The organism is Micromonospora sp. NPDC005298 (assembly GCF_040607375.1).
Taxonomy (GTDB): domain Bacteria; phylum Actinomycetota; class Actinomycetes; order Mycobacteriales; family Micromonosporaceae; genus Micromonospora.
The window spans coordinates 112,704-202,258 of the sequence record NZ_JBEXGP010000006.1 but is presented as its reverse complement, the minus strand read 5'-3'; the positions used below and the strand labels follow the sequence as shown (position 1 = coordinate 202,258).

Genomic DNA, 89,555 nt, shown 5'->3' with positions numbered 1-89,555 from the left:
AGCCCCGCAGTCGCGAACGAAAGGTGCCTGGGTGAGTGCGAGGAGTGAGCCGGGTTTGCGAGCCCCGCAGTCGCGAACGAAAGGTGCCTGGGTGAGTGCGAGGAGTGAGCCGGGTTTGCGAGCCCCGCAGTCGCGAACGAAAGGTGCCTGGGTGAGCGCGAGGAGTGAGCCGGGTTTGCGAGCCCCGCAGTCGCGGGCGGAGGGGGATGCCGTGAGCGCGCCGGATCTGCTCGTGGTGCGTGGGCTGGTGGCGGGCTACGGAGCCGCGCCGGTGCTGCGGGCCGTCGACCTCACCGTCGCGGCGGGCACGATCGCCGCCGTCGTCGGCGCGAACGGCGCCGGCAAGACCACCCTGCTGCGCGCGCTCTCCGGCATGATCCGCCCGACCGCCGGCCAGGTCGTCCTGGCCGGTGAGGACCTGCGGGGTACGCCGGTGGAGCAGCTCGTCCGGCGTGGCATGGCGCACGTGCCGGAGGGGCGGGGCGTGATCAGCGAGCTGACCGTCGACGAGAACCTGCGCCTCGGCGGGCTGTGGCGGCGTGACCGGGCCGACGCGGGCCGTGCCCTCGACGAGGTCTACGAGTTGTTCGAGCCGCTGGCGCGCCGCCGCCGACATCTCGGGCACCAGCTGTCCGGTGGTGAACGGCAGATGCTCGCGCTGGGTCGGGCCCTGGTCGGTCGGCCCCGACTGCTGCTGCTCGACGAGCCGTCGCTCGGCCTGGCGCCCCGGGTGGTCGCCCGGACGATGGCCCTGCTGCGCCAGTTGCGCGACCGGACCGGCCTGACCGTGCTCCTGGTCGAGCAGAACGTGCGCAGCGCGCTCGCCGTCGCCGACCAGGGCGTCGTGATGTCCCTCGGTCAGGTCGTCGTCGCCGCCCCGGCGGCCAGGTTGCGCGACGACGTCGACCTGCGCCACGCGTACCTCGGTTTCTGACCACCACCTTGTCCCCGGAAGGAGGACTGTTGGACCGCTTCGTCTTCCTCACCGTCGACGGCCTGTCCCGGGGCGCGGTGTACGCCGCGTTCGCGCTGGCCCTGGTGCTCATCTGGCGGGCGGCGCGGGTCGTCAACTTCGCCCAGGGGGCGATGGCCGTCGCCGCCGCGTACGTCGCCTACTCGGTGTCCGCCGCGACCGGCTGGTACTGGCTGGGCTTCGGGGTGGCGATCGTCGCCGGCCTGGTGCTGGGCGCGGTGGTGGACCGCGTCGTGATGCGGCACGTCGACCACGCGTCACCGCTCAACCCGGTGATCGTCGCGCTCGGGCTGGTGCTGCTGATCCAGGCAGTGCTGGGCATGGTGTACGGCAACGAGTTCCGCCCCGCCGAGACACCGTTCTCCCGCTCGGCCCTGCAGGTGGGCGGCGTCGCGGTGCTGTCGCCGTACGACCTGTTCGTCTTCGCCACGATCGGGGTGGTGGTCAGTGGGCTGGCCTGGATGTTCGCCCGTACCCCCGTGGGTCTGCGGATGCGCGCGGCGGCCTTCGCGCCCGAGGTCTCCCGTCTGCTCGGTGTCAACGTGGGTGGGATGTTGACGCTCGGTTGGGCGCTGGCGTCCGGGGTGGGGGCACTGGCCGCCATGCTCGTCATCCCGACCGAGTTGGGGCTGCATCCCCACGCGATGGACCTGGTCTTCGTGTCGGCGTTCACGGCGGCGGTGGTCGGTGGGCTGGACAGTCCACCCGGGGCGGTGGTCGGCGGTCTGGTGGTGGGTCTGCTGCTCTCCTACGTCAGTGGTTACGCCGGCAGTGACCTCACGCCCCTGGCGGTGCTGGTCCTGCTGCTGGCGGTGCTGCTGGTCCGGCCGGGTGGGTTGTTCGCCCCGGTCGCGGCGAGGCGGGTGTGAGCGCCACCGGGGCGGTGCTGCCCCCGAAGCACCGCCCGGCCGAGCCGGGTGACCGGCCGGCCGAGCGCCGCCGTGGCTCCACGCTGCTGCGCCACCTCGCCGTCGTGCTCGCCGTCGGGGCGCTGCTGGTGGCGGTCAGCTACTCCGTCGAGCCGTTCCGCAACTTCCAGCTCGCGACGGTGGCCGCCTACCTCTGCGCGACCGCCGGCCTGACCGTCCTCACCGGGCTCAACGGTCAGCTCTCGCTCGGGCACGGGGCGTTGATGGCCGTCGGGGCGTACACCGTCGCTCTGTGCCAGAACGCGTTCGCCGACCGGGGGATGACCGGCGGCTGGCTGCTGCCGCTCTCGCTCGGCGCGGCGATCGTCGCCACGGTCGCGGTCGGCGCGGTGGTCGGCGTGGCCGCGGCCCGGCTGCGGGGTCCCTACCTGGCCGGGGTCACCCTCGCCGTGGCCGTCGTCGTGCCGGCGCTGGCCGTCACCTTCGACGGTGTCTTCAACGGCGAGCAGGGGCTGTCGGTGCCGGTGGAGCCGCCGCCGTTGGCGCTCGGCCCGTACTTCCCGTACGAGCGGTGGCAGCTCTGGCTCACCGGCGCGGCCACCCTGCTCGCGTTGCTGCTGCTGGCGAACCTGATCCGCAGCCGGTACGGGCGTACCTTCCGGGCGGTGCGTGACGACGAGGTGGCCGCACGTCTCGCCGGCATCCACGTGGCCCGTACCCAGGTCCTCGCGTTCGTGGTCAGCGCCGCCACGGCCGGTCTCGGCGGTGCGCTGCTGGCGGTGCTCGCGCAGAGCGTCTCACCGGGCGCGTTCTCGTTGACGCTGTCGCTGTTCCTGCTGATGGCCGTCGTGATCGGTGGTCTCGGTCGGCTGACCGGCGCGCTGTGGGGGGCCGTGCTCCTCGTGGCCCTGCCCGATCTCACCCACTCCGCGACGGAGCTGCTCACGCTCTCGCCCGCGGTGGCCCAACGGCTGGAGGGCAACCTCCCGCTGGCGATCTTCGGACTCACCCTGATCGTCGTCATGATCGCCGCCCCCGGCGGTGTGCAGGGTCTGCTGTCTCGTCTGGGCCGGGCATTGCTGGCCCGCTGGCCGGCCCGGCGTTCCTGAGCTGTCTCCGGCCCGGCCTCGGCCGGGCCCCACCACCACACCGTTCCCGACAGAACCGGACCGAGAAAGGTCGGTGTTCCTCATGCACCGCACGGCACAACGCGGTCTCGCGATCGCCAGCACCATCGCCCTGCTCATCGCCGCCGCCGGTTGCAGCGGTGACGACGGTTCCGGCCCCGGAGGGGCGGCGGTGCCGGGCGTCACCGACACCGAGATCGTCGTCGGCACCCACATGCCGCTGACCGGGCCGGCCTCGGCCGGATACTCGAAGATCGCTCCGGCGACGAAGGCGTACTTCGACTACGTCAACGCGGCCGGCGGCGTGCACGGCCGCAAGATCACCTACAAGATCATGGACGACGGTTACAACCCGGCGAACACCCAGCAGGTGGTCCGCCAGCTCGTCCTTCAGGACAAGGTCTTCGCCGTCCTCAACGGCCTCGGCACGCCGACGCACACCGGAGTGCTCGACTTCCTCAAGAGCAACCGGGTGCCCGACCTGTTCGTCGCCTCCGGCAGCCGCAGCTGGGACCAACCGGACAAGTATCCGGGCACGTTCGGGTTCAACCCGGACTACACGGTGGAGGGCAAGATCCTGGCGAACTACGCCAAGGCGAACCTGGCCGGGCAGAAGGTCTGCTTCCTCGGCCAGGACGACGACTTCGGCCGGGACAGCCTGGTCGGCGTGGAGAAGGTCCTCGGTGCCGGTGCGGTGGCGGTCAAGCAGACGTACGTCACCAGCAACACCAACGTGGCCCCGCAGATCGGCGCGTTCAAGGCGGCCGGTTGTCAGGTCGTGGTCCTCGCCACCGTGCCGGGCTTCACCGCGCTCTCCATCGGCACCGCCGCGCGGCTGGGCTTCAAGCCGCAGTGGCTGGTCTCCAACGTGGGCGCCGACCACCCGACCCTGGCCAAGCAGCTCGGCGCCGCGGCTCCGCTGCTGGAGGGTCTGGTCGGCACCAACTACCTGCCGATGCAGAACGACACCGCGAACCCGTGGATCCAGCTCTTCATGAAGGTCAACAAGGAGCACAACGGGGACGCCCCGTTCGACGGCAACACCGTCTACGGGATGTCGGTCGGCTACCTGTTCGTGCAGACGCTGCTCGCCGCCGGCAAGGACCTGACCCGGGAGAAGGTGCTCCAGGCGGTGCAGAAGGGCGGCTTCCAGGGCCCGGGTCTGGTGCCGCTGCGCTTCTCCGCGACCGACCACTCCGGCTACGGCGGCCAACGGTTGAGCCGGGTGAGCGGGGGAGTGCAGAGCTACTTCGGGCCGGCGTACGAGACCGACGAGGCGGACGGCCCGGTCAACGAGTACACCGCGCCGCCCGCCGCCCCGCCCGCGAACGGGGTGCCGACCGTCTCCTGACCACCCGGACCGCCGGCCGTCGACCGGGTGTGGCCGCTCGTGACCACACCCGGTCGTCCGGCTGCGCGCGTCCCGGCGCGAAGCGGCGCGAGGGCGTTGACCGAGACAGATCAGCCCTCCTACTATCCGCACCATGACTGCAAATTCACGTTCGCCCGCCACCGTCACCGGCCGCCACCGGCTGATCATCGCGGGGCTAGACTCGGCGGTGCGTCGGGGGACGCCGTGGCGGTGAGGGGGCGAAGGCGGATGGAGACGGTCGAGGCGGCCGGCCGGGTCGACGGGCGGACCGCCCGGGCCGAGCGCACCCGCGCGGCCATCGTCGAGGCGCACCTCGCGCTCATCTCCGAGGGCGACCTGCGCCCGACCGGGGAGCGCATCGCCGAACGGGCCGGCATCTCGCTGCGGACGCTCTGGACCAACTTCAAGGACATGGAGACCCTGTTCGAGGCGAGCGGCGCCGAGGTGCTGCGCCAGCAGGACTCCGCCTACCGGCCGATCTCGCCCGGGTTGCCGCTGGCCAAGCGGGTCGACGCGTACTGCCGGCAGCGGGCCCGGCTGCTCCAGCTCATCGCGCCGTCGGCGCGGGCCGCGCAGATGCGCGAGCCGGTCTCGGAGCAGTTGCACCGCAACCGCCTCAAGCACGTCGACCGGGTCCGCCAGGAGGTCGAGCACCTCTTCGCCGCCGAGTTGGCGCGGGCCGGGCGAGGTCGGGACCAGTTGCTCAACGCGCTCGTGGCGGCCAGCATGTGGTCCGCCTGGTCGATGCTGCGCGACGGTCTCGGGTTGGGCGTGGACGCGGCCCGCGCGGTGATGGCCCGTACCGTGGGCGCGCTGCTGGCCGAGGTGGCGGCCGACTGATCCCGGCCGGTCCGGCCATCGCGCCCTCTTTCCATCCGGTTACCGATGGGTGACACTGGAACGCATGGTTACTGCATCAAGAGTGCAATTAACCGTGCTGCGTGGCCGGGACGACGAGTGCCGGGCCGTCCAGGGCCTGCTCGACGGCATCACCGACGGCGGCGGTTCCCTGCTGGTGCACGGTGAGCCCGGGTCGGGCCGCACCGCCCTGGTCGGTCACGCCCACCGGCACGTCGAGGGTCGCACCACCACCGTGCTCGCCGGCGCCGGGCTCGCCGAGGAGGCCGCCCTGCCGTACGCCGGGCTGCAACGCCTGCTCGATCCGTTGCTCGACCGGACGGCCGTCCTGCCCCGGGAGCAACGGCACCTGGTGCGGCGGGCGTTGGGCGGGGAGGACTGCCCCGACGCCCGCCAGCTCGCGCTGTCGATGGGCGTGCTCGGGTTGCTCGCCGCCGCCGCCCGGGACCGTCCGCTGCTGGTCACCATGGACGACGTCGACCTGGGCGACCCGCAGACCGGGCGGGTGCTGGCGTTCGTCGCCCGGCGACTGCGCCGGCTGCCGGTCGTCGTCCTGTTCACCGCCGACGTCACCACCACGATCGACGGGATCGCCGCGCACCGGCTCCGGCCGTTGACCGAACGGGAGAGCGTCGCCGTCCTGACCGACCGGCTCCGGCTGAGGAGCCTGCGGCAGGGCGATGCCGTCGGCGCCGACCGGCTGCCGGAGCGGCCCGCCCCGACGGTCGTCGCCGCGCTCGGCGCGGTCGGCGGCGGCAACCCGCAGGCCCTCGGCGATCTCGCCGACGCGCTCACCCCGGGGCAGTGGCGTGGCGAGGAGCCGCTGCCCACCGCGCCACCGACGGACGGCGCGCTGGGCCTCGCCTACCGGGCCCGGCTGGACCGACTCCCGCCGTCCACCCGCCGGCTGCTGCTGCTCGCCGCGCTGGACGAGGGGAGCGGACAGGGCACCGCGACACGGGCAGCCGCCGAGGCGCTCGCTCCGGCGGAGGCCGCCGGCCTGGTCCGTGTCGAGCCCGGCGGTGTCACGTTCCACCAACCGTTGGCCCGCGCGATGGTCGCGGCCACCGCGCCGCTCGCGGAACGCCGGGCGGCGCACCGGCTGCTCGCCGACGCGCTCGACCCGCGCGGGCAGCGCCTCCGCCGGGCGATGCACCTCGCCGCCGCGGCCGAGGGTGCCGACCCCGCCCTCGCCGCCGAGCTGGAGCTGGCCGCGGCGGACGGCGAGCGCGACTGGTCCACCGCCTCCGCCGCGTTGTGCCAGGCCGCCGCGCTCAGTGTCGACCGGGGTCAGGCGGCTGACCGCCTGCTGGCCGCCGCCCGCTACGCCTGGGACGCCGGTCAGCCCGGTCAGGCTCGACTGCTGCTCGACCGCCTCCGTGCCGCCCCCGCCGGGAGCGTCGACGGCCGCGTCGACCTGCTGCGCGGTGAGCTGGAGCTGCGCTGCGACCCGGCCGCCGACGCGTCGGCCACCCTGCTCGCGGCGGCCGACACGGTCGCCGACGCCGACCGGGCCCAGGCGTTGACCGGGCTCGTCCGCGCCGGCGAGGCCGTCTGCTTCACCGGAGACCAGTACCGGTACGCGGAGGTCGGGCACCGGGCGGCGGCGTTGCGGCGCCCGAACGACCCGCCGGAGCTGGAGTTGATGAGCTGTCTGGCCGCCGGGGTGGCGGCGACGCTGCGCGGCGATCACGAGCGGGCCGGCCCGACGCTGCGTCGGGCGGTCGTGCTGGGCGGCCGGTTGACCGGCCCGGCGTCGACCCCCACCGCGCTCGCGTGCGCGGCGGCCGCCGGTCTGGTGGTCGCCGTCGACGGTGCCGCGCACCGGCTCGCCGAACGCGCCGTCACCCTGGCCCGGGACCGGGGCGAGCTGTCCATGCTGCCCCGGGCCCTGGAGCTGCGGGCGGTCGCCGAATACTGGCTGGGACGGCACGAGACGGCGGCGGAGACCTCCCGCGAGGGACTGCGGGTGGCCCGCGCCACCGGTCAGACCAACTGCGCGAACGTGCACCTGGGCATGCTCGCCGTCCTGGCCGCCGTCCGCGCCGACCGGGACACCAGCCTGCGGTGGATCAGGGAGATCGGTGAGGCGCCGCCGCCGGGCAGTCGTCCGCACGCGCTCGCGGGGTGGGCGCTCGCCGTCCTCGACCTGGTCGACGGCCGGCACGACGAGGCGGCGACCCGCCTGGCGTCGTTGGCGCGGCTGGGCACCGGGCGGGGGCAGGTCATGGTGCAGGTGATGGCCACCCCGTACCTCGTCGAGGCCGCCGCCCACCTGGCCCACCGTCCGGCGGCGACTGCCGCTCTCGCCGTGTTCGACCGCTGGGCCAGCAGCACCGCGAGTCCGCTGCGTCGGGCGCTGTCCGCCAGGTGCCACGCATTGCTCGCACCCCGGGGCAGCGCCGAGGCCGACCGGGAGTTCCGGACCGCCCTGCGACTGCACCCGACGGAGGCCGGCGCGTTCGAACGGGCGCGGACCGAGCTGCTCTTCGGCCGGGAGCTGCGCCGCAGCCGACGGCCCCGCGACGCCCGAGGGCACCTGCACCGTGCCCGCGAAACGTTCACCCTGCTCGGGGTGGGGTGCTGGGCCGAGCAGGCCACGACCGAGCTGCGCGCGTCGGGGGAGTCGGTCGGATCGCCGGCCCTGCCGGCGGCGCGGCTGCTCACCGGCCAGCAACTGCGGATCGCCCAGCTCGTCGCCGAGGGCGCCACCAACCGCGAGATCGCCGCCCGGATGTTCCTGTCCACCCGCACGATCGACCACCACCTGCGCAACGTGTTCCACCGGCTCGGCATCCGCTCCCGTACCGAGTTGGCGCGCGCGTTCGTGGCCGCGCCCGGTTCGGGGCTCGCCTCGGAACGCTGAGCGTCCGCTCTGGACGCCGTAAACTATCACCGCTAGTTTATGGGCCATGGACCTCGCCCTCTCCACCGACCAGGTGGCGGTCCGGCAACTCGCCGCCGAGTTCGTCGACCGCGAGCTGGTGCCGCACGCGGCCGCCTGGGACCGGCGCGAGTCGGTCGACCCCGCCGTCGTGGGCATGCTCGGCGACCTGGGCTTCCTGGGCCTGACCATCGCCGAGGCCGACGGCGGCTCCGGCGGCGACCACCTCGCGTACTGCCTCGTCCTGGAGGAACTCGGGCGCGGCGACTCGGCCGTACGCGGGATCGTCTCGGTCTCGCTCGGCCTCGTCGCCAAGTCGATCGCCGCCCACGGCTCCGCCGACCAGCGCGCCGAGTGGTTGCCCCGGCTCTGCGCCGGCACCGCGCTCGGCTGCTTCGCGTTGACCGAGCCGGACAGCGGCTCGGACGCCGCCGCGCTGCGGACCCGCGCGGTCCGCGACGGCGACGACTGGCTGCTCACCGGCACCAAGACGTTCATCACCAACGGCACCACGGCCGACGTGGCGCTCGTCTTCGCCCGCAGCGGCGGCCCCGGGCACCGGGGCATCACCGCCTTCCTGGTGCCCACCGACAGCGCGGGCCTGACCCGCCGGGAGATCCACGGCAAGCTCGGCCTGCGCGGGCAGGCCACCGGCGAGCTGCGCTTCGACGAGGTGCGCGTGCCCGACACGGCGCGCCTCGGCGCGGAGGGCGCGGGGTTCCGCCTGGCACTGGCCACCCTGGCCAAGGGCCGGATGTCGGTCGCCGCCGGCTGCGTCGGCATCGCCCAGGGCTGCCTGGACGCCTCCGTCAGGTACGCCGGGCAGCGGACCCAGTTCGGCAAGCCGATCGCCGGTCACCAGCTCGTGCAGCAGATGCTCTCCGCCATCGCGGTGGACACCGCGGCCGCCCGCCTGCTGGTGTGGCAGGTCGCCGACCTGATCGACCGTGACCAACCGTTCGCCACCGAGGCGTCGATGGCCAAGCTCTTCGCCAGCGAGGCCGCCGTCCGCGCGGCCAACAACGCGGTCCAGGTCTTCGGGGGGTACGGCTACATCGACGAGTACCCGGTCGGCAAGTACCTGCGCGACGCCCGGGTCGCGACCCTCTACGAGGGCACCAGTCAGATCCAGCACCTCCTCATCGGACGCGCGCTCACCGGCGTCAACGCCTTCTAGCTCGACGGAGTTTCGGCATGCGAGTCTTCACCTCCCTCGACGAGCTGGCCGCGGCGGTCGGCGAGACCCTCGGCCCGGGTCCCTGGCAGCGGATCGAGCAGAGCCGCGTCGACCTCTTCGCCGACGCCACGGACGACCACCAGTGGATCCACCTGGACCCGGTCCGGGCGGCGGCGGGACCGTTCGGCGGGACGATCGCGCACGGCTACCTCACCCTGTCGATGCTGCCGGTGCTGGCCGGAGGGCTCTACCGGGTCGAGGGGGTGGCGATGGGGGTCAACTACGGCCTGAACCGGGTGCGTTTTCCCGCCCCGGTCCGCGTCGGCACCGCCGTCCGGGCCACCGTCACCTTCACCGAGGTGTCCCCGGTGAGCGGCGGGATGCAGCTGCTCGCGACGGTCACCGTGGAGAGCGACAGCGGTGGCAAGCCCGTCTGCGTCGCCGAGACGGTGAGCCGGCTCTACCGGGGTACGGCGGCCTGAAAGCGGCGGCGGCGGATCCGTCGCCGCCGCTTCGCCCGCGCCCGGGGTGGGGTGGCGCTCGCTCAGTCCGTCGGACGGAGCCGCGCGCCGAGCCAGCGCAGCTGACGACGGACGTGGACTGCCTCGCCACCCTCGTGGCCGTTGAACGGGTAGACGTGCATCTCCCGCTCCGGCGGGACCGGTCGGCCGGATGCGGCGCCGTACTGGTTGTAGGCGGCGAAGCCGGTCCTCGGCGGGCAGACGGTGTCGCGCAGCCCGATCCCGAAGTGCGCCGGCGCCGTGGCACGACGCGCGAGGCTTACCGCGTCCATGTAGGACAGCGTCCGCCACACCGCCTCCTCGGCCTCCCGGTGCACGGCCAGGTAGTGGGCGATCTCGCCGTACGGCGGGACGTCGCTGAGCTGGACGGCCCGTCGCATGTCGCAGAGGAACGGGGCGGTGGACAGCACCGCCGCGAGGTCGTCCACCAGGCCGGACACGGCAAGCGCGAGTCCGCCGCCCTGACTGTTGCCGACCACGGCGACCCGGCCCGCGTCGACCCCCGGCAGGGCGCGGACCGCCTCGACCGCCCGGACCGCGTCGGTGATCAGCCGGCGGTAGTGGTAGTCACGCGGATCGAGGATTCCCCAGGTGGCAGGCCACGGGCCGCCGGGAGCGCCGTGCGGGTCGGGGGTGTCGCCGGCGCCGTACTGCCCCGCCTGGCCCCGGTTGTCCATCAGCAGGTGCGCGTACCCGGCCACCGGCCAGGTGAGCCGCTCGTGCGGTAGTCCACGGCCACGGCCGTACCCGGCGTACTCCACCACGGCGGGCAGTGGACCTCGCGCCCCCGCCGCACGTGTGTACCAGGCGCGGACCGGGTCGCCGCCGAAACCCGCGAACGTGACGTTCCAGCAGTCCAGCAGCGGCAGGTCGGTGGGCTCCGGGCGGACGTCGACGAGCACCGGTCGGGTCGTCGCCTCGGCGAGGGTGTCGCTCCAGAACTGTTCGAAGTCGTCGGGCTCGACGATCATGGGCGAGTATCGCTCCAGGTCGGCGAGGTGCGGGGGTGGATGCGGCACGGGTCCTCACAGGTCAGTGCGGCTGGGCGGGGGGCGCGGTGCTCTCCCGGACGACCAACTCGGTCACCAGGTCGATCCGGCTGGTCGCCGGCTCGTGGCCACGGGCCAGTTCGAGCAGCATCTGGGTGGCGATACCGGCCATGTCGCGCAGTGGCTGGTTGATGGTGGTCAGCGGCGGGTCGGTCCACGCCGAGACCGGCAGGTTGTCGTACCCGATCACCGACAGGTCCTCGGGCACGCGCAGGCCGCACTGCCGCGCGGCCCGGAGCACGCCCATCGCCTGGATGTCCGAGCCGGCGAAGATGGCCGTGGGCCGGTCCGCGAGACGCAGGAGTTGCAGTCCGTGGTTGTGCCCGGCGCCCGCCGAGAAGCTGCCGAAACGGGTCAGCTCGCGGTCGAGGGGCACCCCGGCCTCCTCGTGCGCGGACTGGAAGCCGGCCGCGCGGGCGCGGCTGCAGAGCACGTCGGGCGGCCCGGAGATGATGGCGATCCGCCGGTGTCCCAGGTCCAGCAGGTGCCGGGCGGCGAGCAGACCGCCGTTCCAGTTGTTGGACCCCACGGTGGGCACCGACGCCGAGGTCGCGCTGTCGGTGTCGACGACGACGAACGGGATGCCGTGGCGTCGCAGGTGCTGCTGCTGGACCTCGGCCAGGTGGGAGAGCACGAACACCACCCCCAGTGGACGGTCGGCGAGCAACGCGTCCAGCCAGCGTGGCGGGGGGCGGTGCGCGCCGTCGAGTTGGGCGACGGACAGGCCGAGACCGGCGGCGCTGGTCACCGCCTCGACGCCACGCAGGATCTCCATCGCCCAGCCGGTGTCGAACTCGTGGAACACGAGATCCACGCGCCCCGCGCCGGACGTGGACCGCCGGTGGCGACGCTGGTACCGGTGGCGGTCCAGGCTCTCCTCGACCCGCGCCCTGGTGCCGGGAGCCACGTCGCCCCGGCCGTTGAGGACCTTGGAGACCGTCGCGACCGACACACCGACGTCGTTGGCGATGGTCGCGATGGTGGTGGAGGCGGGTGGGTCGAGCGGGCGGTGCTCTGTCATCGCAGCCCTCAACAGCATCCGAAAGTTTCGGACGACCCTAACATGAGCAGCCATTCGTGCCAGCCGATGCGCCCGTCACTCCGCCCGGTGGTCGTCCTCGACGTTGCCCTCGCGCAACAGAGCGTGAGCCGCCGCCCGACAGAGGGCAGTAAACGGCCCTCCGAGGCATCGATGAACCTCTTGACATGCCCCCGCGAGGCACTTAGGTTGCCGAAAAGGTTACGCAGGTTTCCGGAAAATTTCGGATCGTGAAACGTCCGCCGCGAAGCTGGCCCACCAGGGCGCGGAAGTGGCCGGAGCTAAGGGGTCTCGGCATGAGAAGTCACTCGCCCGTGGACAGCGACGTCGCGCCGTGGCGCGATCCGCACCTGCCGGTCACCGAGCGGGTCGAGGCGCTCGTGTCGCTGATGTCGCCGCAGGAGAAGATCGCCCAGCTGGTCGGGGTCTGGGTCGGTGCCGAGGCGTCCGGCGAGGGCGTCGCCCCGCACCAGTCCGACATGATCGACGGTACGCCGCCATGGGCCGAGATCATCCGGTACGGGCTGGGTCAACTCACCCGCCCGTTCGGCACCGCTCCGGTCGACCCGGTGCTCGGCGCCCGGTCCCTGGCCGCGTCCCAGGCACAGATCGTGGCCGCCAGCCGGTTCGGGATCCCGGCGCAGGTGCACGAGGAATGCCTCACCGGCTTCGCGGCCTGGCGGGCCACCGTCTACCCCACCCCGCTGGGCTGGGGCGCCGCCTTCGACCCCGAACTGGTCGAGGAGATGGCCGGTCGGATCGGAGGGTCCATGCGCGCTGCCGGCGTACACCAGGGGCTCGCGCCCGTCCTCGACGTGACCCGGGACTACCGCTGGGGCCGCACCGAGGAGACCATCGGCGAGGACCCCTACCTGGTCGGAACGACCGGGGCGGCGTACGTGCGGGGTCTGGAACGGGCCGGTGTCGTGGCCACCCTGAAACACTTCGCCGGCTACTCCGCCTCCCGGGGCGGGCGCAACCTCGCACCGGTGTCGATGGGCCCCCGCGAGCTGGCCGACGTCATCCTGCCGCCGTTCGAGATGGCCCTGCGGCTCGGTGGCGCCCGCTCGGTGATGAACTCCTACGCCGAGATCGACGGCCTGCCCGCCGCCGCCGACCAGGACCTGCTGACCGGGCTGCTGCGCGACGAGTGGGGCTTCACCGGCACCGTGGTCGCGGACTACTTCGCCGTGCGCTTCCTACAGACCCTGCACGGCGTGGCCGCGGACGCCACCGACGCCGCGCGGCTCGCCCTGCGCGCCGGAATCGACGTCGAACTGCCCACCGTGGACGCCTTCGGCCCCCCGCTGGTGGAGGCGGTCCGACGAGGGGAGGTCGACGAGGCGCTGATCGACCGCGCGTTACGCCGGGTGCTCACCCAGAAGATCGAGGTCGGCCTGCTCGACGCGGACTGGCGGGAACTGCCCGACGACGCCGCGAACCTGCGCCTCGACGACGAGACCAGCCAGGACGTCGCCGTACGCCTGGCCCGCGAATCCGTCGTCCTGCTGCGGAACACCGGCGTGCTGCCGCTGCCCTCCGGCCGGCGGGTCGCCCTGGTGGGCCCGGTCGCCGACGACCCGATGGCCCTGCTCGGCTGCTACTCCTTCCCCAACCACGTGGGCGTGCACCACAGCGGGTACGGGCTGGGCCTGGACATCCCGTCGCTGCGCGACGAACTGGCCCAGCGGGTCCCACTGCTCACCCACGAGCCGGGCTGCTCCGTCACCGGCGAGGACACCTCGGGCATCCCCGCGGCGGTCACGGCGGCCGCCGGGGCCGACGTGTGCGTGCTCGCCGTCGGCGACCGGGCGGGAATGTTCGGCCGGGGCACCTCCGGCGAGGGCTGCGACGCCGCCGACCTGCGACTGCCGGGCGTCCAGGCCGAACTGGTCCGGGCCGTCCTCGCCACCGGTACGCCCGTCGTCCTGGTGCTGATGACCGGGCGGCCGTACGCGCTCGGTCCCGAGTTCGACGCGGCGGCCGCCGTGGTGCAGGCGTTCTTCCTCGGCCAGCGGGGCGGGCAGGCTCTCGCCGAGGTGCTCACCGGCGTGGTGAACCCGTCCGGACGCCTGCCGGTCAGCGTTCCCCGCGACGCGGGCGGACTGCCCGGCACCTATCTGACGCCGCCGCTCGGCCGCCGCAGTGAGGTCTCCTCGGTCGATCCGACGCCCGCGTACCCGTTCGGACACGGGCTGAGCTACACCACCTTCGACTGGTCCGACGCCACGGTGGTGGGGTCGCGGGACGAGCCGACGCTCTGGCCGGTCGACGGCGCGGCACAGGTGCGGGTCACCATCGGCAACACCGGCGCGCGGGCCGGCGTCGAGGTGGTGCAGCTCTACCTGCACGACCCCGTCGCGCAGACCACCCGCCCGGTGGTCCGGCTGGTCGGCTACACCCGGGTGTCGTTGGAGCCCGGCGAGTCGGCGCGCGTGACGTTCGACGTACCGGCCGACGTGGCGTCGTTCGTCGGGCTGTCCGGGCGGCGCATCGTCGAACCCGGTGACGTCGAACTGCGACTGAGCCGGTCCAGCGGCGACGCGGTGGCGGCCCTGCCACTGCGGCTGACCGGCGTCGAGCGGTCGGTCGGCCACCAACGGGAACTGCTCACGTCGGTGCGGGTCGAGCCCCTCGTGGCCGTTCCGTCGGCCGACTAGGAGGCCGAGGATGACATCGACGCTACGGCCCCCGCCACCGGCCGCGCCCCGGGCGGCGGCGGAGTCGCACCGCCCCGCGCCGCGTCCGCGGCGGCGCCGCAGCTTGCGTCAGGCGCTTCGGCGGGACTGGCAGCTCTACTCGCTCGCCGTCCTGCCGCTGCTGTTCTTCCTGATCTTCCGATACCTGCCGATGGTCGGGAACGTCATCGCGTTCCGGCGCTTCAAGCCCGGCGGCAGCATCTTCGGTGAGTACTGGGTGGGCCTGCGCTATTTCCGGATGTTCCTCACCGACCCGACGTTCTGGGAGGTCTTCACCAACACGCTGGTGCTCGGGGCGCTGACGCTGCTGTTCTGCTTCCCGCTGCCGATCGTGCTGGCGCTGCTGCTCAACGAGGTGCGCGCCCGCCGGTTCAAGCGGTTCGTGCAGTCGGTGTCGTACCTGCCGCACTTCCTGTCGATCGTCATCGTGGCGGCGATGGTCATGCAGCTGACCTCGATCGACGGCGCGGCCAACCAACTGGTGCGGATGGTCGGGGGAGACCCGGTGGCGTTCCTGCAACAGCCGCAGTGGTTCCGCACCATCTACGTCTCGTCGGAGGTCTGGCAGACCGTCGGCTGGGGCACGATCCTCTACCTCGCCGCGCTCACCACGATCGACGAGGACCTCTACGAGGCGGCCCGGATCGACGGCGCCAGCCGGCTGCGGCAGACCTGGCACGTCACGCTGCCGGGGATCCGGCCGACGATGGTGACGCTGCTGATCCTCAACATCGGCAGTTTCATGGCTGTCGGGTTCGAGAAGGTCCTGCTGCTCTACAACCCGTTGACGTACCCGACCGCCGACGTGGTCTCCACCTACCTGTTCCGGATGGGCTTCCAGTCCAGCAACTTCAGTTACGCGGCGGCCATCGGTCTCTTCGAGGCGGTGATCGGGCTGGTCCTGGTCCTGTCGGCGAACCTCATCTCCCGTCGCACGGTGGGGACGAGCCTGTGGTGATCCTCGGCCGGAAGGCGGACGCCCCGACGACGCGCGGGCCGGTGGACAGCCGCGGTTACCGGATCTTCCGGGTGGTCAACACCATCGTCCTGATCGGCGTCGTGATCGTGACGCTGTTCCCGTTCCTCAACATCGTGGCCCGGTCGCTCAGCGACGAGGCGTACCTCATCGCGGGGAAGGTGAGCCTGGTCCCGCGCGGGTTCAACCTGACCGCCTACAAGCTGGTGATGTCCGACGCGATGTTCTGGACGAACTACCGCAACACGGTGGTGTACACGGTGGTCGCCACGCTCATCTCGATCGTGCTGACCACGTGCTACGCGTACGTGCTGTCCAAGCCGCAGCTCAAGGGCCGTGGCCTCCTCGTCGGGGTCGCGCTGTTCACCATGTTCTTCTCCGGCGGCCTGATCCCCAACTACGTGCTGGTCACCAGCCTGGGAATGAAGAACACCATCTGGGCGGTGGCGATCCCCAACGCGATAAGCGTGTTCAACCTGCTGGTCATGAAGGCGTTCTTCGAGAGCCTGCCGACGGAGTTGGAGGAGGCCGCCGCCGTCGACGGGCTGAACACGTACGGGATCCTGCTGCGCATCGTGCTGCCGCTGTCCAAGGCGATCATCGCGACGATGGTCCTCTTCTACGCGGTCTCCTTCTGGAACTCCTGGTTCAGCGCCTTCCTCTACTTCGACCGGCAGGACCTGCTTCCGGTCACCGTCTACCTCCGCAACCTGATCGTCGGCGCCACCAGCGCCGAGTCGTCAGCCGCCGACGCCGACAAGGTCCAGGCGGGGGCCACGTTCCAGGCCGTGACGGTCGTGCTCACCACCCTGCCCATCCTGGCGGTCTACCCCTTCGTCCAGCGGTACTTCGTCCGCGGCGTGATGCTCGGGGCGGTCAAGGGCTGAGCGGCGCGTCACCTTCCACCCCACCACCGAAAGGACGAGCCATGCTCTTCAAGCCGTGGCGTCGCGTGGCGACAGCCACCGCGGGTCTGCTCGCGCTCACCCTCATCGCCGGCTGTTCCGAGGATCCCGGTGAGTCGACGGACCTCTCGGAGAACAAGGTCGGCGCGATGGCCACCTACGGCGTCGGCGACCAGTTCAAGGCCACCGAGGCGCTGTCCTTCTCCACCCTCTACAACAACCACACGTTCTACCCGCTCAAGCAGGACTGGCTGTTCTGGTCCGAGCTGACCAAGCGGACGAACGTCACGATCCAGCCGGTCGCCGTCCCGTTGAGCGACTACGAGCAGAAGCGCAGCCTGCTGATCGGCGCCGGGGACGCCCCGCTGATCATCCCGAAGACGTACCACCCGCAGGAGAACGCGTTCGTGGCCTCCGGGGCGATCCTGCCGGTGAGCGACTACATCGATCTGATGCCGAATTTCAAGGACAAGATCGCCAAGTGGAACCTCAAGCCGGAGATCGACAACCTGCGGCAGTCCGACGGTAAGTTCTACCTGTTGCCGGGCATGCACGAGAAGCCCACGCAGGACTACACGGTGCTGATGCGGATGGACATCCTCCAGGAGCTCAACCTGGCGGTGCCGAAGACCTGGGACGACCTGTACACCGTGCTCAAGGCCATGAAGGCGAAGTACCCGAACGTCTACCCGTACTCCGACCTGTTCAGCAAGCCCAACCCGACCGGCGCCCTGCTGAACATCCTCGGCTCGGCCCACGGCACCCAGGCGGGTTGGGACTACCAGCACGCCACCTGGGACCCGGCGGCGAAGAAGTTCACCTACACCGGCGCGTCCGAGCAGTACAAGCAGATGGTCACGTACCTGCACAAGCTCGTCGCCGAGGGTCTGCTCGACCCGGAGAGCTTCACCCAGACCGACGACCAGGCCCGCCAGAAGCTCGCCAACGGCAAGTCCTTCGTGGTCACCGGCAACGCGCAGACCCTGGTGAACAACCACCGGCCCGACCTGGCCAAGACCCTGCCGAACGCCAAGATGGCGAAGATCCCGCTGCCGATCGGCCCGGCCGGTGAGATCAATCCGTTCCCGCGCCTGGAGAACGGCATCATGATCTCCACGAAGGCCCGGGAGAGCAAGAACTTCGTGGCCATGATGCAGTTCATCGACTGGTTGTGGTATTCCGACGCCGGCCTGGAGTTCGCCCGCTGGGGAGTCGAGGGCACCACCTTCACCAAGGACGCGTCAGGCAAGCGCACGCTCGACCCCGGCATCGACTTCCTGGGGCTCCACCCGAAGGCGCCCAAGCACCTGCAGAAGGACTTCGGGTTCCACAACGGCGTCTTCGCCTACGGCGGCACCCCCGACCTGGTCCGAGGGTTCTTCTCACCCGAGGAGTTGGAGTTCCAGAAGGTGATGGACGCCCGCAAGCCGAGGGAGGTGCCCCCGCCCGCCCCGTTGAGCGACGAGGAGCGCGAACAGGTGTCGCTCTGGGAGACCCCGCTCAAGGACTACGTCACCCAGAACACGCTGAAGTTCGCCCTCGGCCAGCGGCCCCTGAGCGAGTGGGACGCGTACGTGGCCGAGCTGAAGGCGAAGAACTCCGAGCAGTACATCGACATGGTCAACAAGGCGTACGAGCGGTTCCAGAAGAACAACGGCTGACCGGCGGCGTCCGGTCGGGCGTCGCCCGTCGCCCGACCGGACCCCGACGACCAAGAGGACAGCGATGCGCATCACCGTTTCCGACAAGCGCGCCGACGGCCGCACCGACGCCGGGCGGCCCCGTGCCGAACGGCCGCTCGGGGCCGACCCGGGAGGCCGGCCGTGAGCGGCGCGGGGCACGCCTGGCGGCAGTTCGGCGACGGGCCGCTGTCCCGGGCCACCTCCCGGATCTACATCCTGCTCGTGGTCGAGCTGCTGCTCCTGCTCACCACCCTGCCCGGCCTGCTCCCACTGCTCCTGCTCGACCGTGACGCCAGCAACCTGCCGCTGGTGGCGCTGTTTCTGGTGCCGGTCGGCCCGGCGGTCGCCGCCGCCCTGTACGCGCTGCGCCACCAGCGCCCCGACCTGACCGACCTGCGCCCCGCCGCCGCGTTCTGGCGCGGGTACCAGGCCAACCTGGCCGGCGTCCTGCGCGTCTGGGTGCCGACGCTGCTGTGGCTGACCGTGCTCGCCGTGAACCTCGCCCACCGTGGCGCGGTGGGCCTTCCCGGCTGGTGGGCCGTGCCGCTGGTCCTGATCGCGGTGGGCGTGGCGCTCTGCGCTGCCAACGCCCTGCTGATCACCGCGCTGTTCGACTTCCGCACCCGCGACGTGCTCCGTCTGGCCGTGCACTTCCTCGTCCGTACCCCCGGTGTCACCGTCGGCAACGCCCTGCTGCTGGCCGCGGCGGCCGGGATCACGGCGGTGTTCTCCGAGGCGGTGCTGGCGATGCTCGCCTCGGTGACGGTCCTGGCGTTCCTGCGCGTCGGCGACCCGATGCTCCACCTGATCCGCGAGGAGTTCACCGCATGAGCCTGCCCGTCACCGCCGACGTGCCCCCCGGGGGCGACCACGACCCCGGGGCCGGGCCGCACCCGGCGTACCGCGTCGTCGTGCGGGAGGACGGGTGAACGCCGACAGGTCCGTCGATGTGGAGCACCCGGTGTTCGTCGGGGAGCCGACGCAGACCCACGAGCCGCGCGTGCACGCCGCCTGGCTGCCCCCGGAGGCGTTCCGGTCGCTCGGTGCGCGCCGCGTCCTCGTACACGGTGAGGGGTTGCTCGTCGACACCGTCCTCGACGAGGTCTCGCGTGCCTGCGCGCGCTACGGCGGACGGGTGTGGCATTCCCCGTCGTGGAACGTCGACGTCGACCTGGTGCTCGCCCTGCGGGCCGCCGGCGAGTTGCCCAACCCGGCCGTGGAGGCCGCGCGGTCGGCGGGGGAGGCGGCGCTCGGCGACGGCGAACCGCTCGGCGACGAGGGGTTCCTGCTGGCCCGCGACGGCGACGTGACGGTCGTGCTGGCCGACGCGCCCGGCGGCCTGCTGTACGGGCTGTTCCACGTGGTCCGGCTCTGCGCGGCGGCCTTCGACCCGACCCGCCCACCCGAGCGACACCGGCCGGCGTCGCGCCGGCGCATGCTGAACCACTGGGACAACGTGGCCGTGCACCCGGTGATGGGCCAGGTCGAACGGGGGTACGCGGGCGGCTCCATCTTCTGGCGCGACGGCTGTGCGCGCGGCGACCTGGCCCGGGTGCGCGCGTACGGGCGGCTGCTGGCGGCCAGCGGCGTCAACGCGATCTCGGTGAACAACGTCAACGTCGCGCGCACGGAGGCGCTGCTGCTCACCGACCGGCTCGGCGACGTGGCCGACATCGCCGACGTGCTGCGCCCGTACGGAATCCGGGTGCACCTGTCGGTCAGCTTCGCCGCGCCGGTGCTCCTCGGCGGACTGCCGACCGCCGACCCCCACGACGAGGCCGTCCGCGACTGGTGGGCCGCCGCCACCCGCCGGGTGTACGACCGCATCGGGGACTTCGGCGGCTACCTGGTGAAGGCCGACTCGGAGGGGCAGCCCGGCCCGTTCACGTACGGGCGTGACCACGCCGACGGGGCGAACCTGCTCGCCGAGGCCCTCGCCCCGCACGGGGGAGTGGTGCACTGGCGGGCGTTCGTCTACGACCACCACCAGGACTGGCGGGACCGGTCCACCGACCGGGCGCGGGCCGCGTACGACCATTTCACACCGCTGGACGGGAAATTCCGCACCAACGTCGTCCTACAGGTGAAGTACGGCCCGGTGGACTTCCAGACGCGCGAACCGGTCTCACCGGTCCTCGCCGCGATGCCGGCGACCCGGGTGGCGCTTGAGGTGCAGGTGACCCAGGAGTACACGGGCCAGCAGCGGCACATCTGCCACCTGGGCCCCTGGTGGGGCGAGGTCCTGCGGTTCGCCCCCTGGGGTCCGGGCGGGCGGACGATCGCCGAGATGGCCGTCGGGGAGGCGGGGTCCGGTGGTGGCCTGGTCGCCGTCGCCAACACCGGCGACGACCCGTTCTGGACCGGACACCCGTTGGCGCAGGCCAACCTGTACACCTTCGGGCGGCTCGCCTGGGACCCACGGCTCGACCCGACGGCCGTTCTCGACGAGTGGATGACGCTGACCTTCCCGCCGTCGGCGACCGCCGAACCGGAACTGGTCCGGCGAACCCTGCACGAGATCATGGACGACTCGTGGCGGACCTACGAGCGGTACACCGCCCCGCTGGGCGTCGGCTTCATGGTCCACCCCGGCGACCACTACGGCCCCGACGTCGACGGGTACGAGTACTCCCGGTGGGGCACCTACCACTTCGCCGACCGGGACGGCGTCGGCGTGGACCGCAGTCGCGCGTCCGGCACCGGCTTCGCCGGGCAGTACCCGCCGTACTGGGCGCAGGTGTACGAGTCGCCCCGGACGTGCCCCGATGAGTTGCTGCTCTTCTTTCACCACGTCCCGTACTCGCACGTCCTGCACAACGGCTCGACGGTCATCCAGCACATCTACGACACCCACTTCGCGGGCGTCGAGGAGACCGAGACGATGCGGCGCCGCTGGCGCACGCTCAACGGGATGATCGACCCGACGGTGTACGAGCGGGTGGCCGAGCGTCTCGACGAACAGGTGCGCTGCGCCACCGAGTGGCGCGACCAGGTCAACACGTACTTCTTCCGCAAGTCGGGTGTGCCGGACGCGCGGGGGCGGCGCATCTACTGATCCGCCGGTCACCAGGGGTGGACGGTGCCGTCCTCCAACCTGTTCACCGGGAGGTACGCCGGCGCGTACGGATACCGTGCCGCCGCCTCCTCGTCGATGTCCACGCCGAGACCGGGGGCCTCGGCGGGATGAAGGTAGCCGTCGGCGTAGTGGTAGCCGTGCGGAAACACCTCGTCGGTCTGCGCGGTGTGCCGCATGTACTCCTGGAGCCCGAAGTTGGGGATCGAGATGTCCAGTTGCAGCGCCGCGGCCATGCAGACGGGGGAGAGGTCGGTGGCCCCGTGCGACCCGCTGCGGACGTGGTGCAGCGCCGCGAGGTCGAAGATCCGGCGCAGGTGGGTGATGCCGCCGGCGTGCACCACTGTCGCCCGGATGTAGTCGATGAGCTGTTCCCGGATGAGCTGCGCGGCGTCGAAGATGCTGTTGAAGACCTCGCCGACGGCGACCGGGGTGGTGGTGTGCTGCCGGATCAACCGGAAGCCCTCCTGGAGGTCGGCGGGGACCGGATCCTCCATCCAGGTGAGCGCGTACGGCTCCAGGCTGCGGCCGAGCCGGGCCGCCTCGATCGGCGTGAGCCGGTGGTGCACGTCGTGCAGCAGCCGCAGGGTGGGGCCGAACTCGTCGCGGACCCGGGCGAACACGCTCGGCACGTGCGACAGGTAGCGCTGCGTCGACCAGGTGGCCTCGCTGGGCAGCGCCGCGTCGGCCGGCTCGTAGAAGAGCTTGTCGGCGCTGACCCCGTACGTCTTCGGCAGGCCCGGCACCCCGCACTGCACCCGTACGGCCCGGTAGCCGAGGTCGACGTAGCGGGCGACCTCCACCAGCACCTCCTCGACGGTCTCGCCGTTGGCGTGGCCGTACACGGTGACTCCCTCGCGGGAACGGCCGCCGAGTAGCTGGTACACGGGTAGGCCGGCGACCTTGCCCTTGATGTCCCACAGGGCGGTGTCCACGGCGGCTATCGCGCTCATCGTGACCGGCCCGCGCCGCCAGTACGCCCCCTGGTACAGGTACTGCCAGGTGTCCTCGATGCGGGCCGGGTCCCGGCCGATCAGCAGCGGCGCCACGTGGTCGCGCAGGTACGACGCGACGGCCAGTTCCCGGCCGTTGAGGGTGGCGTCCCCGACGCCGGTGACGCCCTCGTCCGTGACGATCTTGAGGGTGACGAAGTTGCGGCCCGGACAGGTCACGATGACCCGGGCGTCGACGATCTTCACTCGATCTCCTTCGAGCCCTCGGGTCCCGTGTGGACGGGCGCAGGGGGGTGCCGCGAGGGATGGGGCGAGCCCGACACGTTTCGAGAACGCATCGATGATAGCCCGCCCATCGATGTCCGGTCAGGGCTCCTCGTGGGCAGCTCGCGCCCTGTCCCGCCTTCCGAAAGGATTCCGGAAGTCTTGACAATCGAACGCGCTCGATTGAAGCTGACGTGGTCACGCGAGCCGCGGTCAGGGTCGGGCGAAGGGCAGTCCTCGACTTACCCCCCTTCCATGCGCCAATTCCCCCGAGGGATCGCGAACGATGACACTCAAGACAAGGCTGTTCGGCGCCGTCCTGGCGGTCCTCACGCTGGCCGCCGCCGCGCTGACGTTCGCCGCGCCGGCATCGGCGGCGACGCTGACACAGGTGACCGGCTTCGGCACCAACCCCACGAACCTCCAGATGCACCTGTACGTCCCGGACCGGGTGGCCACCCGGCCGGCCGTCCTGCTCGCCCTGCACTACTGCACCGGGTCGGGCCCGGCGTTCCACTCCGGCACCCAGTACGCGTCCCTCGCCGACCGGTACGGATTCATCGTGATCTACCCGTCGGTGACCCGCAGCAGCAAGTGCTGGGACGTCGCCTCACCGCAGGCCCTGCGCCGAGGTGGGGGCAGCGACCCGGTCGGTCTCATGTCGATGGTCGACTACGTGAAGCAGCGGTACTCCGCCGACCCGGCCCGGATCTTCGCCACCGGCACCTCGTCCGGGGCGATGATGACGAACGTCATGCTCGGCGACTACCCGGACGTGTTCGCGGCGGGCGCGTCCTTCGCCGGAGTGCCCTTCGGCTGCTTCGCCACCGGTGGCAGCTCCGAATGGAACAGCGAGTGCGCCAACGGGCAGCTCATCAAGACCGCACAGCAGTGGGGTGACCTGGTCCGCGGGGCGTACCCGGGTTACACCGGCCCGCGGCCGCGCATGCAGATCTGGCACGGCACCAACGACGAGACACTGCGCTACCCGAACTTCGGCGAGCAGGTCAAGCAGTGGACCAACGTGCACGGGTTGAGCCAGACCCCGACGTACACCGACTCGCCGCAGTCCGGCTACACCCGCACCCGGTACGGCAGCAGCGGCCCGATGGCGCCGGTCGAGGCGATCAGCATGCAGGGCGTCACGCACAACCTGCCGGTCGACGCGGCGCAGGTGATCCGCTTCTTCGGGCTGGACGGCACCACGCCCCCGCCGACCACCCCGCCGCCGACGACGCCGCCCCCCACGACCCCGCCGCCGACCACCCCGCCCCCGACGACGCCGCCCCCCACCACTCCGCCGCCCACCACCGGCGCCTGCCGGGTCGGCTACACCGTGAACGCCTGGAACAACGGCCTCACCGCGAGCGTGACCATCACCAACACCGGTACCGCCGCCGTGAACGGGTGGTCGCTGACCTTCACCCTGCCCAGTGGGCAGCGCATCACCAGCGGCTGGAACGCGCAGTACTCCCCGACCAGCGGTGCGGTGACCGCCCGCAACGTCTCCTACAACGCCACCATCGCCCCGAACACGTCTGTCGACATCGGTTTCCAGGCCACCCACGAGGGCGGCATCGGCAGGCCCTCGTCGTTCGCCCTGAACGGTGCCACGTGCTCGGTCGCCTGACCTCCTCTCCACACCACCATCACGAAGGAGCCACACGATGAGAAACGCGAGATGGAGAGCGGCGACGAGAGCCGCCATCGCGCTGACCGGGGCCGGCGCCCTCGCCGCCGGGATGGCGCTGGTGCTGACGGCGCCCGCCTCCGCCGGCACCACGCTCGGCGCGTCGGCCGCCGAGAAGGGCCGGTACTTCGGTACGGCGGTGGCGGCGTTCAAGCTGTCGGACAGCGCGTACACCACGATCCTGAACCGCGAGTTCAACATGGTGACGCCCGAGAACGAGATGAAGATCGACGCGACGGAGCCGCAGCAGGGCCGGTTCAGCTACAGCTCGGCCGAGCAGATCGTCAACCACGCCCGCAGTCGCGGGATGCAGGTACGCGGTCACACCCTGGCCTGGCACCAGCAGCAGCCCAGTTGGATGCAGGGCATGAGCGGCAGCGCGCTGCGACAGGCGATGCTCAACCACGTCACCCAGGTGGCGACGCACTTCCGGGGCCAGATCTACGCCTGGGACGTGGTGAACGAGGCGTTCGAGGACGGCAACTCGGGCGCTCGTCGTGACTCGAACCTGCAGCGCACCGGCAACGACTGGATCGAGGCGGCGTTCCGTGCCGCACGGGCGGCGGACCCGGGCGCGAAGCTCTGCTACAACGACTACAACACCGACAACTGGACCTGGGCCAAGACCCAGGCCGTCTACAACATGGTGCGGGACTTCAAGTCCCGTGGCGTCCCGATCGACTGCGTCGGGTTCCAGTCGCACTTCAACAACGAGTCGCCGTACGCGAGCAACTACCGCACCACGCTGTCCAGCTTCGCGGCGCTCGGCGTGGACGTGCAGATCACCGAGCTGGACATCCAGGGCGCCTCGGCGTCCACGTACCGCAGCGTGGTGGAGGACTGCCTGGCGGTGGCCCGCTGCAACGGCATCACGGTGTGGGGGATCCGGGACAGCGACTCGTGGCGGTCCTCGCAGACCCCTCTGCTGTTCACCAGCAGCGGCGCCAAGAAGCCGGCGTACGACGCGGTGCTCACCGCGTTGAACAACGGCACCACCCCGCCGACCACCGAACCGCCCACGACCCCGCCGCCCACCGACCCGCCCACCGACCCGCCGACGACCCCGCCCCCGGGGCCGGGTGGCTGCACCGCGGCGGTGACGGTGAACCAGTGGACCGGCGGTTTCGTGGCGAACGTCCGGGTGACGGCCGGCTCGTCGGCCCTCAACGGCTGGACGGTGACGATCACCCTGCCGTCGGGCGCGACTGTCACCAACGCCTGGAGCGCCGACCGCAGCGGCAACACCGGCACGACGAACTTCCGGAACGTGGCCTACAACGGCCAGGTCGGCGCCGGACAGTCCACCGAGTTCGGCTTCCAGGCCAACGGCACCGCGGGCACGCTGACCCCGACCTGCGCGGCGGGCTGACGTGAGCACCGGCCGGTGTGGAGGGTGCCCGGAACCTCCGCACCGGCCGGCCCGCGCGGGGTCGGTCGGGGCGCGACCCTAGCCGACGAGGCGACGTTCCCAGGCCCAGGCGGCGATCTCGACCCGGTTGCGGGCCGGGAGCTTCGTCTGCACGCTCGCCAGGTGGGTCTTGACGGTGCCGACCGCGATGAAGAGCCGGGCGGCGATCTCGGCGTTGGTCAGGCCCCGGGCCACGAGCTTGACGACGTCGAGCTCCCGTGGCGACAGGCCGCCGTCGTCGTACCTCGGAGCGGGTGAGCTGAGGTGCTCCAGCAGCCGTACGGTGATGGACGGGCTGATCAGCGCGTCGCCCGACACGGCCGCGCGGACCGCCTCCACCAGGAGCGCCGGCCCGGAGTCCTTCAGCAGGAAACCGCAGGCGCCGTTGGACAGCGCCGTGTGCACGTACTCGTCGAGGTCGAAGGTCGTCACCACGACGACCCGGATCGGGTCGGTGACACCCGGCCCGGCGAGCAGCCGCAGCGCCTCGAGGCCGTCGAGGCGGGGCATCCGGATGTCCAGCAGCACGACGTCCGGTCGCAGCCGCCGGGCCAACTCGACGGCGGCGACGCCGTCGGCCGCCTCGCCGACCACCGCCATGTCCGGCTGCGCACCGATGATCATGCTGAAGCCGGTACGGACCATCGCCTGGTCGTCGGCGATCAACACCCGGATCACCGGACCACCGCCGAACGCAGCGGGAAAGCGGCATCGAGCACCCAGCCGCCGGCGACGCCGGGCCCGGCGGTGATCGTGCCGCCGAGGGCGCGTACCCGCTCGGCGAGGCCGACCAGGCCGAAGCCGTGCCCCCGAGCCGGCGCGGTGCGTGGCGACGCGCCGTCGTCGGCGACCCGGACCAGCAGCCAGTCCGGGGTACGACGCACCGACACATACACCGCCCGCGCGTCGGGGGCGTGCTGACGGGCATTGGTCAGCCCCTCCATCACCACCCGGTACGCCGACGTCGACACCTCGACCGGTAGCCCGTCCAGGTCGCCGTCGACGTGCAGCCGTGCCGGCGCGTTCGCCGTCCCGTTGAACCCCGCCAGCAGCGGCACCAGGTCGGTCACGCCGGCCAGCGGGGCCAGCGGCGCGTCCGGCGGAGCATCGGGGTTACGCAGGATCCCGACCATCCGCCGCATCGAGGCCATAGTCTCGGCTCCGGCCCGCTCGATCTGCTCCAGCGCGACGATGACCCGACGTGGGTCCTGCTCGGCGACGAACCGGGCACCCTGCGCCTGCACCACGATGCCCGTCACGTGGTGGGCGATGAAGTCGTGCAGGTCACGGGCGAACTCCGCGCGCTGCTCGGCTCGGACCAGCGCGATCGCCCGCTCCCGACCGGCGGCGATGACGCGCAGGTAGAGCCCCACCCCGGCGGCACCCGCAGCGGCGAGCACCTGGAGCAGACCGAAGATCACCAGCTGGTTGTCGGTGCCGACGCGCAGCGGCATCGCCGCGACGGCGAGCCCGGCGGCGACCGCGGCCGCCAGAGCGGGCCGGGGCGCGCCCCAGCGCGTCACCACGAACACCACCCCGATCAGCCCGGCCGACTCGGCCAGCCCCCAGGTGCGGGCGGGCAGCATGCCGTCGGAGAGGAACACCATCGCCACGGTCACGGCCAGTGAGGCGGTGGCGAGTGCCAGCGCGGCCAGCGGCAGCCGGCGGGAACCCAGCCGGTGCACCGGCAGCCAGATCGGCACCGTCGCCACCGCCAGCCCCATCGGCACCGGCAGGAACAGCAGAGTTGTGACTCTGGGGATGTCCTGCGTGCTGGACGCGAAGTCGAAGAGGGCGAGCAGGCCAAAGGCCACCAGGCCGGCGGCCTGGGCCAGGCGTACCCACCATCGTCGAAGATCCAGCGCGCTCATGATGACCCAGCGTAGCCAGCCGCGTGTCGACGGCAGATCAGCCGAAAGGCAGACCCGACGTCGGCGATACCCGGCCCCGGGCCGATGCGCCAACCCTCCGGCCACGGCGACGCTTCCCGGGTCACATCGCAGCCCCTGGAGGAACAATGACAACCCACGCCCCGCCGCAGACCGGTCACGCGGCGGTCGCCGCCGTCGACCTGGTGAAGGTGTACGGCAGCGGCGACACCGCGGTCCGTGCGCTGGACGGGGTCTCGGTCGGCTTCGGCCGGGCCGAGTTCACCGCGATCATGGGGTCGTCCGGGTCCGGCAAGTCGACGCTCATGCACTGCCTCGCCGGCCTGGACACGGCGACCTCCGGCCGCGTCCTGCTCGGCGGCTCGGAGCTCACCGGTCAGTCCGACCGGACGCTGACCCGGGTACGCCGCGACCGGATCGGTTTCGTCTTCCAGTCGTTCAACCTGCTGCCGCAGCTCACCGCGGCGCAGAACATCACCCTGCCGCTGGACCTCGCCGGCCGGGCGCCCGACCGGCAGCTCCTGGAGCACCTGGTACGGGTACTCGGCCTCGGCGACCGGCTGGGACACCGACCCAGCGAACTGTCCGGCGGCCAGCAGCAGCGGGTGGCGCTCGCGCGGGCACTGGTGTCACGACCCGAGGTGGTCTTCGCCGACGAGCCGACCGGCAACCTCGACTCCCGCTCCGGGGCGGAGGTGCTCACCGTCCTGCGGAACTCGGTACGCGACCTCGGCCAGACCGTCGTCATGGTCACCCACGACCCGATCGCCGCCGCGTACGCCGACCGGGTCGTGCTGCTCGCCGACGGGCGGGTCGCCGGCGAGATCGACAGACCGGACCAGGGCTCCGTGACCGACGCGCTGCGTGATCTGGCGGCGGCGGCATGAGGGCGACCGTGCTGCGTACCCAGGTGAGCGCCGTCGCTCGCCGCCCCGGCCGACTCGTCCTGACCGGCCTGGCCATCCTGGTCGCCGCGTTCGTCGTCTTCGGCACCGTGCTGGTACAGGAGATCACCGAACGGACCGTGCGGGACAACCTCAGCGGCACCCCGGCCGCCACCGACCTCGTGATCGGTGACCCCGAACAGCCGCCACCCAGCACCATGGAGCTCCAGCGGGTCCGGGACGTACCCGGCGTGACCGAGGCGGTGGGCCGGACGACGATCGGGGTCTCCCTCGGCGAGGGGTACCTCAACCTGCACGCCGACCCCGGCTCCGGCCCGCTGGGCACCGCCCGTCTGATCCAGGGCAGCTACCCGGAGCAGCCGGGCGAGATAGCCATCACCCCGCGTACCGCCGAGCGGCTCGGGCTCGCGGTCGGCGCCTCGACCAGCGGTACCGGCGGCGAGCTCACCACGCCCACCCGGCTCACCGTCACCGGCATGGTCGACACCCCGGACGACGCCGGCTACGACGCGTACGCACCGGACCGCCTCGTGACCGCCTGGGCGCGCCTGAGCACCGTGCAGCGCATCGACGTGCGGGTGGCGTCCGGCGAGTCCGCGGAGTCCGTCCGTCGACTGGTGACCGCGGTCGTCGGGTCCGGGCAGCCGGTCCGCTCCGGCGCCGAGGTGCGCCAGGCCGAGGCCAACGCGGCCGCCGAGCAGGTCGGCAGGCTCTTCGTCCTGGTCGGCGTGTTCGTCTCGATCGCGGTCATCGCCGCGGCGCTGGTGGTCACCTCGACCTTCCGCATCGTCTTCGCCCAGCGGATGCGGCAGCTCGCGCTGCTGCGCGCGGTCGGCGCGGGCCGCGCGACACTGGTGGGCGCGTTGACCGCCGAGGGAGCCCTGACCGGGCTGGTCGCCGGCGTCGCCGGTGTCGCCGGGGCACTCGCACTCGGGTACGCCCTGCCGGCCGTGCTGCGCGCCTCCGGCATGGCCGTCTCGTCACCCGGCCTGCCGCTGGCGGCGGCGGTCGCGGTGGTGCTCGGTGCCGTCGTGATCACCGTCCTGGCGGTGCTCGCGCCGGCGCTGTCCGCCTCCCGGGTCGCCCCGCTCGAGGCGCTGCGCACGGCGAGCACCGCCGCCGGCCAGCGCGGCGTCGGTGCGGTCCGCCTCGTCGCCGGGCTGCTGCTGGCCGTGGGTGCGGTCGTCGCCGCCGTCGGCACGTGGCACCGGTTGCCGACACCCGACCAGGAGTCGTACGACCCGACGATGCCCCTGCTCCTGCTGGTCGGGTCCGGCTCGCTGGCGTTCTTCGCGCTGGTGGCGCTCGGTCCGCTGCTGGTGCGGCCGGTGCTGGCCGTGGTGGGCTGGCCGCTGCGTCAGCTCGGCCCACACGGCCGGCTGGCGGTCGGCGGGATCGGCGGAACGCCACGCCGTGCCGCCGCGGTCTCCGTGGTGGTCGCGCTCGGGGTGACCCTGATCTCCGGGGTGGTCATCGGCGGCGCGTCGATGGGGATGCTCGCCGACCGGGAGATGGCGCTCTCCGCGCCGACCGACTTCGAGGTCACCACCAACGACGGGTCGCTCCCGGCCGCCGTCGTGACCCGTGCCGAGACCGCACGCGGGGCGCTCGCCCGGGTGGTGCCGTACCGACGGGTCGACGAGGTCACGCTGACCCGCGGTGCCAGCCGCCTCGGCGACGACACGTCCGGTTACCCGACGAGTGACCTGGACGTGGCCGCGTTGCCGACGACGCGGAGCCTGGACGTGGCGCAGGGTTCCCTGGCCGACCGTGGACCGGGTCGCGTCGTCCTCGGCAGCTGGGTCGCCCGCGACACCGGACTGCGCGCCGGCGACACCGCCACGCTCGCCCTCGGCACCAGGAGCGTCGAGGTACGCGTCGGCGCGGTCCTGCCCGACCACGGCCCGCTGCACGCCGGCATCCTGGCCGACCGGGGTGACCTCGACCGGCTGGGCGTGCCCACCGCGTACACCGGTCTGCTCGCCGACGCGGCGGCCACCGGCGAGGACGGCCGCACGGCCGGGGTGCGGGCGCTGCGGCAGGCCATCGGCGGCAGCGAGGGGGTGGGGTTGACGGTCCTCGCCGACGAGCGGGACCGCCACGACGCGGTGCTGAGCACGCTGGTCTGGATCGCTGTCGGCCTGGTCGGCCTCACCGTGCTGATCGCCGTCGTCGGCGTGGGGTCCACCACCGCGCTGTCCGTCGTGGAGCGCACCCGCGAGTCGGGTCTGCTCCGCGCGGTCGGCCTGTCCCGGGCCGGGCTGCGCACCATGCTGACCGCCGAATCCGGCCTCTACGGGGTGATCGGTGCGACCATCGGTCTGCTCCTGGGCGTTCCGTACGCGTGGCTGGCGGTGCGGACGCTCGGGATCAACGCGCCCCTGACCGTGCCGGTGACGCCGCTGGTCGGGCTGTTCGTGGTGCTGGTGGCGTTGACCGCGCTGGCCGGGGTGCTGCCGGCGCGGCGGGCGGCGCGGGTCAGCCCGGTGGTGGCGCTCGGCCTGGACGGCTGAACACGACAGTGGGCCGACGCGGCGGCGTCGGCCCACTGTCGCCCGGGTCAGTTGGGGTTGCCGGCGTGGGTCAGCGTCTCCCAGGCGACGAAGAGGTTGTTGGTGCCGGCCGGTCGCTGTTGCAGCGTGAGGGTCTGCGTGTTGGTCATGACGTTGCCCAACCGGTTGCTCATCGCGTTGAAGCCGACCTCGGTGATCGGGCCGAGGCCACGGGTGAGGCTGCCGCCGCACAGCCAGGAGGGTGGCGCCTCGCCGAGCTGGTAGCGCGAGTGGAAGCCGAGTGCCTGCCGCAGCCGCTCACCGACCTGCGGGTACAGGTCCCGTCCCTGGATGCGGGAGGTCTCCGCGACGTGCGAGATGGCGGAGATCCCGTACCCGGTGTGGACGAAGTCCCGGCACGTCTCCTGCGCGAGGCCGGCGACGAACGTGGACTGGCCCTGCCAGTAGCCGATGATCTCGGCGCTGGTGTCCAGGCCGCTGCCGGGCACCGTGTACGGCAGCGCGCCGTCGCTGGGCAGGTAGACGAAGGCCCGGGCGCGGTTGAGGAAGCGGGTGACCGCCGCGTCGTAGGCGGTGCGGTCCTCCAGGAAGACGGCGATGCCGACGGCGGCCTCCATCATGGTCAGTTCCCAGTTGCCGTTGCTGTTCGACCCGTTGCGCACGACCGGCAGGTAGACGGTGCGCAGCATGGTGGCGAAGCGGTCGGCGTTGGGCCAGCCGGAGTACGTGTACTTGATGATCTCGGCGGCCCGGGGCCAGACCGAGGCGGCCCAGCCGGTCTGCAACGGCCCGTTGCTGCCGGTGTGCGAGGTGATCGTCGCGGACCAGGCGTCCATGATCTGGATGGACTTCTGCGCGTACCGGGCGTCGCCGGTCAGGTACCAGGCCAGCGCGTCGGTGTACGCGGCGATCGCGTCCTCGCGTTCGTCCGTGCAGCCGTTGTTGGGGTTGGAGTAGGACCCGCACTCGACGACCGCGCGGGGCGCGGGGGTACGCGACAGCGAGGCGTACCTGCTGCCCATCATCTGGGTGTACGCCGCCGCCCACGGTTGTGCGCCGGCCTGCACCCGCCCCCGGACGAAGTCGAGCTGGCCCCGGCTGACCAGGACGCCGGGGTGGGTGAATCCGCCCGAGGACGGCGGTGGGGTGCCGCCGCCGGAGGGCAGTGCCCAGGTCTGGTTGGCGGTGCCGGTGCAGCTCCAGATCTGTAGTGGCGTCCCGTCGGCGGAGCTGGGGCCGGTCGCGTCGAGGCACTTGCCGGAGGTGGGGTTGACCAGCTGCCCGGCGCTCGCCGACCACTGCTGCGCGCCGGTGCCGTTGCAGTCGTAGATCTGCACGCGTGCCCCGTTGGCGGTGCTGGCGGCGGCGATGTCCAGGCACCTGCCCAGTGCCCGCACGGTGCCGTCGTCGCCCACCGTCCACTGCTGCGCCGTCGAGCCGTTGCAGGTGTAGAGCTGGACCGGTGTGGCATTGGCCGGGTTCGCGGAGGCCACGTCGACGCACTTGCCGCCGTACCCGGTGATGGCGCCCGTCGCGGCGGCGGTGGCGGCGGAGGCGCCGACGACCAGGCCGGTCGGTACGGCGAGCAGGGCCGCGGCGAGGGCGGCGGTCAACCTGATGCGGGGGTGGCGGGCTGTGTGCCCGGCCGTTCGTCGCGCCATGTCGAGGTCCTTCCGGGCGGCGAAACAACTGTAAAGTCTGTTAATCATTACAGTCACGTGCATCGATATCAATGCCTTCGCCGCAATTGCCGATGTCACTGATGCATTGTCGCTCCCTTGAGGACCTTGTCCACGACCGTGCGCCCCGCGTGCAGGGCCAACCCCACCAGGTCGAGCTTCTCCCGGCCGACCGCCTGCACGGCGGCCCGGTTGTCCCGGTCGTTGCCGGTGGCGAACAGCTCGGACGTGAACACGGCGAGCCGCAGCCCGCGGGCGAGGGCCCGCGAGTGCGCGTTGGTCAGGGTCGCCCGGTCGCCGGCGAAGACCAGCACCGGCTGACCGAACATCGGCAGGTACGCCGTCCCGTCCGCGTCGCGGTACTCCTCGCCGAGAAGCTCCGGCCCGGCGTGCGCGATGCCACTCACCAGAAAGGCGGTGACGTTCAGTCGCTGCCAGCCGGCCAGGTCGTTGCGGAGCAGAACGGCGATCTTGGTGGGAAAGCGGATCGGTTCGGTCATGGCGTCGAGCCTGCCGGTGCCGACCCCGCCCGGTCTTGTACGTTCTTAGCGTGGCCATCCGCCCGGCCAGCTCGCAGGTCAGCGCGTGGCGACCCGCCGTCGCCGGGGTCGCCGAGGTCTTCCACGCCCGTTTCGTGGACCACGCGTACCCGCGGCACGTCCACGACGTGTGGACGCTGCTGATCGTCGACGCCGGCGCGGTCCGCTTCGACCTCGACCGGCACCGGCACGGCGCGCTGCGCACATCGGTCACCCTGCTGCCGCCGTACGTGCCGCACGACGGCCGTTCCGCCACGCCCGACGGCTTCCGCAAACGGGTCCTGTACCTCGACACCTCGGCACTCGCCGCCGACCTGGTCGGCCGAGCCGTGGACGAGCCGGACCTGGCCGATCCGCGTCTGCGGGACCGGATCCACCACCTGCACCACGCGCTCGCCACGCCGGGGGAGGAGTTCGAGGCGGAGAGCCGTCTCGCGCTCGTCCTGGACCGGCTCCGCGGCCACCTTCTCAAACGCGCGCCGGTCGACGCCGAGCCCGCCGTGTCCGGCCTCGCCGGCCGGCTGCGTGAGCTGCTGGACGACCGGACCGTCGAGGGCGTCACGCTGCGCGAGGCCGCCGAGCTGCTGCACGCCCATCCAACGCACCTGGTCCGGTCGTTCACCCGCGCACACGGGCTGCCACCACACTCGTACCTGACCGGTCGCCGGGTCGAGGTGGCGCGTCGCCTGCTCCTCGCGGGTCAACGTCCCGCCGAGGCCGCGACGGCGGCCGGGTTCTTCGACCAGGCACACCTGAACCGTCACTTCCGGCGGTTCGTGGGCGTCACCCCGGCCCGCTACCCGGCGACGGCCACGACTCAGACGAGCTGACTGCCGATGACGGAGAGCAGGCGCAACCTGTCGTCGCTCTCGGACCCGGGTACGGCGGTGAATACCAGCAGCGTCTGAGACCGGTCCGGGTCCACGAGCGTCTGGCAGTGCAGCTCCAGCGGCCCGACCTCCGGGTGCAGGAAGTGCTTCGGCGGGCAGGAGCCGGCCGGTACCGGATGCTCCCGCCACAGCCGCGCGAACTCCGGGCTCGCGGCGAGCAGGCCGTCGACGAGCGTCGCCGCCCGCGAACCGCGACCGTCGCGGGTGTACGCGGCGTGCAGATGCGCCACCAGCAGGCGGCTCTGCGTCTCGTGGTCCTCCGCCGGGTGCAACCGCCGCGCGGCCGGGTCGGTGAACCAGCGGTGGTGCGCGCTGCGCGCCGCCCCGGTGTGTCGGGTCTCGTCGCCGAGCAGCGCGACGGCCGGCGGAGTCTGCGCCAGGGTCTCGCCGAGGTGGTTCACCACCTGGGCGGGGGTGTCGTGCAGGCGGTCGAGGATGCGCATCATCCCCGGGTTGACGTGGTCGGCACGGACCGTGCGGTGGGGGACGGCGTGCCCGGCGAGCTGGAACAGGTGGTCCCGTTCGGCCAGGGACAGCCGCAGGCCGCGGGCCACGGCCGCGAGCATCTGCTCGGACGGGTGTGGCCCACGCCGCTGCTCCAACCGGCTGTAGTAGTCGGCGGACATTCCGCTCAGCGCGGCGACTTCCTCGCGACGGAGACCTGCGGTGCGCCGACGCGAGCCCCGGGGCAACCCGACGTCCTCGGGCTGCAACGCCGCGCGGCGGGTGCGCAGGAAGCTGGCGAGCTGGACGCGATCCACGGTGTCTCCCGGTCGGTGGGCGCCGGCGGTGGACCGGCACATCGGTTGCAACAGACGAATCGGGCGGTGATGTTCCGCCGCCGGTCCGGATCACGGCGCGGGCACCCCCGCTCCGCGCGTCCTTTGCTCTGCTGCTGCGGAGGCGACGCCACCTGAGGTCCGTTGCCCGAACTCCGGTGGTGCCTCCGTGGGTGCAGAGCAAAGGACCGGCGGGGGTGGTGGCGGCCCGGCCCGCCCGACGGCGCGGTCAGCGCTGGATCGACTTCGTCTCCAGGAACTCGTCCAGGCCCATCCGACCGAACTCGCGGCCGTTGCCGGACTGCTTGTACCCGCCGAACGGGGCGAGCGGGTTCCAGTGGCCGCCGTTCACGTCGACCTGACCCACGCGTAGCCGTCGCGCCACCGCCAGGGCGTGCTCCGGCTCACCGAAGACACCGCTGGTCAGGCCGTACCGGGTGCCGTTGGCGATCGCCACGGCCTCCTCCTCGTCGGCGTAGGGGATGATCGTCAGCACGGGGCCGAAGATCTCTTCCTGGGCGATCGTCGCGGTCGGGTCCACGTCGGCGAAGATCGTCGGCTGGACGTAGGCGCCGTCGGGCAGGCCCTCGGGGCGGTCCGGGCCACCGAACACGAGTCGGGCGCCGTCGGCGATGCCCCGCTCGACGTACCCGACGACCTTCTGCCGGTGGGCTTCGGACGCCAGCGGGCCGACGCGGGTGGTCTCGTCGTGCGGGTCGCCGACGGTGTACCGCCGCGCGGCCTCCACGGCCAACGCCACCACCTCGTCCTGCCGGGAGGCGGGCACCAGCATCCGCGGCCACGCCCCGCACACCTGACCGCCGTTGGTGAACGCCATCAGCACTCCCCGCTCGACGGCGGTGGGAAGGTCGGCGTCGTCGAGGATGATGGTCGCGCCCTTGCCGCCCAACTCCAGCGCGACCCGTTTGACGGTCGCCGCGGCCACCGCCGAGATGCGTCGCCCGGCCCTGGTGGAGCCGGTGAACGAGATCATGTCGATGTCCGGGTGGGCCGAGATCGCCTCCCCGACGGTCGCGCCGGTGCCGTACACGACGTTGAACACACCGCCCGGTACGCCGGCGTCGGCGGCCACCTCGGCGAGGACGCGCGCGGTCAGCGGGGCGTTCTCGGACGGCTTGAAGACCATCGTGTTCCCGGCGAGCAGCGCCGGCGCCAGCTTGGAGACGATCTGCTGCAACGGGAAGTTCCACGGGGTGATGGCGCCGACCACGCCGATCGGTTCACGGACGATCAGCGAGTTCCCGACCTCCTCGGTCCAGGGGTAGTCGTCGACCAGGCCGGCCACGGACTCGACGACCGCGGCCGGGAAGCCGACCTGGGCGGTGCGGGACATGCCGATCGGGGAACCCATCTCGGCCGTGATCGCCTGGGCGATCTCCTCGGTGCGGGCGGCGAGGCCGGCGCCGAGCCGGCGCAGCACGTCCGCCCGGTGCCCCGGCGTGGCCGCCGACCAGGCCGGGAAGGCGGCCCGGGCGGCGGCCACGGCCCGGTCGACGTCGGCGGTGGTACCGGCCGGGATCTCGGCGACGACGTCACCGGTCGCCGGGTTCACGACCGGCAGGGAGCCGGCAGGGAGCCGGCGGAACCGGCGACGGTCCGGCCACCGATCCAGTGGCCGCTGACTGTGTGAATGGAGGGTGTCATGGACCGACCGTCGCACCGGCGTCGAAGCCCAACCAGGTGCGGTCTGTCCAGGGTCTCGCGATCCCTGGCTGCCGATGGCCCACCGGCACCCCGACGTCCGGCTCCAATCGCAGAGCCGATCGGGTGGGGCCTCCCGGCGAGCGTCAAAACCGGCGGCGAAGCGTCACATCCGCCGGTTAGTCTGCCTTCGCGCGTCGTCGTCCTGGCACGCCGCGCCCCGCGCCTGGTCGGCGCGGCATCGCCGCCACCGCCCACCATTGGCCGGCTCATTCGACTTCAGGAGAGTTAGTGACACAGCAATCCGTCGCGACATCGGACAAGCTCGACGCCGCGGTGCTCAAGGTGGCCGGCGTCGTGGTCCTCGGCGCGATCATGTCGATCCTCGACGTGACGGTGGTCAGCGTGGCGCTGCCCACGTTCCAGGCCGAATTCGACGCGTCCTACGCCCGCGTCGCGTGGACGATGACCGCCTACACCCTCGCCCTGGCGACGGTGATCCCGCTCAGCGGGTGGGCGGCCGACCGGTTCGGCACCAAGCGCCTCTACATGGTGGCGTTGGCGCTGTTCACGATCGGGTCCGGGCTCTGCGCCACCGCCGACACGATCGGCGAACTGATCGGCTACCGCGTGCTGCAGGGCCTCGGCGGCGGCATGCTCATGCCGCTGGGCATGACCATCATGACCCGCGCGGCCGGGCCGCACCGGATCGGCCGACTGATGGCCGTCCTGGGCATCCCGATGCTGCTCGGGCCGATCGGCGGCCCGATCCTCGGTGGCTGGCTGATCGACACCGCGAGCTGGCACTGGATCTTCCTGATCAACCTGCCGATCGGTGTCGTCGCGCTCGTCTACGCGCAGTTCGCGTTGCCGAAGGACGCCCCCGAGCCGTCCGAGTCGTTCGACTTCGTCGGCATGCTCATGCTCTCGCCGGGCCTGGCCCTGTTCCTGTACGGCGTCTCGTCACTGCCGGAGGCGGGCACCTTCACGGAGGCCAAGGTGTGGGCCCCGATGCTGGTCGGCGGCGCGTTGGTGGTGGCGTTCGTGCTCTACTCGTTCAAGCCCCGGCACCCGCTTCTCGACCTGCGGCTGTTCCGCAACCGCAACCTCACCATCGCGTCGGTGACGTTGTTCGTGTTCATCATCGCGTTCATGGGTGCCGGCCTGCTCTTCCCGAGCTACTTCCTGCAGGTGCGCGGCGAGACGACGTTGGCCGCCGGTCTGCTGATGGCTCCGCAGGGCATCGGCGCGATGCTGACCATGCCGATCGCCGGCACGCTGGCCGACCGGGTGCCGATCGGGCGGACCGTCCCGTTCGCGTTGGCCCTCATCGTGGCCGGGTTCTTCAGCTTCACCCAGGTCGACCCGCAGACCTCGTACTGGCTGCTCGGTGGGTCGTTGTTCGTGATGGGCCTGGGCATGGGCGGCACCATGATGCCGATCATGACGTCGGCGCTGCGGACGTTGCAGGCCCAGGAGGTGGCCCGCGGCTCCACGCTCGTCAACATCCTCCAGCAGATCGGCGGGTCGGTCGGCGCCGCCGTCATGTCGGTGATCCTCACCAACGAGCTGAACGGCTCGCGGCCGATCCCCGGCGCCGTGGACCCGAGTGGCAAGCCGATCACCGAGGCCGGGCTCGCCATCGCCGCCCAGCAGCGACCGGAACTGCTCCAGCAGACGCCGGTGGACCCGTCGCTCATCGAGCGCGGCCTCAACTTCGCCGCCACGGCGTTCGCCCACACGTTCTGGGTCGCGTTCGCGCTGGTCGTGCTCACGTTCATCCCGGCCGCCCTGCTGCCACGTCGGCGTCCGCCGGCGCCGCTCGACGACCAGCAGGTCGAGCAGCTCCAGACGCCCGTCGTCATCCACTGAGCGTCCCGCCGCGCTCGGCACCCGGTGTGGTGCTGAGCGCGGCGGGTGCGGCGTCAGCGCAGCGGACCGTCGCCGGGGCCGTTCGGGTCGTCAACCAGGTGGATCGCGGCTTCCTCGGCGCTGGCGGCGCCCGCGTCGATGCCGGCGTCCCAGGCCACCGACTCGGCCTCGTCGTCTTCGCGGACACCCTCGTCGTAGGCGACGAGCCGGCCCGCGCGGCCCTCGGCCTCATAGCCCCGTCGGGTCAGCTCGTCCTCGTCATCGCCGCTCTCGGCGTACGGGTCGACGTCCGGCTCCTCCTGGGCGAGGTACTGGTCCAGGGACTCACCGGCCCGCTCCTCGGCCGGCGTGGTGCCGAACCGGTTCGCCGCCGTCCAGTGGTCCTCGGCGACGATGCCGGTGTCGAGCGGGTCGCCGACCCGGTCGTCGTCCAGGGTGTCGGAGGCGTCCAGGACACCGTCGTCCTCGGACACGTTCCACTCGTCGACGGAATCCATCCGCTCGGTCTGGCTCACGGCGTCCCTCCTTCGTCACGGCGCAGCGATGCGCCAAGCCTATGACCGTGCAACGCCGTCGCCCCCCGAGGCCTGCCCGCTGTGACGTACCTCTTCTGTGACGTTTGGGGCGTTTTGCCGCGCTCTCCCGCCCGTACCAGCCTACGACCGGTGACGGTGCTGCCCACTGGGCCGGTGCCCGGGCGCGGGGAGGCGGCCGACGGCTGCCGGAGAATGACGCGCGGTCGTCGTCGCGGGTGGGTGTCGGCCGCACGCCTGAGCCGAGGCACGATAGGCCGGTGCACATCGAACCGGTCGACCACTCGCCCCGACGGGCGTTCCCCTGGGCGGTCCTGCGCCAACGCTGGGAGGACCTCACGTTCCTGCACTGGGCCGTCGACCCGGCACTCGTCGCGCCGCTGCTGCCGGCCGGGACCCGTCCGGACACCCTCGACGGTGTCAGCTACGTCGGGCTGATCGGCTTCCGGATGGTCGGGTTGGGCCTGGGGCGCGGGCCGGGGGTCCCGTACTTCGGCACCTTCGCCGAGACCAACGTCCGGCTCTACTCGGTCGACCACGCCGGCCGGCGGGCGGTGGTGTTCCGCTCACTCGACGCGTCCCGCCTGGTGCCGGTGCTGGTGGCACGGGCGACGCTGCGTCTGCCGTACCTCTGGTCGTCGATGCGGCTGGACCGCGACGGCGACCTGCGCACCTACCGGTGCCGGCGCCGCTGGCCCGGCCCGGCGGGTACGACGAGCCGGATGGCGGTGCGGGTGGGGGAGCGGATCGACGATCCGACGCCCGTCGAGCATTTCGTCACCGCCCGCTGGGGGCTGCACACCCGGGGGTACGGGCGCACGCTGCACCTGCCGAACTGGCATCCGCGCTGGCCGCTGCACCGGGCAGAGCTGCTGAGCCTCGACGACGAGCTGGTCGCCGCGGCCGGGTTGCCGGCGCCGGTCGGGCCGCCGGTCAGCGTGCTGTACTCGCCGGGCGTCGGCGTGGTGTTCGGTGCGCCGACGGCGGCCCGGCCGGACGGTGCCGGGCCGCCGGGCACTCAGTAGCGACCGCCCTGGGGCGTGGGGAGGGCGTCCAGGTCGGCCAGGTCCTCGGGGCTGAGCCGCACGTCGGCGGCCCCGCAGTTGTCCACCAGGTACGCCGGGGTCTTGGTGCCGGGGATCGGGACGACGTGGCGGCCTTGGGCGAGGACCCACGCGAGGGCGACCCGCGCGGGGCTGATCCCGGCCCGGTCGGCGATCTCGCGGACCCGGGCGACGATGGCGAGGTTGGCCCGCAACGCGTCCTGCTGGAAGCGCGGCAGGCCCCGGCGGAAGTCGTCGGTGGGCAGGTCGTCGAACGAGGTGAACCGGCCGGTGAGGAACCCCCGACCCAGGGGCGAGAACGGCAGGAAGGCGATGCCCTGCTCGGCGCAGTACGGCAGCACCTCGGTCAGCGGGTCGCGGGTCCACAGCGACAGCTCGGACTGCACCGACGCCACCGGGTGCACCTCCTGGGCCCGTACGATCTGGGCCACGCTCACCTCGGACAGGCCGATCTGTCGCGCCTTGCCCGCCGCCACGACCTGGGCCATCGCACCCCAGGACTCCTCGATGGGCACGTCGGGGTCGACCCGGTGCAACTGGTAGAGGTCGACGTGGTCGGTGCCGAGCCGACGCAGGCTGGCGTCGATCGCCGCGCGGATGTGTTCGGGGCGGCCGTTCCTGCCGAGCGTCGGCAGGTTGCCGGTGCCGCCGGTCGGGGACGTCGCCACCAGTCCGACCTTCGTCGCCAGGACGGCCCGTTCCCGGTGGCCGTTCGTGAGCGCCCGGCCGACCAGTTCCTCGTTGGTGTACGGCCCGTACACGTCGGACGTGTCGATCAGGGTGGCGCCCAGGTCGAGGGCCTGGTGGATGACCGAGATCGAGGTGTCGTCGTCGCGGGGGCCGCTGATGTCGTATGCGTGGGTCATGCCCATGCACCCGAGACCGATGACGCCGACCTCGGGGCCCGCACTGCCCAGCGTGGTGGTTCGCATGCGCCCTACGCTACGACCGATCCGCCCGGCGTGCGGCCTGGCCGGTGTCGGGGCGGGTCAGTATCGTCGGGCGGTGCGCGTCCGCGAGTTCGCCTGGCCCGATCACGACGGCGTCGTGGCACTGTGGGCGGTGACGGGACGGGCGGTGCTGTCCCGCGCCGAGTTGACCGCCGCGCTGGCCCGGGATCCGCAGTTGTTCCTGGTCGCCGAGGTCGACGGGGATGTCGTGGGTGTGGTGCTCGGCACCTTCGACGGGCGTCGGGGGATGATCCTGCGCCTGGCCGTGGACCCGGCGCACCAGCGTGGGGGCGTCGCCACCATGCTCGTCGCCGAGTTGGAGGGTCGGTTCGCGGCGCTGGGCTGCCCACGGGTGAACCTGTTGGTCCTGCCGGAGGACACGACCGCGCTCCGGTTCTGGCAGGCGCTGGGGTACGTGCCCCAGCCCGACGTGCTCTGCTCCAAGCCGATCGCCCGGTAGGGGTCGGGCCGCCTTCGTCGCCGGGATCCCCTGCGGACCACCGTAGAATCGACGAACGTGATTGTCTTCGGGTGTGGTGTCGCGGGTGGCTGGCGCGGAGGGGGTGCGGGGATTGGGACCGGACGAGCGTGACGGGCTGTACGAGCGGGCGCGGGAGCTGTCGCAGCGGCAGGACGCCTGGGCGGAGGCCGACCGCCTCTGGGTGCGGGTGATCGAGGCCTACCGGCAGGCGGTGCGCGACCCGGGTCGGGCCGACCGCCGCGACCAGCAGCAGCTGGCGAGGGCGCTGTGGCGACGCGGGATGCTGCTGTCCGCGCATGGCCGGTCCGCCGAGGGGATGGCACCCGGCGGTGAGGCGGTCGCCATCTTCGAGCGGGTGTACGACGCGGTGGCGGCGGAGGGTGGCAGCGTGACGGGCCCGCCTCGGGACGGTGCGCTCGCGGAACTGATCACCGCGTTGGTGGACCTCGCGGAGATCGCCTTCTCGGCCGGCCAGCCCGCCACCCGCCGGGACCTGCTGGACCGGGCGGTGGCGGTGGGTCTGACCGCTGTCGGTGATCCGCCGTCGGCCGGGCGGCGCACCCGGGAGGCGATGGGCACGGCGTACCACAACCAGGCGACCGCGTTGCTGCACCGGCACCTCACCCGGCCGTCGGCGGCCGACGGCGCCCGGGAGGCGGCGCTCGCGGCGTCGCGGGCCTGCGAGCTGCGACAGCAGTTGCTCGACGTGACGCGCCCGCTGAGCTTCTGGGAGATGGCGAACACCTACGGGGTGTACGCGCAGTGCCTGGTGCTGATCCGCGACTTCGACCGGGCGGCCATGGTGCTGGCGCTGGGTAACCGGTTCGTGCAGGAGTTGGGGTCGGCTGGCGAGCAGCCCGCCCAGAATCTCCGGGTCGCGGCCGCGATGCTGGCCCGGGAGAGGGGTGAGCCGGCCGGCCCGCGCCGCTGGGGCTGGCGTCGGCGCTGACCCGGCTTGCAACGCATAGCCGATCATCGATACTGTGCGCGAAGGCGCCGCCCCGCCTCAGACCACCACCGTCGATCCGAAGCGGGTTCAGCATGCGCACACTGAGACTTGTCACGACCATGGCCGTCGCCGGCCTGCTGGCCGGAGCGGCGGCGCTGGTCGCCACGCCGGCCAGCGCGGCGACTGCCGTGTTCTCCGTGACGAACAACTGGGGCAACGGCTACCAGGGCGAGGTCACCGTCACCAACAACACCTCCGCGCAGATCAGCGGTTGGCGTGTGGAGTTCGACCTGCCCGCCCCGTCGAGCGTCAGCCAGTCGTGGAACACGCAGCAGACGACCTCCGGCAGCCACTACACCTTCACCAACCTGTCCTGGAACGGAACCCTCGCCGCCGGTGCGTCGACCTCGTTCGGCTTCCTCGTCAACGGCACCGGCACGCCGGTGAACTGCACGGTCAACGGCGCCTCCTGCGCCGGCGGCCCGCCGCCCACGACGCCGCCGCCGACCACCCCGCCGCCCACCACCCCGCCGCCGGCAACCGGCACGCCCGTCGAGCGGTACGGGCAGCTGCGCGTCTGCGGCACGACGATGTGCGACAGGAACGGGTCGCGGGTGCAGCTGCGGGGCATCAGCAGCATGTGGCTCAACTGGGAGACCGCCCCGTATGCCGAGAACCTCTCCGCGCTGACCTGGATGCGGGACAACTGGAACCTCCAGGTGATCCGTGCGGCGATGGGCGTCGAGCCGTCCGGCGCGTACCTCAGCGACCCGGGTAGGGCGCGTACGCAGGTGGAGACCATCATCAACAACGCGGTCACCGCCGGCGTGTACGTGATCGTCGACTGGCACGCGCACGAGGCGCAGAACAACCAGTCCCAGGCGGTGGCGTTCTTCGGGGACCTGGCCCGGCGCTACGGACACCTGCCCAACGTCATCTGGGAGCCGTACAACGAGCCGCTGCAGGTGAGCTGGACGGGCGTCATCAAGCCGTACCACCAGGCGGTGGTCTCCGCGATCCGCGCGGCCGACCCGGACAACATCGTCGTGCTCGGCACGCCCACCTGGTCGCAGGACGTTGACGTCGCGGCGGCCAGCCCGGTCTCCGGCACCAACCTGATGTACACGCTGCACTTCTACTCGTGCACGCACGGCGCGTCACTGCGCGCCAAGGGTGACGCGGCGATCCGCGCCGGGCTGGCGTTGTTCGTCACCGAGTGGGGTGCCAGCAACGCCGACGGTGGACTCGACGGCCGGGCCTGCCTGCCGGAGGCGCAGTCCTGGATCGACTGGATGAGGTCGAACGGCATCTCGTGGACCGCCTGGAAGCTCGACGTCGGCACCGACACCACCAACCTGCTGAGCCCCGGGGCGCCGGTGACCGGGGGATGGAGCAACTACCTGCACGGCCACGCGCCGTTCGTGGTCGCCAACATGAGGTGACCCGGCGGCGCGCCTGACCAGTTCCCGAGCGCCGATGTCGGGGTGTCCGAGCCCCGGGGACGCCCCGACATCGCCGTACCCGTGTCGGCCGTGCCGAGGACGGCCCGGAGGTCGACGGCGGGTCAGCCCACCGGCGGCCCCTCGCCGACCGACGCGACGAAGGCCGCCCAGGCCGACGGGGAGAAGAGCAGCACCGGACCCCGCCGGTCCTTCGAGTCGCGGACGGGTACCACACCTGAGAGATTGGTGGCGACCTCGACGCAGTTGCCGCCGTTGTCGCCGCTTCGGGTGCTCGTGCGCCAGGTGGCGGTGCTCAGATCAGTCATGCCGCATCTCCCCGATGATCGTCTTGATCATGTCCCCCGACTCCGCCTCGGTGAGCGCCAGCCTCGCCAGTCCGTTCCAGGCGTCCTCGTAGGCCCGTAGCTCGTCCGGCTTGTCGAGGTACAGCGCGCCGGTGAGGGATTCGCTGTACACCACCGACGGCTCGGGTGCCGTCCGGCCGCCGTCGCCGGAGGGAAAGTCGAGGATGACGAAGGAGCCGGCGACCGCTCCGGGGTGTGGCCCCGCGGCGAGCGGAACCACCCGCACCGAGGCGTTCGGTAGTTCGGACACCGTGAGCAGGTGGGTGAGCTGCCCGATCATCACGCTGCGGCTGGAGACGACCCGGCGGAGGACGGCCTCGGAGAGCACCGCCTCCAGGTGGGGAGGTCGCGGCGACCGGCGTCTCAGCGACGCCTGCCGTTGCAGCCTGACCTCGACCGCCCGTGCGCGGTCCTGCTCGCTGAGCCGGCCGGCCGTCCGGTACAGCGCGACGGCGTAGTCGCGGTGCTGGAGCAGTCCGGGGATCAGCGTCTCCCCGTACTCGCGCAGGCGGGACGCTGCGGACTCCAGGCCGACGTACAGCTCGAACCAGCTCGGCACGGCGTCTCCGTAGGCGTGCCACCAGCCCTTGGACTTCGTCTCGGCGGCCAGGCCGCGCATCGCGGCGGTCATCTCCGGCGGCACCCCGTACAGCTCGCACATCGCCGTGACGTCGAGCACCCGGACGGACCCGGTGCCGCACTCGATGCGCCAGATCTTCTGCCGGCTGTACTCCAGTGCCTCGGCGGCGGCGTCGAGGGTCACCCCGGCCTCGTTGCGGTACTGCCGCAGCAGCCGGCCGAGTTGCCGACGCGGCACGGTCGATCCCACATCCCCCGCCATGCACACACTCCCCGATGTCATACCGCAACACTGCGTCACGCCGACCTGCAACACCTACGTGGCGCAGCGGGGAAAGTCAATGCACGGCAGGGGCTTCGCGGTTCCGGGCGGCACGTCCACGCTGCTGACCGGCCGCACGGCGACGGGTCCGTCTTCCGGGGGCGATGTCCGAAGAGGATCAGTGGTACGCCCGGATTCTCGTCCTCGACGGCGTGCTGCCGCCCGCCGAGCGTGCCCGCAGAACGGCGCGTCACCTTAACGCGCCGGAAACGCCCCCGGCACCAAACCTGGGAACGCTCGTCGGACAGCCGAGTCCACCGACACGCGAACCGGGGTGAGCATGGCCGACAACACCACGAACGCGGCGACGTACGACGGGCCGGTGGGCCGGCCCGGCAATGGCCGGGCCGTGCCCACGTCCCGCCCCGCCCCGGCCGGGCCGGCGCCCGACGACGACCCGGCGGACCTCGCCACCATCGGCGTGGAGGAGGAGTTCCACGTCGTCGACCTGCACACCCGGGAACTGGTGCCCCGGGCCGGGGAACTGCTCGACCGGCTGCCGGCCACGTCGTTCACCGCCGAGCTGCACCGCAGCGTGGTGGAGACCAACACGGAGGTCTGCCGCACCCTGGACGAGATCCGCGCCGAGCTGACCCGGCTGCGCCAGTCGGCGGTGCAGGTCGCCGACCGGGTCGGGCTGGGCATCGTCGGGGCCGGCACGGTGCCGCTGCGGACCGACGGCGACCCGAGCGTCACCCCCACCTCGCGCTACCGGCGGATGCTCGACGAGTACCAGATGCTCGCCCGGGAGCAGTTGATCTGCGGCGCCCAGGTGCATGTCGGAGTGTCCGACCGGGACCTGGCGGTGGCCGTCACCCGACGCGTCCAGCCGTGGCTGCCGGTGCTGCTCGCCCTGTCCACCAGCTCGCCGTACTGGATGGGCCAGGACAGCGGCTACGCCAGTGTCCGTTCGCTCGTCTGGCAGCGGTGGCCCACGGCCGGCGACCCGGGCGAGGTGACCAGCGCGGCCGACCACGAGGCGTTGGTCGCCGAGCTGATCTCCTCGGAGACCATCACCGACCCTGCCATGATCTACTTCGATGTGCGGCCGTCGGCGCACGTGCCCACCGTCGAACTGCGGATCACCGACGCGAACGCCGACGTGGAGACGATCGTCCTGCTCACCGGGTTGTTCCGCGCGCTCGTGCGGCGGGAGGTCGCCGCCCTGCGCGCCGGGGTCGAGCGCACCGCCGTCCGACCGCCGGTGCTGCGCGCCGCCGTGTGGCGGGCCGCCCGCTCCGGGCTGGAGGGCGACCTGCTCGACCTGCCCCGCTCGGCCCGGCCGGTGCCGGCCGCCGAGGCGGTCCGCCGCCTCGTGGCCGACCTGCGCCCGCAGTTGGAGGCGACCGGCGACGCCGAGCAGGTCCGCGAGCTGACCCGGTACGCGCTGGAACGCGGCAGCTCCGCGGCGCGGCAGCGGCGGGCGTACGAGCGGCGCGGCCGGCTGGCCGACGTGGTCGACCTGCTGCTCGACGAGACCCGGGGCCGGGTGCGCGCGCCCCGGCCCGATCGACCGTCACCCCCCGCGCTGCCCACGTACGTCGACGCCGGCGACGAGGTCTTCGGCCCGGGCGGGCCGGCGCCCGCGTACCGTCCGCTGCTCGCCGCGCTGCGCTCCCTCGGCGCCGCCGGCCTGCGTCAACGCGAGCACGACCGGGACGAGGAGCAGCGCGCCCGGGGCGTGACCTTCAGCGTGGCCGGCGAGGCCAGCACCCGGCTCTTCCCGGTCGACCTGGTGCCCCGGGTCGTACCCGCCGAGGACTGGCGGGCGCTGCGCACCGGTCTCGTGCAGCGCGCCCGCGCGCTCGACGCGTTCCTGCGCGACGTGTACGGCGACCGGGCCGTGGTGGCCGACGGTGTCGTGCCGGCCTGGGTGGTGGAGTCCTCGCCGGGGTTGCGCCCGACCGGGGCGCTGATGAGCCGGCGCGGTACGCGCGCCCAGGTGTCCGGAACTGATCTCGTCCGCGACCCGGACGGTGGCTGGTACGTGCTGGAGGACAACCTGCGGGTGCCCTCCGGCATCGGGTACGCCGTGCAGAACCGCCGGCTCACCCGGGCCGTACTGCCCGAACTGCCGGTGCCCGACGACCTGCTGCCGGCCGACGAGACACCGGCGATGCTGTACCGGGCGCTCCTCGCCGCCGCGCCCGCCGCCGCCGAAGACCCCGCCGTCGTGGTGCTCAGCAACGGGCCGGGTGACCCGGCCTGGTTCGAGCACCGGCTGCTCGCCGACGAGATGGGCGTACCGCTGACCGAGAGCAGTGATCTGCTCGTCGAGGACGGACGCGTCCACCTGGTCCGGGAGGGCCGCCGCCGTCAGGTCGACGTGATCTACCTGCGGATGGACGAGGACGCGTTGCTGCACGCACCGGGCGCCGACGGCGTTCCGCTGGGCTGGCCGCTGCTCGCGGCGGTGCACGCCGGGCGGCTCACCCTGGCCAACGCGCTGGGCAACGGCGTCGGCGACGACAAGGCGCTGTACGCGTACGTGCCCCGGCTCATCGAGTACTACCTGGGGGAGAAGGCGCTGCTCGGTGACGTGCCGACGTACCTGTGCGGGCTCGCCGAGCAGCGCGCCGAGGTGCTGCGCCGGCTCGACGAGCTGGTGCTCAAGCCGGTCGACGGGTACGGCGGGGACCGGGTGGTGATCGGCCCGCGCGCCGAGGCCGAGGAGCTGGACGCCGTCCGCGAGCAGATCCTCGCCGCCCCGCACCGGTGGATCGCCCAGGAGGTGGTCGCGCTCACCACGCACCCGGTCTTCGACGGTACGACGCTCGCGCCGCGCCACGTCGACCTGCGGGCCTTCGTCTTCCTCGGCGAGACGGCCGAGGTGGCGCCGGTGGCGCTGACCCGGGTCGCGCCGGCCGGCAGCATGATCGTCAACTCGTCGCGGGGCGGCGGGTCGAAGGACACCTGGCTGCTCGGCGGAGACGACGAGCCACCGGCGTAACCCACGCTTGACCCGGATGTCATCGGGTCGCAACCCGGTCCGCCAAGCCTGGACCGGTCAGCGGCCCGCCGATGAGAGGTACGTGCCATGTGCGGTATCGGAGGCGAGTTCCGCCTCGACGGGGCGCCACCGGACATGGCGGCGCTGGAGCGGATGCTGCCCGTCCTGTCCTCCCGGGGCCCGGACGGGGAGGGGCGGTGGCAGCACGGCCCGGCGGCGCTTGTGCACCGGCGGCTGCGCATCATCGACCTGTCCGACAGCGGCGCCCAGCCGATGGTCGACCCCGAGCTGGGCCTCGCCCTGGTCTTCAACGGCTGCGTCTACAACTACCGGGAGCTGCGCGACGAGCTGACCGCCGCCGGCTACACCTTCCGGTCCACCTCGGACACCGAGGTGATCCTCAAGGCGTACCACAGGTGGGGGACGGCCTGCGTCGAGCGGTTCTACGGGATGTTCGCGTTCGCGCTTGTCGAGCTGGCCACGCACACCCTCGTGCTGGCCCGCGACCGGCTCGGCATCAAGCCGCTCTACCTGGCCGGGACACCGGGCCGGATCCGCTTCGCCTCGACGCTGCCGGCGCTGCTCGCCGCCGGGGACGTCGACACCGACCTCGACCCGGTGGCGCTGCACCACTACATGAGCTTCCACTCGGTGGTGCCACCGCCGCGCACCATCCTCGCCGGGGTCCGCAAACTCCCACCCGCCACCGTCCGCGTGATCACCGCCGACGGCCGCAGCACCGACACCCTCTACTGGCGGCCGGAGTTCACCCGCGCCGCCGCGCCGGCCATGTCCGCCGGGGAGTGGCAGGAACGGATCATGGCGGCGCTGCGCACCGCCGTACGCCGGCGGATGGTCGCCGACGTGCCGGTCGGCGTGCTGCTCTCCGGCGGTCTGGACTCCAGCCTGATCGTCGCCCTGCTCGCCGAGCAGGGCCAGACCGGGCTCGCCACCTTCAGCATCGGCTTCGAGGCGGCGGCGGGGGAGAGCGGCGACGAGTTCCACTACTCGGACCTGGTGGCCCGCGAGTACGGCACCGACCACCACCAGATCCGCATTGGCGCGGCCCGGTTCGTGCCGGCCGTGCACGAGGCCATCGCGGCGATGAGCGAACCGATGGTCAGCCACGACTGCGTCGCCTTCCACCTGCTCTCCGAGGAGGTCTCGCAGCGGATCAGCGTGGTGCAGTCCGGCCAGGGCGCCGACGAGATCTTCGCCGGCTACGACTGGTACCCGCCCATGGCGAACGTGGCCCGCGCGGACGCCGTCGAGGCGTACGCCCGGGTGTTCTTCGACCGTCGGCACGACGCGCTCGCCGGGCACCTGGCGCCGGAGTGGATGCTCGACCACGACGCCAGCCTGGAGTTCGTCGCCGCCCACTTCGGCGCGCCGGGCGCGGACACCGCGCTGGACGCGGCGCTGCGCCAGGACAGCCTGGTGATGCTCGTCGACGACCCGGTCAAGCGGGTCGACAACATGACCATGGCGTGGGGGTTGGAGGCCCGGGTGCCGTTCCTCGACCACGAGGTCGTCGAGCTGGCCGCCGCGTGCCCACCGGCGCTCAAGCTGGCCCACGGTGGCAAGGGCGTGCTGAAGGCCGCGAGCCGGGGCATCGTGCCCGACGAGGTGATCGACAGGCCGAAGGGCTACTTCCCGGTGCCCGCCATCCGGCACCTGTCCGGCCCGCTGCTCGACGACGTCCGGGACGCGTTGACCGCGCGGCCGGCGCGCGAGCGGGGCCTGTTCCGCAAGGACTACCTGGAGGAGTTGCTGGAGGCGCCGAACGCCCGGCGGACCACGCTGGGCTCCAACGCGCTCTGGCAGCTCGGGCTGCTGGAGCTCTGGTTGCAGCGGATCGGGGTTTAGATGAGCGTACGGACCGAGGCGCCGCGCCGGACCGCGCGTCGCCGAACGGCGGTGGCCCCGCCTCCCGGCGAGGACTTCGCGCCCGCGCCGTCGCCGGACGGCCGACGGGTGGCGTACCTCTCCGACCGGGCCGGCACCCCGGGCGTCTGGGTCCGCGACGTCGACGCCGCCGAGGCCGTCGCCCTGCCCTGCGGCGACGAACCGGTCCTCGCGGTGAGCTGGTCCCCGGACGGGCGGTGGCTGGCCTGCGTCGTCGCGCCCGGTGGAGCACCCCGCACCGAGCTGTGGGTGCTGCGCCCGGACGGTACGCAGCGCCGCCAGGTCGCCGGCTTCGGTCGCCGCAGCGCCGCCCTTGCCGGTTGGCTGCCCGGCGGCGCGCTGCTGGCCGTCACCGAGACCGCCGAGCGGGGTGCCGCCGTGCTCGTCGACGCGGGCACCGGGCAGCGGCGGGTGCTCGCCGAGGACGACCTGCTCACCCTCCTGGACGTCACCCCGGACGGCGGAGCCGCCCTGCTGCGCCGTGGCCCGCGTAACGCCCGCTGGCTGGAACTGCTCGACGTGACCACCGGCGAACGGCGTCGGCTGCTGCCGGACACCGGCCAGGGCAGCACCGACCAGGGCTGGTTCACCCCCGGTGGGGCGAGCGTGCTGGCGCGTACCGACGCGTTCTCGGAGCTGGCGGCGCTGGTACGCGTCGATCTCACGCGGCCGGCGTTGCCCCCGACGCGGCTCGCCGCGCGGCCGGACGCCGAGCTGGAACACGTGGCGCTCAGCGCCGACCGGAGGCGCGCCGCGCTGCTGTGGAACACCTACGGCGGACGCAGCGAGCTGAGTCTGCTCGACCTGGCCAGCGGTACGCAGCGGGCGGTGGCCGCCCCCGGCGAGGTGCTCGACGGTGCCGTCTTCGCGGCCGACGGTGACCTGCTGTGCGTCACCGCGCAGGGGCCGGTGCGGCCCCGCGAGGTCTGGCTGGTCGATCCGACGGCCGGCACGCCGCGCCCGCTGCGGCCGGACACCGGCGTCGCGCCGCCCGACGACCGGGGTGTCGCGCCGCAGCTCGTCGACCTGCGCGCCCACGACGGGATGCCCCTGTCCGGCTGGCTGTACCGGCCGACCGGTCCGGGCCCGTGGCCGACGGCGATCAGCCTGCACGGCGGCCCCGAGGCGCAGGAACGTCCCGGCCACAACCCGCTGTTCCAGGCCCTCGTCGCGCAGGGCGTCGCGGTGTTCGCGCCGAACGTGCGCGGCTCGTCCGGCTTCGGTCGCTCCTTCGTGGCCGCCGACAACCTCGCCGGCCGCTACGGTGCCATCGCCGACGTGGCGGCGTGCGCCGAGCACCTGGTCGACAGCGGTGTCGCCGTACCGGGTCGGCTCGGCTGCCTCGGTCGCTCCTACGGCGGTTACCTGGTGCTCGCGGTGCTGGTGAACTTCCCCGGCCTGTTCGCCGCCGGGGTGGCCGAGTGCGGCATCTCCGACTTCCGCACCTTCTACGCCGGCACCGAGCCGTGGATCGCCGCCGCCGCCGTCAGCAAGTACGGCGATCCGGTGCGCGACGCCGCGCTGCTGCGCGACCTGTCACCGATGACCCGCATCGACCAGCTCGACGTGCCGGTGCTGCTCATCCACGGCGCGAACGACACCAACGTACCGACCGGGGAGTCGGCGCAGGTGGCGCGGGCGCTCGCCGCCCGGGAGGTGCCGTACGGGCACCTCGTGCTCGCCGGGGAGGGGCACGACTTCCTGGCCCGGGACAGCGCCGAGACGGCGCGTACGGCCACCACCGGCTGGCTCACCCGGCACCTCGCCGCGACGGCGGCGACCCGCCGCTGAGGCGTTATCCTGCGCCGGTGGACGTCGCGGCGCAGGGGGAGCGGCTGGCCGCCGACCTGGGCCGGTGGCTGGCCGACCTGACGTTCGTCGACCTGGACACCGACGAGGTCACCGCCCGGGTGATCGACGCGGTGGTGGCGTGGGCCGAGGCGCAGGGCTGGCGGGTGTACCGGCGCGCGCCGAGCGTGCTGCCGTTGCCGCCGCCCCTGGAGCGGCGACACTCGGTCCTGGACGTGGCGTGTGCCCGCCCGGACGGCCCGCCCGTGGTGGTGGAGGTCGACCACACCGACCGGGCCCGTACGGTGCAGAAACTCGCCGCCGAGGCCGACGCCGGCCGGATCCCGATCTGGGTGCGCTGGGGCGTGGGCCGTTTCACCGCGCCGCCACCGCCGGTGCGGATGGTGACCGTCGAGGTGACCCGCCGCGCCGGGCCGGCCGGGCGCGGACGTCTGCACAGCCGCACCGGCGACCGGCCCGCGCCGGCGCACTCGTCAGGCGGCGGCACGGCGGCCCCGCAGGCGCTGCCGATCCCGCTGACCGACCCGCTTTAAGGACCCGCCTTCGGCCCTTCGCAAGGGGACCTGAAGCGAATCGTAAGCGCGGCCCGGCAGAGTTCTGGGTGTCACCGGAGCACACGACAGACACCCAGGAGATTCCGATGCGCAAGCTCATCAACTCGACCTACATCACCCTCGACGGCGTCATCGAGAACCCGATGTGGACCGCGCCCTACTTCGACGAGGAGGCCGCCGCCTTCGCCGGCTCGCAGACCGAGGACGCCGACGCGCTGCTGATGGGCCGGGCCACCTACGACGGCTTCTCCCAGGCCTGGCCGACGATGGACGAGAGCGACCCGAGCACCGGCGCCGCGTTCTTCAACAACGTCAAGAAGTACGTCGCCTCGACCACCCTCACCAACCCCACCTGGAACAACACGGAGGTGCTCCAGGGGGACCTGGTCGAGGCGGTCGCGAAGCTCAAGGCGCAGGACGGCAAGGACATCGTCCAGTACGGCTACGGCTCGGTCACCGCACAGCTGGTCAAGGCGGGCCTGATCGACGAGGTCCGATTCTGGATCCACCCGGTGCTGGAGGGCGGCGCCAGCCTGAGCACCCCGCTCACCGACGTGAAGGCGACGTTCGAGCTGATCGACACCCGGGTGCACAAGAGCGGCGTGATCATCGCCTCGTACCGGCCGAAGTCGGCGAGCTGAGCGGCTGAGCGGCGATCAGAGCTGGGCCCGGGCCTCGCCCGGGCTCAGCTTCGCGCCCTCGGCGACAAGCGCGTCGAACCGTTCCCGGCCGAGCACGGCGAGCACCCGTTCGGTCACCCGGTCGGTGTCGTCACGCTCCGCCGGCGCGGCCGGGGTGCCGGCGGCCTGCCGGGCGGCGGCCGCGGCGCCGAGCAGCCGGGCAGCGACCTCGGGCGAACGCACCGCCGACGCCATCCCTTCCAGCGGGCCGAGCACATCGCGCGCGGTGGCCATCGCCTCGGCGACGTCGAACGCCTCGAGGTGCAGGGCCAGCGCGGCGGCGGGGTCGCCGCTCTGTTCGACCGCGTAACCCAGCTCCACGAGGACCATCGGCAGGTAGAGCGCCGGCTGGGGCTCGCCGCGCCCCTGCTCGGCGAGGCGGGTGAGGTGGGTGGTGGCCAGGTCGAGCTTGCCGTCACGGCGGGCGGCGAAGCCGAGGCCGAGCTCGGCAAAGACGATCGCGCTCGGCGAGCCCTGTTCCACCGCCAGTTGGTACGCGCGCTCGGCCAACTCCCGGGCCTGCGCGTAGTCGCGGGTCTGCACCGCGAGCCAGGCCAGCCAGGACAGCTTGCCGCCCACGTGCGGCCACAGCCCCAGCTCCTCGGCCCAGCGCAGCCCCTCGCGGTGCAGGGCTGCCGCGCGTTCGTACTCACCGCGAATCTCGGCCAGCCCACCCACCCAGTCGCTCGCCTGGAGGCGGCCCCACCGGTCACCCACCTCGGCGAACAGCGCGGTGCTGCGCGTCGCTGCGCTCTCCAACGCGGCCAGGTCACCGCCGGCGTGCGCGATCATGGCCCGGGAGCTGAGCACTGCGGCCTCGGTCCACGGATCGGTGGCGGCGGCGGGCAGCAGCTCCGACGCCAGCGGCAGGTCACTGCTCTCGAGTACCGCGTTCGCCGCGAACCAGGCGGCTCGGGCGTCGGTGAGACCGGCCAGGGCGGCGCGCACCTCGGCCGGTGGGATCTGCTCGCCCTGCAACAGCGCGAAACCGATCCGCCAGGCTGCGGCGCGGTTCTCCTGCGTCGGGTCGCCGGGCGTCGCGAGGGCTCGCCGCGCCTCGCTGAGCCGGCCCCGCAGGTACCAGTACCAGCTCAGCGCGACGGCCAGCCGCAACCCGCCGCCGTGCACCAGCGCAGCGCGCAGGTTCACCGTCTCCGCGTCCAGCAGCGCCAGCCACCGCTGCTGGTCGGGGCCACGTAGCTGCGGGTCGGCATGCTCGGCCAGGTCGGTGTAGTACGCGGCGTGCCGCGCCCGGGTGTCGTCGGCGTCGACCAGGTGGTCCAGGCAGAACGCGGCGACCGACTCGAGTAGCCGGTAACGGGGGCTGGTGCCGGAGTCGTCCAGCACCACCAGCGACCGGTCCACCAGGCGAGCCAGTGTGTCGAGATCGGTCCGGCAGACGAACTCGGCGGCCTCCGGGGTGCAGCCGTCGCCGAACACCGCGAGCCGGGCCAGCACCGCACGGTCGCCGTCGTCGAGCAGGTCCCAGCTCCAGCCGATCACCGCGGTCAGCGTCCGCTGTCGCGGCGGCACGTCGCGCTGCTGCGTGGTGAGCAGCCGGAACCTGTCGTCGAGCCGGTCCACCACACCCCGCAGACCCAGCGCGCGGACGCGGGTGGCCGCCAGCTCCAACGCCAGCGGCAGGCCGTCCAGGCGACGGCAGAGCTGGGCGACCGCCGGCGCGGTGCGCTCGTCCAGCCGAAAGCCGCGGTGCTGCGCGGCGGCGCGGGCGGCGAAGAGTCGGGCCGCCGCCGAGCGCCGGACCGCGTCCAGGTCACCGTCCTCGGGCAGCGACAGCGGGGGTACCTCCCAGAGCAGCTCCCCGGTCAGTCCGAGCGGCTCCCGACTGGTGGCCAGGACGCTCACCTCGGGCGCGTCGCGCAGCAGCCGGGCCACCAGCGCGGCGACCGGCTCGATGACGTGTTCGCAGTTGTCCAGCACGAGCAGCAGGTGGCGCGCCCGCAGCGCTGCGACGAGTCGATCGGTGGCCGACAGGCTCGTGCCGGCGGCCTCGCGGGCGTCCAGCGCGCCGAGCACCTGCTCGGCGACGCCCGGGTCGCCGGCCGGCAGTGGCGCCAGCTCGACCAGCAGAACACCGTCCGAAAGGGACTGGCCGCGGGCGGTCTCGGTGGCCAGGCGGGTCTTGCCGACGCCGCCCGGCCCGATCAGCGTGACCAGGCGCTGCGCGGGCAGCAGCCCGCGCAGCTCGGTCAGCGCCTCGGCCCGCCCGACCAGCTCGTCGAGCTGGGCCGGCAGGCTGTTGCGGATGATCGCGGCCTTCGGCGGCGCGCTGAGGCCGGCGTCCTGTTCGAGGATCCTGCGGTGCAGCGCGACCAGCTCGGGGCCGGGATCGAGGCCCAACTCGTCGGCGAGCCGGTCGCGCAGGTCGGCGTAGCTGTCGAGCGCCTCGGACTGGCGGCCCGCCCCGTACAGCGCGCGCAGCTGCACCGCCCGCAGGCCCTCGCGCAGCGGATGCCGGGCGACCAGTTCGGCCAGTTCGGCGGCGACCAGGTCGTGCTCACCCCGGGCCACCCGCGCCTCGGCCAGCCGCTCGTGCGCCGCGAGGCGCTGCTCGGCCAGGCGGGTCGCCTCGGCGCGGACGAACTCGGCGTCGGCCACGTCGGCGTACGCGTCGCCGCGCCACAGCGCGAGAGCCGCCGTCAGCCGGTCGACGTCGGTGCTGCGGGTCAGCTCGACGAAGCGGTCCGCGTCCACGGTGTCGGCCCGCAGCAGGTACCCGGGTGGCCGGGACTCGACCAGCTCACGGGCGCCCGGCTCGGCGTCGTTGAGCGCCTTGCGCAGCTGGGACACCCGCACCTGGAGGGCGCCGGCGGGGTTGGCGGGGGAGTCGTCACCCCACAGGTCGTCGATGAGGCGGTCCGCCGAGACGACCTGGTTGCGGTTGGTCAGCAGGTCGGCCAGCAGCGCGCGTACCTTGGTGCCGGGCACCACCACCGGCTCGCCGGCGTCCGTCGTCACGGCGAGCGGCCCGAGCACCCCGAACTGCACGGCGGACATCCTAGCGCCGGTAAGGCGACCTGAAGCGGACCGTAAGCGCGCCGGCGCACCGTGTGGGCATGGACATCTACTCCGAGACGCACGGCAACGGCGAGGGCCGGCCGCTGGTGCTCATCCACGGCGCGCTCTCCGGCATCGGTACGTCGTTCGGCACGATCCTGCCGTTCCTGGCGAAGAGCCGGCGGGTGATCGCCGTGGAGTTGCAGGCCCACGGGCGCACCCCCGACGTGGACCGGCCGCTGACCGTGGAGGCCTTCGCCGCCGACGTGGTCGGGGTGCTCGACCGGCTGGGGGTCGCGCGGGCCGACGTGTACGGCTGGAGCATGGGCGCGGCTGTCGCGCTGCGCCTGGGCACCGACCACGCCGAGCGGGTGGGTCGGCTCGTGCTCGCCTCGGTGAGCTTCGACGACGACGGCCTGCACCCCGGACTGCTCGACGGCATCCAGGACCTGCGACCGGAGCATCTGCACGGGTCGGAGTTCCACGAGGAGTACCTGCGGACCGCGCCCGACCCGGCGGGTTGGGCCACCCTGGTCACCAAGATGAAGGTCCTCGACGCGAACCTGCCACGCTGGACGCCGGAGCAGATCCGCGCGCTGGCCGCACCCACGATGATCGTGCTGGCCGACGCGGACATCGTCCGACCCGAACACGCGGTGCGGATGTTCCGGCTGCTCGGCGGCGCGGTGCCCGGCGACCTGACCGGCCTGCCCGCGTGCCGGCTGGCCGTCCTGCCCGGCACCACCCACACGACGATCCCGCAACGCGCGGACTGGCTGGCCCCGATGATCGACGAGTTCCTTGGCGACGGCGGGCCGGAGGCCTAGCGGTACCGGGGTGTTTGGCGGCTGGTTGCTCGGGGCAATTAACTGTCGACGACATCCCCTCTGGAAGGACGGCTCCGACGTGGAGGTTTCCGGCTTCTTCGCCGCCATCATCATCGGTCTGGTCATCGGCGCGCTGGGCCGGCTGGTGGTGCCCGGCAAGCAGAACATCCCGATCTGGCTGACCCTGCTCATCGGTGTGGTCGCGGCGATCCTCGGCACGCTCGTCGCAGGCGTCCTCGGCGTCGACGACACCAGCGGGATCGACTGGATCGAGCTGATCATCCAGGTCGCCTTCGCCGCTGTCGGCGTGGCGATCGCCGCCGGTGCCTACGGCCGCCGCCGGGTGCGCTGACCCCGCACGCAACCGTGCTGGCCCGCCCTCCCCAGGAGGGCGGGCCTCGCCGTATCCGGACCGCGGACCGGGTACGGAGGGCCGTGCGGTCGGTAGCAGGGTCCACCCTGCCGGCCGGGCGTCCGGGGCGCATCGGCGCCGTCCACTCCGCGTCCATTCTCCCTCGCGGGCGCGAAGTTCGTCCTCCCCGGCATGGCGCGCGGCCGGTTGACCGGGTAGAAACATCTCGACCCCTTCGGCGTGACCCCACCTTCGTCCGCAGGGATCAGAGAGCGCTCTCACGCCGCCCCCAGCTGCGCCTGACGAAACGGTCCGGCCAGCGGAGAGGACGAAACACATGACAAGCCCGTCCCGACGTACTCTCACCCTTGCGCTGCTGGTGACCGCCGCCGTCGCCGTCAGCGGCACCGCCGCCACGGCCGGCCGCCCCACGCACGGCGCACCCGACTTCGGCCCGAACGTGACGATCTTCGACCCGTCGATGCCGGTCGGCGAGATCCAGCAGACCCTCGACGCCGCGCACGCCCGCCAGGTCGACAACGAGATGGGCACCGAGCGGCACGCGTACCTGTTCAAGCCGGGCACGTACGGCACGGCCGAGCAGCCGTTGCAGGCCAAGGTCGGCTACTACACCGAGGTGTCCGGCCTGGGCGCCTCGCCCACCGACGTCGCGGTCAACGGCAAGCTCGAGGTCTACAACCGCTGCCTGGCCGACGGCGGCACCGGCAACTGCCTCGCGCTCGTAAACTTCTGGCGCACCCTGTCCAACCTCTCGCTCACCGTCAACGCCGCCGGTCAGGACGGCTGCCGGTCGACGGCGAACTTCTGGGCGGTGTCCCAGGCGGTGTCGATGCGTCGGCTGAACATCGGTGGCGGTGGTCTGTCGCTGATGGACTACTGCACCGCCGGCCCGCAGTTCGCCAGCGGCGGGTTCATCGCCGACTCGCGGCTGCCGGCCACCACGAACGGGTCGCAGCAGCAGTGGCTGACCCGTAACAGCGAGGTCGCGAGCTGGTCCAACGCCGTGTGGAACCAGGTCTTCGCCGGTGTCGAGGGCGCGCCCGACGACGCCACGTTCCCCGACCCGCCGTACACCACCCTGGAGACCACCCCGCTGAGCCGGGAGAAGCCGTACCTCTTCGTCGACGGCAAGGGCCGTTACCAGGTGCGGGTGCCCGCCGCGCAGCGGAACAGCCGGGGAGTCTCCTGGGCCGACGGCATGACGCCGGGGCGGACCATCGGGATCGGCGACTTCTTCATCGCCAAGCCGTCCGACCCGGTGCAGCTGATCAACAGTCAACTGGCGCGCGGCAAGCACCTGCTGCTCACCCCGGGCGTCTATGACATCGCCCGCAGCATCGAGATCCGGCGCGCGAACACCGTGGTGCTCGGGATCGGGCACGCCACGCTGACCGCCGTCAACGGCGCCATCCCGCTCGACGTCGCAGGGGTTCCCGGTGTGATCGTCGCCGGCGTCACGATCGACGCCGGGACCGTCGAGTCGCCAGTCCTGCTGCGGGTGGGACGCCAGCACGGCCGCAACGCCAGCAGCCCGACCAACCCCACCACGCTGTCCGACGTGTACTTCCGGGTCGGCGGCCCGCACATCGGCCGGACCGACACCGCGCTTCAGGTCAACAGCGACAATGTGCTCATCGACCACACCTGGGTGTGGCGCGGTGACCACGGCGTGGAGGGCTTCACCGAGGGCGTCAACGGGGACACCGACCGGTGGCGCACCAACACCGGTCGGTACGGCGCCGTCATCAACGGCGACCACGTGACCGCCACCGGCCTGTTCGTCGAGCACTTCCAGCGCTACAACACCGTCTGGAACGGCGAGCACGGCACCACGATCCTGTACCAGAACGAGCTGCCGTACGACCCGCCGACGCAGGCCGACTGGATGAACGGCCCGGTGGAGGGCTTCGCCGGGTACAAGGTCGGCGACCGGGTACGGCACCACACCCTGTACGGCGGTGGCGTGTACGTCTTCAACCAGAACAACCCGTCGATCCACACCGAGAACGGCTTCGAGGTGCCGAACCGGCCGGGCGTGCGGTTGCACCACATCATGACCGTCAACCTCAGCGCCGGCACGATCGACCACGTGGTCAACGGCGTGGGTGAACCGGCCGACATGACCAAGGTGGGCGTACCGGTCTACCTCGCGCAGTACCCGACTCCGTAACCTCTCGGGGCGTCCCAGGCGGGGGTTGGAGCCGATGCGGCTCCAACCCCCGCTGTCGTGTCCCGCTGCGCGAGAACCCACGCCCTCGCTCTTGAATTCCTACTGTGCCGGTAGGAAAATCGGAGAATGCCTGTCGGTCCGCTCCTCACCTCGCGCCGGGTCGTGGACCTGATGCGGGTGGCCTCCGAGCTCTGTCCGGGCTCACCAGCGACCGACTGAGCACCCTCGGAACCGCGCACCGCGTGGCCTGCCTGTCACGGGCGCCACGGTGCGCGCCCCACGTCACTCCCCGCCGATCCGGCCTGGCCGGATCGGTTCACCCCCATTGGAGGTACGTCATGACGACCGACCAGCCACCGCCCACCCCGCCGACGGCGGGGGAGTCCCGGCTCGCGTTCAACGAGGACTGGGTGGCGACCATTCTCGGCCTGGCCCTGCTCGCTCTCGTCCTGCTCGGTGCCATCCCCGCCGGGCTGGTGCCCTGATGACCGCCGACGCGACCCGGGCCGACGACACGACCCGCGCCACCGACGCTGTCGAGACGTCCCGGGACGGCGGGCCACCGGCGACCGACGACCCCGCCGGTGCGGCGGGCGTGGTGCGCGACGGCAGGTTCTGGGCCTGGACGGCGCTCGGCCTGCTGATCGTGATCGGTCTCGCCGCGCTCACCCGCTACCTGGAGCAGAACGTTCCCACGTGGTCCGACGGCACCGCCGTCGAGGACATCGGGGCGGCGATCGAGTATCCGGTCTACGCGATCCTGCTGGGCCTGCTCGGAAACGCCGTCGTCACGCAGCTCGGCTGGCGGGACCGGATCGCCGCCGCGTTCCGTACCGAGTTCTTCATCAAGACGGGTCTGGTGCTGCTCGGGGCGTCGATCAACCTGGCCGTCATCGCCAGCGCGGCGGGTCCGGCGATCGCCCAGGCGATCCTGCTGATCAGCGGGGTCTTCCTGTTCACCTGGTGGCTGGCCGGCCGGTTCGGGCTGGACGACAAGCTGCGCGCGTTGCTCGCCTCGGCGGTGTCGATCTGCGGTGTCAGCGCGGCGATCGCCGCAGCCGGCGCGGTCCGGGCCCGCCGGGAGCAGTTGGCGTACACGGCGAGCCTGGTCATCGCCTTCGCGCTGCCGTCCATCTTCGTCCTGCCCTGGCTGGCCGACGTGTTCGGGCTCTCCGACGCGGTGGCCGGTGCCTGGATCGGCGGCAACATCGACACGACCGCCGCGGTGACCGCCGCCGGAGCGCTCGCCGGCGAGGAGGCCCTCCAGATCGCCAGCATCGTCAAGGTCACCCAGAACGCCCTGATGGGTGTGGTCGCGGTGGCGCTCACCGCGTACTTCACGCTGCGGGTGGAGCGGCGGCCCGGCGCGGCCCGGCCGGGCCTCGGTGAGCTGTGGCGGCGTTTCCCCAAGTTCGTCCTGGGCTTCGTCGCGGCCTCGGTCATCGCCACCTGGTACCTGGACGGTGCGGGCGCGGACGGCAAGGCCACCATCGCGATCGTCAACGACCTTCGTGTCTGGTTCCTCATCCTGGCCTTCGTCAGCATCGGCCTGGAGGTCCGGGTGGCGTCCCTGAGGGAGGCCGGCTGGCGGCCGGTCGCGGTGTTCGCCAGCGCCACAGTGTTCAACCTGGCGTTGGCGCTCGCCCTGGCGTCAGTGCTGTTCCGCGGCTTCTCGGCGTGACCGGGCGCCCCGCCCCGCGACATCGAAGGGGCGGGGCGCTCAAATACTTCCGAGCACCTGACGCATAATTTCATCGATCAGTCTCACTCTTGCGGGACGGTGGCCACTACTGCCACGATGGCCGTCAATGCCTTCCGTCCCGAAGGAGTGGTCGCCATGGCGGTCTCCCGCCGCAGGTTCGTCGCGTCGGCGCTGGCGGGGTCCGCCCTCGCCGCCGTCTCCACCACCGATCTCCTCGCCAGCCCCGCGCACGCTGCCAGTCCCCCCGGGGACGTGGTCGGCAAGGTGACGGTCGGCTACCAGGGCTGGTTCAGCTGCCCCGGTGACTCGGCGCCGATCGGCGGCTGGTGGCACTGGAGCCGCGACCGCTTCCAGCCGCCGTCGCCGGCCAACACCACGATCGTGTCCTGGCCGGACATGCGGGAGTACACGCGCAGCTACCCCACCGCGTACCCCAGCCTCGGCAACGGCTCGCCGGCCACCCTCTTCTCGTCCTACGACCAGCAGACCGTGGACACGCACTTCCGCTGGATGCAGGAGTACGGCTGCGACACCGCCGCGCTGCAACGGTTCAACCCGACAGGCGACGAGGGACCGACCCGCGACGCCATGACGCAGAAGGTGCGCTCCGCCGCCGAGCGCTACGGCCGCAAGTTCTACATCATGTACGACGTCACCGACTGGCTGAGCTTCCAGACGGACATCAAGACCGACTGGACGACGAAGATGTCCGCGCACACCGCCTCCGGGGCGTACGCCCGACAGAACGGCAAGCCGGTCGTCTGCATCTGGGGGTTCGGTTTCAGCGAACCCAGCCGGCCCTTCACCCCGGGGCCGTGCCTGGAGGTCATCAACTGGTTCAAGGCGCAGGGCTGCTACGTCATCGGCGGCGTGCCCACCTGGTGGCGCCAGGGGATCGAGGACTCCCGCCCCGGCTTCCTCGACGTCTACCACGCGTTCCACGCGATCTCGCCGTGGATGGTCTACCGGGCCAGGACCGTCGAGGAGCTGGACTCGTACTACGCCAACGTCAACGTCGGCGACATGGCCGACTGCGCGGCGCGCGGCATCGACTACCTGCCCTGCGTGATGCCCGGCGACCTGGCCGGTGGGCACCGCAGGCACGGCGACTTCTACTGGCGGCACATCTACAACATGGTCCGGCTCGGCTCCCAGGGCCTGTACGTGTCCATGTTCGACGAGTACAACGAGGGCAACCAGATCGCCAAGACGTCCGAGACCCAGGCCACCACCCCGGCCGGTGCGAGCATCCGGGCGCTGGACGAGGACGGCGTGGCCTGCTCCTCCGACTACTACCTGCGGATCACCGCCGACGGCGGCCGGATGCTCAAGGGGCAGCTCGCGCTCACCGCCGTACGCCCCACCCCGCCAACTGTCGGCACCCCGCCCCCGACCAGCGGCGACCTCGCGGCCGGCCGGTCCACCTCGGCGAGCAGCCAGAACGGTCCCTTCGTGGCGTCGAACGCCGTGGACTCCGACGCCGGCAGCTACTGGGAGAGCGGCGGCGGCTCGTTCCCGCACTGGTGGCAGGTCGACCTCGGCGCCAGCCAGCAGGTCAACCGGCTCGTGGTGCGGCTGCCCGCCGGCTGGGGCGCGCGTACCCAGACCATCACCGTGCAGGGCAGCGTCGACGGCAACTCCTTCTCGACCATCGCCGGGGCCTCGGCGTTCGCCTTCGACCCGGCGACCGGCAACACCGTCACACGCACGCTGACGACCACCACGGCCCGCCACATCCGGCTGAGCATCGCCGGCAACACCGGCTGGCCGGCGGGCCAGCTCGCCAAGGTCGAGGTGTACGCCTCCAGCGGCACCACTGACAACCCGCCGACCGCCCCGAGCGGCCTCACGTCGACCGGGCGGACGGCGAGCAGCGTGTCCCTGGCCTGGACCGCCTCGACCGACGACAAGGGCGTGACCGGCTACCAGGTACGCCAGGGCGGCACCGTGGTCACCACCGTCACCGGCACCATCGCGACCGTGAGCGGGCTCGCCGCGTCCACCCCGTACACCTTCACCGTCGTCGCCCGCGACGCCGCCGGCAACACCTCGACCGCGTCGAACGCCGTCACGGTGACCACCGACGCCGCCGCCAACTCCGACCTGGCCCGAGGGCGGTCCACCAGCGAGAGCAGCCATGTGCAGAGCTACGGCTCGGGCAACGTGGTCGACGGCGACGCGAACAGCTACTGGGAGAGCGCCAACAACGCCTTCCCGCAGTGGGTGCAGGTCGACCTGGGCGCGACGCGCACGGTCGGGCGGGTGGTGCTGAAGCTGCCGCCGTCGTCGGCCTGGGCGACCCGCACGCAGACGATCGCCGTCACCGGCAGCACGGATGGGGGCAGCTTCGGCACGCTTGTCGGCTCGGCGGGGCGGACTTTCGACCCGTCGACGGGCAACCAGGTGACGCTGACCTTCAGCGCCGCGCAGACCCGTTACGTGCGGATCACGGTGACCGGGAACACCGGCTGGCCGGCCGGGCAACTGGCGGCACTGGAGGTGTACGCCAGCTGACCGGACGTGGGGCGGCGGCCGGACGCCGACCGGCGGCCGCCCCCCACCCGTGCGCCGACTACCAGATGATGATGCCGCCCTGTACCGCCCTGGCACGCCGCACGGCATCCCGCACGGTGGTCAGGTAGCGGAGGATGCGTTCCGCGTCGTAGCCGGTCCCAGCGGACAGCAGCTCGACGTTCTCCGCCAAGAGAGTGCACTCCTGGGCGAAGGCGTCGAGCTGACCGGGGAAGACCTGGAGGTGACCCCGGTTCTCGACCGTGACGTCGGCGAGTTGTGGCAGGAACGTCGCGCCCAGCTGACGAGTCACCGCGGAACCCCACAGCGAACGACGGAAGGCTTCAGCACCTACTGCCGTGCTCACGTCGGGCGGGTCCTCGAGAACCTGCCGGCCGGCGTAGGAGTCGTCGTCGGGTATCCACACCGCGATATCCAGGCTCAATCGCACACTCCCGCCAAGCTTCGACGCGTCGCTGGTAGGGCAGTATCTGGATTCCCGCCGAGGCCAAGTCGCAGCCGCACGAACCGTACCCGAATCCCATTGTCGCTGACAGTGAGCGTGAGCAAGTTTGGCGGCCTTGCCACCTACGGATCTTTCACTCCGCAGGGCCACATATCTCACCTGCACCCGGACGACTGCGCACGGATCGAGGCGGCACTCAACGAACTCGGTTACCTCATCGTCCCGAAGCACATCCTCACCGCGCCGTACGACGGGCCTAATGGCTGGGTATTCGGGCCGACAAACACTGCGACGTGGTCCACCCGCTTCTTCGATCCCCTGTGAACACACCCACCGTGACGGGTGACCTGCGCGGCGGCGCGGGCGCTGGTCGACGCGGACAGTGTCGCGCCGGCCGAGGTCCGCTGGCGGCCGTCGGCGCGTACCCTCATCGCCGACGTCGCCCGCGCGCGGCCGGCACCGGCCGGCGTGGCGTGGCTGGCCACGCTGGTCGGCCTCACCCGCTGACGGACGAGCGACGGCGCAGGTCCTCGGCCGGGTTGATGGTGCGGACCGGGTCGGGCACGGGCCCTCGGCGTTGCCACTCCCGGGGGTAGCCCAGGGAGACCTCCTCGAAGCGCACCCCGTCGTGGAACGTGGTGCGTGGGATGTGCAGATGCCCGTAGACCACTGTGGCCGCCCCGAACCGCAGGTGCCAGTCGCTGGTGCGCACGGTGCCGCACCACTGCGCGAACAGCGGGTACCGCAGCACGTCGGTGGGCTCGCGCACCAGCGGGTAGTGGTTGACGAGCACGGTCGGCAGCTCCGGGTCACGCTCGGCGAGCCGCCGTTCGGTCTGGGTGACCCGGGCGGCGCACCACGCCTCCCGGCTCGGGTACGGGTCGGGGTGCAGCAGCACCTCGTCGGTGCACACCACCCCGGCCTCGTACGCCAGCTCCAGTGACTCCTGCCTGGTCCGCGCCTCGGGCACCCGGAACGTGTAGTCGTAGAGCACGAAGAGCGGGGCGATCGTGGCCGGGCCACCCACGCCGTCCCACACCGGATAGGGATCCTCCGGGGTGACGACGCCGAGCCGCCGGCACATCGCCACCAGCTCGCGGTAGCGGGCCTCGCCGCGCAGCTCCACCGGGTCGCCCGGGGGTGTCCACAGTTCGTGGTTGCCAGGTGCCCAGACGACCTTCGCGAACCGGCTGCTCAGCACCGCCAGCGCCCATTCGACGTCGGCGAACCGCTCGCCCACGTCGCCCGGCACCAGCAGCCAGTCGTCGTCGTGGCCCGGGCGGAGTTCCTGGACGTACGCCCGGTTCTCCGGATGGCCGACGTGCAGGTCGCTGACGGCCCGGAGCCGGGGCAGATCACTCACGACCCCGAGAGTAGGCGGTCGCGGCGCGATCGGCACACCTCCGTCCTGCCGACCACCGTCGCAGGGCCGATGCGAGAAGGGGCGTCCGGTCGTCAGGCGACCAGGGTGGGTGGCGTCCGTGGCCGGCATATCCGCCGACCCGGCGGGAAAGCGGCTGACGTCCGACAGCCCGATCCGGAGCAGGAGACGAACATGCCTTTCATCACCGTGGGTACGGAAAACTCCGCGCCCATCGACCTGTACTACGAGGACCACGGATCCGGTAAGCCGGTGGTGCTGATCCACGGTTTCCCGTTCAACGGGGCGACCTGGGAGAAGGAGACCACCGCGCTGCTCAACGCCGGATACCGGACGATCACCTACGACCGGCGCGGTTACGGCAACTCCGCCCAGCCGACGTTCGGGTACGACTACAACACGTTCGCCGCGGACCTCGACGTGCTGATGACCGAACTGGACCTGAACGAGGTGACTCTGATCGGTCACTCGATGGGCACCGGTGAGGTGATCCGCTACCTGGGTAACTACGGCTCGCAGCGGGTCAGCCGGGCCGTGCTGCTCAGCCCGTTGCAGCCGATGCTGGCCAAGGCCAAGGACAACCCGGAGGGCGTCGAACGGAGTCTCTTCACCGGCTTCCAGGACGCCATCATCAAGGATCGCTTCGCCTACCTGACGTCGTTCTGCGACGCGTTCTTCAACCCGGATCAGAACATGGGCAAGCGGGTGAGCGAGGAGGCGTACCGGGCGCACTGGCAGATCGGCGCCATGGCCTCCGCCAAGGGCACCCACGACAGCGTGGACGCCTGGCAGGAGGACTTCCGCCCGGACCTGCAGAAGATCAACATTCCGGTGCTGATCGTGCAGGGTGACCAGGACCGGGTGCTGCCCTACCCGGTGACCGGTCAGCGGCTCGGACCGATGATGCCGACCGGCCAGCTCATCACGCTCAAGGGCGCGCCGCACGGCATCCCGTGGACCCACGCCGACGAGGTCAACAAGGCGATCATGGACTTCATGAAGCAGCCGGCGAAGGCGCGCGCCTGACCCGTACCGGTAGCGATCGGACGCCAGCGCCGTCAGGCGCCGCGACACCCGGCCCACGGTTCGCACCGGGGCCGGGTGTCGTCCGTGTTCAGGGCCGGCGCGCCACCACCGCGCCGTTGGCACCGGGCGCGTCGAACCGCACCGTCCGCACGTCGACGAACCCGGCGTCGGTGAGCCAGGCGGCGTACTCGGCGCCCGAGTAGTTCCGCCCGCCCTCGGTCTCGACAAGCATGTTCATCCCCATCAGGGCGGCCTCCGGTGGGCCGGTGCGCTCGTCGTTGAGCAGCAGCTCGCAGACGACGATCGCCCCGCCGGCAGGCAGCGCCGCATGGCACCGGGCCAGCAGCGCCCGGTTCGTCGGCTCGTCCCAGTCGTGCAGGATCATGCTGAGCAGGATGACGTCGTGCCCGTCCGGCAGCGCCGGGTCGGCCAGGAAGTCGCCGGGCACGGCGTCGATCCGCCCGCTCAGGCCGGCCTCCGCGATCCGCTCCCGCGCCCGTACGCAGACGTGCGGCAGGTCCAGCACGGTCGCCCGCAGCTCCGGCAGGCGGCGGCAGAACTCGATCGGGAACGCGCCGGCCCCGCCGCCGACGTCGAGCAGCCGGCGGTGCGCGGAGAAGTCGTACGCGTCGGCCAGCGCGGCGGCGGTGAAGCTGGACGTGGAGAACATCGCGTCCCAGAACTGCGCGAGCATCTCCGGGTCGGCGGTGTCGAACATCGACTGTTGGGCCTCCGGGTCCCAGGTCAGCGGCCGGTCCGTGCGCAGCGCCTCACCGATCCGGTGCCACGGCAGGTAGGTGCGCAGGTCCGAGTAGCGGACCTGCGCGCCGAAGTAGTACGGGCGACCCTCGACCAGGAACTGCTCGGCCAACTCGGTGTTGCGGTAGCCGTCACCGGCCCTCTCCAGCAGCCCCAGCGAGGCGCTGGCGGCCAGCAGCAGGTCCGCCGGCCGGTCCGGCAGACCGAACTCGGCGGCGGCCTGCTCGACGGTCATCGTCCGGCCACCGGCGAGCCGGGTGAACAGACCGAGTTCGACGCCGACCGCGAGGGTCTTGAACCCCCACACACCGGCCACCAGGCGCATGAGGGGAGTGGGAGTGATCATCCCGACATGAAAACACAGTCCGGGCGGTTCCACGATGGACCGTCACGCCCGGATCAGCGTCACCAACCCCGCCGCCACCAGCACCCCGGCCCAGAGCCGGTCCACGTTGAACCAGGCCCGACGCAGCACACCGACCCCGAACACCTGATAGACCAGCATCGCGATGACCAGGGCCGTGCCGAGCATGGCCACGGTGTGCACCCCGGCCGCCGCGAGGCCGGACAGCGCACCCACCGGCGCGGCGGCCAGGTGCCCGGAATGACCCCCGGACACCGGCTCGGCCACCAGCACCGGCAGCAGCATCAGCCCCGCGCCGTGCGCCGACGACATGAGGAACGACCAGCCCGCGAGCTGCGCCGCCGACAGCCGCATCCCGGCCCAGCGGAAGTGCCGCTCGGAGAGCAGCCGCCACAGCCCGAACGCGACGAGCAGCACGCCGCCGGCCACCGCGAGGGCGGTGCTCGCCGTCACCGACCGGGTCGCCGTCACCAGCGCGGCGACGATCCCCACCGACGCCAGATGGCCCGCCGCGATCGGTGGCAGGGAGCGCAGCAGAGCCGACGGGCTGCGCTCCTGCAGGCCCCGGGCCACCGCGAACAGCCAGCCCATCGCCGGGTTCAGGCCGTGGAACGCGCCGAGCGCGGCGAGCGTGGCCAGGGTCGCGACGGTCACGGGAAGCAGTACGAGTCGGACGACGCGTCCCCGCCCTGCAACCGGGTCTGGTGCACCCGCAGACCCCGGAACTCCTCCCCGTGCGGGAAGAACCGCGCATCGGGGGTGAGCCCACCGGAGTCCACGTCCACGTCGAGTTTCGCCAGCCAGGCACCCACCCCGTCCGGGTAGAACTGGTCGTCCCACGAGCCGTAGAGCGAGTTGCTGACGTAGACGCGCTGCCCGTCCCGGCTCACCTCGACCATCTGCGGGCCACCGGCCAACGCCTCGGCGGGCGCGGACGGATGCGCCGCGCGGCGGACGATCCCACCCAGGTGCACCGAGCCGGTCTGCACCGGGTGCAGCGGGTCGCTGACGTCGTACTGGCGCAGCTCCCCGGTGCCCCAGCAGGAGACGTAGAGGAACCGGTCGTCCACCGACAGGTCGATGTCGGTCACCAGTGGAGGCACCGCACCGAACGGCTTGAGCAGGTCGGGCAGGTCCGCCGGGTCGGCCGGTTCGGCCGGGATGTCGATCACCTTGGTGACCGCCCAGGCGTCGCCGTCGCGGTGCCACAGCCAGACCGAGGCGGACAGGTCCTCGACGCTGATCACCACCCCGACGAACCCGTACGACTTCGACGGGTCGTGCGCCGGGCGCAGCTCCAGCGGCATCTGGTACTGGTCGCCCAGGTCGACCCGCTGCACGTGCCGGCGTTTCGCGAGATCCCAGAAGTGGATGGCGTGCCCGTAGCGCCGGCCCAGCAGCAGCTCACCGACGATGCCGTCCTCGATCATCGACGGGGTGCCCCACTCGCTGGTCACCAGCACGTCCTGGGTCAGGTGCCACCACACGTCGTACGCCAGGAACTGCGGCCCCCGGTCGGCCTCCCACGCCCCGCGTACCTCGAAGGTGGTGTGGTCGAGGATCGCGATGCCGCCTGGCCCCTCCGCGCCGTCCGCGCCGCCGAGAGCGGAGAGGTAGATGCCGTCCGGGCCGCAGTGCACGGTGTGCGGCCGGGAGTAGCCGGCCCGCTTCGCCAGCTCCTCCGCCCCGATCACCTTGACCACCTGCGGCTGGCGCGGGTCGGGTTGGGTGTCCAGGACGTGGATCCGCGACGACCGCAGGCCGGGCACGATCAGGTAGCGCCGCTCGACGTGCGGGTGCGGTGCGGTCGGGCAGAGCGCGCTGCTGCACGCGTTCCAGCCGAAGTGGTGCAGCTCGTCGCCGACGTACGGCAGGTCGGTCCAGCCGACGACGTGGCCGTAGTCGGGGGAGTCCGGGTCGGTGTCCAACACCACGATGGCGTCCGGACGGCTGGCCGCGCGGTCGAAGGCCGCCACGTAGGCGAGCTTCTCCGCCGGTGCGGTCGCCGCCTCGCGGGGGGAGGGGTAGAAGGTGGGGTCGGGAGTCCAGCGGGTCATCGTGTCTCCGCTCGTCAGGTGGTGGGTACGCCGAGCCGGTCGAGCAGGTGGCGGCGCAGCGCGCCGAAGGCCGGGTCGTCCGGCGTCCGGTTGGGGGCCAGGTCGACGGGCAGGTCCGCGGCGATGCGGCAGTCGTCGAGCAGCAGGATCCGGTCGGCGAGCAGCAGTGCCTCCTCCACGTCGTGGGTGACCAGCAGGGCGGCGAAGCCGTGCTCGGCGCGCAGGCGGCGCAGCAGGATCTGCATCCGCAGCCTGGTCAGCGCGTCGAGGGCGCCGAACGGTTCGTCGAGCAGCAGCAGGTCCGGTTCGCGGACCAGCGCCCGCGCGACGGCGACGCGCTGCGCCTGCCCGCCGGACAGCTCGGCGGGCCAGGCGCGGTGCCGGTCGGCGAGCCCGACCTCGGCCAGCGCCCGCCGGACCCGCCCGGCGGTGTCCGCACCGGACAGTCCCAGCCCGACGTTCTCCGCCACCCGCTTCCAGGGCAGCAGCCGGTGTTCCTGGAAGACCACGGCGGCGGTGCCGTGCACGACGCTCGTGCCGCTGGCGTCGCCGTCCAACCCGGCGAGGATCCGCAGGAGGGTGCTCTTGCCGGAACCGCTGCCGCCGAGCAGGGCGACGACCTCGCCGCGGGCGATGGTCAGGTCGACACCGGCCAGCACGACCGTCGGCCCGAACGCGCGGCGTACCGCCCTGGCGGTGAGAACCGGCGCGGTGCCGTTCAGGTGGCCCGCAGTCCGCGACGCCATGTCAACATCCTCCTCTCCGCGACGCGCAACGCAAGGTCGGATATCAGTCCCAGCAGGGCGTAGACGAGCAGGCCGAGCACCACCACGTCGGTCTGGCTGAACTCCCGGGCCTCCATCATCAGAAAGCCGATCCCGGTCTGGGCGTTGACCTGTTCGCCGACGACCAGGCTGAGCCAGGCCGCCCCGATCGCCAGCCGCAGCCCGAGGAAGAGGGCGGGCAGCGCCCCGGGAAGCACCACGTGGCGCAGGCGCGCGGCCTGCCCGAGGCCGCAGGTGCGGGCCGCCTCCACCAGCCGTTCGTCGATGTCCCGGATGCCGGCGTAGGTGTTGAAGTACAGGGGGAAGAACGCGCCGAGCGCCACCAGGCTGATCTTGAGCGATTCGCCGATGCCGACCCAGATGATCAGCAACGGGACGAGACCGAGGTGCGGCAGCATCCGGGCCATCTGCACCGGCGGGTCGACCAGGTCGTCGCCGAGCCGCAGCAGCCCCGCCACGGTGCCCAGGATCAGGGCCAGCACACCGCCGAGCAGCAGTCCCGCCCCGGCGCGGGTGAGGGAGTCCAGCAGGTGCACGGCGAGGGTGCCGTCCCGGGTCAGCCGCCAGCCGGTCGCCAGGACCGCGCTGGGCGCCGGCAGTTTCTCCGGCGCCAGCAGTCCGGTCCGCGCGGCCACCTCCCAGGCCAGGACGAGCGCCACCGGGCTGACCAGTCGCCGCCAGCGCCGGGCCGGCCGCTGACGGGTGGGCGCGACGGGAACGACCGGGGCGACCGCACCGGGTGCCTCGACGAGCGTCGTACGGCTCACCTGAAGACCTCGCCGAACCGGTTGTCGATCCGGGACCGCAGGTCGACCGGCCCGGGGATGAGGCCCAGGGCGATGAAGCTGTCGGTGATCGCCTGGAGTTCGTCGCCGATGGCCGGGGTGACCGGGGCCAGCGGCCGGGCGCTGCGGGCCAGGGCGCGACCGGTGACGTCCTGCGGGATCTTCAGCTCCGGCGCGAGGGTGGTGGCCCGCTCCTCGGGGTGGGCGATGCCCCAGTCGGTCACCTCGCGGTAGCGCTGGAGGAAGGACCGGATCTCGTCCGGACGCTTGTCGACGGCGTCGGGGGCGGCCAGCACGTACTCGCGGTTGCTGGCCAGGCCGGTCGCGTCGGCGAGCACCTGGACCCCCGGCTGTTCGGCCAGCGCGAAGTACGGGTCCCAGATCACCCAGGCGTCGACCTGGCCGCTGTCGAACGCGGGCCGGCCCTCGGCGGGCTTGAGGTACTTGACCTGGATGTCCTTGAGGGTCATGTGGTTCGCCTCCAGCAGGCGGACCAGCAACCAGTGCACATTGGAGCCCTTGTTGAGGGCCACCGTGCGGCCCTTGAGGTCGGCGAAGCTGCGAAAGCCCCGCTCGGCCTTGACCAGCACGGCCTCACCCTGGGGAATGGGCGCCGAGGTGCCGATGATGGAGAACGGGATCTTCCCGGCCGCGGCGAAGACCGGGGGCGCCTCGCCGACCTGCCCGATGTCGATGGAGCCGGCCTTGAGCGCCTCGGTGAGCGCCGGGCCGCTCTCGAACAGTGACCACTCGACGTCCGGCGTGCCGCCGCGCGCCTTGACCAGGCTCAGCCCGCCGAACCGCTGGTACCCGATCCGGAGCTTGCCGGTGTCGCCGGCGGCGTCGGCGGACCCACCGCAGGCGCTGACGGCGGCCGTGGCGAGCAGGGCGACGGCCGTCAGCGCGGCCGTGGCCAGTCGACGGCGGTACGGGAGATGGCTGATCGAGAAGGTGCGCATGGCGGCTCCTTGGGCGAACGGGTGGGCCGGGCCGCATTGACCGGCGTACGTGCGTGGCCGGTAGCCTACTAACCCGATAGGTTTTATGGGTAGGCTGATCCCGCGATCGTCCCACCCCTCAGGAGGTGCCCGCCTCGCCGCGCGCGCCGACCGCCACGCCGACGGAGAAGAGCCCTCGATGACCCTCACCTTCCACTGGTTCCTGCCCACCAACGGCGACAGCCGCGACATCGTCGGCGGCGGACACGGCGTACCGACCGGGGCCGCCGGAGGCGCACGCCCGGCCAGCGTGGCGTACCTCGGGCAGATCGCCCGCACGGCCGAGCAACTCGGCTTCGTCGGCGCACTCACCCCCACCGGCGCCTGGTGCGAGGACGCCTGGCTGACCACGGCGATGCTCACCGAGGTCACCGAGCGCCTCAGGTTCCTGGTCGCCTTCCGCCCCGGTCTGCTGTCGCCCACCCTCGCCGCGCAGATGGCCTCGACCTTCCAACGGCTGTCCCGGGGACGACTCCTGCTCAACGTGGTCACCGGCGGCGAGTCGCAGGAGCAGCGGGCCTACGGCGACTTCCTGGACAAGGACGCCCGGTACGCGCGGGCCGACGAGTTCCTGCACGTCGTACGCGCGCTGTGGCGGGGCGAGACGGTCGACCACACCGGCGACCACCTGCGCGTCGAGCGGGCGCGGCTGCACCGGCTGCCCGACCCGACGCCGCCTGTCTACTTCGGTGGCTCGTCCGCCGCCGCCCTGCCGGTGGCGGTGCGCCACAGCGACGTCTACCTCACCTGGGGCGAGCCGCCGGCCCAGGTCGCCGACAAGCTCGACCGGGTCCGCGCGCTGGCCGCCGACGCCGGACGCGAGCTGCGCTTCGGCATCCGCCTGCACGTCATCGCCCGGGACACCGCCGAGCAGGCCTGGACGCAGGCCCGCCGCCTGCTCGACGGCATCGCCGAGGCCGACATCCAGGCCGTGCAGGACGGGCTGCGCCGCAGCGAGTCCGAGGGGCAGCGCCGGATGCTCGACCTGCACGGCGGCTCCCGCGACCGGCTGGAGATCGCGCCGAACCTGTGGGCCGGCGTCGGGCTGGTCCGTGGTGGGGCCGGCACCGCCCTCGTCGGCAGCCACAACGAGATCGCCGACCGGATCGCCGAGTACCACGCGCTCGGCATCGAAGAGTTCATCCTCTCCGGCTACCCCCACCTGGAGGAGGCGTACTGGTTCGGCGAGGGAGTGCTGCCGATCCTGCGCGACCGGGGACTGTGGCGGCACCCCGACGGCCAGCCCGGGTCCGTGGGGCAGGTCGACATCCCCTTCGCCGGGGTGCCGACGCCGGAGCCCGCCCCGGCCCGCTGACCGGGCCGAGCGACGCGACTCAGCCGGGTCGGCCGGCCAGCCTCCGGCCGACCCGCCGCGCGGCGAGACTCACCACCGTGCTGCCGGCCGCCACACCGAGCAGCACCAGAGCCGCCCCGACCGGCCACAACCCGCTGTCGTCGGTCGACGCGGCCCGCCACGACCAGGCCGCCGTGAAGGCCACCGTCATCACCGGCGCCACCAGCCACGGGCTCAACCGTGTGCCGGCGAGCGCGGCCAGCAGCACCAGCGTCAGCACGCAGCCGGCCACCTGCCACGGCGCGTACGGGCCGCTCGTCGCGCCGGTTCGCGCGTCGACCGTGTACCCGGTGTCCCAGCTCAGCCAGAGCAGCCACACCCCGACCGTGCCCGCCGCCAGGAACAGAACACCGAGCAGTGCCCGCGTACCCCTCGTCGCCGTCATCCGGCGATCATGCCTCGCGGGCCGGCGGACCGGATTGTCGCCCCGGCTGGTGACGGCGCACCGCCGGGCGAGGCGTACGGCCGCCGTTGTTCGGCGTCTTCGCCCCCGACGGGTCGACGGGTCCTATCCTCGGAAGAAATCCGCCCACCGGAGCGATCGCCGTTCACCGACGGCTCACAGGAGGCCGTGATGAGTGGCGACGACCGGCCCGCGGGCATCAGCCCGACAGCGGTTGAGGGCGCACCGGGGCTGTGGCGTGTCGACCTCCAGAGGCACGACCTCAGCATCCCGGGACGTGAGGTCGTGCAGAGCCGGGTGGAGTTCACTCCGGACTCGCCGCCGTTCAAACACTTCCATCCGGGCGAGGAGATCATCTGCGTGCTCCAGGGCTCGCTCGAGTACACGCTCGAGGGTCAGCCGCCGGTGGTGTGCGACGCCGGTGACGCGCTCACCGTGCCGTACGGCGTCCACCACCAGGCCCGCAACGTCGGTAGCGGCATCGCCGTCGAGTTGGCCACGTACGTCGTGGAGAAGGGCAAGCCGCTGCTCACCAAGGTGGAGTGAACGCTGCGGCGGCGTCGGGCCGTGCTGATTGTTCTCCGGTGATCAGCGCGGCGTCCGTCGACCGGGCACGGAGGACGCCGTCCGGTTCGTAGAATCCCTGCCATGCCGGAGATCGTCGAGTTGCTGGCCTCGCCCGTGCACCGCTTCCTGGGCCGGCCCGCCGACGGTCCGGCACCGGCCCCGCCCGACGAACTCGTCGACGTGGTCCGGATCCGTTCCGGCCTCGGCATCGTCGGTGACCGCTACTTCGGCCAGCAGGCACACCGCGACGCCAGCGTGACAGTCATCGCCCAGGAGTCCCTGCCGGCCGGCGTCGGTCTCGCCCAGGTCCGCCGCAACATTCTGACCAGCGGCATCGCGGTGGACGAACTGATCGGCCGGGTGCTGGTCCTGGACTCCGGGGACGGCCCGGTCAGCCTGCGGGTCAACCGCGCGGCCCGACCCTGCGCCTGGATGGACGTCACCGTCGGCCCCGGCGCGTGGAAGGCGCTGCGCACCACCGGCGGCATCCGGTGCACGCCGCTGGACGACGGCACCCTGCGCGTCGGCCCGGTCGACATCACGGTCGGGCCGGTGCGCGCGAGAGCCCGACCACCGACAACCCAGGACCATCCGGAGGTGGTGCGATGACGCCCGAGCTGCGCCAGCTCATCGGGGAGCTGCGGGCCGACCTGGTCCAGGACGAGCCGGCGAGCCTGGAGTACGCCCACGTCGGCGAGGGCGCCGCGATCGACGCCCTGCCGGCCGGCCTCCCGGCCGACCTGCGGGACCTGCTGCTGGTGGCCGACGGCCTGCGCGCCGGCCGGGTCGAGCTGGCGTCCGCGTCGGCCCTCGCCGGCATCCAGTACCACCTCGACTACGCCCCGGACTTCTCCACCATCCCGCAGGACCGGGCGGGGTGGTTGGTGATCGGCACCTGCGGCGACGAGCCGATCCTCATGGACCGCGGCACCGGCGCCGTCTGGTACTTCCCGCCGACCGGCACCGAGTGGTTCATGTCCGACGCGTTCGAGGAGCTGGCCCCCGACCTGGGCTCCTTCGTGGACTACTACGTGCTCGGCCCGGGCTACGCCGAGCTGGCCCCGGCCGACGACCGGTGGTTCGCGTTCCTCGACGAGCAGGACCTGCTCGACGAGGACGAGGACGAGGAACCGTGACGGGGGTCAGATCGGGCTGATGTGCGCGGCGAGGACCCGCCAGCCGTGCGGATCGTCGTGTACCCAGGTCCGCGTGTAGCGCAGGCGCACCGACATCGGCACCCCGTCGAACACGCCAGCCACCCGGCCGAGGAAGAGCGTCACACCGGTCGAGCCGACCACGAGCAGGTCCAGCTCCTCCTCGACCAACTCCTCGATCACCGAGGTGCGGTCCCGGTACGCGGTCAGGTCGTCCTCCTTGCGGTACGAGCGGCCGTCCGGACCGACGGCGATCAACTGGTCGAAGAGCAACTGGTCGAGGGCGGCGACGTCACCGGCCCGCTGGGCGGCCTGGAGAGTGCGCTCGGCATCGAGCAGTTCGGCCTCACGTTCGCTGTCCGGCATGGTGTCGCCCTCCCGATCGGGTCCGCCCGGGGTCATCGTCCGACCGGGCTGTCCGCATTGTGGCAGCAGGAGGGCGCAGCCACGTGCGGATCCGCGTCCGGGTGCGTCGCGCCGGGCGTGGGCCCCCGGCCGGCCGCTGACTAGGCTGCTGTCGTGACTGACCGAGGCGCGTCCGCCGCTGACCCGGCGTACCGCGTCGAGGACGTTGTCCGGGAGATCCTCGCGGTCGTCCCGGCCGGGTGCACCTGGCTGCGCCCGGTGCACGACGGCGGCGTGGTCGTCGACTTCCGGGTCGCGGCCACCAGCGGGCCGGGCCACGACATCTACGGCCGTGGGGTCGGCCGGGTGGGCCGGCTGCTCAGCGAGTTGTACCCGAAGATGATCGACGGTCCCCTCTGGCGGCTGTACCAGGAGGTGATCGCCACCGGATCGCCCGGCCGTCTGGCCGACTTCCGGTACGCGGAGGAACTCGCGGGCGTCGTCGCCGACTCGCTGTTCGACGTGCAGGTGGACCGGGTGCTCGGTGGCCTGCTGGTCGCCTGGCGCCGGCTGGACGAGGACCGGCGCCGGTTGGCGCGTACCGAACTGTTGGGCAGCCTCGGCTGGGCCGAGTACGACCTGGCCAGCGGGGTCAGCCAGTGGTCACCCGGGATGTACCGGATCTTCGAGCGGGATCCGGCGCTGGGTCCGCTGTCCCGCGCCGAGCAGGCGGCGGCCATGCTCCCCGCCGACCGGATGCTGGGCGAGGTGGCCTGGCAGACGCTTGACAGCGGGGCGTCGTCGGACGTCACGGTCCGGTTCCAGGCGGCGAGTTCGGTGAAGTACCTGCGGGTCCTCTCCGACGCCTCCCGGGACGCGGCCGGCGCACCGCTGAAGATCCACGCCGTGGTGCAGGACGTGACCGCGCGGGTGGACTCGCGGACCGCCATCGAGCGGCTCAGCGACCAGCTCCGGACCCGGGAGATCACCGCGCTGGCCGAACACCGGCTGGCCGGGCAGTTGCAGAACCTGATCCAGCCGGTGCCTCGCGACGTGTTCGGGCTGGCCGGCCTGGAGGCGATGGTCACCTACCTGCCAGCGGAGAGCGCCGCCCGGGTGGGCGGGGACTGGTACCACGCCCAGAACCTGCCGGACGGCACGGTCGTGCTCGTCGTCGGCGACGTCGCCGGTCACGGTCTGGACGCCGCCAGCGGGATGGCGCACCTGCGCTTCGCCCTGGTGGCCTGGCTGTCGATCGGCATCCACGACCCGTCGGTGCTGCTGGGCCACCTCAACCGACTCTGCGCGCAGCTCAAGATCACCGCCACGGCGGTGGTCGCCGTCTACGACCCGGCGACCCGGGTGCTGCGCTGGGCACGCGCCGGACACCTGGCGCCGCTGCTGTCCCGCGCCGGCGACACCGGCCCGCTCGACCTTCCACCGGGGATGCTGCTGGGTGCCAGCGCCGACGCGACGTACGGGCAGCGCACGCCGCGCCTGTGCACCGGTGACCTGGTGCTGTTCTACACCGACGGGCTGGTGGAACGGCGGGTGCCCGCCGACGCGCTGCTGGAGCAGGTGACCGCGACGTTGTCCGCGTTCACCGCCGGGTCGGGGGAGCCGGCCCTCGGTCGACTGCGCGACCTGCTGCACCACCCCAACCCGGACGACGACACCTGCACCCTGGCCGTGCGCGTGCTGCCCTGACCGACGTCGCCGGCCGGGTCACAGCTCCAGCCGGATCCGTACGACGGTCCCCTCCGGCGCGCTGAACACGGCGACCTCGTCGCAGACCTTCTCGACGATGGCGAGCCCTCGCCCGCGTACCGCCTCGGCGGCCGGCATGCCCCGACCGAACGTCCGCGTCGGCCCCTGGTCGACGACGTCGCAGACCAGGTGGCCCGCCTCGGTCCAGAGCCGGATCCGGCCGCCGCCGGTCGTGTGCTGAAGCGTGTTGGTGGCCAGCTCGCTCACCGCCAGCGCCAGCAGCTCCAGTCGGTGCGGTGCCAGACCCCGGGCCGAGGCGCCGGCGCAGACGAACGCCCGCAGCGCCCGCAGATCGGTCGCCACCTGGTACGCCATGGTGTCCGTGGCAGGGGCGGACGTGGCCTGCTCGGTCACGGTCTCCCGCCGGTCGGCCGGCATCAGCCGGCCAGCTGCGGGTCGTCGGCGGGCGGGCTCAGCAGGTGTCCCACGCCGGTGATGTCCAGCACGGTGGCGACCGGCCCGTCGGCGTTCACCGCGTAGAGCCGCCGGCCGTCCGCGTGCGCGGAACGGTGGGCCGTCACCAGGGTGTGCAGGCCGGTGGAGTCCAGGAACCGCAGCCCGCCCACGTCGACCACCACGACTGGTGCGCCGCGCACCGCCGAGGCCAGCACGGAGGTCAGCTCGTCCCGGGCGGCCAGGTCACACTCGCCGGTCAGGGTGACCACGATCCGCCCGGGCGCGGTGGACGTCCGGGCCTCGAAGTGGGGCATCGGGAAGCAACACCCTTCCTGGTAGCGACGGCTTGTGGGCACATCATGCCACCCGCCGCCGGAAGGACCGTGTCGTCCGTTCGGGCGTGATCAACAACGGCCCGTTCCCGCCCGTTCGGCCGGACGGTACCGGTCGGGCGCGGCCTTGCGCCCCGGACGACCTACGGGCGGATGTCGAGCGCCCCGATCAGGCCGTCGCGCAGCGTGAACCGGTACCGCAGCTCCACCGGGCTGCCGGGGAAGGTGCCGCTCACCCGGACGAGGACCTGGTACGAGTCGCCCGCCTGGGGCGCCACCCGCAGCGGCTCGGCCGTGTACGAGTACGCGTCCATCGACTTCTGCCGCCACGCGCGGATCGAGGCCCGCCCCTCGTACAGCCGGTCCTCGTCCGCCACGCTCGCCGTGTCCGCGAAGCACGCCGCGAAGGCGTCCAGGTCGCCGTCGTCGACGGCCCGGAAGTACCGGTCGATCACGTCGGGCAGGTCGACCGCCATCTGCTCCTCCTGCGCCGCGGGCCACCCTCGGGCGGCCGCCGTCTCCCGGTCCACCTCACCGTACGAGACCGGGCCGGAGCCGCGCGGAGCAACGAACAGAACGCGCCGGGTTTGCCGCTGGTCGGCCCGGGTAGCCACGCGTTTCCGGAGCGAGAGGCGGGGGCATGGCCGAGCTGACGTTCGTCGACAAGGTTGCCGCGCGGGCTGGTGTGTCGCCGCAGCAGGCGCGCCCACTGACCGAGGCGGTCCTGCGGACCCTCACCGAGCGGCTCAGCGGCGGGGAGGCCGCCGCGCTCGCGCCCCACCTGGCCGCCGAGCTCAGCCCACTGCTGGTCAAGGCCGCCGAGGCGCCGGAGGCGTTCGGGTTCGACGAGTTCCTGCGCCGGGTCGCCGACCGCGCCGACACGGACCGGTCCGCCGCCGAGCGCGGCACCCGGGCCGTGCTCCAGACCATGCACCGGGTGGTCGGGCACCGGGAGTTCGAGGACGCGCTGTCCCAACTCCCGGCGGACCTGCGGGCGTTGGCCCAGCCGTTGCCGCACGGCCCCTGACCGGGCGCCGGGTCGACCACCGTGGGCGGGGCCCGACCGTCGACCGGCCGGACCCCGCCGCCGGCGCTAGCTGGCGTTGACCACCCACCTCTGGTGCGCGCCACCGGAGTTGGTGCCGATCTGGATCTGGGTGCCGTCGGCGGTGCCCGCGCCGGCGGCCTCCAGGACCTTGCCCGACTGCGGGTTGCGGATCGACCCGTCTGACTGCGGTTGCCACACCTGCGCGCCGGTGCCGTTGCACGTCCACAACTGCACCTTCGTGCCGTCGGCGGTGCCCGCGTTGTCGATGTCCAGGCACTTGCCGAGGACCCGGTACGTGTCGCCGACGCGGCTCCACGACTGGGCGCCGGTGCCGTTGCACGTCCAGAGCTGGATCTTCGTGCCGTCGGCCGTGCCGGCGTTGTCCACGTCCAGGCACTTGCCACCGACACCGGTGATGCTGCCCGCGCCGCCGGCGCCGGCGTACACCTCCAGTTCGTAGATCCGTGCGGCCGGGTCGGTGGTGCTGGTCGGCGCGGTGATGGCCAACCGGATGTGGCGGGTGCCCGGTGCGACCACGTCGTGCGTGGTGGTGCTCGCCGTGTTGCCAGCGACCGTGGCCCGGGTGGTCCAGGTCGTGCCGTCGGGGCTGGACGCGACCGTGAAGTCCCGGGTGTTCCAGGCGGTGTTCTCACCGCCCGCGCCGGCGTGCTTGACCACCACCCGGTTCACCGCGTACGGGGCGCCCAGGTCCACCTGGAGGTACTTCGTGGTGCCCTTGGAGCACCACTTGTCGCCGTTGCCGCCGGAGACGCTGCCGTTGACGGCCTTGGCCGGGCTCTCCGTCGTCGAGCAGGAGCTGTCGGCGGTGGCCGCCTTGTTGAGCGCCAGGTTGGTTCCGCCACCGGGTGGCGGGGTGACGCCCGGGATGGCGTTCAGCGTGTACCACGCCTCGGTGCTCCACAGTGACTGGCCGCTGGTGGAGGTGAACGGGCGCGGCGAGCGCAGGTGCACCACCCGGCCGGCCTTGCGGCCGTCCACGGCGAGGGTGACCTTCCTGCCGTCCGCCGAGAGGGTGGCCGAGGTGACGGTGAGCGTCTCCTCGTCGATCTTCGGGCCGCCGTAGCTGGACGTCGCCACGTACCGCCATTGCTTGATCTTGTAGTGGGCGGCCAGCTCGGCTGCCGTCTCCGCCGACACGGGCCGGGTGTACTCCACCTCGAACCCGGCGGTGGTGGCCCGCATGGCCAGCATCTCGAACGCCGTGGTGCTGTTCGGGGTGAGCTTCTGCAGGCCGTACGACAGCTTGCCGGTCTGGCCCCAGTTGCCGCCCGCGCCGAGCCCGCCGACGTAGATCGCGCCGTCCGGGCCGACGTTGACCTCCGAGACGCCCGCCTCCAGGCCCTGGGTGAGCCGGAACAGGGCGCCCTGGTACTCGCCGTTGACCTTCTCCACGTACGCCCGCTGGAGACCGCCGTAGGTGACGTCGCCGATGAGGAACTGCCCGGGGTAGCGGCCGCTGGTCAGGTACAGCGGGGTGCTCGGCGAGTTGGCGATCTCGTTCTGCGGCATCCAGAGCACCGGCGCGGTGACCGGGTTGGCGTCGAACGGGCCCGCCGGGTTGGTGAAGTGGTTGAAGAAGCGGCCCTGCTTGACGTGCAGCAGCTTCGACGAGGGCAGCCAACCGCCCTGGTTGTCGGTGACGAAGATGCCGCCCTCGGGACCCCAACCGATGCCGTGCGGGGTACGCAGGCCACCGGCGACGTAGCTGACCGCGCCGGTGTCCTTGTTGACCTTCAGGGTGGTGCCCCGGTTGACGGCCGGCTGCGGGTTGGTCGTCGCGCCACCGGAGTTGATCGACACCGACAGGTTCAGGTAGAAGAACCCGTCCTGGTAGAGCAGGCCGAACGCGAACTCGTGGAAGTTCCCGCCGTACGGCCAGGTGGCCACGGTGTCCAGCCGCTCGGCCACCTCGTCACCCGTGGTGCTCACCAGCCGGGTCAGCCGCTGCTTCTCCGAGACGTAGACCACACCGTCGACGACCTTGAGCCCCATCGGCTCCTTGAGGCCGCCAGCGATCTTCTTGGTGGTCACCGCGCCCGGCGTCGTCGACCCGGCGGTGTTGCCGAGGATCCACACCTCGCCGTCCTGGGACGTGCCGGACTGGTCGCTGCCGCCCCAGGTCGAGATGACCAGCCGGCCGTCGGGCAGCCAGTCCATGCCGGTGACCTTCGGCTGGAAGCCGCTGGGCCGCAGGTTGGTCAGCGTGTAGCCGGGGTGCACCCCGGTCAGCGGCAGACCGTCACCGGGGGAGTCGGTGACCCCCTCGCACTCCTTGCGACCCGGCGCGGTGACCCGGACCACGCCCGCGTCGGTGCTCAGCACCGAGTTCGGTACGACCACGAAGGACGACGAGCCGGGTGTACGCCACTCCAGGGTGATCTGCTGCCCGCCGTCGCGCTCGAAGTGGTCGATGCGCAGCGGATGCAGACCGGCGGCGAGGGTGACGGTGCCCTCCTTGGGCGGGGTGGCGCCGTGCAGGCCGTCGTGGTTGATCACCACGCTGTTGTCGATCGCCAGCTTGGAGCCGTCGTCGCTGCTGAGCCGGAACGTGTAGCTGCCGGCCTGGGAGATGGTGATGTTGCCGAGCACCTGCGAGACGAAGTAGTTGTCGAAGCCGAAGTCGGCCGTCGACGTCCAGTTGATCGTGGACATCAGTTTGTCCACGTTCGGGGTCTGCGCGGGCTTGAGGGTGCAGATCTCGGAGAGCGGCACCTGCACGTCGAAGACGCGCAGCGTGACGCCCGGTTCCTGTTCGGGGGCGGCGCTGGCCGGGTCGGCCCAGAGGCCGCCGGCGAGGACGAGTGCCAGCGCACCCAGGAGGGGACTGCGGAGTCGGCGTAGCAGCCGTGTGCCCATCGTTCCTCCAGAGGAGATCGGAGTGTCCGACGGCCGGCGTACGAAGCGGTGGTGTGAGGCGGTGGCCGCCGGCCCGGCTCCGAAACGCCCTCGACGCCGACGAGTGACGATCCGGAAACACCGGGTTGATGGGTCGAGACATTAAGGGGTTTCGATTGCGCTGTCCATGGCTTCGCGTCGATACATCAAAAGTTCCCCATGTTCGTACGAAAGTCGGGGCTGGACGCGTCGTACCGCCAGGTGTGTCGCCCGGCTCTAACGCCGGCCCCGGCGGGCCGGCTTGCGACTCGTGCCGCCCCGTTGACGTGCGACGCCGCCGGACTGGCGGGTGGTGCCGGCGGGTCGGCGGGCGGCGCCGGTCGACCGGCCCGGGGCGGGCTTGCGCCGGGCCGCCACCACGACGATCGCGCCGACGACGAGCACCACGCCGGCGGGGAGCAGCCAGGGCGGCAGGCCACCGTCCGCCGGAGGTGCGGTCGGCCCGGCCACCGGCGCGCCGGTCGTCGTCGCCGGTGCGGCCGTCGCGGACGAGTGGTCGCCCTCGGCCAGGGCCAGCAGGGCCGGCTCCGGCCCGTTCGTGGGGGCAGTCCAGCCGGCCGGCGCCGCCGTGCCGGGGCCCTGGTAGTCGAACGTGACGTCGCCCCGCACCGCCTCACCGTCGGACGCGACGGAGAGGTAGCTGGCCGTGTAGCGGCCCTTCGCCGGCCAGTGCGCCACGGTCACCATGGCGGGGAAGCCGGTGTGGTACAGCCGCGGCTCGAACACGCCGTTGACCATGAAGTACTCGGTGACCGGCTTGTCCAGCCGCTTCGGCTCACCGAACGACCAGCCGTTGTCCACCCGCGACCCGTTCGGCCCGGTGATGGTGAAGTGCGCGTTCGCGGCCGGCTTCTCGGTGAAGTACAACGCCAACCGGTCCAGCGGCTCGCGTACCACCGTCCCGGTCAGCGGGGTCGACGTCGCCAACTGCCCGTGCGCGGACGCCGGCGCGGCGGGCAGTGCCAGCGACACCACCGCCGCCGCGGCCACCGCCGCCGCGACCCGGCCCAGGACCGTACGCACAGTGACCAGCCTCGATCGCATTCGTTCATCATGGTCATTTCCCAGTCGCCGAACAAGACGTAGAGTTCTCCTCCCCGACGATCAGTTCCACCCCCGTCCCCCTCGCGTCGTTCGGAGTCCACCCGTGCTCGTCCGTACCCCCGCTCTCCGCACCTCCGGCGCCCTCGCCGCCGGCCTGCTCGCCACCCTGCTCGCCGCCGGTTGCGGGGAGAGCGACGACCCGTCCGTGGCGACCTCCTCGACGCCGACGACGACCGCCGCCGCGTCGCCGAGCGCCACCACCGCGGCGGCCAGTCCGACACCTGCCGCCACCACCAGCATCCCCAGCGCGGACGTTGAGATCATCTTGCGGATCGCCAAGCGGCGGGTCGATCCGCCCACCGGCCGGGTCACCGTCGCCAAGGGCGAGCTGGTCCGGATCACCGTCACCTCCGACGTGCCGGACGAGCTGCACGTGCACGGGTACGACGTGGGCGCCCGACTGCCAGCCGGCACCCCCGGCTCGGTCGAGTTCCGCGCCGACAAGACCGGGCTGTTCGAGGTGGAGACGCACGAGACCGAGCTGGTGCTGGTCCAGCTCGTCGTCCGCTGAGCGGTATGACCGCCGCTTCCACGCTGCTGGCGCACGGCGTCGGCGGCCGGCAGGACCTGCCGATCACGCTGCCGCAACTCGTCGTCGCCGCCGCGCTCACCCTCGTCGTCACGTTCCTCGCGCTCGGTCTGCTCTGGCGGGAGCCGCGACTGGACCGCGACGCGACAGGTGGCCGCCCGGTGCCCCGGTGGCTGGCCGGCCTCGTCGACGCGCCCGCGTTCCGGTGGGCGCTGCGCGGGCTCGGCCTGCTCGCCGCCACCTGGTTCTGCCTGGGCCTGCTGGCCGGGCCGGACACCGCCGACAACCCGACGGCCGGGGCGCTCTACGTGCTGCTCTGGGTCGGGCTGGCACCCGTGTCGCTGCTGCTCGGGCCGGTCTGGCGGGCCGTCAACCCGCTGCGGACCCTGCACCTGCTCGGCACGCTCGCGGCACGACGCGATCCATGGCGCGGCATCCGGGAGCTGCCGGCCGGCGTCGGGATCTGGCCGGCCGCCGGCACCCTGTTCGGGTTCGTGTGGCTGGAACTTGTCGCGCCCGACCGGGCCACCCTGCCGGTCATCACCCTCTGGCTGGCCGTGTACGCGACGGTCATGCTGGTCGGGGCCACGCTGTACGGCGCCGGCTGGTTCGACCGGGCCGACCCGTTCGAGACGTACAGCACGCTCATCGGTCAGCTCGCGCCGATCGGCCGCGCCGACGACGGCGTGCTGGTGTGGCGCAACCCCCTCGACGGCATCGCCGGGCTGCGACCCCGTCCCGGGCTGGTCGCCGTGGTGGTCGTGCTGCTCGGCTCCACGATGTACGACAGCCTCTCCAACGCGCCCGGATGGCTGCGCTTCAGTCAGGAGAACGGGCTGCCCCCGGTGGTCACCGGCAGCACCGGGCTGGTCCTGGTCATCGGTGCCGTCGCCGTCGCGTACCTCGCCGCCACCGGGGCCGCGGCCCGGATCGGTCGCGCCGGCCCCGCCGAGACCCGTGCCGTACCCGGCGAGATCGCCCACTCCATCGTGCCGATCGCGGTCGGGTACATCGTGGCGCACTACTACTCGCTGCTGATCCTGGAGGGCCAGCGCACCGTCGCGCTGCTGTCCGACCCCCTCGGCACCGGCGCGAACTGGCTCGGCACCGCCGGCTGGCAGCCGCACACCGGACTGGTCACGCCGTCCGGGGTCGCCACCCTCCAGATCACCGTGATCATCCTCGGGCACCTGCTCGGCACCCTGCTCGCCCACGACCGCGCCCTGTACCTGTTCCCCCGGGCTCGTGCCGTCGCCGGCCAGCTGCCGCTGCTGGCGCTGATGGTCGCCTACACCGTCGCCGGACTGCTGCTGCTCTACGCGGGGTGACCCGACCAGGTCCCGAGCCGTGCGTCAGGATGGCTCGTGGACTCCGATCTTCAGCGTTACCTCGACGACCTGGTCACCGCCGCCCGGGACGTGCTCGGCGCCGACCTGGTCGGCGGGTACGCGGCCGGGTCGGTGGGGCTCGGCGCGTACCAGGCCGGGCGCAGCGACGTCGACGTGGCGCTGGTCAGCGCCGGTCCGCTGACCGGGGTGGCGAAGCGGGCGCTGGTGGCGCGGCTGCGGCACGAGGCGCTGCCCTGCCCGGCGCGGGGGCTGGAACTGGTCGCCTACCGGCGCGCGGTGGCCGCCTCCGGCACGGCGGAACCCGGCTTCGAGGTCGAACTGAACACCGGGACGACGATGCCGCGCGACACGGTGGGCCACCGCCGACAGGCGGTCAGGCACGCGCCTTCCAACACCGGATACGCGACGAGATCGCCGAGGGGGCGGCCTCCGTCACCGCACCGGCCGGGCCTGGAGCGAGGCGAAGAGCAGGTTGAGACCCTCGGCCATGGTCGGATGGGTGATGATGGCATCCCGCAGGGCGGTCCACGGCATCCCCGCGAGCATCGCCAACTGCACCGACGTGATCACCTCTCCGGCCTCGGCGCCGAGCAGTGCCGCGCCGAGGATCCGGTCGGTGCCGGCGTCGATGACCGCCTTCCACATGCCCTCGGTCTGGCGCAGGGTCCGCGCCCGGGGGATCGCCGCGACGGGCAGACGCGCGATGAGGACGTCGTAGCCGGCGCGGCGCGCCTCGGCTTCGGTGAGACCGACCCGGGCCAGCTCCGGGGTGGTGAAGACGGTGTACGGGATCAGCCGCCCGGCGGTGCTCCGGCGCTCGCCCGCGAGGTTCGCCCGGATGATCCGGTAGTCGTCGAGCGAGGCGTGGGTGAACTGGGGACTGCCGGCGACGTCCCCGGCCGCCCAGGTCCGTTCGGCGGTGGTGCGCAGGTATTCGTCGACCACCACGAAACCCCGCTCGCTGAGCTGGACGCCCGCGGTGTCCAGGCCGAGCCCGTCGGTGACCGGGTCCCGGCCGGCCGCCACCAGCACGTCGTCGCCGGTCACCAGGCTGCCGTCGTCCAGGGTCACCCGGACGGTGCCGTCGGTCTCGCGGTCCACCCGGGCGACCGACACGCCGACGCGTACGTCGATGCCGTCGTGCAGGAAGACCCGCAGCAGCGCGTCACCAACGTCGGGATCCTCGCGGCTCAGCAGTTGGGGGCCGCCCTCGATCACCGTCACCGCGCTGCCGAACGACGCGAACATCTGCGCGAACTCCACCCCGACGGTCCCGCCGCCGAGCACCACGAGTCGGGCCGGCAGCCGGTCCAGGCGCAGCAGGCTCTCGCTGGTCAGCACCCCGGCCTCGGCCAGTCCGGGCACCGGGGGCAGGTGCGGACGCGTACCCGTGTTGATGACGACGTCGGCGCCGCGCAGCAGCCGTTCGCCGCCGTCGGGCAACGACACGCGTACCGTCCGGGGTGCGACGAACCGGGCCGTACCGATCACCAGGTGCAGCCCGGAGTCGAGGAACTGCTGCCGGTTGGCGGCGACCATCCCCTCGACGACGTCCTGCTTGTGCGCGCGCAGCAGGTCCACGTCGACCCGGCCGTCCTGGACCACCAGGCCGAGCGCGGACGCGTCGCGTAGCTGGCGGGCGGCCCGGGCGCTGGTCACCAACGCCTTGGTCGGGATGCACGCCACGTTGATGCAGCTGCCGCCGATCATGCCGCGTTCGACCATCGCCACCCGCCGGCCGGACCGGGCGACGTCCATGCCCAACGTCTTGCCGGCCTTGCCGCCGCCCACGACGAGCAGGTCGAACTCCTCCGGTCGGTCGGTCACCGGGCGCTCCTCTCGGTCGCCGGTCCGGTCCGGCGGGTCGCCGCCGGTGCGCGACGACCCGCCCAGCCTGCCAGCTCCCCGGAACCGTCGAGCCGGTTCCGCGCGGAATCCGCCCCGCTCACCGCTGACCCGTCAGGCGGTCAGTGGCGGGCCGTGCCGTTCTCGCTGACCGGCTGGCCGAAGGCCAGGAACGGCACGGGCGTCGGCACGTCGCCGCCGATGTGCCGCGGGTAGCTCGGCCGTGCCTCGGCGGGTGGCGCGGAGGCCTTCGGCTCGTCGGCGGCGTCCGAACCACCGGGCTCGGCAGCGACGTGGCCCTCGACCGGCTGCTCGACGGGCGCCCGCTCGGCCACGGGTCGCGCGGCCCGCTCGCGCTCGTCGACCTGCTGCTCGGCGCGCGCGTGCTCGTGCTCGTCGAGTGGCTGCTCGACGCGCGCCTGGTCGGCCGGGGGCTGCTCGAGGGCGGGGCGGTCGAGGCTGATCAGGTTGGCACCCTGCCGCTCCGGGACGGGCCGGTCGGAGGGGACCCGGTCGTGGGTGCGGGCACCCACCATCGGGTACTCGGCGGTCTCCGTACCGCCGGCCGCCGCGGCCATCACCGCGGCGGCGGCCAGGTCGGCCACCCGCTTGGCCTCCCGCTGCACCCGGGCGCGTACCTCCTTGGCGTGCCGCTCGGCGGAGTCTCCGGCCCGCCGGGCCTCCTCCAGTCGGGCGCTCTCGGCAGTGAGGTCCCGGCGGACCTCGTTCAGCCGCTGCTGCATCCGGGACAGCTCGTTCTCCAGCGTCTCGCCCTCCTCGCGGATCTCGGCGAGCTGCTGGCCGGCGGTGTCCAGTTCGGCGTTCAGCTGCGCGGCCTCCTGCCGGCGCTCGGCGATCTCCTGCTGCAACGCGGTGAGCTGCTCCTGGTGGCTGGCGGCCTGCTCGTCGGCCCGGTTGCGCAGCTCGGTCACGTGCTGCTGCGCCTCAGCCAGCAACTCGGCGATCTGCTGCTCGGTGGCGGCCCGCTGCTCGGCCAGCTCCTGCTCGGCGGCGGCCCGCTGCTCGGCGACCTCCTGCTCGGCGGCGGTCCGCCGTTCGTTGACCTCCCGCTCCACGCCGGCCTGCCACTGCGCCATCTCCTGCTGGTTCTTGGCCCGCGCGGCCTGGAGTTCCTGCTGGATCTGGGTACGGGCCGACTTCATCAAGGCGTCGGCGGCAACCCGGGTCTGGTTGAGCTGCTGCGCGCTCTGCTCGGTGATCCGCTTCGCCTCGTGCTGGGCGCGCTCGTGCACGGTCTCGCCGTCGACGCGCAGCTGCTCCGCGTGCTCGCGGATCGCGGTCAACTCGGCCTCGGCCAGGGTGCGCCGTTCCTCGTGGGCCTGCTCCTGCTCGGCGCGGCGGGCCGCCAGCTCCTCGGCGAGGTCCTGGCGTGCCTGGGCGGCGCGTTCACGGGTGTCGACGAGGATCCGCTCCGCCTCGGTGCGCAGCTCGTTGGCCCGGTCGGTGGCCGTCTCGATGATCATCGCAGCCTGCTTCTCGGCGAGAGCCATGATCTCGCCGACCATCGGGCCCAGATCCTGGAACGACGCCCGGTCCACCTGCACCGGCTGCTCCTGGAGCTCGGCCAGCTCGGCGCGCAGGCGCTGCACCTCGGCGGTCAGCTCACGGACCCGCACGGCCGAGTGCCCGTGCTCCTTGCTGAGCATGGTGATCTGCCCGTCGAGCTGCTCCAGGTGCCGATCCACCTGGCGTTTGTCGTAGCCGCGCAGGGCGAGCTCGAAGGTTGGCCGAGAGGCCGCATCGTCGCGTACTGCGAGCGGCTCAGCGCCGATGGACATGCACCATCCTCCGTACGGTCGGGCGCCAGGGTGCCGGCGGTCCGTGAGTGTGGCGCAACGCTACCGCCGAGCCCGCCCCCGTGCGAAGCCCCGTCCCCGCCCCGCGCGACCCGGTCCCCGCCGGCGTCGATCGTGGACGCGTGATGCCCGGAAGGTCGTAGTGGGCCGGCTTTGTCACCCGACGCCACTCCACGATCGACGCACGTGGCTGTGGGAATCAGCGGTGGCGGGCCACCAGGACCGCGTCGTGCAGGGTGACCGGGGCGCCCTCCGGGTCGGTGGCGGCCCGGGGCCGGGCCTCGGCGGTCACGATCTCCCAACGGGACGGGTCCAGAGAGGCGGCGACGTCCTCGGCCGTGTACATCATGTCCGGCAGGTGCATCCGCCGCGCCGACGTCCACAGGTCCGACGGGTGGTGCCCGACGATCAGCAGGGTGCCGCCCGGGGCCACCGCGGCGGCCAGCCGGGCGAACAGCTCCCGCCGCTGCTCCGGAGGCAGGTGCATGAACTGCGCCGAGACCAGGTCGTACGCGTCCTCGACCGGCGGCTTGTCGCGCAGGTCGGCGTGCGTGAACTCGATCCGGTCGCCGACCCC

General features: G+C 72.5%; 79 protein-coding genes (1 of these 79 only partly in view). 46 read left to right on the top strand and 33 right to left on the bottom strand.

Annotated features, from left to right (window positions below; all coding sequences use genetic code 11):
- The first annotated feature begins 211 nt into the window (after positions 1-211).
- From ABZS77_RS14125 to ABZS77_RS14090, 8 genes are all read left to right on the top strand, one after another.
- Positions 212-934: an ABC transporter ATP-binding protein gene (locus ABZS77_RS14125; RefSeq protein WP_354822389.1), complete on the top strand. Its 723-nt coding sequence runs from the start codon at positions 212-214 to the stop codon at positions 932-934.
- A 29-nt stretch (positions 935-963) separates the two neighbouring features.
- Complete coding sequence (locus ABZS77_RS14120) at positions 964-1,842, top strand: branched-chain amino acid ABC transporter permease (RefSeq protein WP_354822387.1); 879 nt, start codon at positions 964-966, stop codon at positions 1,840-1,842.
- A complete protein-coding gene (locus ABZS77_RS14115) occupies positions 1,839-2,951 on the top strand; it encodes a branched-chain amino acid ABC transporter permease (protein ID WP_354822385.1) in 1,113 nt (370 codons plus the stop codon). Before ABZS77_RS14120 ends, ABZS77_RS14115 begins: the two co-directional genes overlap by 4 nt.
- A gap of 82 nt (positions 2,952-3,033) precedes the next feature.
- Entirely contained in the window at positions 3,034-4,320 is a 1,287-nt protein-coding gene (locus ABZS77_RS14110) for an ABC transporter substrate-binding protein (protein ID WP_354822383.1), read from the top strand.
- A 249-nt stretch (positions 4,321-4,569) separates the two neighbouring features.
- Positions 4,570-5,181 (top strand): TetR/AcrR family transcriptional regulator, encoded by a 612-nt coding sequence (locus ABZS77_RS14105; RefSeq protein ID WP_354822381.1) that lies wholly within the window; start codon positions 4,570-4,572, stop codon positions 5,179-5,181.
- Between the two features lie 64 nt (positions 5,182-5,245).
- Entirely contained in the window at positions 5,246-8,065 is a 2,820-nt protein-coding gene (locus tag ABZS77_RS14100; RefSeq protein WP_354822379.1) for an AAA family ATPase, read from the top strand.
- 46 nt (positions 8,066-8,111) lie between these two features.
- Positions 8,112-9,260 carry an acyl-CoA dehydrogenase family protein gene (locus ABZS77_RS14095; RefSeq protein ID WP_354822377.1) on the top strand — a complete coding sequence of 383 codons (1,149 nt, stop codon included), beginning with the start codon at positions 8,112-8,114 and terminating at the stop codon, positions 9,258-9,260.
- Between the two features lie 17 nt (positions 9,261-9,277).
- The gene (locus ABZS77_RS14090) at positions 9,278-9,742 is read left to right on the top strand and encodes a MaoC family dehydratase (protein WP_354822375.1); all 465 of its coding nucleotides are present in this window, start codon (positions 9,278-9,280) and stop codon (positions 9,740-9,742) included.
- A gap of 62 nt (positions 9,743-9,804) precedes the next feature.
- On the opposite strand, the gene ABZS77_RS14085 is transcribed toward ABZS77_RS14090, so the two are convergent.
- Together ABZS77_RS14085 and ABZS77_RS14080 are read right to left on the bottom strand one after the other, a co-directional pair.
- On the bottom strand, positions 9,805-10,800 hold the full coding sequence (locus tag ABZS77_RS14085) for an acetylxylan esterase (RefSeq protein WP_354822373.1): 996 nt from the start codon (positions 10,798-10,800) through the stop codon (positions 9,805-9,807).
- A gap of 13 nt (positions 10,801-10,813) precedes the next feature.
- Entirely contained in the window at positions 10,814-11,851 is a 1,038-nt protein-coding gene (locus ABZS77_RS14080; protein ID WP_354822371.1) for a LacI family DNA-binding transcriptional regulator, read from the bottom strand.
- Between the two features lie 314 nt (positions 11,852-12,165).
- Here ABZS77_RS14080 and ABZS77_RS14075 point away from each other — a divergent pair, with 314 nt between their 5' ends.
- The 6 genes from ABZS77_RS14075 (at position 12,166) to ABZS77_RS14050 (ending at position 21,186) form a co-directional block, all read left to right on the top strand.
- A complete protein-coding gene (locus tag ABZS77_RS14075; protein WP_354822369.1) occupies positions 12,166-14,529 on the top strand; it encodes a glycoside hydrolase family 3 N-terminal domain-containing protein in 2,364 nt (787 codons plus the stop codon).
- A 10-nt stretch (positions 14,530-14,539) separates the two neighbouring features.
- Positions 14,540-15,526, top strand: coding sequence for an ABC transporter permease subunit (locus ABZS77_RS14070; RefSeq protein ID WP_354822367.1), 987 nt, complete (start codon positions 14,540-14,542; stop codon positions 15,524-15,526).
- A complete protein-coding gene (locus ABZS77_RS14065; RefSeq protein WP_354822365.1) occupies positions 15,523-16,431 on the top strand; it encodes a carbohydrate ABC transporter permease in 909 nt (302 codons plus the stop codon). The genes ABZS77_RS14070 and ABZS77_RS14065 overlap by 4 nt, the downstream gene beginning before the upstream one ends.
- Before the next feature lie 41 nt (positions 16,432-16,472).
- Positions 16,473-18,110, top strand: coding sequence for an extracellular solute-binding protein (locus ABZS77_RS14060; RefSeq protein WP_354822363.1), 1,638 nt, complete (start codon positions 16,473-16,475; stop codon positions 18,108-18,110).
- A 162-nt stretch (positions 18,111-18,272) separates the two neighbouring features.
- Positions 18,273-18,962, top strand: a complete 690-nt coding sequence (locus tag ABZS77_RS14055) for a DUF624 domain-containing protein (RefSeq protein WP_354822361.1) — start codon at positions 18,273-18,275, stop codon at positions 18,960-18,962.
- 94 nt (positions 18,963-19,056) lie between these two features.
- Positions 19,057-21,186, top strand: coding sequence for an alpha-glucuronidase (locus ABZS77_RS14050; RefSeq protein ID WP_354822359.1), 2,130 nt, complete (start codon positions 19,057-19,059; stop codon positions 21,184-21,186).
- Between the two features lie 8 nt (positions 21,187-21,194).
- Here ABZS77_RS14050 and manD read toward each other — a convergent pair whose 3' ends face one another.
- Positions 21,195-22,403: a D-mannonate dehydratase ManD gene (gene manD / locus ABZS77_RS14045; protein WP_354822357.1), complete on the bottom strand. Its 1,209-nt coding sequence runs from the start codon at positions 22,401-22,403 to the stop codon at positions 21,195-21,197.
- A gap of 304 nt (positions 22,404-22,707) precedes the next feature.
- Here manD and ABZS77_RS14040 point away from each other — a divergent pair, with 304 nt between their 5' ends.
- The gene (locus ABZS77_RS14040) at positions 22,708-24,051 is read left to right on the top strand and encodes a PHB depolymerase family esterase (protein WP_354822355.1); all 1,344 of its coding nucleotides are present in this window, start codon (positions 22,708-22,710) and stop codon (positions 24,049-24,051) included.
- Positions 24,052-24,088: 37 nt separating this feature from the next.
- Positions 24,089-25,480, top strand: coding sequence for an endo-1,4-beta-xylanase (locus ABZS77_RS14035; protein WP_354822353.1), 1,392 nt, complete (start codon positions 24,089-24,091; stop codon positions 25,478-25,480).
- 78 nt (positions 25,481-25,558) lie between these two features.
- Here the strand turns inward: ABZS77_RS14035 and ABZS77_RS14030 are convergent, their stop codons facing one another.
- The gene (locus ABZS77_RS14030; RefSeq protein WP_354822351.1) at positions 25,559-26,197 is read right to left on the bottom strand and encodes a response regulator transcription factor; all 639 of its coding nucleotides are present in this window, start codon (positions 26,195-26,197) and stop codon (positions 25,559-25,561) included.
- The gene (locus tag ABZS77_RS14025) at positions 26,194-27,390 is read right to left on the bottom strand and encodes a histidine kinase (protein WP_354822349.1); all 1,197 of its coding nucleotides are present in this window, start codon (positions 27,388-27,390) and stop codon (positions 26,194-26,196) included. The genes ABZS77_RS14030 and ABZS77_RS14025 overlap by 4 nt, the downstream gene beginning before the upstream one ends.
- A gap of 146 nt (positions 27,391-27,536) precedes the next feature.
- Here ABZS77_RS14025 and ABZS77_RS14020 point away from each other — a divergent pair, with 146 nt between their 5' ends.
- Both ABZS77_RS14020 and ABZS77_RS14015 read left to right on the top strand, forming a co-directional pair.
- Positions 27,537-28,295 (top strand): ABC transporter ATP-binding protein, encoded by a 759-nt coding sequence (locus ABZS77_RS14020; protein ID WP_354822347.1) that lies wholly within the window; start codon positions 27,537-27,539, stop codon positions 28,293-28,295.
- The gene (locus ABZS77_RS14015) at positions 28,292-30,826 is read left to right on the top strand and encodes an ABC transporter permease (RefSeq protein ID WP_354822345.1); all 2,535 of its coding nucleotides are present in this window, start codon (positions 28,292-28,294) and stop codon (positions 30,824-30,826) included. Before ABZS77_RS14020 ends, ABZS77_RS14015 begins: the two co-directional genes overlap by 4 nt.
- A gap of 47 nt (positions 30,827-30,873) precedes the next feature.
- Here the strand turns inward: ABZS77_RS14015 and ABZS77_RS14010 are convergent, their stop codons facing one another.
- On the bottom strand, positions 30,874-32,487 hold the full coding sequence (locus ABZS77_RS14010; protein WP_354822343.1) for a ricin-type beta-trefoil lectin domain protein: 1,614 nt from the start codon (positions 32,485-32,487) through the stop codon (positions 30,874-30,876).
- Between the two features lie 95 nt (positions 32,488-32,582).
- Positions 32,583-33,005 (bottom strand): DUF2000 domain-containing protein, encoded by a 423-nt coding sequence (locus tag ABZS77_RS14005; protein ID WP_354822341.1) that lies wholly within the window; start codon positions 33,003-33,005, stop codon positions 32,583-32,585.
- A 50-nt stretch (positions 33,006-33,055) separates the two neighbouring features.
- On the opposite strand from ABZS77_RS14005, the gene ABZS77_RS14000 reads away from it, so the two are divergent.
- Positions 33,056-33,874, top strand: a complete 819-nt coding sequence (locus ABZS77_RS14000; RefSeq protein WP_354822339.1) for an AraC family transcriptional regulator — start codon at positions 33,056-33,058, stop codon at positions 33,872-33,874.
- Here ABZS77_RS14000 and ABZS77_RS13995 read toward each other — a convergent pair.
- Positions 33,862-34,695, bottom strand: a complete 834-nt coding sequence (locus ABZS77_RS13995) for a helix-turn-helix transcriptional regulator (RefSeq protein ID WP_354822337.1) — start codon at positions 34,693-34,695, stop codon at positions 33,862-33,864. The two genes, ABZS77_RS14000 and ABZS77_RS13995, sit on opposite strands and share 13 nt — an antisense overlap.
- 247 nt (positions 34,696-34,942) lie before the next feature.
- Positions 34,943-36,286, bottom strand: coding sequence for an aldehyde dehydrogenase family protein (locus ABZS77_RS13990; protein ID WP_354822335.1), 1,344 nt, complete (start codon positions 36,284-36,286; stop codon positions 34,943-34,945).
- 380 nt (positions 36,287-36,666) lie between these two features.
- Here ABZS77_RS13990 and ABZS77_RS13985 point away from each other — a divergent pair, with 380 nt between their 5' ends.
- Positions 36,667-38,247, top strand: coding sequence for a DHA2 family efflux MFS transporter permease subunit (locus ABZS77_RS13985; RefSeq protein WP_354822333.1), 1,581 nt, complete (start codon positions 36,667-36,669; stop codon positions 38,245-38,247).
- A 53-nt stretch (positions 38,248-38,300) separates the two neighbouring features.
- Here the strand turns inward: ABZS77_RS13985 and ABZS77_RS13980 are convergent, their stop codons facing one another.
- The gene (locus tag ABZS77_RS13980) at positions 38,301-38,762 is read right to left on the bottom strand and encodes a DUF5709 domain-containing protein (protein WP_354822331.1); all 462 of its coding nucleotides are present in this window, start codon (positions 38,760-38,762) and stop codon (positions 38,301-38,303) included.
- 278 nt (positions 38,763-39,040) lie between these two features.
- Here ABZS77_RS13980 and ABZS77_RS13975 point away from each other — a divergent pair, with 278 nt between their 5' ends.
- Positions 39,041-39,805 carry a DUF2071 domain-containing protein gene (locus ABZS77_RS13975; RefSeq protein WP_354822329.1) on the top strand — a complete coding sequence of 255 codons (765 nt, stop codon included), beginning with the start codon at positions 39,041-39,043 and terminating at the stop codon, positions 39,803-39,805.
- Here ABZS77_RS13975 and ABZS77_RS13970 read toward each other — a convergent pair.
- Entirely contained in the window at positions 39,799-40,776 is a 978-nt protein-coding gene (locus tag ABZS77_RS13970; protein ID WP_354822327.1) for an aldo/keto reductase, read from the bottom strand. The genes ABZS77_RS13975 and ABZS77_RS13970 overlap by 7 nt on opposite strands.
- 73 nt (positions 40,777-40,849) lie before the next feature.
- On the opposite strand from ABZS77_RS13970, the gene ABZS77_RS13965 reads away from it, so the two are divergent.
- The 3 genes from ABZS77_RS13965 (at position 40,850) to ABZS77_RS13955 (ending at position 43,666) form a co-directional block, all read left to right on the top strand.
- Complete coding sequence (locus ABZS77_RS13965) at positions 40,850-41,254, top strand: GNAT family N-acetyltransferase (protein WP_354822325.1); 405 nt, start codon at positions 40,850-40,852, stop codon at positions 41,252-41,254.
- Between the two features lie 85 nt (positions 41,255-41,339).
- Positions 41,340-42,224 (top strand): hypothetical protein, encoded by an 885-nt coding sequence (locus ABZS77_RS13960; protein ID WP_354822323.1) that lies wholly within the window; start codon positions 41,340-41,342, stop codon positions 42,222-42,224.
- A 92-nt stretch (positions 42,225-42,316) separates the two neighbouring features.
- Positions 42,317-43,666: a cellulase family glycosylhydrolase gene (locus ABZS77_RS13955; RefSeq protein ID WP_354822321.1), complete on the top strand. Its 1,350-nt coding sequence runs from the start codon at positions 42,317-42,319 to the stop codon at positions 43,664-43,666.
- A gap of 122 nt (positions 43,667-43,788) precedes the next feature.
- Here the strand turns inward: ABZS77_RS13955 and ABZS77_RS13950 are convergent, their stop codons facing one another.
- Positions 43,789-43,992: a DUF397 domain-containing protein gene (locus ABZS77_RS13950; RefSeq protein WP_354822319.1), complete on the bottom strand. Its 204-nt coding sequence runs from the start codon at positions 43,990-43,992 to the stop codon at positions 43,789-43,791.
- Positions 43,985-44,872, bottom strand: a complete 888-nt coding sequence (locus ABZS77_RS13945) for a helix-turn-helix transcriptional regulator (RefSeq protein ID WP_354822317.1) — start codon at positions 44,870-44,872, stop codon at positions 43,985-43,987. The genes ABZS77_RS13950 and ABZS77_RS13945 overlap by 8 nt, the downstream gene beginning before the upstream one ends.
- A 340-nt stretch (positions 44,873-45,212) precedes the next feature.
- On the opposite strand from ABZS77_RS13945, the gene ABZS77_RS13940 reads away from it, so the two are divergent.
- The 5 genes from ABZS77_RS13940 to ABZS77_RS13920 all read left to right on the top strand — a co-directional run bounded on the left by ABZS77_RS13940 (position 45,213) and on the right by ABZS77_RS13920 (position 52,791).
- Entirely contained in the window at positions 45,213-47,882 is a 2,670-nt protein-coding gene (locus ABZS77_RS13940) for a carboxylate--amine ligase/circularly permuted type 2 ATP-grasp protein (RefSeq protein ID WP_354822315.1), read from the top strand.
- An 87-nt stretch (positions 47,883-47,969) separates the two neighbouring features.
- Entirely contained in the window at positions 47,970-49,748 is a 1,779-nt protein-coding gene (locus tag ABZS77_RS13935) for an N-acetylglutaminylglutamine amidotransferase (RefSeq protein WP_354822313.1), read from the top strand.
- Positions 49,749-51,578 (top strand): prolyl oligopeptidase family serine peptidase, encoded by a 1,830-nt coding sequence (locus ABZS77_RS13930; RefSeq protein ID WP_354822311.1) that lies wholly within the window; start codon positions 49,749-49,751, stop codon positions 51,576-51,578.
- Between the two features lie 17 nt (positions 51,579-51,595).
- Positions 51,596-52,129, top strand: coding sequence for a hypothetical protein (locus ABZS77_RS13925; RefSeq protein WP_354822309.1), 534 nt, complete (start codon positions 51,596-51,598; stop codon positions 52,127-52,129).
- A gap of 107 nt (positions 52,130-52,236) precedes the next feature.
- Positions 52,237-52,791, top strand: a complete 555-nt coding sequence (locus ABZS77_RS13920; protein WP_354822307.1) for a dihydrofolate reductase family protein — start codon at positions 52,237-52,239, stop codon at positions 52,789-52,791.
- A gap of 15 nt (positions 52,792-52,806) precedes the next feature.
- On the opposite strand, the gene ABZS77_RS13915 is transcribed toward ABZS77_RS13920, so the two are convergent.
- The gene (locus ABZS77_RS13915) at positions 52,807-55,848 is read right to left on the bottom strand and encodes a BTAD domain-containing putative transcriptional regulator (RefSeq protein ID WP_354822305.1); all 3,042 of its coding nucleotides are present in this window, start codon (positions 55,846-55,848) and stop codon (positions 52,807-52,809) included.
- A 59-nt stretch (positions 55,849-55,907) separates the two neighbouring features.
- Here ABZS77_RS13915 and ABZS77_RS13910 point away from each other — a divergent pair, with 59 nt between their 5' ends.
- The 6 genes from ABZS77_RS13910 to ABZS77_RS13885 all read left to right on the top strand — a co-directional run bounded on the left by ABZS77_RS13910 (position 55,908) and on the right by ABZS77_RS13885 (position 63,434).
- On the top strand, positions 55,908-56,675 hold the full coding sequence (locus tag ABZS77_RS13910; RefSeq protein WP_354822304.1) for an alpha/beta fold hydrolase: 768 nt from the start codon (positions 55,908-55,910) through the stop codon (positions 56,673-56,675).
- Between the two features lie 79 nt (positions 56,676-56,754).
- Positions 56,755-57,027, top strand: coding sequence for a GlsB/YeaQ/YmgE family stress response membrane protein (locus ABZS77_RS13905; RefSeq protein ID WP_354822302.1), 273 nt, complete (start codon positions 56,755-56,757; stop codon positions 57,025-57,027).
- A 337-nt stretch (positions 57,028-57,364) separates the two neighbouring features.
- The gene (locus tag ABZS77_RS13900) at positions 57,365-59,218 is read left to right on the top strand and encodes an adenylyl cyclase (RefSeq protein ID WP_354822300.1); all 1,854 of its coding nucleotides are present in this window, start codon (positions 57,365-57,367) and stop codon (positions 59,216-59,218) included.
- A 338-nt stretch (positions 59,219-59,556) separates the two neighbouring features.
- Positions 59,557-59,703: a hypothetical protein gene (locus ABZS77_RS13895; protein ID WP_354822298.1), complete on the top strand. Its 147-nt coding sequence runs from the start codon at positions 59,557-59,559 to the stop codon at positions 59,701-59,703.
- Positions 59,703-60,899, top strand: coding sequence for a putative sulfate exporter family transporter (locus ABZS77_RS13890; protein ID WP_354822296.1), 1,197 nt, complete (start codon positions 59,703-59,705; stop codon positions 60,897-60,899). Before ABZS77_RS13895 ends, ABZS77_RS13890 begins: the two co-directional genes overlap by 1 nt.
- Before the next feature lie 156 nt (positions 60,900-61,055).
- Positions 61,056-63,434, top strand: a complete 2,379-nt coding sequence (locus ABZS77_RS13885; RefSeq protein WP_354822294.1) for a discoidin domain-containing protein — start codon at positions 61,056-61,058, stop codon at positions 63,432-63,434.
- Between the two features lie 58 nt (positions 63,435-63,492).
- Here the strand turns inward: ABZS77_RS13885 and ABZS77_RS13880 are convergent, their stop codons facing one another.
- A complete protein-coding gene (locus ABZS77_RS13880; protein ID WP_354822292.1) occupies positions 63,493-63,744 on the bottom strand; it encodes a hypothetical protein in 252 nt (83 codons plus the stop codon).
- A 243-nt stretch (positions 63,745-63,987) separates the two neighbouring features.
- Here ABZS77_RS13880 and ABZS77_RS13875 point away from each other — a divergent pair, with 243 nt between their 5' ends.
- Positions 63,988-64,221, top strand: a complete 234-nt coding sequence (locus tag ABZS77_RS13875) for a hypothetical protein (RefSeq protein WP_354822290.1) — start codon at positions 63,988-63,990, stop codon at positions 64,219-64,221.
- 18 nt (positions 64,222-64,239) lie between these two features.
- The gene (locus tag ABZS77_RS13870; protein ID WP_354822288.1) at positions 64,240-64,404 is read left to right on the top strand and encodes a hypothetical protein; all 165 of its coding nucleotides are present in this window, start codon (positions 64,240-64,242) and stop codon (positions 64,402-64,404) included.
- On the opposite strand, the gene ABZS77_RS13865 is transcribed toward ABZS77_RS13870, so the two are convergent.
- Positions 64,394-65,260, bottom strand: a complete 867-nt coding sequence (locus ABZS77_RS13865; protein WP_354822286.1) for a metallophosphoesterase — start codon at positions 65,258-65,260, stop codon at positions 64,394-64,396. The genes ABZS77_RS13870 and ABZS77_RS13865 overlap by 11 nt on opposite strands.
- Positions 65,261-65,452: 192 nt before the next feature.
- Here ABZS77_RS13865 and ABZS77_RS13860 point away from each other — a divergent pair, with 192 nt between their 5' ends.
- Positions 65,453-66,304, top strand: a complete 852-nt coding sequence (locus ABZS77_RS13860; RefSeq protein WP_354822284.1) for an alpha/beta hydrolase — start codon at positions 65,453-65,455, stop codon at positions 66,302-66,304.
- Between the two features lie 88 nt (positions 66,305-66,392).
- Here the strand turns inward: ABZS77_RS13860 and ABZS77_RS13855 are convergent, their stop codons facing one another.
- From ABZS77_RS13855 to ABZS77_RS13830, 6 genes are read right to left on the bottom strand one after another with little or no spacing between them, the layout of a single operon-like run.
- Positions 66,393-67,409 carry a methyltransferase gene (locus ABZS77_RS13855; RefSeq protein WP_354822282.1) on the bottom strand — a complete coding sequence of 339 codons (1,017 nt, stop codon included), beginning with the start codon at positions 67,407-67,409 and terminating at the stop codon, positions 66,393-66,395.
- A gap of 42 nt (positions 67,410-67,451) precedes the next feature.
- Positions 67,452-68,081, bottom strand: coding sequence for a hypothetical protein (locus ABZS77_RS13850; RefSeq protein ID WP_354822280.1), 630 nt, complete (start codon positions 68,079-68,081; stop codon positions 67,452-67,454).
- On the bottom strand, positions 68,078-69,484 hold the full coding sequence (locus tag ABZS77_RS13845) for a selenium-binding family protein (RefSeq protein WP_354822278.1): 1,407 nt from the start codon (positions 69,482-69,484) through the stop codon (positions 68,078-68,080). The genes ABZS77_RS13850 and ABZS77_RS13845 overlap by 4 nt, the downstream gene beginning before the upstream one ends.
- A 14-nt stretch (positions 69,485-69,498) precedes the next feature.
- Entirely contained in the window at positions 69,499-70,230 is a 732-nt protein-coding gene (locus tag ABZS77_RS13840; protein WP_354822276.1) for an ABC transporter ATP-binding protein, read from the bottom strand.
- Complete coding sequence (locus tag ABZS77_RS13835) at positions 70,203-71,036, bottom strand: ABC transporter permease subunit (protein WP_354822274.1); 834 nt, start codon at positions 71,034-71,036, stop codon at positions 70,203-70,205. The genes ABZS77_RS13840 and ABZS77_RS13835 overlap by 28 nt, the downstream gene beginning before the upstream one ends.
- Positions 71,033-72,013 carry an aliphatic sulfonate ABC transporter substrate-binding protein gene (locus ABZS77_RS13830; protein WP_354822272.1) on the bottom strand — a complete coding sequence of 327 codons (981 nt, stop codon included), beginning with the start codon at positions 72,011-72,013 and terminating at the stop codon, positions 71,033-71,035. Before ABZS77_RS13830 ends, ABZS77_RS13835 begins: the two co-directional genes overlap by 4 nt.
- Positions 72,014-72,191: 178 nt before the next feature.
- On the opposite strand from ABZS77_RS13830, the gene ABZS77_RS13825 reads away from it, so the two are divergent.
- The gene (locus tag ABZS77_RS13825) at positions 72,192-73,367 is read left to right on the top strand and encodes an LLM class flavin-dependent oxidoreductase (RefSeq protein WP_354822270.1); all 1,176 of its coding nucleotides are present in this window, start codon (positions 72,192-72,194) and stop codon (positions 73,365-73,367) included.
- A gap of 19 nt (positions 73,368-73,386) precedes the next feature.
- On the opposite strand, the gene ABZS77_RS13820 is transcribed toward ABZS77_RS13825, so the two are convergent.
- Positions 73,387-73,791: a hypothetical protein gene (locus ABZS77_RS13820; RefSeq protein ID WP_354822268.1), complete on the bottom strand. Its 405-nt coding sequence runs from the start codon at positions 73,789-73,791 to the stop codon at positions 73,387-73,389.
- Positions 73,792-73,980: 189 nt separating this feature from the next.
- Between ABZS77_RS13820 and ABZS77_RS13815 the strand changes: the two genes are divergently transcribed.
- From ABZS77_RS13815 to ABZS77_RS13805, 3 genes are all read left to right on the top strand, one after another.
- Positions 73,981-74,355, top strand: a complete 375-nt coding sequence (locus tag ABZS77_RS13815; RefSeq protein ID WP_354822266.1) for a cupin domain-containing protein — start codon at positions 73,981-73,983, stop codon at positions 74,353-74,355.
- 102 nt (positions 74,356-74,457) lie between these two features.
- Positions 74,458-74,985, top strand: coding sequence for a molybdenum cofactor biosysynthesis protein (locus ABZS77_RS13810; protein ID WP_354822264.1), 528 nt, complete (start codon positions 74,458-74,460; stop codon positions 74,983-74,985).
- Entirely contained in the window at positions 74,982-75,512 is a 531-nt protein-coding gene (locus ABZS77_RS13805; RefSeq protein ID WP_354822262.1) for an SUKH-4 family immunity protein, read from the top strand. The genes ABZS77_RS13810 and ABZS77_RS13805 overlap by 4 nt, the downstream gene beginning before the upstream one ends.
- A gap of 6 nt (positions 75,513-75,518) precedes the next feature.
- Here ABZS77_RS13805 and ABZS77_RS13800 read toward each other — a convergent pair whose 3' ends face one another.
- Positions 75,519-75,896: a nuclear transport factor 2 family protein gene (locus ABZS77_RS13800; RefSeq protein ID WP_354822260.1), complete on the bottom strand. Its 378-nt coding sequence runs from the start codon at positions 75,894-75,896 to the stop codon at positions 75,519-75,521.
- 153 nt (positions 75,897-76,049) lie between these two features.
- On the opposite strand from ABZS77_RS13800, the gene ABZS77_RS13795 reads away from it, so the two are divergent.
- The gene (locus ABZS77_RS13795; protein ID WP_354822258.1) at positions 76,050-77,582 is read left to right on the top strand and encodes a SpoIIE family protein phosphatase; all 1,533 of its coding nucleotides are present in this window, start codon (positions 76,050-76,052) and stop codon (positions 77,580-77,582) included.
- Between the two features lie 18 nt (positions 77,583-77,600).
- Here the strand turns inward: ABZS77_RS13795 and ABZS77_RS13790 are convergent, their stop codons facing one another.
- From ABZS77_RS13790 to ABZS77_RS13780, 3 genes are all read right to left on the bottom strand, one after another.
- Positions 77,601-78,020 carry an ATP-binding protein gene (locus ABZS77_RS13790; protein WP_354822256.1) on the bottom strand — a complete coding sequence of 140 codons (420 nt, stop codon included), beginning with the start codon at positions 78,018-78,020 and terminating at the stop codon, positions 77,601-77,603.
- Positions 78,020-78,352 (bottom strand): STAS domain-containing protein, encoded by a 333-nt coding sequence (locus tag ABZS77_RS13785; RefSeq protein WP_354822254.1) that lies wholly within the window; start codon positions 78,350-78,352, stop codon positions 78,020-78,022. Before ABZS77_RS13785 ends, ABZS77_RS13790 begins: the two co-directional genes overlap by 1 nt.
- Before the next feature lie 161 nt (positions 78,353-78,513).
- Positions 78,514-78,900, bottom strand: a complete 387-nt coding sequence (locus ABZS77_RS13780) for a nuclear transport factor 2 family protein (RefSeq protein ID WP_354822251.1) — start codon at positions 78,898-78,900, stop codon at positions 78,514-78,516.
- A 110-nt stretch (positions 78,901-79,010) separates the two neighbouring features.
- On the opposite strand from ABZS77_RS13780, the gene ABZS77_RS13775 reads away from it, so the two are divergent.
- Positions 79,011-79,397, top strand: a complete 387-nt coding sequence (locus ABZS77_RS13775) for a DUF2267 domain-containing protein (protein WP_354822249.1) — start codon at positions 79,011-79,013, stop codon at positions 79,395-79,397.
- A 66-nt stretch (positions 79,398-79,463) separates the two neighbouring features.
- Here the strand turns inward: ABZS77_RS13775 and ABZS77_RS13770 are convergent, their stop codons facing one another.
- Together ABZS77_RS13770 and ABZS77_RS13765 are read right to left on the bottom strand one after the other, a co-directional pair.
- Positions 79,464-82,295 carry a ricin-type beta-trefoil lectin domain protein gene (locus ABZS77_RS13770; protein ID WP_354822247.1) on the bottom strand — a complete coding sequence of 944 codons (2,832 nt, stop codon included), beginning with the start codon at positions 82,293-82,295 and terminating at the stop codon, positions 79,464-79,466.
- A 255-nt stretch (positions 82,296-82,550) separates the two neighbouring features.
- Positions 82,551-83,378 (bottom strand): copper resistance protein CopC, encoded by an 828-nt coding sequence (locus ABZS77_RS13765; protein ID WP_354822245.1) that lies wholly within the window; start codon positions 83,376-83,378, stop codon positions 82,551-82,553.
- Positions 83,379-83,481: 103 nt separating this feature from the next.
- On the opposite strand from ABZS77_RS13765, the gene ABZS77_RS13760 reads away from it, so the two are divergent.
- Both ABZS77_RS13760 and ABZS77_RS13755 read left to right on the top strand, forming a co-directional pair.
- Complete coding sequence (locus ABZS77_RS13760; RefSeq protein WP_354822243.1) at positions 83,482-83,949, top strand: hypothetical protein; 468 nt, start codon at positions 83,482-83,484, stop codon at positions 83,947-83,949.
- A 5-nt stretch (positions 83,950-83,954) separates the two neighbouring features.
- Positions 83,955-85,295 (top strand): hypothetical protein, encoded by a 1,341-nt coding sequence (locus tag ABZS77_RS13755; RefSeq protein WP_354822241.1) that lies wholly within the window; start codon positions 83,955-83,957, stop codon positions 85,293-85,295.
- Between the two features lie 24 nt (positions 85,296-85,319).
- Here the strand turns inward: ABZS77_RS13755 and ABZS77_RS13750 are convergent, their stop codons facing one another.
- The 4 genes from ABZS77_RS13750 to ABZS77_RS13735 form a co-directional block, all read right to left on the bottom strand.
- Entirely contained in the window at positions 85,320-85,697 is a 378-nt protein-coding gene (locus ABZS77_RS13750; protein WP_354822239.1) for a hypothetical protein, read from the bottom strand.
- 51 nt (positions 85,698-85,748) lie between these two features.
- On the bottom strand, positions 85,749-87,143 hold the full coding sequence (locus ABZS77_RS13745; RefSeq protein WP_354822237.1) for an FAD-dependent oxidoreductase: 1,395 nt from the start codon (positions 87,141-87,143) through the stop codon (positions 85,749-85,751).
- Positions 87,144-87,283: 140 nt separating this feature from the next.
- A complete protein-coding gene (locus tag ABZS77_RS13740; RefSeq protein ID WP_354822235.1) occupies positions 87,284-88,960 on the bottom strand; it encodes a DivIVA domain-containing protein in 1,677 nt (558 codons plus the stop codon).
- Positions 88,961-89,177: 217 nt separating this feature from the next.
- A protein-coding gene (locus ABZS77_RS13735) for a bifunctional NAD(P)/FAD-dependent oxidoreductase/class I SAM-dependent methyltransferase (protein ID WP_354822233.1) crosses the window boundary here: on the bottom strand, positions 89,178-89,555 show its end. It continues 1,197 nt past the right edge of the window; 378 of the gene's 1,575 nt are visible here — the last part of the coding sequence; its start codon lies off the right edge, out of view; its stop codon occupies positions 89,178-89,180.

Bases quoted from the DNA above. Each gene is read 5' to 3' on its own strand.
- ABZS77_RS14095 (WP_354822377.1), top strand. From the start codon at position 8,112: ATGGACCTCGCCCTCTCCACCGACCAGGTGGCGGTCCGGCAACTCGCC.
- ABZS77_RS14010 (WP_354822343.1), bottom strand. From the start codon at position 32,487: ATGGCGCGACGAACGGCCGGGCACACAGCCCGCCACCCCCGCATCAGG.
- ABZS77_RS13805 (WP_354822262.1), top strand. From the start codon at position 74,982: ATGACGCCCGAGCTGCGCCAGCTCATCGGGGAGCTGCGGGCCGACCTG.
- ABZS77_RS14020 (WP_354822347.1), top strand. From the start codon at position 27,537: ATGACAACCCACGCCCCGCCGCAGACCGGTCACGCGGCGGTCGCCGCC.
- ABZS77_RS13785 (WP_354822254.1), bottom strand. From the start codon at position 78,352: ATGCCCCACTTCGAGGCCCGGACGTCCACCGCGCCCGGGCGGATCGTG.
- ABZS77_RS14040 (WP_354822355.1), top strand. From the start codon at position 22,708: ATGACACTCAAGACAAGGCTGTTCGGCGCCGTCCTGGCGGTCCTCACG.
- ABZS77_RS14035 (WP_354822353.1), top strand. From the start codon at position 24,089: ATGAGAAACGCGAGATGGAGAGCGGCGACGAGAGCCGCCATCGCGCTG.
- ABZS77_RS13855 (WP_354822282.1), bottom strand. From the start codon at position 67,409: ATGATCACTCCCACTCCCCTCATGCGCCTGGTGGCCGGTGTGTGGGGG.
- ABZS77_RS13970 (WP_354822327.1), bottom strand. From the start codon at position 40,776: ATGCGAACCACCACGCTGGGCAGTGCGGGCCCCGAGGTCGGCGTCATC.
- ABZS77_RS13845 (WP_354822278.1), bottom strand. From the start codon at position 69,484: ATGACCCGCTGGACTCCCGACCCCACCTTCTACCCCTCCCCCCGCGAG.
- ABZS77_RS14080 (WP_354822371.1), bottom strand. From the start codon at position 11,851: ATGACAGAGCACCGCCCGCTCGACCCACCCGCCTCCACCACCATCGCG.
- ABZS77_RS14015 (WP_354822345.1), top strand. From the start codon at position 28,292: ATGAGGGCGACCGTGCTGCGTACCCAGGTGAGCGCCGTCGCTCGCCGC.
- ABZS77_RS13755 (WP_354822241.1), top strand. From the start codon at position 83,955: ATGACCGCCGCTTCCACGCTGCTGGCGCACGGCGTCGGCGGCCGGCAG.
- ABZS77_RS13885 (WP_354822294.1), top strand. From the start codon at position 61,056: ATGGCGGTCTCCCGCCGCAGGTTCGTCGCGTCGGCGCTGGCGGGGTCC.
- ABZS77_RS14105 (WP_354822381.1), top strand. From the start codon at position 4,570: ATGGAGACGGTCGAGGCGGCCGGCCGGGTCGACGGGCGGACCGCCCGG.
- ABZS77_RS13810 (WP_354822264.1), top strand. From the start codon at position 74,458: ATGCCGGAGATCGTCGAGTTGCTGGCCTCGCCCGTGCACCGCTTCCTG.
- ABZS77_RS13820 (WP_354822268.1), bottom strand. From the start codon at position 73,791: ATGACGGCGACGAGGGGTACGCGGGCACTGCTCGGTGTTCTGTTCCTG.
- ABZS77_RS13840 (WP_354822276.1), bottom strand. From the start codon at position 70,230: ATGGCGTCGCGGACTGCGGGCCACCTGAACGGCACCGCGCCGGTTCTC.
- ABZS77_RS13800 (WP_354822260.1), bottom strand. From the start codon at position 75,896: ATGCCGGACAGCGAACGTGAGGCCGAACTGCTCGATGCCGAGCGCACT.
- ABZS77_RS13740 (WP_354822235.1), bottom strand. From the start codon at position 88,960: ATGTCCATCGGCGCTGAGCCGCTCGCAGTACGCGACGATGCGGCCTCT.
- ABZS77_RS14075 (WP_354822369.1), top strand. From the start codon at position 12,166: ATGAGAAGTCACTCGCCCGTGGACAGCGACGTCGCGCCGTGGCGCGAT.
- ABZS77_RS13895 (WP_354822298.1), top strand. From the start codon at position 59,557: ATGACGACCGACCAGCCACCGCCCACCCCGCCGACGGCGGGGGAGTCC.
- ABZS77_RS13825 (WP_354822270.1), top strand. From the start codon at position 72,192: ATGACCCTCACCTTCCACTGGTTCCTGCCCACCAACGGCGACAGCCGC.
- ABZS77_RS13955 (WP_354822321.1), top strand. From the start codon at position 42,317: ATGCGCACACTGAGACTTGTCACGACCATGGCCGTCGCCGGCCTGCTG.
- ABZS77_RS14025 (WP_354822349.1), bottom strand. From the start codon at position 27,390: ATGAGCGCGCTGGATCTTCGACGATGGTGGGTACGCCTGGCCCAGGCC.
- ABZS77_RS14090 (WP_354822375.1), top strand. From the start codon at position 9,278: ATGCGAGTCTTCACCTCCCTCGACGAGCTGGCCGCGGCGGTCGGCGAG.
- ABZS77_RS13910 (WP_354822304.1), top strand. From the start codon at position 55,908: ATGGACATCTACTCCGAGACGCACGGCAACGGCGAGGGCCGGCCGCTG.
- ABZS77_RS14070 (WP_354822367.1), top strand. From the start codon at position 14,540: ATGACATCGACGCTACGGCCCCCGCCACCGGCCGCGCCCCGGGCGGCG.
- ABZS77_RS13770 (WP_354822247.1), bottom strand. From the start codon at position 82,295: ATGGGCACACGGCTGCTACGCCGACTCCGCAGTCCCCTCCTGGGTGCG.
- ABZS77_RS13765 (WP_354822245.1), bottom strand. From the start codon at position 83,378: ATGCGATCGAGGCTGGTCACTGTGCGTACGGTCCTGGGCCGGGTCGCG.
- ABZS77_RS13775 (WP_354822249.1), top strand. From the start codon at position 79,011: ATGGCCGAGCTGACGTTCGTCGACAAGGTTGCCGCGCGGGCTGGTGTG.
- ABZS77_RS13930 (WP_354822311.1), top strand. From the start codon at position 49,749: ATGAGCGTACGGACCGAGGCGCCGCGCCGGACCGCGCGTCGCCGAACG.
- ABZS77_RS13790 (WP_354822256.1), bottom strand. From the start codon at position 78,020: ATGCCGGCCGACCGGCGGGAGACCGTGACCGAGCAGGCCACGTCCGCC.
- ABZS77_RS13915 (WP_354822305.1), bottom strand. From the start codon at position 55,848: ATGTCCGCCGTGCAGTTCGGGGTGCTCGGGCCGCTCGCCGTGACGACG.
- ABZS77_RS14060 (WP_354822363.1), top strand. From the start codon at position 16,473: ATGCTCTTCAAGCCGTGGCGTCGCGTGGCGACAGCCACCGCGGGTCTG.
- ABZS77_RS13950 (WP_354822319.1), bottom strand. From the start codon at position 43,992: ATGACTGATCTGAGCACCGCCACCTGGCGCACGAGCACCCGAAGCGGC.
- ABZS77_RS14100 (WP_354822379.1), top strand. From the start codon at position 5,246: ATGGTTACTGCATCAAGAGTGCAATTAACCGTGCTGCGTGGCCGGGAC.
- ABZS77_RS13815 (WP_354822266.1), top strand. From the start codon at position 73,981: ATGAGTGGCGACGACCGGCCCGCGGGCATCAGCCCGACAGCGGTTGAG.
- ABZS77_RS13940 (WP_354822315.1), top strand. From the start codon at position 45,213: ATGGCCGACAACACCACGAACGCGGCGACGTACGACGGGCCGGTGGGC.
- ABZS77_RS13920 (WP_354822307.1), top strand. From the start codon at position 52,237: ATGCGCAAGCTCATCAACTCGACCTACATCACCCTCGACGGCGTCATC.
- ABZS77_RS13890 (WP_354822296.1), top strand. From the start codon at position 59,703: ATGACCGCCGACGCGACCCGGGCCGACGACACGACCCGCGCCACCGAC.
- ABZS77_RS13900 (WP_354822300.1), top strand. From the start codon at position 57,365: ATGACAAGCCCGTCCCGACGTACTCTCACCCTTGCGCTGCTGGTGACC.
- ABZS77_RS13860 (WP_354822284.1), top strand. From the start codon at position 65,453: ATGCCTTTCATCACCGTGGGTACGGAAAACTCCGCGCCCATCGACCTG.
- ABZS77_RS13935 (WP_354822313.1), top strand. From the start codon at position 47,970: ATGTGCGGTATCGGAGGCGAGTTCCGCCTCGACGGGGCGCCACCGGAC.
- ABZS77_RS13830 (WP_354822272.1), bottom strand. From the start codon at position 72,013: ATGCGCACCTTCTCGATCAGCCATCTCCCGTACCGCCGTCGACTGGCC.
- ABZS77_RS14110 (WP_354822383.1), top strand. From the start codon at position 3,034: ATGCACCGCACGGCACAACGCGGTCTCGCGATCGCCAGCACCATCGCC.
- ABZS77_RS14005 (WP_354822341.1), bottom strand. From the start codon at position 33,005: ATGACCGAACCGATCCGCTTTCCCACCAAGATCGCCGTTCTGCTCCGC.
- ABZS77_RS13945 (WP_354822317.1), bottom strand. From the start codon at position 44,872: ATGGCGGGGGATGTGGGATCGACCGTGCCGCGTCGGCAACTCGGCCGG.